General features: G+C 68.1%; 102 protein-coding genes and 1 tRNA gene (2 of these 103 running past the window's edge). 49 read left to right on the top strand and 54 right to left on the bottom strand.

The window, feature by feature from the left end; translation table 11 throughout:
* The 13 genes from SBI20_RS09230 to SBI20_RS09170 all read left to right on the top strand — a co-directional run.
* Positions 1-617: the 3' portion of an EF-hand domain-containing protein gene (locus tag SBI20_RS09230; protein ID WP_317974760.1), read on the top strand. Its footprint begins 100 nt before the window's first position; the window shows 617 of its 717 coding nt (coding positions 101-717); its start codon lies beyond the left edge, outside the window; the stop codon is at positions 615-617.
* A 28-nt stretch (positions 618-645) separates the two neighbouring features.
* Positions 646-1377 carry a response regulator gene (locus SBI20_RS09225; protein WP_317974759.1) on the top strand — a complete coding sequence of 244 codons (732 nt, stop codon included), beginning with the start codon at positions 646-648 and terminating at the stop codon, positions 1375-1377.
* On the top strand, positions 1377-2894 hold the full coding sequence (locus SBI20_RS09220) for an ATP-binding protein (protein ID WP_317974758.1): 1518 nt from the start codon (positions 1377-1379) through the stop codon (positions 2892-2894). Before SBI20_RS09225 ends, SBI20_RS09220 begins: the two co-directional genes overlap by 1 nt.
* 301 nt (positions 2895-3195) lie before the next feature.
* Entirely contained in the window at positions 3196-3549 is a 354-nt protein-coding gene (locus tag SBI20_RS09215; protein ID WP_317974757.1) for a DUF983 domain-containing protein, read from the top strand.
* A gap of 20 nt (positions 3550-3569) precedes the next feature.
* A complete protein-coding gene (locus SBI20_RS09210; protein ID WP_317976090.1) occupies positions 3570-4184 on the top strand; it encodes an SURF1 family protein in 615 nt (204 codons plus the stop codon).
* Positions 4185-4238: 54 nt separating this feature from the next.
* Complete coding sequence (gene thrC, locus SBI20_RS09205) at positions 4239-5660, top strand: threonine synthase (RefSeq protein WP_317974756.1); 1422 nt, start codon at positions 4239-4241, stop codon at positions 5658-5660.
* A complete protein-coding gene (locus SBI20_RS09200) occupies positions 5660-6544 on the top strand; it encodes a class I SAM-dependent methyltransferase (protein ID WP_317974755.1) in 885 nt (294 codons plus the stop codon). Before thrC ends, SBI20_RS09200 begins: the two co-directional genes overlap by 1 nt.
* 178 nt (positions 6545-6722) lie before the next feature.
* A complete protein-coding gene (locus SBI20_RS09195) occupies positions 6723-7097 on the top strand; it encodes a dihydroneopterin aldolase (RefSeq protein ID WP_317974754.1) in 375 nt (124 codons plus the stop codon).
* Positions 7094-7864 (top strand): SDR family oxidoreductase, encoded by a 771-nt coding sequence (locus SBI20_RS09190; RefSeq protein WP_317974753.1) that lies wholly within the window; start codon positions 7094-7096, stop codon positions 7862-7864. The genes SBI20_RS09195 and SBI20_RS09190 overlap by 4 nt, the downstream gene beginning before the upstream one ends.
* On the top strand, positions 7861-8883 hold the full coding sequence (gene moaA / locus SBI20_RS09185) for a GTP 3',8-cyclase MoaA (RefSeq protein WP_317974752.1): 1023 nt from the start codon (positions 7861-7863) through the stop codon (positions 8881-8883). The genes SBI20_RS09190 and moaA overlap by 4 nt, the downstream gene beginning before the upstream one ends.
* A gap of 4 nt (positions 8884-8887) precedes the next feature.
* A complete protein-coding gene (locus SBI20_RS09180) occupies positions 8888-9124 on the top strand; it encodes a MoaD/ThiS family protein (RefSeq protein ID WP_317974751.1) in 237 nt (78 codons plus the stop codon).
* A gap of 190 nt (positions 9125-9314) precedes the next feature.
* On the top strand, positions 9315-10130 hold the full coding sequence (locus SBI20_RS09175; RefSeq protein WP_317974750.1) for a ferredoxin--NADP reductase: 816 nt from the start codon (positions 9315-9317) through the stop codon (positions 10128-10130).
* Positions 10130-10585, top strand: a complete 456-nt coding sequence (locus SBI20_RS09170; RefSeq protein WP_317974749.1) for a molybdenum cofactor biosynthesis protein MoaE — start codon at positions 10130-10132, stop codon at positions 10583-10585. The genes SBI20_RS09175 and SBI20_RS09170 overlap by 1 nt, the downstream gene beginning before the upstream one ends.
* A 51-nt stretch (positions 10586-10636) precedes the next feature.
* Here the strand turns inward: SBI20_RS09170 and SBI20_RS09165 are convergent, their stop codons facing one another.
* Positions 10637-11314, bottom strand: coding sequence for a hypothetical protein (locus SBI20_RS09165; protein WP_317974748.1), 678 nt, complete (start codon positions 11312-11314; stop codon positions 10637-10639).
* Positions 11315-11555: 241 nt separating this feature from the next.
* On the opposite strand from SBI20_RS09165, the gene rplU reads away from it, so the two are divergent.
* The 3 genes from rplU (at position 11556) to SBI20_RS09150 (ending at position 13002) form a co-directional block, all read left to right on the top strand.
* Positions 11556-11852, top strand: coding sequence for a 50S ribosomal protein L21 (rplU, locus tag SBI20_RS09160; RefSeq protein WP_317974747.1), 297 nt, complete (start codon positions 11556-11558; stop codon positions 11850-11852).
* Positions 11853-11875: 23 nt separating this feature from the next.
* Positions 11876-12145: a 50S ribosomal protein L27 gene (gene rpmA / locus SBI20_RS09155; RefSeq protein ID WP_317974746.1), complete on the top strand. Its 270-nt coding sequence runs from the start codon at positions 11876-11878 to the stop codon at positions 12143-12145.
* A gap of 245 nt (positions 12146-12390) precedes the next feature.
* Positions 12391-13002: a GNAT family N-acetyltransferase gene (locus tag SBI20_RS09150; RefSeq protein ID WP_317974745.1), complete on the top strand. Its 612-nt coding sequence runs from the start codon at positions 12391-12393 to the stop codon at positions 13000-13002.
* Positions 13003-13099: 97 nt separating this feature from the next.
* Here the strand turns inward: SBI20_RS09150 and SBI20_RS09145 are convergent, their stop codons facing one another.
* Positions 13100-15661, bottom strand: coding sequence for a hypothetical protein (locus SBI20_RS09145; RefSeq protein WP_317974744.1), 2562 nt, complete (start codon positions 15659-15661; stop codon positions 13100-13102).
* 282 nt (positions 15662-15943) lie between these two features.
* On the opposite strand from SBI20_RS09145, the gene SBI20_RS09140 reads away from it, so the two are divergent.
* Positions 15944-17536 (top strand): glycoside hydrolase family 125 protein, encoded by a 1593-nt coding sequence (locus SBI20_RS09140; RefSeq protein ID WP_317974743.1) that lies wholly within the window; start codon positions 15944-15946, stop codon positions 17534-17536.
* 159 nt (positions 17537-17695) lie between these two features.
* Here SBI20_RS09140 and SBI20_RS09135 read toward each other — a convergent pair whose 3' ends face one another.
* The 4 genes from SBI20_RS09135 to acs all read right to left on the bottom strand — a co-directional run bounded on the left by SBI20_RS09135 (position 17696) and on the right by acs (position 23894).
* Complete coding sequence (locus SBI20_RS09135) at positions 17696-19276, bottom strand: carboxylesterase/lipase family protein (RefSeq protein WP_317974742.1); 1581 nt, start codon at positions 19274-19276, stop codon at positions 17696-17698.
* 135 nt (positions 19277-19411) lie between these two features.
* Complete coding sequence (locus SBI20_RS09130; RefSeq protein ID WP_317974741.1) at positions 19412-20878, bottom strand: UbiA family prenyltransferase; 1467 nt, start codon at positions 20876-20878, stop codon at positions 19412-19414.
* A gap of 22 nt (positions 20879-20900) precedes the next feature.
* Positions 20901-21266, bottom strand: coding sequence for a DMT family transporter (locus SBI20_RS09125; RefSeq protein WP_317974740.1), 366 nt, complete (start codon positions 21264-21266; stop codon positions 20901-20903).
* A gap of 678 nt (positions 21267-21944) precedes the next feature.
* Positions 21945-23894 carry an acetate--CoA ligase gene (gene acs, locus SBI20_RS09120; RefSeq protein ID WP_317974739.1) on the bottom strand — a complete coding sequence of 650 codons (1950 nt, stop codon included), beginning with the start codon at positions 23892-23894 and terminating at the stop codon, positions 21945-21947.
* A 287-nt stretch (positions 23895-24181) separates the two neighbouring features.
* Between acs and SBI20_RS09115 the strand changes: the two genes are divergently transcribed.
* Positions 24182-25504 carry a Xaa-Pro dipeptidase gene (locus tag SBI20_RS09115; protein ID WP_411911555.1) on the top strand — a complete coding sequence of 441 codons (1323 nt, stop codon included), beginning with the start codon at positions 24182-24184 and terminating at the stop codon, positions 25502-25504.
* 61 nt (positions 25505-25565) lie between these two features.
* Complete coding sequence (gene acpA / locus SBI20_RS09110) at positions 25566-27221, top strand: acid phosphatase (protein WP_317974737.1); 1656 nt, start codon at positions 25566-25568, stop codon at positions 27219-27221.
* 140 nt (positions 27222-27361) lie between these two features.
* Here acpA and SBI20_RS09105 read toward each other — a convergent pair whose 3' ends face one another.
* From SBI20_RS09105 to hemC, 3 genes are read right to left on the bottom strand one after another with little or no spacing between them, the layout of a single operon-like run.
* Positions 27362-28267, bottom strand: coding sequence for a hypothetical protein (locus SBI20_RS09105; RefSeq protein WP_317974736.1), 906 nt, complete (start codon positions 28265-28267; stop codon positions 27362-27364).
* A 30-nt stretch (positions 28268-28297) separates the two neighbouring features.
* Complete coding sequence (locus SBI20_RS09100) at positions 28298-28957, bottom strand: uroporphyrinogen-III synthase (RefSeq protein ID WP_317976089.1); 660 nt, start codon at positions 28955-28957, stop codon at positions 28298-28300.
* Positions 28958-28998: 41 nt separating this feature from the next.
* Complete coding sequence (gene hemC / locus SBI20_RS09095) at positions 28999-29997, bottom strand: hydroxymethylbilane synthase (protein WP_317974735.1); 999 nt, start codon at positions 29995-29997, stop codon at positions 28999-29001.
* 45 nt (positions 29998-30042) lie between these two features.
* Between hemC and tsaD the strand changes: the two genes are divergently transcribed.
* Genes tsaD through SBI20_RS09080 form a run of 3 tightly spaced genes read left to right on the top strand, consistent with a single transcriptional unit; the run spans position 30043 to position 33627 of the window.
* Positions 30043-31095 (top strand): tRNA (adenosine(37)-N6)-threonylcarbamoyltransferase complex transferase subunit TsaD, encoded by a 1053-nt coding sequence (tsaD, locus tag SBI20_RS09090; protein WP_317974734.1) that lies wholly within the window; start codon positions 30043-30045, stop codon positions 31093-31095.
* Positions 31092-32108: an NAD(P)H-dependent glycerol-3-phosphate dehydrogenase gene (locus SBI20_RS09085; RefSeq protein WP_317974733.1), complete on the top strand. Its 1017-nt coding sequence runs from the start codon at positions 31092-31094 to the stop codon at positions 32106-32108. The genes tsaD and SBI20_RS09085 overlap by 4 nt, the downstream gene beginning before the upstream one ends.
* Before the next feature lies 1 nt (position 32109).
* A complete protein-coding gene (locus tag SBI20_RS09080; protein WP_317974732.1) occupies positions 32110-33627 on the top strand; it encodes a lipopolysaccharide biosynthesis protein in 1518 nt (505 codons plus the stop codon).
* A 42-nt stretch (positions 33628-33669) separates the two neighbouring features.
* On the opposite strand, the gene rsmA is transcribed toward SBI20_RS09080, so the two are convergent.
* From rsmA to SBI20_RS09050, 6 genes are all read right to left on the bottom strand, one after another.
* Positions 33670-34497 carry a 16S rRNA (adenine(1518)-N(6)/adenine(1519)-N(6))-dimethyltransferase RsmA gene (gene rsmA / locus SBI20_RS09075; protein ID WP_317976088.1) on the bottom strand — a complete coding sequence of 276 codons (828 nt, stop codon included), beginning with the start codon at positions 34495-34497 and terminating at the stop codon, positions 33670-33672.
* Positions 34498-34523: 26 nt separating this feature from the next.
* A complete protein-coding gene (pdxA, locus tag SBI20_RS09070) occupies positions 34524-35588 on the bottom strand; it encodes a 4-hydroxythreonine-4-phosphate dehydrogenase PdxA (RefSeq protein ID WP_317974731.1) in 1065 nt (354 codons plus the stop codon).
* A 91-nt stretch (positions 35589-35679) separates the two neighbouring features.
* The gene (locus SBI20_RS09065) at positions 35680-37077 is read right to left on the bottom strand and encodes a peptidylprolyl isomerase (protein ID WP_317974730.1); all 1398 of its coding nucleotides are present in this window, start codon (positions 37075-37077) and stop codon (positions 35680-35682) included.
* 187 nt (positions 37078-37264) lie between these two features.
* The gene (locus SBI20_RS09060) at positions 37265-38710 is read right to left on the bottom strand and encodes an SPOR domain-containing protein (protein WP_317974729.1); all 1446 of its coding nucleotides are present in this window, start codon (positions 38708-38710) and stop codon (positions 37265-37267) included.
* 38 nt (positions 38711-38748) lie between these two features.
* Positions 38749-39339, bottom strand: a complete 591-nt coding sequence (locus SBI20_RS09055; RefSeq protein ID WP_317974728.1) for a hypothetical protein — start codon at positions 39337-39339, stop codon at positions 38749-38751.
* A 20-nt stretch (positions 39340-39359) separates the two neighbouring features.
* Positions 39360-40100 (bottom strand): ParA family protein, encoded by a 741-nt coding sequence (locus tag SBI20_RS09050; protein WP_317976087.1) that lies wholly within the window; start codon positions 40098-40100, stop codon positions 39360-39362.
* A gap of 226 nt (positions 40101-40326) precedes the next feature.
* Between SBI20_RS09050 and SBI20_RS09045 the strand changes: the two genes are divergently transcribed.
* On the top strand, positions 40327-41580 hold the full coding sequence (locus tag SBI20_RS09045) for an SPOR domain-containing protein (RefSeq protein ID WP_317974727.1): 1254 nt from the start codon (positions 40327-40329) through the stop codon (positions 41578-41580).
* Positions 41581-41663: 83 nt separating this feature from the next.
* Positions 41664-43040: a DUF418 domain-containing protein gene (locus SBI20_RS09040; RefSeq protein ID WP_317974726.1), complete on the top strand. Its 1377-nt coding sequence runs from the start codon at positions 41664-41666 to the stop codon at positions 43038-43040.
* Here the strand turns inward: SBI20_RS09040 and SBI20_RS09035 are convergent.
* Positions 43012-43686, bottom strand: coding sequence for a retropepsin-like aspartic protease family protein (locus SBI20_RS09035; RefSeq protein ID WP_317974725.1), 675 nt, complete (start codon positions 43684-43686; stop codon positions 43012-43014). The genes SBI20_RS09040 and SBI20_RS09035 overlap by 29 nt on opposite strands.
* A 149-nt stretch (positions 43687-43835) precedes the next feature.
* Between SBI20_RS09035 and SBI20_RS09030 the strand changes: the two genes are divergently transcribed.
* Positions 43836-44531 carry a L,D-transpeptidase family protein gene (locus SBI20_RS09030; RefSeq protein WP_317974724.1) on the top strand — a complete coding sequence of 232 codons (696 nt, stop codon included), beginning with the start codon at positions 43836-43838 and terminating at the stop codon, positions 44529-44531.
* A gap of 143 nt (positions 44532-44674) precedes the next feature.
* Here SBI20_RS09030 and SBI20_RS09025 read toward each other — a convergent pair whose 3' ends face one another.
* The gene (locus SBI20_RS09025; protein WP_317974723.1) at positions 44675-45907 is read right to left on the bottom strand and encodes a dihydroorotase; all 1233 of its coding nucleotides are present in this window, start codon (positions 45905-45907) and stop codon (positions 44675-44677) included.
* Positions 45904-46959 carry an aspartate carbamoyltransferase catalytic subunit gene (locus tag SBI20_RS09020; protein WP_317974722.1) on the bottom strand — a complete coding sequence of 352 codons (1056 nt, stop codon included), beginning with the start codon at positions 46957-46959 and terminating at the stop codon, positions 45904-45906. Before SBI20_RS09020 ends, SBI20_RS09025 begins: the two co-directional genes overlap by 4 nt.
* Before the next feature lie 123 nt (positions 46960-47082).
* Between SBI20_RS09020 and sppA the strand changes: the two genes are divergently transcribed.
* Complete coding sequence (gene sppA / locus SBI20_RS09015; protein WP_317974721.1) at positions 47083-48957, top strand: signal peptide peptidase SppA; 1875 nt, start codon at positions 47083-47085, stop codon at positions 48955-48957.
* Between the two features lie 82 nt (positions 48958-49039).
* Here the strand turns inward: sppA and SBI20_RS09010 are convergent, their stop codons facing one another.
* Entirely contained in the window at positions 49040-49207 is a 168-nt protein-coding gene (locus tag SBI20_RS09010) for a hypothetical protein (protein ID WP_317974720.1), read from the bottom strand.
* Positions 49208-49362: 155 nt separating this feature from the next.
* Between SBI20_RS09010 and SBI20_RS09005 the strand changes: the two genes are divergently transcribed.
* From SBI20_RS09005 to clpX, 5 genes are all read left to right on the top strand, one after another.
* Positions 49363-49447 (top strand) — tRNA-Leu (locus tag SBI20_RS09005).
* Between the two features lie 77 nt (positions 49448-49524).
* Positions 49525-51051: a trigger factor gene (gene tig / locus SBI20_RS09000; protein WP_317974719.1), complete on the top strand. Its 1527-nt coding sequence runs from the start codon at positions 49525-49527 to the stop codon at positions 51049-51051.
* Positions 51052-51243: 192 nt separating this feature from the next.
* A complete protein-coding gene (locus SBI20_RS08995) occupies positions 51244-52005 on the top strand; it encodes a hypothetical protein (RefSeq protein ID WP_317974718.1) in 762 nt (253 codons plus the stop codon).
* A 144-nt stretch (positions 52006-52149) separates the two neighbouring features.
* Positions 52150-52845 carry an ATP-dependent Clp endopeptidase proteolytic subunit ClpP gene (gene clpP, locus SBI20_RS08990; RefSeq protein WP_317974717.1) on the top strand — a complete coding sequence of 232 codons (696 nt, stop codon included), beginning with the start codon at positions 52150-52152 and terminating at the stop codon, positions 52843-52845.
* Positions 52846-52994: 149 nt separating this feature from the next.
* The gene (clpX, locus tag SBI20_RS08985) at positions 52995-54251 is read left to right on the top strand and encodes an ATP-dependent Clp protease ATP-binding subunit ClpX (RefSeq protein ID WP_317974716.1); all 1257 of its coding nucleotides are present in this window, start codon (positions 52995-52997) and stop codon (positions 54249-54251) included.
* 127 nt (positions 54252-54378) lie between these two features.
* On the opposite strand, the gene metH is transcribed toward clpX, so the two are convergent.
* From metH to SBI20_RS08965, 4 genes are read right to left on the bottom strand one after another with little or no spacing between them, the layout of a single operon-like run.
* Positions 54379-57033 (bottom strand): methionine synthase, encoded by a 2655-nt coding sequence (metH, locus tag SBI20_RS08980; RefSeq protein WP_317974715.1) that lies wholly within the window; start codon positions 57031-57033, stop codon positions 54379-54381.
* Positions 57033-58097 (bottom strand): homocysteine S-methyltransferase family protein, encoded by a 1065-nt coding sequence (locus tag SBI20_RS08975; RefSeq protein ID WP_317974714.1) that lies wholly within the window; start codon positions 58095-58097, stop codon positions 57033-57035. The genes metH and SBI20_RS08975 overlap by 1 nt, the downstream gene beginning before the upstream one ends.
* Positions 58094-59035 carry a methylenetetrahydrofolate reductase [NAD(P)H] gene (metF, locus tag SBI20_RS08970; protein ID WP_317974713.1) on the bottom strand — a complete coding sequence of 314 codons (942 nt, stop codon included), beginning with the start codon at positions 59033-59035 and terminating at the stop codon, positions 58094-58096. Before metF ends, SBI20_RS08975 begins: the two co-directional genes overlap by 4 nt.
* 5 nt (positions 59036-59040) lie before the next feature.
* Positions 59041-60084 (bottom strand): ArsR/SmtB family transcription factor, encoded by a 1044-nt coding sequence (locus SBI20_RS08965; protein WP_317974712.1) that lies wholly within the window; start codon positions 60082-60084, stop codon positions 59041-59043.
* A 280-nt stretch (positions 60085-60364) separates the two neighbouring features.
* Here SBI20_RS08965 and SBI20_RS08960 point away from each other — a divergent pair, with 280 nt between their 5' ends.
* Together SBI20_RS08960 and SBI20_RS08955 are read left to right on the top strand one after the other, a co-directional pair.
* Positions 60365-60682, top strand: coding sequence for a hypothetical protein (locus tag SBI20_RS08960; RefSeq protein WP_317974711.1), 318 nt, complete (start codon positions 60365-60367; stop codon positions 60680-60682).
* A 45-nt stretch (positions 60683-60727) separates the two neighbouring features.
* On the top strand, positions 60728-60946 hold the full coding sequence (locus tag SBI20_RS08955; protein WP_317974710.1) for a hypothetical protein: 219 nt from the start codon (positions 60728-60730) through the stop codon (positions 60944-60946).
* A 4-nt stretch (positions 60947-60950) separates the two neighbouring features.
* Here SBI20_RS08955 and SBI20_RS08950 read toward each other — a convergent pair whose 3' ends face one another.
* Both SBI20_RS08950 and SBI20_RS08945 read right to left on the bottom strand, forming a co-directional pair.
* The gene (locus SBI20_RS08950; RefSeq protein WP_317974709.1) at positions 60951-61898 is read right to left on the bottom strand and encodes a cation diffusion facilitator family transporter; all 948 of its coding nucleotides are present in this window, start codon (positions 61896-61898) and stop codon (positions 60951-60953) included.
* Positions 61899-62033: 135 nt separating this feature from the next.
* Positions 62034-63290 (bottom strand): aspartate kinase, encoded by a 1257-nt coding sequence (locus SBI20_RS08945; RefSeq protein ID WP_411911510.1) that lies wholly within the window; start codon positions 63288-63290, stop codon positions 62034-62036.
* Positions 63291-63378: 88 nt separating this feature from the next.
* Between SBI20_RS08945 and ubiG the strand changes: the two genes are divergently transcribed.
* Positions 63379-64119, top strand: a complete 741-nt coding sequence (ubiG, locus tag SBI20_RS08940; protein WP_317974708.1) for a bifunctional 2-polyprenyl-6-hydroxyphenol methylase/3-demethylubiquinol 3-O-methyltransferase UbiG — start codon at positions 63379-63381, stop codon at positions 64117-64119.
* Here the strand turns inward: ubiG and SBI20_RS08935 are convergent.
* The 3 genes from SBI20_RS08935 to SBI20_RS08925 all read right to left on the bottom strand — a co-directional run bounded on the left by SBI20_RS08935 (position 64106) and on the right by SBI20_RS08925 (position 67187).
* A complete protein-coding gene (locus SBI20_RS08935) occupies positions 64106-64471 on the bottom strand; it encodes an arsenate reductase (RefSeq protein ID WP_317974707.1) in 366 nt (121 codons plus the stop codon). The genes ubiG and SBI20_RS08935 overlap by 14 nt on opposite strands.
* Positions 64468-64779: an antibiotic biosynthesis monooxygenase family protein gene (locus SBI20_RS08930; RefSeq protein WP_317974706.1), complete on the bottom strand. Its 312-nt coding sequence runs from the start codon at positions 64777-64779 to the stop codon at positions 64468-64470. Before SBI20_RS08930 ends, SBI20_RS08935 begins: the two co-directional genes overlap by 4 nt.
* A 101-nt stretch (positions 64780-64880) precedes the next feature.
* The gene (locus SBI20_RS08925; RefSeq protein ID WP_317974705.1) at positions 64881-67187 is read right to left on the bottom strand and encodes a TonB-dependent receptor; all 2307 of its coding nucleotides are present in this window, start codon (positions 67185-67187) and stop codon (positions 64881-64883) included.
* Positions 67188-67473: 286 nt separating this feature from the next.
* Here SBI20_RS08925 and aroC point away from each other — a divergent pair, with 286 nt between their 5' ends.
* Both aroC and SBI20_RS08915 read left to right on the top strand, forming a co-directional pair.
* Positions 67474-68577: a chorismate synthase gene (gene aroC / locus SBI20_RS08920; protein ID WP_317974704.1), complete on the top strand. Its 1104-nt coding sequence runs from the start codon at positions 67474-67476 to the stop codon at positions 68575-68577.
* Positions 68578-68636: 59 nt separating this feature from the next.
* Positions 68637-68900, top strand: a complete 264-nt coding sequence (locus SBI20_RS08915; protein WP_317974703.1) for a hypothetical protein — start codon at positions 68637-68639, stop codon at positions 68898-68900.
* A 74-nt stretch (positions 68901-68974) separates the two neighbouring features.
* Here the strand turns inward: SBI20_RS08915 and fumC are convergent, their stop codons facing one another.
* Positions 68975-70354 carry a class II fumarate hydratase gene (gene fumC / locus SBI20_RS08910; protein WP_317974702.1) on the bottom strand — a complete coding sequence of 460 codons (1380 nt, stop codon included), beginning with the start codon at positions 70352-70354 and terminating at the stop codon, positions 68975-68977.
* A gap of 173 nt (positions 70355-70527) precedes the next feature.
* On the opposite strand from fumC, the gene recQ reads away from it, so the two are divergent.
* From recQ to SBI20_RS08890, 4 genes are all read left to right on the top strand, one after another.
* Complete coding sequence (gene recQ / locus SBI20_RS08905) at positions 70528-72366, top strand: DNA helicase RecQ (RefSeq protein WP_317974701.1); 1839 nt, start codon at positions 70528-70530, stop codon at positions 72364-72366.
* 234 nt (positions 72367-72600) lie between these two features.
* A complete protein-coding gene (locus SBI20_RS08900; protein ID WP_411911554.1) occupies positions 72601-73623 on the top strand; it encodes a right-handed parallel beta-helix repeat-containing protein in 1023 nt (340 codons plus the stop codon).
* A gap of 25 nt (positions 73624-73648) precedes the next feature.
* Positions 73649-74029, top strand: a complete 381-nt coding sequence (locus SBI20_RS08895) for a hypothetical protein (RefSeq protein ID WP_317974699.1) — start codon at positions 73649-73651, stop codon at positions 74027-74029.
* Between the two features lie 41 nt (positions 74030-74070).
* Entirely contained in the window at positions 74071-74370 is a 300-nt protein-coding gene (locus SBI20_RS08890) for a hypothetical protein (protein WP_317974698.1), read from the top strand.
* Positions 74371-74398: 28 nt separating this feature from the next.
* Here the strand turns inward: SBI20_RS08890 and ribA are convergent, their stop codons facing one another.
* The 7 genes from ribA to SBI20_RS08855 form a co-directional block, all read right to left on the bottom strand.
* Entirely contained in the window at positions 74399-75505 is a 1107-nt protein-coding gene (gene ribA / locus SBI20_RS08885; RefSeq protein ID WP_317974697.1) for a GTP cyclohydrolase II, read from the bottom strand.
* Complete coding sequence (xth, locus tag SBI20_RS08880) at positions 75502-76293, bottom strand: exodeoxyribonuclease III (protein ID WP_317974696.1); 792 nt, start codon at positions 76291-76293, stop codon at positions 75502-75504. The genes ribA and xth overlap by 4 nt, the downstream gene beginning before the upstream one ends.
* Positions 76294-76668: 375 nt before the next feature.
* Positions 76669-77334 (bottom strand): LolA family protein, encoded by a 666-nt coding sequence (locus SBI20_RS08875; protein ID WP_317974695.1) that lies wholly within the window; start codon positions 77332-77334, stop codon positions 76669-76671.
* Positions 77335-77450: 116 nt separating this feature from the next.
* On the bottom strand, positions 77451-77618 hold the full coding sequence (gene rpmG, locus SBI20_RS08870; protein WP_054132393.1) for a 50S ribosomal protein L33: 168 nt from the start codon (positions 77616-77618) through the stop codon (positions 77451-77453).
* 193 nt (positions 77619-77811) lie between these two features.
* Complete coding sequence (locus SBI20_RS08865) at positions 77812-78066, bottom strand: GlsB/YeaQ/YmgE family stress response membrane protein (RefSeq protein WP_317974694.1); 255 nt, start codon at positions 78064-78066, stop codon at positions 77812-77814.
* 132 nt (positions 78067-78198) lie between these two features.
* Entirely contained in the window at positions 78199-79014 is an 816-nt protein-coding gene (locus SBI20_RS08860; RefSeq protein WP_317974693.1) for an undecaprenyl-diphosphate phosphatase, read from the bottom strand.
* Positions 79015-79117: 103 nt separating this feature from the next.
* A complete protein-coding gene (locus tag SBI20_RS08855) occupies positions 79118-80839 on the bottom strand; it encodes an ABC transporter transmembrane domain-containing protein (protein ID WP_317974692.1) in 1722 nt (573 codons plus the stop codon).
* 520 nt (positions 80840-81359) lie between these two features.
* Between SBI20_RS08855 and SBI20_RS08850 the strand changes: the two genes are divergently transcribed.
* Positions 81360-82661: a polyhydroxyalkanoate depolymerase gene (locus SBI20_RS08850; protein ID WP_317974691.1), complete on the top strand. Its 1302-nt coding sequence runs from the start codon at positions 81360-81362 to the stop codon at positions 82659-82661.
* Positions 82662-82678: 17 nt separating this feature from the next.
* Here the strand turns inward: SBI20_RS08850 and SBI20_RS08845 are convergent, their stop codons facing one another.
* The 4 genes from SBI20_RS08845 to SBI20_RS08830 all read right to left on the bottom strand — a co-directional run bounded on the left by SBI20_RS08845 (position 82679) and on the right by SBI20_RS08830 (position 86664).
* Positions 82679-82939, bottom strand: a complete 261-nt coding sequence (locus tag SBI20_RS08845; protein WP_317974690.1) for a hypothetical protein — start codon at positions 82937-82939, stop codon at positions 82679-82681.
* A gap of 166 nt (positions 82940-83105) precedes the next feature.
* A complete protein-coding gene (locus SBI20_RS08840) occupies positions 83106-84371 on the bottom strand; it encodes an N-succinylarginine dihydrolase (protein WP_317974689.1) in 1266 nt (421 codons plus the stop codon).
* A gap of 17 nt (positions 84372-84388) precedes the next feature.
* The gene (locus SBI20_RS08835) at positions 84389-85441 is read right to left on the bottom strand and encodes an arginine N-succinyltransferase (RefSeq protein WP_317974688.1); all 1053 of its coding nucleotides are present in this window, start codon (positions 85439-85441) and stop codon (positions 84389-84391) included.
* A gap of 5 nt (positions 85442-85446) precedes the next feature.
* The gene (locus SBI20_RS08830) at positions 85447-86664 is read right to left on the bottom strand and encodes a hydrolase (RefSeq protein ID WP_317974687.1); all 1218 of its coding nucleotides are present in this window, start codon (positions 86662-86664) and stop codon (positions 85447-85449) included.
* 325 nt (positions 86665-86989) lie between these two features.
* On the opposite strand from SBI20_RS08830, the gene SBI20_RS08825 reads away from it, so the two are divergent.
* Together SBI20_RS08825 and SBI20_RS08820 are read left to right on the top strand one after the other, a co-directional pair.
* Positions 86990-89158, top strand: a complete 2169-nt coding sequence (locus tag SBI20_RS08825; protein WP_411911509.1) for a malate synthase G — start codon at positions 86990-86992, stop codon at positions 89156-89158.
* A 123-nt stretch (positions 89159-89281) separates the two neighbouring features.
* Positions 89282-89863 carry a hypothetical protein gene (locus SBI20_RS08820; protein WP_317974686.1) on the top strand — a complete coding sequence of 194 codons (582 nt, stop codon included), beginning with the start codon at positions 89282-89284 and terminating at the stop codon, positions 89861-89863.
* Between the two features lie 72 nt (positions 89864-89935).
* Here the strand turns inward: SBI20_RS08820 and SBI20_RS08815 are convergent, their stop codons facing one another.
* From SBI20_RS08815 to thiL, 3 genes are all read right to left on the bottom strand, one after another.
* Positions 89936-90880, bottom strand: a complete 945-nt coding sequence (locus tag SBI20_RS08815) for an acyl-CoA thioesterase (RefSeq protein WP_317974685.1) — start codon at positions 90878-90880, stop codon at positions 89936-89938.
* A gap of 117 nt (positions 90881-90997) precedes the next feature.
* On the bottom strand, positions 90998-93097 hold the full coding sequence (locus SBI20_RS08810) for a sodium-translocating pyrophosphatase (RefSeq protein ID WP_317974684.1): 2100 nt from the start codon (positions 93095-93097) through the stop codon (positions 90998-91000).
* A gap of 214 nt (positions 93098-93311) precedes the next feature.
* Complete coding sequence (gene thiL, locus SBI20_RS08805; protein WP_317974683.1) at positions 93312-94196, bottom strand: thiamine-phosphate kinase; 885 nt, start codon at positions 94194-94196, stop codon at positions 93312-93314.
* Between the two features lie 122 nt (positions 94197-94318).
* On the opposite strand from thiL, the gene mtnP reads away from it, so the two are divergent.
* Positions 94319-95227 (top strand): S-methyl-5'-thioadenosine phosphorylase, encoded by a 909-nt coding sequence (gene mtnP / locus SBI20_RS08800; RefSeq protein WP_317974682.1) that lies wholly within the window; start codon positions 94319-94321, stop codon positions 95225-95227.
* A gap of 190 nt (positions 95228-95417) precedes the next feature.
* Complete coding sequence (locus SBI20_RS08795) at positions 95418-95867, top strand: MarR family winged helix-turn-helix transcriptional regulator (RefSeq protein WP_411911508.1); 450 nt, start codon at positions 95418-95420, stop codon at positions 95865-95867.
* Positions 95868-95974: 107 nt separating this feature from the next.
* On the opposite strand, the gene SBI20_RS08790 is transcribed toward SBI20_RS08795, so the two are convergent.
* The 7 genes from SBI20_RS08790 to SBI20_RS08760 all read right to left on the bottom strand — a co-directional run bounded on the left by SBI20_RS08790 (position 95975) and on the right by SBI20_RS08760 (position 103228).
* Entirely contained in the window at positions 95975-96985 is a 1011-nt protein-coding gene (locus tag SBI20_RS08790) for a type II secretion system F family protein (RefSeq protein WP_317974680.1), read from the bottom strand.
* Between the two features lie 7 nt (positions 96986-96992).
* Entirely contained in the window at positions 96993-97910 is a 918-nt protein-coding gene (locus SBI20_RS08785; protein ID WP_411911553.1) for a type II secretion system F family protein, read from the bottom strand.
* 115 nt (positions 97911-98025) lie between these two features.
* Entirely contained in the window at positions 98026-99309 is a 1284-nt protein-coding gene (locus SBI20_RS08780; RefSeq protein ID WP_317974678.1) for an AAA family ATPase, read from the bottom strand.
* Between the two features lies 1 nt (position 99310).
* The gene (locus SBI20_RS08775) at positions 99311-100009 is read right to left on the bottom strand and encodes a CpaD family pilus assembly protein (RefSeq protein ID WP_317974677.1); all 699 of its coding nucleotides are present in this window, start codon (positions 100007-100009) and stop codon (positions 99311-99313) included.
* Between the two features lie 53 nt (positions 100010-100062).
* The gene (locus tag SBI20_RS08770; RefSeq protein ID WP_317974676.1) at positions 100063-101574 is read right to left on the bottom strand and encodes a type II and III secretion system protein family protein; all 1512 of its coding nucleotides are present in this window, start codon (positions 101572-101574) and stop codon (positions 100063-100065) included.
* 94 nt (positions 101575-101668) lie between these two features.
* Entirely contained in the window at positions 101669-102691 is a 1023-nt protein-coding gene (gene cpaB / locus SBI20_RS08765; protein WP_317974675.1) for a Flp pilus assembly protein CpaB, read from the bottom strand.
* A 63-nt stretch (positions 102692-102754) separates the two neighbouring features.
* Positions 102755-103228, bottom strand: a complete 474-nt coding sequence (locus SBI20_RS08760; RefSeq protein WP_317974674.1) for an A24 family peptidase — start codon at positions 103226-103228, stop codon at positions 102755-102757.
* A gap of 165 nt (positions 103229-103393) precedes the next feature.
* On the opposite strand from SBI20_RS08760, the gene SBI20_RS08755 reads away from it, so the two are divergent.
* Together SBI20_RS08755 and SBI20_RS08750 are read left to right on the top strand one after the other, a co-directional pair.
* Entirely contained in the window at positions 103394-104332 is a 939-nt protein-coding gene (locus tag SBI20_RS08755; RefSeq protein WP_317974673.1) for an alpha/beta hydrolase, read from the top strand.
* A gap of 32 nt (positions 104333-104364) precedes the next feature.
* Positions 104365-105501 (top strand): NAD(P)/FAD-dependent oxidoreductase, encoded by a 1137-nt coding sequence (locus SBI20_RS08750; protein ID WP_317976084.1) that lies wholly within the window; start codon positions 104365-104367, stop codon positions 105499-105501.
* Between the two features lie 25 nt (positions 105502-105526).
* On the opposite strand, the gene SBI20_RS08745 is transcribed toward SBI20_RS08750, so the two are convergent.
* The 4 genes from SBI20_RS08745 to SBI20_RS08730 are packed head-to-tail and all read right to left on the bottom strand — an operon-like array spanning position 105527 to position 108936.
* On the bottom strand, positions 105527-106069 hold the full coding sequence (locus tag SBI20_RS08745; RefSeq protein ID WP_317974672.1) for an rRNA large subunit pseudouridine synthase E: 543 nt from the start codon (positions 106067-106069) through the stop codon (positions 105527-105529).
* A gap of 7 nt (positions 106070-106076) precedes the next feature.
* Complete coding sequence (locus tag SBI20_RS08740; protein ID WP_317974671.1) at positions 106077-107348, bottom strand: cupin domain-containing protein; 1272 nt, start codon at positions 107346-107348, stop codon at positions 106077-106079.
* 45 nt (positions 107349-107393) lie between these two features.
* On the bottom strand, positions 107394-108770 hold the full coding sequence (locus tag SBI20_RS08735) for a putative O-glycosylation ligase, exosortase A system-associated (protein WP_317974670.1): 1377 nt from the start codon (positions 108768-108770) through the stop codon (positions 107394-107396).
* The gene (locus SBI20_RS08730; RefSeq protein WP_317974669.1) at positions 108763-108936 is read right to left on the bottom strand and encodes a hypothetical protein; all 174 of its coding nucleotides are present in this window, start codon (positions 108934-108936) and stop codon (positions 108763-108765) included. The genes SBI20_RS08735 and SBI20_RS08730 overlap by 8 nt, the downstream gene beginning before the upstream one ends.
* A 145-nt stretch (positions 108937-109081) precedes the next feature.
* Here SBI20_RS08730 and SBI20_RS08725 point away from each other — a divergent pair, with 145 nt between their 5' ends.
* Positions 109082-110350, top strand: a complete 1269-nt coding sequence (locus SBI20_RS08725) for a TIGR04063 family PEP-CTERM/XrtA system glycosyltransferase (protein ID WP_317974668.1) — start codon at positions 109082-109084, stop codon at positions 110348-110350.
* A 104-nt stretch (positions 110351-110454) separates the two neighbouring features.
* Positions 110455-111388, top strand: partial view of a hypothetical protein gene (locus tag SBI20_RS08720; protein WP_317974667.1) — the 5' portion only. 794 nt of this gene lie beyond the right edge of the window; only the first 934 of its 1728 coding nucleotides appear in the window; it begins with the start codon at positions 110455-110457; its stop codon lies beyond the right edge, outside the window.

Genomic DNA, 111388 nt, shown 5'->3' with positions numbered 1-111388 from the left:
CCAAGTGGGATGGCACGTTGACCTGGGCGCAGGCCCAGGCCCATGCCGATGCGATCTGGGCCAAGCTCGATGTCAACAAGGACGGCAAGCTCGACCAGGCCGACCGCGAGGCGGCAGAACTCAAGCGCTTCGATGCCATGGACGCCAACCATGATGGCATGATCAGCCGCGCCGAATTTCTGGCCCATGCCCAGGCCCGCCATGACGCGATGAAAAAGCACATGGCCGACATGCCCCCCATGGGCGGCATGAAGGACGGCATGAAGGATGATGCTGGCGGCGCCCGCCCGCGCGGCATGATGGGCCATCATGGCATGGGCGGCATGGCGGCCCTCCACATGCTGGGCCTGAAGCCTGACAAGGATGGCGTGATCACCCGCGCGGCCTATGATGCGGCGGTCAAGGCCCGCTTCGACAAGGCCGACACCAACCACGACGGCACGCTCACCCGCGACGAGATGCGCGCGGCCATGCCCCGTCCGCCGTTTGGCGGGAAGGGCCCCGGTGGCTGGGGTCAGGGGGGCCGTGGTCCCGGCGGCTGGGGCGGCCATGGCGGCGCCGGCAAGATGGATGGCCCGGTGGCCGACATGCCGCCTGCCGATGATGACGGAAACTGAGGAACGTCGATTGACGGGGATTGGCAGCATGAGTGAACCGGCAGGAACCCGTATCCTTCTGGTGGACGATGAAGCGGCCCTGCGCGAAGCCCTGGCGGACTATCTCGTCCGCCAGGGCTTCGCCGTCATGCAGGCGGGCAATGCCATCGAGGCCCGTGCGCTGCTCGGGCAGGGCAGCTTCGATCTCGTCCTGCTCGACATCATGATGCCCGGCGAGGATGGCCTTTCGCTGTGCCGCCACATGGCCGAGACACGCGCGCTGCCGGTGATCTTCATCACCGCGCGCGGCGAGGCGACCGACCGCATCGTCGGCCTTGAGATCGGCGGCGACGATTACGTGGTCAAGCCGTTCGACCCGCGCGAACTGGTCGCGCGCATTCGCTCGGTTCTGCGGCGCAGCGTGCGCCAGCCGGTCGAGGTGGCCGAGGCGCAGGTCTACCAGTTCGAAGGCTGGACGCTCGATCCGCTCAAACGCCGCCTGACCGACCGCGAAGGCGCGGTCGTGGCGATTTCCTCGGCGGAATTCCGCCTGCTGATGGCCTTCCTCGACCATCCGCGGCAGGTGCTCGACCGCGACCGCCTGCTCGACATGGTGCAGGGCCGCGAGGCGCACCTGTTCGACCGCGCGGTCGACAACCAGATCAGCCGCCTGCGCCGCAAGATCGAGGCCGACAGCCGCAACCCGCAACTGATCCAGACCGTCTGGGGCGGGGGCTACATGCTCGCCGCCGAAGTGCGCAAGACGCTCGGCCCGGCGTGATGGGCGGGACACTTGCGCCCGATGGCCGCGTGCGGGCCCGCTGGTGGTGCCCTTCCTGGTGTCCGGCATGGTGCGCCCGTGTGCTTTCGGGCGGGCCGCGCAGCCTTCAGGGGCAGATGCTGCTGGCCATCGCGCTCGCGCTGCTGGTCGCGCAGGGGCTTTCGGCGGCGCTGATCTGGCGCGAGCAGAACGCCCGCCGCGTGCAACTGACCGTCAACGAGGCGGCCTTCCGCCTGATCGAGCAGCACGGCACCGATGGCCGGGGCGATGGGCGCAACCGTCAGCGCCGCCCGCCGCCCGATGACGCCTGGCGCCTGCCGCGCGGGCTGCGCGTGCAGGTCGACAGCCGCTCGCCCGAACAGCCGGGCGACCGCCGCCGCAGTGCAGAGACCGGGGCGCTCGAGGAAGTGCTCGACGCACAAGGCGTCCCCCATCGCGCGGTGCTGGTGGTCGAGCGTATCCCGCGCGCCGATCCGGTGGTCTGGCCCTGGCTTTTGCATGTGCGGGCGCGGCTCGAAAGCTATGGCGACCATCCGCCCGAGGGGCGCCTGATCATCGCCTCGATCCAGCGCCCCGACGGCACCTGGCTGACCGCGCGCATCCTTACCCCCGGCAAGGAAGGGCCGCTGCTCCTTTCGTTGCTGATGCAGACGATCCTGCTCTATTTCGTGCTGGTGGGCGCGGTGGCGCTGATCCTGCGGCGGATCGCGCGGCCCTTGCGCGCGCTGACGGGCCGGGTCGAGGAATTCGCCCGCGAACGCAGCGCCGAAGGCCAGCTCGAACCCGAAGGCCCCGACGACATCCGCCGCCTGATCGTGGCGCACAACGCGATGGAAGCACGCATCGTGGGCCTGCTCGACGAGAAGAACGTGATGCTTGGTGCCATCGGCCACGATCTCAAGACCCCGCTGGCCGCGCTGCGCGTGCGGATCGAGGCGGTCGAGGACGATGCCGAGCGCGCACGCATGGCTGCCACGATCGAGGACATCAACCGCTCGCTCGACGATATTCTCTCGCTTGCCCGCGTGGGCCGTCCGTCCGATCCGCTCGAAGTGACCGAGCTTTCGGCGCTGGTGGCCGACGTGATGGGCGAATACGAGGACATGGGCGAGGACGTGACGCTGGGCGAGACGGTGCGGATCGTCCTGCCGCTGCGTGCCACATGGCTGCGCCGGGCGATGCGCAACCTTGTCTCCAACGCCTTGCGCTATGGCCGGCGCGCGCGAGTCTCGCTGGCGCGTGAGGAGGATGGCGAAGGGGGCGCCTGTGCCGTGCTGCGCATCGAGGACGATGGCCCCGGCATTCCCGAGGACGAGATCGTGCGGATGATGGAGCCGTTCATCCGCCTCGAAGCCTCGCGCAACAGTGCCACCGGGGGCACGGGCCTTGGCCTGACCCTGGCCCGCGCCATCGCCGACCAGCACGGCGGCTCGCTCGATCTGGCCAATCGCCGGGAAAACGGGCGCATCGCCGGCCTTGTCGCCACGCTGCGGCTGCCGATCCACCCTGCCGTCTGACATGTCCGGGCCTTGCTGACGGTCTCTTGTGGCAGATGCCTCAGAGCCCGACCCAAAAGTCGGGCGGCGGAGGTTTGGCGAGGGATTTTGGGTCACCACAAGGAGGCTGAGAGCCCAGCGATGCTGGAAGCATCGTGGCGAACAGCCGACGCCGTGGTGGCGCAAAAGACCCGCCAAACCGACCCGCAGGACTTTTGGGTCGGGCTCTCACACGCTGGACGGTGCGGCGGTGGCGGGGTATCTTCGGGCCATGAGAGAATTGGGGGGGCAGAGAGAATTGGGGGACCGGGCCGGGGGACGCGTGCGCACGATCTGGCAGATCGCGATCCGGGGCGCTTGTCCCGCCTGTGGCAGGCCCGGCATGGTCTGGCAGCGCGGACTGCTCGACCGAGTGCAGATGGCACCGGCCTGTGCGGGGTGTGGCCAGCCGTTCGCCGCGGACGAGGCGGGCGGGCGCGGGCTCTATCCGGTGGTCCTGCCGCTTGTCGTGCTGATGGTTCTGGCCGCGCTCAAGATCGATGATCTCTGGCGCCCGTCGCTCTGGGTCTATCCGCTGGTGGCAGCACCGGTCGCGCTGGTGCTGGTGGGCGGGGCGGTCCGTCTGGCAAAATCGGCGCATCTGGCCGCGCATGTGGGCAGGGGGGCCGGGCAGTGAGGCGCCAGCCGTTCTTGCCCGTGCCTTTCGTGCCCACGCTGGTCGTGGGGCTGGCGGTGGCGCTGATGATCGGGCTGGGCCTGTGGCAATTGCGGCGGCTCGATCACAAGCAGATGCTGCTCGCGCGCTATGCCGCCGCGCTCACCGATCCGACCCCGGTGGCTTTCCCGCCAGAGGGGGCGGGGGAGGCCGTGCTCTATCGGCGCGCGCGTTTCGTGTGCCGGGTGATCCCCGGTTTGTGGGATTCGGTTGCGGGCCGCAACGCGCGTGGCGAGGGCGGTTATGTCCATATCGCGCATTGTCAGGTACCGGGAGAGCGTCCGGCGCTGGTCCAGATCGGCTGGACGCGCGACCCCCATCCCCCCCAGTGGGACGGTGGGCCGGTCAGCGGAACCATCGCCCCGTTCCACCATCTCACCCGGCTGGTTGTCGATCCGCCGCAGGCCGGGCTGGAGCCCAGCGCCCGCCCCGATCCTTCGGAGATACCCAACAACCATCTGGCCTATGCGGTGCAATGGTTCCTTTTTGCGGGGATCGCGGTGGTGATCTATGCCCTCGCGCTGTGGCGCAGGGGGCGCCATGATGTCGCAAAGGGAGACGCCGCAGAGGTTGTCACGCCAGCGCCGGGGCGCTAGTCGCGCGCTCGACAAGCGAATGAGCGCGCGCATCGCGGCACACGGGGATTGACGATGAAGTACATCAGCACGCGGGGCCAGGCGCCTTCGCTCGATTTCGAAGGCGTCACGCTGGCCGGCCTTGCCGCCGACGGTGGCCTCTATGTGCCCGAAGCCTGGCCGCAGTTCACCAGGGACGAGATCGCGGCGATGGCCGGGCTGCCCTATGCCGAACTTGCCGCGCGGATCATGACCCCGTTCGTGGGCGAGAGCCTGACCCCGCAGCGCCTGCGCGAACTGACCGCGCAGGCCTATGGCCGCTTTGCCCATGCCGCGGTGACGCCGCTCAGGCAGCTCGACGAGCGGCACTGGGTGCTCGAACTGTTCCACGGCCCCACGCTCGCGTTCAAGGACGTGGCGCTCCAGATGCTGGGCCTGCTGTTCGAGGAATTCCTCGCCCGCCGCGACGATCACCTGACCATCGTGGGCGCGACCTCGGGCGACACCGGTTCGGCGGCGATCGACGCCGTGGCGGGCCGCGCCAAGGTCGATATCTTCATGCTGCACCCCCATGGCCGCGTCTCGGACGTGCAGCGCCGCCAGATGACCACGGTCATCGCCCCCAATGTCACCAACATCGCCATCGACGGCAGCTTCGACGACGCGCAGGCGATGGTGAAGCGCATGTTCAACGACAAGGCGATGACCGATCGCTTCGGCATCGCGGCGGTCAACTCGATCAACTGGGCCCGCCTGATGTCGCAGGTGGTCTACTATTTCGCCGCCGCGCTCCAGCTTGGTGCGCCCGCGCGCGAAGTGGCCTTCGCCGTGCCCACCGGCAACTTCGGCGACGTGTTCGCCGGTTATGTCGCGGCCAAGATGGGCCTTCCGGTCAAGCGCCTGATCGTGGCCACCAACATCAACGACATTCTCCACCGCGCGCTTTCGACCGGCGACTATTCGGCCGGCACCGTCACCCCCACTGCGGCCCCGTCGATGGACATTCAGGTCTCCTCGAACTTCGAGCGCCTGCTGTTCGACGCCTGTGGCCGCGATGGCGCTGCGCTGTCGGCCCAGATGGCGCAGTTCGACGCGACGAAGGATCTCCAGCTCACCAATGCCCAGCGCGAGGCGATGGCCGCGCTGTTCACCAGCGCCCGTTGCGAGCCTGCACAAATGGCCCAGACCATGCGCTGGGCCTATGAAGCCTGCGGCGAAGTGCTCGACCCGCACACTGCCATCGGCCTTTATGCCGCCCGCGCGCAGGCTGGCGAACTGCCTGCCGATGTGCCGGTGGTGACGCTGGCGACGGCCCACCCGGCCAAGTTCGTCGATGCCGTCGAACGCGCGACCGGCGTGCGCCCGCCGCTGCCCGCCCGCGTGGGCGACCTGTTCGAGCGCGAGGAACGCTGCGAGCACCTGCCCGGCACCTATGAAGCCGTGGCCGCCTATGTCGCCGACCACGCGACGCCCAAGACGGGCGCCAAGGAAGCCTGATGGCCCAGCTTTCGCTCCAGCCGCAGCTGATGGTGGGATCGCCGTGGGGCGATTTCGCGCTCATCGATTCGGGCCATGGTCGCAAGCTGGAGCGCTATGGTCCCCATCGCTTCATCCGGCCCGAGCCGCAGGCGATGTGGTCGCCCGCGCTCGAAAGCTGGCAGGCCGATGGCGAATTCGTCCCCGGCTCGGACGAGGATGGCGGCGGACGCTGGCATTTCGACCGCCCGACCCCGCGCGAGGGCTGGCCGCTGGCGTGGAACGACGTGCGCTTCACCGCCAGTTGCACCCCGTTCCGCCACCTGGGCTTCTTCCCCGACATGGCCCCGGTGTGGGACTGGATGGGCGAGCGGCTGGATGGCCGGAGTGACGCCTCCACGCTCAACCTGTTCGGCTATACCGGCGTTGGCACGCTGGCGCTCTCGCGCTTTGGCGCGGTGACCCATGTCGACGCTTCGAAGAAGTCGGTCGCCCAGGCGCGCGAGAATGCGCGGACCTCGGGCATGGAAGAGCGCCCGGTGCGCTGGATCGTCGACGATGCGGCCAAGTTCGCCGCGCGCGAGGTGCGCCGGGGCAAGCGCTATGACGGGATCATCCTCGATCCCCCCAAGTTCGGGCGCGGGCCGGAAGGCGAAGTCTGGCGGCTGGAAGAAAGCCTGCCCGGCCTCATCGCCGATTGCGCGAAACTGCTCGATGAAAACAGCAGCTTCCTGTTCCTGACCGTCTATGCCGTGCGCATGTCGAGCCTGGCCATTGGGGGTCTTCTGGCCGAGGCGCTGGCCCACCTGTCCGGCACGATCGAACACGGCGATCTCGCGCTGGCCGAGGAAGGCCCCGGAGGCCGCACCCTGCCCACGGCCATCTTTGCCCGCTGGCGGCGCTGATCGGGCAAAACCCCTCCGTCAGCCCTGCGGGCTGCCACCTCCCCGCAAGCGGGGAGGACCATAGAGATCCTCCCCATGAAATGGGGAGGTGGCAGCCCGAAGGCCTGACGGAGGGGATAGCGGCCCATAAGGCAGGCTGATATGGACAATCCCCAAACGACCTGCCAAGGGCGCGCCCGTGTCTGACAGCCTTATCCTCGAAGTCGCCAATGTCGAAACCGATGTCCTGACCGGGATCTATTCGGAGGAGACCGGCCGTCCGCAGCCCTTGCGGATCTCGATCCGTGCCTGGCTGCGCCCACAGGATCACTACACCCCCGATTGCCCGCTGACCGCGAGCAAGAACTACATGGACCTCAAGCACGCCGCGAGCACCGGCCTGCCCACGGACGTGCATTTCCAGCTGATCGAGGCGGTGGGCGACCATATCTGCGATACCCTGTTCGTGCAGGACGCGCGGGTTTCGCGGGTCGAGGTCAAGATCGTCAAGCTGGCCATCAGCGAGGCGGGCGAGGACATCGGCATGACCCTCACGCGCGAGCGTCGCGGTTGAGCGGGGCAAGGCCGCTCGCGCTGATCACCGGAGGGTGGCGGCGAATCGGGGCGGCCATTGCCCGCAAGCTGGCGGGCGAAGGCTGGGATCTGGCGCTTCACGCGCACCATGCCGCCTCGTTCGATACCGGATTTTCACAGGAACTGGCCGGGCTGGGCGCGCACGTCTTCGCGCTGGCCGGTGATCTGGGGGACCGCGCGCTGCCCGGTGCCCTGCTGGCCGACGTGATCGCGCGGGCTGGTCGCGCCCCGGCCCTGCTCGTCAATTCGGCCTCGCTGTTTCAGGACGACACGATCGCCTCGCTCTCGCCTGCCGCACTCGACGGGCATTTCGGGGTCAACCTGTTTGCCCCGGTCCTGCTGACCCAGGCCTTTGCCGATGCCCTGGCCGAGGAAGGCCGCGAGGGGGCGGTGGTCAATATCCTCGACCAGCGCGTGCAGAACCCGGTGCCCGACCAGTTGAGCTATACCCTGTCCAAGCAGGCGCTTCACGCCGCCGTGCGCACGCTGGCGCGCGCACTGGCCCCGCGCGTGCGGGTCAACGGGGTGGCCCCCGGCCTGATTCTGCCCACGCAGGACTACGATGCCGCGCAGTGGCACCGCCTCGAGGAAATCATGCCGCTCCGCCGCCTGCCCGGCGCCGACGAGATTGCCGATGCGGTTCATTACCTTGCCAGCGCGCGGGCGGTTACCGGGCAGACTATTTTCGTCGATTCGGGGGCGAGCCTTGAATCCTACCCTCGGGATTTCGTATATCTGGAACGATGAGTTCCCCCGCCGCCTTCCGATCCGCGCCGCTGGTTGACCGCTTCGCGCGCGCGGTCACTTATCTGCGCCTCTCGGTGACGGATCGGTGCGACTTGCGGTGTACCTATTGCATGCCCGAGCGGATGCAGTTCCTTCCCCGCGCCGATGTGCTCACGCTGGAGGAACTCTACCAGCTCAGCCGCGCCTTCATCGCGCGCGGGGTCACCAAGCTGCGCCTGACCGGGGGCGAGCCGCTCGTGCGCCGCGACATGGTCGATCTGGTGCGCGCGCTGGGTCGCGAGATCGGCGAAGGGGGCCTGCGCGAACTCACGCTGACCACCAATGGCACGCGTCTGGCTGAATTTGCCGACGATCTGGCCGCTTCGGGTGTCCGCCGCATCAATGTCTCGCTCGACACGCTCGATCGCGAACGCTTTACCCGTCTCGCCCGGCGCGACAGCCTGCCCCAGGTGCTCGAAGGCATTCAGGCGGCCAGGGAGGCCGGGCTCAGGGTCAAGATCAACGCGGTCGCCCTGCGCGGCGAGAACGAGGACGAACTCCCCGACCTGATCGCCTGGGCCCATGGGCAGGGCCACGATGTCACGCTGATCGAGGTCATGCCGCTCGGCGAGGTCGAGGAAGACCGCTTCGATCACTATCTCCCGCTCGATCGCGTGCGGCGTGCGCTCGAACAGCGCTGGACGCTCACCCCCAGCAACGCGCGCAGCGGCGGCCCGGCCCGCTATGTCGATATTGCGCAAACGGGTGGTCGCCTCGGCTTCATCACCCCGCTGACCGGCAATTTTTGCGAGGGCTGCAACCGCGTGCGCGTCACCGCGACGGGCCAGCTGTTCATGTGCCTTGGCGGCGAGGGCAAGGTCGATTTGCGCGCCGCGCTGCGTTCGGCCGATCCCGAAGCCGCGCTGGCACAGGCCTTTGCCCGCGCCATGGGCGAAAAACAGGAGCGCCACAGCTTTGCCATCGACCGGGCCGGCGCTGCCCCCGCGCTCGCGCGCCACATGTCGATGACGGGGGGCTGAGGCCATGGCCAGACTCGTGTTTCTGGGCCGTCTGGAAGACCGGGCGGGCTGTGCTGAAATGGACGTGGCGCCCGGCCCGCTGTCCGAAATCCTCACCCGGCTCGATCCGGCCCTCGCGCTCGATCTTCTGGGCGAGCGGGTGCGTATGGCGCTCAACGGCGCGCTCGTGCCCGAGGCGGGCGCGCTGGTTCTGGCGCAGGGCGATGAATTGGCCTTCCTTCCCCCCGTCAGCGGCGGTTAGAGCCCGACCCACAGGACTTCGGGGGCGGGCTCTTAGGCCGCTTTAGGCCCTGAAAGCTATTTTCGCAGGCCGGGTTTTTGACACACCGGCCTCGCGCGCCTAAGGGAGCGGCATTTCCCGGTCAGGTCCGGGCGCCGTTTTTACGGCCTGGATATGGCCGTTTTTCCGTCTGCCAGAGAAAGCGCTTCCGATGTCCGAACCCCAGGCGCAAGTCGCCACGCTCGAACCCACCGCTGCCGCCACGGTGGAAACCGTGCTTTCGGTCAAGCACTGGGACGAGCGTCTGTTCAGCTTCACCATCACCCGTCCTGCCTCGTTCCGCTTCCGCTCGGGCGAGTTCGTGATGATCGGTCTTCAGGGCGACAATGGCCGCCCGCTGCTGCGCGCCTATTCGGTGGCGAGCCCGGCCTGGGCCGAGGAACTCGAATTTCTCTCGATCAAGGTTCCCGATGGTCCGCTGACCTCGCGCCTGCAAAAGATCCAGCCCGGCGATCAGGTCTATCTCGGCAAGAAGCCGACCGGCACGCTCGTCACCGACGCGCTGCTGCCCGGCAAGCGCCTGTTCATGCTCTCGACCGGCACCGGCCTCGCGCCGTTCCTGTCGCTGGCGCGCGATCCCGACGTCTATGAATTCTACGAGCAGGTCGTGGTCGTCCACTCGGTCCGCAAGGTCAGCGAACTGGCCTTCCGCGAGGAACTGGCGAGCGGCTTTGCCGACGATCCGCTGGTCGGCGAACAGGCCGCCGAAAAGCTGCACTACGTGCCCACCGTCACGCGCGAGCCTTTCGCCAACAACGTGCGCATCGACAAGCTGATCGAGAGCGGCGCGCTGTTCGAGGGCATTCCGGGCGAGGCGCGCCTCGATCCGGCGACCGACCGCGTGATGCTGTGCGGCTCGATGGACATGATCAAGGACTTCGCGGCCCTGCTCGAAGGCATGGGCTTCGTCGAAGGCTCGAACGCCAATCCGGGCGATTTCGTGATCGAACGCGCTTTCGTCGGCTGATGGCCGCTTACGCCGATGTCCGCCTGCTGGACGCGGCCTTCGACCCCGCCGCCGAGCTGGCCGCCTTTACCGGGCGGTTTGGCTCGGCTGGCGGGGTTGTCAGTTTTCTGGGGCAGGTCCGCGCCGAACCGGGCGATCCGGTTCTGGCGCTCGAACTGCGCCACTATGCCCCGCTGACCCTGCCGGGGATGATCGCGCTGGCCCGCGCCGCCCACGAACGCTGGGCGCTCGAAGGGCTGCTGGTGCTCCACCGCCATGGGGTCATGGGGCCGGGCGATCCGATCGTGCTGGTGGCCAGCGCCGCCCGCCACCGCCGCGATGCCTTTGCCGCGGCCGAGTTCGTGATGGACCACCTCAAGAGCGACAGTTGGTTCTGGAAGCGCGAGAAGACCGCTGCCGGCTGGCGCTGGATCGAACCGCGCGCGCAGGATTTCACCGACCGAGCCCGCTGGTAAGGGGCCCGCTGGTAAGGGGCGCGCTGCTAAGGAAGCCTTCGGGCTTCCCCTTTACCCGTGCAGGCGTCCGAGCAGCGCATCCTGCGCGACCAGGCGCGCCGCGACCGCATCGCGCACGGTCTCGATTCGCTTCACATCGCCCTGAATCTCGGGATGGTCGACCGCCCTGATCGCCGCTTCGCTGGCCATCGTGTCGAGGTCGGCGAGGGGAATCGCGGTATCGCTGCGCGCGCCCTGAAGGCGGGCGAGGGCGACTTGCCCTGCCGACCAGATGTCGCTGTCGCGCGGGGCCTTCTGTGCGGCGGTGATGGTGCGCGTGGCGTCGGGCGCCATGGCGGTGAAGCGGGAATCGGCCTCGCTGGCCTGTGCCTCCAGAGCGGTCAGGCGTGCGGCAAGCGGGGCGCCGGTCAGGGGCGCGCCATCGGGCGACTCGACAGGGGCAGGGGCGGGCGAATCGCTCTTGACGGCAGGAGCCGGGGGCGATGCAGGGGCAGACGCGGGCGGCGTGATGCCTTCGCTGTATTCGAGTTCGACCGGCCGGGCCGCGAGCGAGGGGATGCGCCCGCGATCATCGGTACAGCCCCCCAGCGCGAGAGCCGGAACGAGCGGACAAGCCAGCAAAAGGGCCGGAAAAACCCGCAAGGGGCGCGTATGAGGGGTCGACGGGGAGGCCATGGCGGTGCCATAGCACGGACGCGGCGCAAGACCAGTGGCCAAGCTCGCGGGCATGGTCGGGCCAGGGCCGGAGCAGGGCCGGGAACGGGTGCCCGCAGGTGAAAAGGCCGCGCCCTTCGCGCATTTCACCATGCTGCGGCGTTGACATGGGCCCCTGCTTGGACTATCCGCGCCGCTCTTTCCGGGACTTCGCGTCTTCGCGAGAGGACCAACATTTGCCCGCTGTCCGCGATTCGGAACTTTCGACCGATCGGGGTGCTTGGTGGGCCAGGCATTTGAAACGGATAGCAGAACCATGTTCGCAATTGTGCGCACGGGCGGCAAGCAGTACCGGGTGGCCGCCGGAGACAAGATCGCGGTGGAAAAGCTGGCTGGTGAAGCCGGTGAGACCATCACCCTCGGTGACATCCTGCTCGCTGGCAAGGACGGCGAACTGGCCGACGCTTCGGCTGTGACCGTCTCGGCGGAAATCATCGCCCAGGCCAAGTCGGAAAAGGTCGTGGTGTTCAAGAAGCGCCGCCGCCACAACTACCGTCGCAAGAACGGCCACCGCCAGCAGATGACCCTGCTGCGCATCGTGTCGGTCGCCTGAGCGCCAGTTCGGAGTAAGCAGAGATGGCACACAAGAAAGCAGGCGGCTCGTCGCGTAACGGTCGCGACTCGCAGTCCAAGCGCCTCGGCGTGAAGAAGTTCGGCGGCCAGGAAGTGGTCGGCGGCAACATTATCATCCGTCAGCGCGGCACGCGCGTGTACCCCGGCGCCAATGTTGGCCTCGGCAAGGACCACACGCTCTTCGCGCTCGCCAATGGCCGCGTGCGTTTCCACGCCGGCAAACTTGGCCGCAAGTACGTGTCGGTCGACGCGATGGCCGAAGCCGCCGAATAAGCGGATGGTCATGCCATGGGCCATCCCGACAGGATGGCCCCGCCGACCCCAGGTCGGCTGAACGAGGGAGAGGGGCCCCGCCCTGTCTCCCTTTTTCTTTGTCTCCCTCACCCGCACCGCACCATCTGCTTCGAAAATCCCGTTTATCTCGAAAATCGAAGCATCTGGCGCGTCACGCAATATCCCTGTCATCGCATGCTGCTTATAGCGCGTTGGCGAAAGGGAGCGGTTGACGGAGACTGAGTATGTTCATTCGCAGCGAGCGGCTGTTCCTGCGGCCTGGCTGGCCGGAAGACTGGGCCGAACTTCACACCCTGATCGATGATGAGCACGTCGTGCGCCATCTCGAAAAGGCACCCTGGCCCTATCGGCCCGAGGACGCGCGCGATTTCGCCGCGCGCGAGCAGGACGAGGCCCACCCCCATTTCTTCATCACGCTCCCCGGCGCCGACGGGGCGCAGCTGATCGGCTGCGCGGGCCTGATCGCCAATGAAAACGCGTGCGCCGAAGGCGAGACCACCCAGGACGAGCCGGGCGGCACCGATTCGGCCCCGCTGCTCGGCTACTGGATCGCGCGCGAGCACTGGGGACGGGGCTATGCGACCGAAGCGGCGCGCGCGCTGCTCTGTGTGGCGGCCTCGCTCGGCCACCGGCGGATTGCTGCGCGGCATTTCGTCGACAATCCGGGCTCGGGCCGGGTTCTGGCCAAGCTGGGCTTCCGCCCGACTGGCGAGATTCGTCCGGGGACGAGCCATGCGCGCACCGGGGTCAGCCCGACTCGCGGCTATGCGCTCGACCTCGTGCCTCCGGGCCAGAGCGGCGGAGCGCGCAAGGCGCCCTCGTTCCTCGCTGCCTGATCCTTCCCTGTCAGCCCCTTCCTGTCAGCCTCTTCCTGTTAGGCCCCTTCCGACCTGAACTCTTGCGCCTGCCGGTGGAGCGCCACCGGCAGGCGGTTCAGTTGATGGCCAGCCCGACGCGCGCCTGTGGCGCATCGCGCAGGCGCAAGTGCAGCGTGCCATCGACCGGGCGCGGCACGCGCAGGCTCGATCCGGTAAAGCCGGGCTGCACGGTGATCGCGCGGGTGAAGTCCGCGTCGGCGGCAACGGCATCGAGCAGGAACAGGTTGCGCCCGCTCAGCGTGCAGGGCAGCGAGGTCGCGCCATCGCAGGAAAATCCGGTGATCCGGGGCAGCCGGGCGAGGGTGGCGAGCGGTTGCCACGCGCCGACCTGTTCGCCGTTGCCCGCATTGCCCCCCACGGGCGTACCGGGCGCCTGTACCAGCCGGTAGCGCAGCGGGCCAAAGCTGCCCGGCGGCAGGTCTGCCGCGCGCAGCGTTGCGACCACGACTTGCCCGTCGACCATCATCAGCCCCTTGCCCGAGGTGAGCCGCAAGCCGCTCTGGCTGCCCGCGCGGGCGACTTCGATGGCATCGTCCGGGTCGAGGGTCGTGCCCGGCCCGGCCTTGACCGAGAAGACCAGTTCCCCGTCCTCGGGCAGCAGGTCGTCGGCGCTCAGCTTCAGGGGGCGCGTGCCGGGCACGATCGCGGCGGGGTTCACGGTGCGGCTGATCATGTCGATGCGCGGGCGCGGCGGGGCGATTCGCACGGTGACGCCCTGGTTGCGCCCGTCTTCGAGGCGGACGACGACCTTGACCATGGTTCCGGCCTCGCCCACCCGGCTTGCCCTTGTTGCCGGGCCCGGCTTGCCACCTGAACCCTGGGGGGCCCCGCTTTGACCTGTCGCGCCTTGACCTGTCGTGCTTTGGCCCGCCGCGTTTTGAGCTGTCAGGTGCAGGCGGTCGGTGCGGCCTTGCCGGGTGAGGCCATCGGGGCGGAAATCGATGTCGCCCAGGCTCACGCCCAGCACCTGTTCGAGGCGCTGGCCGGTCACCACCGCCTCGTTGTCGCCGGCATGGATTTCCACGCTGTCGATCCGGCTGCTTTCCGCCCGCGCGCGCAAGGCGACCGTTGCCGGGCTGGCGATGCCCTGTTCGCGCACTTCGAGGCGCACGTCCCCGGTCTCGCCTTCGGCCAGCGGGACGGTCACGCTGACATGGCCCTCGTCGGTGGCATGCCAGGCGACGGGCCGGGCCGGGCCATTGCCGAGGCGCAGGCTGACATCCTCGACACAGCCGGGCGAGGGGCCGGCCAGTGTGACGGTGTTGTCGCGCCCGGCGACCAGCGGCCCGCCCGCCTCGGCCGGATTGGTCGAGCCCACGGGCGCGCTGCGGCTCCACGGCCCGTCATCGGCCCGCTGGACGAGGAAATCGGGCCCTTCGAACGCGTCGAAGCCCCAGCGTCCGTGCAGATGGAGCCGCACCGTGCCCACGTTCTGGGGCAGGTGTTCGCTGGTCACCAGATAGCCGCCGTGTTCGGCCGAGGGGGTTACGTCGAGTTCGCTCTGCTTGCCTTCGGGCGCGGTCAGGCGCGCGCTCATGTCGTGGGCATAGCCGGTGGCGAAGATCAGCGGGGCGCCCTCGACCGGCAGGACCAGCGGCCCGCTGCGCGCGCAGAGCGGGCCGGGGGCCGTGCTGCGCAACTGGGGCGGGCTGTCGGCGCCGATGGCGGGCATGGCCATGACCATGACCGACTTGGGCTTGCTGAACGAAGGGGCGGTGTTGAGCCGCAGCGAGGCGACCGGGCCGTTCACCACCGCAAGCGTGGGCAGGTAGCTGAATTGCGGGTTGCTGAAGGCCCCCAGCACGCGGGCCAGATCGCGCACGACACCGATATAGGGGCTGTAGAGCCCGGCCCCGGCCGCGGCGGTGGCGCTGACGGTGAGCGCCAGATCGGTCGGCGCGCCCGCGAGGGTCTCGGTGAGCGAACTGGTGTGGACATCGTTGAGAACCAGCGCCTCGCGGTTTTCGACCAGGCAGGAGGCCTGCTGCTCGGCGATCTTGTCGAGGCAGTCCTCGTTGAGCTTGATCGAGAGGCTGTGGGCCAGCACCGGGGCGATCTTGCGCAGCCCTTGCGGGTGGGCGATGCTGTCGGCGCGAACGGCGGCGATGAAGGCATCGAGCCGGGCATGGTCGAGCGAGGCCTGGTTGAGATCCTGGCTGGCGCGGACGAATTCGCCCGGCTTGCCGCGCACCGCATCGACCAGCGCCCCTTGCGCGCCGCGCGTATCGGGCACGACGAGCACGACCATCTGCCGCGCGCCCTTGGGGACGGTGAGGGTGAGGGTCTGTTCGGCGGGCTTGTCGCGCCAGGTGCGGGCGACGCCGATCCATTCGCGCGGGGGCGGATTGGTGGCCCCGCGCAGGAATGCCGAGACGACCATCAGGTGCGCGCTCTGGTCGCCGGGCAGCGAGGCGGCGATATGCAGGATGTCGCCTTCGGCCAGGCTCGGCACCGCGCCGAGCGGCAGCTCCTTGCCCGCGCGCGTGACGGTGATCCGCAAGTCGGGCCCGGTCAGTTCGAAACGCCCGCTTTCGGCAAGCGCCGCCGGGGCCAGTGGCCCGGCCACGATGCCCACGAGCCCGAGGCCCGCCAGACCGGCGACCAGGCTTTTGGCCAATCTCCCCGGTCCCCTTCCTGCTGCGCGTTTGTGTGAATGGTGACGGGAAAAGACGCGCGCAGTCATGCCGATGAAGTCCGCTCAGGATGAAGTCCGGGTGGTCCGGGAAAGGTTTGGCGCAGGCGGGCGTGTCTGCCAAGCCCTGAACAGGGGCTTGCCGGAAAAGACTTTTGCACATTTCCCCAGGGCGCGCGAAGGCATCGGGAAAGGGTTCCGGTTACACGGGTGTTAACCTCGGCGGGGCCATGCTGCGGGGGTGATGCCGCAGGAAGGAGGGCGAGAATGAACACGTCAGAAACCCGATCCGTCCCGCCTCAGGCCGATGTGGCTTCGCCGGCTCTCGATCGCCGCACGCTGGTCAAGGGCGCGGCTATGCTCGCTTCGGGGGCGCTGGTGTCCGGCCCGCCGGGGGCCGAGTGCGCGCAGGCGGCGCAGGCCCGTCTCGAATTCGCCGCGTTGCAGGGGGGGCAGGGGCCCCAGGCCGTGCCTCTCCCCGCGCCCACCCCGTCGGTCGAGGAAAATGTGGCCCCCGCGCGCGGCCGCCCGCCCCATGGCCAGCGCCGCCTGACCTGCCGCGCGGTCGAGGACGAGATCGCCCGCGTGAGCGCGATGATCGCCGATCCCAAGCTGCGCGCGATGTTCGAGGCCTGCTATCCCAACACGCTCGACACCACGGTCGAGTTGGGGCTGGCCGACGGGCGGATCGACGCCTTCGTGATCACCGGCGACATCCCCTCGCTGTGGCTGCGCGACAGCAGCGCGCAACTGTTCCCCTATGTCCACCTCGTGCGCAAGGACGAGACCCTCGCCACGCTGTTTCGCGGGCTGATCGCGCGGCAGGCGCGTTCGATCCTGCTCGATCCTTATGCCAATGCCTTCATGCGCAGCCCGCAGGCCGCGCAGGGCCTGCCCTGGACGAAGGACGACCAGACCACGAGGAAGCCGGGGGTGGCCGAGCGCAAGTGGGAGGTCGATTCGCTGTGCTACCCGATGCGTCTGGCCTATCGCTATTGGCAGGCCAGCGGCGATACGCGGCCCTTCGACGAGACATGGGCCGCCGCCGCGCGGCTGACGGTCGCCACGTTCCGCGAACAGCAGCGCAAGGACGGGCCCGGCCCTTATGCCTTCCGCCGCAGCAGCGACCGCCCGACCGAGACGCTCGGCCTCGATGGCTATGGCGCGCCTGCGCGGCCCGTGGGGCTGATCCACAGCGGCTTTCGTCCGTCTGACGATGCCTGCACGTTTCCCTTCCTGATCCCGGCCAACCATTTTGCGGTGACGACCCTGCGCGAGATGGCCCTCGTGGCCGAAGGCGCCCGCGCCGACAGCGCGCTGGCCGCCGATGCACGCGCACTGGCCGATGAAGTGGCCGCCGCCCTCGCGCAATGGGGCACGATGCGTCTGCCCGATGGACAGCAGGTCTGGGCCTACGAGGTCGATGGCTATGGCAACGCGCTGTTCATGGACGATGCCAATGTGCCCTCGCTGCTCTCGCTCGGCTATCTGGGCTGTGTCGACCCCGATGATGCCTTGTGGAATGCGACCGCGCAGGCCTGCTGGTCGCAGGCCAACCCCTATTTCTTCAAGGGCACCGCGATCGAGGGGATCGGCGGGCCCCATGTGGGCAAGGGGCAGGTCTGGCCGATGAGCCTGATCGTGCGCGCGCTCTCGTCGAGCGATCCGGCGGAGATCGCCCCGCTGCTGCGCCAGTTGCGCGACAGCGACGCGGGCACCGGGTTCATGCACGAGGCGGTCGACTGCAACAACCCGGCGACGTTCACGCGCAGCTGGTTTGCCTGGGCCAATGGCCTGTTTGGCGAACTGATCGTGGGGCTGGCCGACCGCCTGCCCTCGGTCCTGGCCGAGGCGCTGTAGGCGCGTGATGCGAAATTCGCCGAGAGGCGAATTTCGGTTCGGCACCGGCCCTCTCCCCCACCCGACCTCCCATAGGGTACTATCGTAGGGAGGTCGGGTGGGGGAGAGGGCTGGTGCCGAACGATCCGGAACGCAGTTCCGGATCAGACAATCGCCTTTTTACCCCAGCAGGCGATTGCCCGAGCGGGCGATCTGCTGGGGCAGGGGCACGAGCGCGGGTTCGCCCCAGAGCATGCGTTCGGCCGAATCAGGATCGTCGACGACCATGCTGACCCGGTCGACCACCATCGTGGCATGGTTGCTCGGCTCGAACCGGGGCCACAGGGGCAGGCCGGGCGAACCGGGCGCCCCGCCCCTGACAAAGGCCAGTACCGCCCCATGCCAGGCATCGGCCATCGGCTGCTGCGCGGCGGAAAAGCCGAACATCTGCCCGGCGATGGGCAGGGTCACATGATCGAAGGTGAGCGGCACGTCGAGGACATGGGGCGTGCTGCCCTTGTTGGGCCCGCCGGGCGCGGGCAGGTCCATCCGGTAGCGCCAGACCGGGTTGCCGTGGGCCGCATGGGTGCGGGCCAGACGCAGGCCGGGCATCATGTATTCCTCGGCGGTCAGCAGCTTCCAGTGACGTTCCGCGCCCGAGAGATCGGGGAAGGCGCGGGCATAGGCCTGATCGAGCGCGGCCATGCGGGCCATCGTCTCGTTGGCGACGCTTTGCGAGTTGAGCGGGCGGGCGGCCTGGGTTTCGGTCAGGAACAGGCGGCTTTCATCGGCATTCGAGCCGATCAGCAGCGGCACGCGCGGCGCTTGTCCACGCGCGACGCGGAACAGCGGAACCATCGGCATGAAGCGCCCGTCGAGCGTGGGGCGGAACGGCAGCCCGCGCGGCCAGGCCCGGCGCACGGCGGCCTGCGCGGCGACGATGGCGGGAAAGGGCGCCACCAGCAGGCGCTCGCGCCCGCCCAGACGGCGGGTGACGGCCTCGGCAAACGTCTGCGCGTCGCCCGGAAGGTTGATCGTCTGCGCCCCCCCGCTGAAGACCATGGCGCGGGCATAGAGCCCGTCGGCGGCAGGCAGGCCCAGCAGGGTGCCGACATTCTTGCCCCCCGCCGATTCCCCGGCCACCGTGACCGCGTGGGGATTGCCGCCAAAGGCCGCGATATTGTCGCGCACCCATTGCAGGCCCAGAATGATGTCGCGCAGGGCATTGTTGCCGCTGCCGGCATAGGCCGGGCCCAGAATGCCCCCCAGTTCGAGAAAACCCAGCGCGCCGAGGCGGTAGTTGAGCGTGACGCAGACCACGCCATGGGCCGCGAAGCGGTCGCCCGCAGTCATCGCCGCGCCGCTCCAGCCGGTCTCGTTGCTGCCGCCGTGAATATAGACGAGCACAGGGTAGCGGGTATGCGGGGGCGGGGGCGCGGCGGGGGCCCAGACATTGAGTTGCAGGCAATCTTCGGCCTGGACCGCGCCGGCATCCTGCGGCTGGGGCGCGGCGCGGGCGGGCTGCGTGGCGTCGCGCTCGTCGGCCCAGTCGCGCGCGGGCACGGGCCGCCCGAAGCGCGCGGCATGGCCATAGGGAATGCCGGTGAACACCCGAACGCCCCCTTCCATGCGTCCGCGCAACAGGCCCTGTCGCACCCGCACGCGCAGCATGTCGCGCGCAAAAGCCGGATCGAACGGGGCCAGCGCCGCGCCAAGGCCGCCGGCCACCAGCCCGCCAAGAACGGCGCGCCGGGGAAGCATGGCAGGAACTTGGGGGTCGGCAGGCCTCATCGCGCCGATCTATAGACGAGCGGGGGCCCTGCGATCCACCCTTTCGGCGCGATCCACCCTTTCGGCGCGACCCTTCACGAGCTGGTTCCGCGCCTTTTGCCGTGTTCAGGGTTTCACGAGGGCGAGCAGGTGCACGGGCACATGCGCGAACTTGGCCACCAGCAGCAACCCGGCCATGATCGCGCCGACCGCCAGACTGCGCGTGTCGGTTATCGCGAAGGCGACCGGATCGCTGTCCACCTGTCCGCGCCGGGCCATCATCCAGATGCGGTTGAGCCAGTAGAGCAGCGGCAAGGGCAGCAGCCAGAGCCATTCGGGCGAGGCATATGTGCCCGTCCGGCCCATGGCCTCGGCAAAGAGGACGAGGACGAGGATCGCCACCATGCCCGCCGCAATGCCGCTGGGGGCCACGATATCGGCATCGGCGGGGACATAGCCGCGCCCCGAAAGCAGCTCGTGGGTGGCGCGCGGGCTGCCCAGAAGCTCGACATAGCGCTTGAGATAGCCGAGCGAGAGAAAGAAGAAGACCGAGAACAGCAGCAGCCACGAGGACACCGGCACTTCGAGCGCGAGCGCCCCGGCGATGATCCGCAAGGTATAGAGGCAGGCCAGCGTCAGCACGTCGGCGATCATCGCGGCCTTCAGGCGCAGGCTGTAGGCCAGCGTGAGCGCGCAATAGGCGACCATCGCCACAAAGGCCGCCGGGGGCAGCAGCGCCAGCGCCATGGACAGCCCCAGAACGGTGCTGCCCAGCGCGGCGATCAGGGCCTGTGGCACGCTCAGCTCTCCTGCGGCGAGCGGGCGGCGGGCCTTGCGCGGGTGGAGGCGGTCGGCCTCGATGTCGAGCAGGTCGTTGATCAGGTAGACGCCCGAGGCGATCAGCGAGAGACAGGCAAAAGCGACCAGCGAGCGCGCGAGTTCGGCGGGCTGCGTCAGCAGGCCCGAACTGGCCAGCGGCACGAAGACCAGCGCGTTCTTGGCCCACTGGTGGGGCCGGGCCGCGCGGGCGAGCGCGCGCAGCCGCCGGGGCGCGGGGCCGAGCCGCTGTTCATGGGCGCAGTGGCTCGCCACGCCGACAGTCAGCGCGCAGCGGGCGGCCTGCCAGATCGGCCTGTCGGCGGGCGAATCGCCCAGATAGTCGAAAGGCTGGCCACCGGCCTGCGCGCCAATCGCGGCCAGCTTGCGCGGGCCCTTGAGGTTGTGACGATGGTCGCTGGCCAGCACGGCATCGAACAGGCCCACATGGGCCGCCACCCGCAAGGCATTGCGGCGATGGGCGGCGGTTGCCAGCCAGACCGGGCGGCCCTGCGCGCGCGCTTGCGTGATCCGGGCGAGCACTTGCGGGCGGTAGGCCAGCCGCGCCGGATCGACCGGCGCCACCCGCGCCAGCCAGGTCTTGAGCGCGCCGCGCCCGCGCAGCAGCATCGCCAGCAGGGCCAGAAGGGGGCCCAGCCCGCGCCGGGCCACCACGATCATGGCCTCCATCGCCAGATCGCCGCGAACGAGCGTGCCGTCGAGATCGACGACCAGAGGGGGAGCGGAAGGGGAGGCGGGCGAATCGGGATCAGGCAAGAAAACAGGGCTTTCCATCACCTCAGGCCACACTGCGCGCCACGAAGACACAGCCCAGCGCGATCAGCAGCGTGCCCGCCACGCGCCCGGTCGAAACCGCCTCGCCCAGCACGCTCACCCCGATCAGCATGGTCAGGATGAAGCCGAGGCCGACGAACGGATAGGCCGCGCTCAGCGGCAGGCGGGCCAGCACGAATAGCCAGGCCAGCGCCCCCAGCCCATAGAGCATCAGCCCGCCCAGAACCCAGGGCGAGGTGAGATAGGCCAGCATCGTGTCGATCCCGGCGTGGCTGGTCCCCACCCGGCCTACGCCGGTCTTGAGCAGAAGCTGCGCCAGCGCGGACAGGCTCACGCTGAACAGGATGAGAAGAAAACTGGCGGCAGACATGACATGCTCCCCTGAACGTGCGCGGCACCATGCCTGAGTGTCTGATCCGAAACTATCGTTTCGGATTGTTCGGCACCGGCCCGCTCCCCCACCCGGCCTCCCATAGGGTACTATCGTTGGGTGGCCGGGTGGGGGAGCGGGCCGGTGCCGAACCGAAATTCGCCTTTCCGGCGAATTTCGCATCAGACTCTTAAATATCCGTGGCTTTTCTGGCTGCCATGGAAATCGGGCGGGGCAGCGCGACGGGAGCAGAAGCACGGCGCGCGATGTTGCAGCAATGCACCATGCACCGATGAAGAATAGGTATGCACTTTAGGGCTGGCGGTGCCAGATGAAGCCGCTATGATGGGCAGGCATAAAAAAGCATAATGCCCGGCGCGGCGGAGGGAGAGGACGCCGTTAAATTCCCTGCGCCGGGCAAACAACTTTTCCCGAAAATAGCCCGAATTCCCTGCGTTTCCGCAAGGTTGCTGTCATCTTGGGCAGGGCCTTGGCGTGCGTGTCGCACGTCTTTTCGGGGATTTCCGAATAATAACAGATGTGGCGAATCAGTCCTACCGTTCGTGATCGTTGCGGGCCGGGCGGGCGAAGCGGCTGTCTCGGCTCTGGAACAGGTGGGCCTGAAAAAGCGGCGGCATGTCCCCTGTTCGGGGCGCCCCTTTTTCAGGCCCTGTCCTGTCATGCATGGGCCATGGCCGGGCGGTTGGCGATCAGGTTGTCGACCACCGAGGGATCGGCCAGAGTCGAGGTGTCGCCCAGCGAGCCCAGGTCGTTTTCGGCGATCTTGCGCAGGATGCGGCGCATGATCTTGCCCGAGCGGGTCTTGGGCAGGCCGGGGGTGAACTGGATCACGTCGGGCGTGGCGATCGGGCCGATCTCGTGGCGGACCCAGGCGACCAGTTCGCGGCGCAAGTCCTCGTCAGGCTCGACCTCGGTGTTGCAGGTCACATAGGCATAGATGCCCTGCCCCTTGATCGGGTGGGGCATGCCCACGACCGCCGCTTCGGCGACTTTGGCATGGGCGACCAGCGCACTCTCGATCTCGGCGGTGCCCATGCGGTGGCCCGAGACGTTGATCACGTCGTCGATGCGGCCGGTGATCCAGTAATAGCCGTCCTCGTCGCGGCGGCAGCCATCGCCGGTAAAGTAATAGCCCTTGAACGTGGTGAAATAGGTCTGGAAGAAGCGCTCGTGGTCGCCCCAGACGGTGCGCATCTGGCCCGGCCAGCTGTCGGCGATGACGAGGCAGCCATCGGTCGCCCCTTCGAGAACCTGGCCGTCGTTGTCGAGCAGGGCCGGGGCCACGCCGAACATCGGGCGGCTGGCCGAACCGGGCTTGAGCGCGGTGGCGCCGGGCAGGGGGGTGATCATCGCGCCGCCGGTTTCGGTCTGCCACCAGGTGTCGACGATCGGGCAGCGCCCTTCGCCCACGACCTTGTGATACCATTCCCAGGCTTCCGGGTTGATCGGCTCGCCCACGCTGCCCAGCACGCGCAGCGAGGCGCGGCTGGTCTTCTTCACCCACTCGTCGCCCTCGCGCATCAGCGCGCGCAGCGCGGTCGGGGCGCCATAGAAGATCTCGACCTTGTACTTGTCGACCACCTGCCAGAACCGGCTGGCATCGGGATAGTTGGGCACGCCCTCGAACATCACCGTGGTCGCGCCATTGGCGAGCGGCCCATAGACGATATAGGAATGGCCCGTGACCCAGCCGATGTCGGCCGCGCACCAGTAGATCTGGCCGGGGCGATAGTCGAACACGTATTCGTGGGTCATCGAGGCCCAGACGGCATAGCCGCCGGTCGTGTGGAGCACGCCCTTGGGCTTGCCGGTCGATCCCGAGGTGTAGAGGATGAACAGCGGGTCTTCGGCGTTCATTTCCTCGGGCTCGCAGGCCTCGCTCTGGCGACCGACCGCCTCGGCCCAGGCCAGATCGCGGCCTTCGACCATGGGCACGCTCGCGCCCGTGCGGGCGAGCACGACGACCGTGTCAACGCCGGGGCAATGGGTCAGCGCCTCGTCGACGTTTTTCTTGAGCGGCACGCGCTTGCCCCCGCGCAGCCCCTCGTCGGCGGTGAGCACGACGCGGCTGTCGCAGTCCTCGATGCGCCCGGCCAGCGCATCGGGCGAGAATCCGGCGAAGACGATCGAGTGGATCGCCCCGATCCGCGCGCAGGCCAGCATGGCAACGGCGGCCTCGGGCACCATCGGCAGGTAGATCGTCACTCGCTCGCGGCGCTTGACCCCGCGCTCTTTCAGCAGGTTGGCCAGGCGGCAGACCTGGGCGTGGAGTTCGCGATAGGTGATCGCGCGCGAGGCGTCGTCGGGGCTGTCGGGTTCCCACAGGATGGCCACGTCATCGCCGCGCGTGGCCAGATGCCGGTCGAGGCAGTTGGCCGAGAGGTTGAGCGTGCCGTCCTCGAACCAGCGAATGCCGAAATCGGCCTCGTGGAAGCTGGTGTTCTTGACCTTGGTGAAGGGCCTGATCCAGTCGAGCCGGCGTCCTTCCTCGGCCCAGAAGGCCTCGGGCTCTTCCACCGAGCGGCGATACATCGCATCATAGCGCGCCCCGTCGATCAACGCGTCCTGGGACCAGGCAGCGGGAACGGGATAAATGGCTTCGGCCATACAGGTACCCTCTCTGTTCATTGTGGCGTGAATAGCCGCCCTTCTTGTGGGGTCAGGCTAATCCTCATGCCGAACTTTCGCCAGTAGGATATAGGTCCAGCTTCGCGGCCTGGTCGAGGGGCCGACAGTACCTATTGATAGGGTTGGGAGGCCAAGTGTCGCGCCGGTGAAACACCGTGAAATGGCCGTTTTGCAGGCCCGATCCCGACACCGCGAGTGCCACCGTTGGCGCCCGGCGAAATTTCGCTCGCAACCCGCTTTGCGGTCAGTCTAGGGTATCGCCCATGATGCGTTCTGCCCGCTTTCTTGCTGCCAGCCTCCTGATGAGTCAGGCCCTGCCCGCCCTTTCTTCCACTGCCCATGCCCAGACATCTGATCGGCCGGTTCCCGATAACCAGACCGTCTATGTCCGCGCCGGGCATCTGGTCGATCCCGAGGCAGGCAAAGTGCTGGGCGCGCGGCTGCTGCGGGTCGAGAACGGGCGCGTGGCGGCGATTGGGCCCGATGGCCCGGTGCCTGCGGGCGCGCGGGTGATCGACTGGTCGGCCTATACCGTTCTGCCCGGCCTGATCGACATGCACGTCCACCTTGCCGATGCCGACCAGTCGGAGAACGTGGCCGAACCGCTGCTCCATTCGGCCATGGACATCGCCTATATCGGCGCGCGCCATGCCCGCGAGACGCTGATGGCGGGGTTCACCACGGTCCACAATTGCGGCGATTTCCGTGCCTTTGCCGATGTCGCGCTGCGCGATGCGATCAACCGGGGCGACGTGATCGGCCCGCGCATCAGCGCGGTGGGGGCCTATGTGACGATTCCGGGCGGCGGCGGCGAGGTGACCGGCTTTGCCCCCGATGTCGAAGTGCCCGCCGCCATGCGCGCGGGCGTCGTCACCGATGCGGCGGACACCACGCGCAAGGTCAACGCGCTGTTCCAGCATGGCGCGGATTCGATCAAGCTGATCGCCACTGGCGCCGTGCTCGCGCAAGGGACCGAACCGGGCCAGCAGGAACTGAGCGAGGAGGAAATGCACGCCGCGGTCGTCGTCGCGCGCGGGCGCGGATCGTGGGTGACGGCCCATGCCCATGGCGCCGAAGGGATCAAGTCGGCCATGCGCGCCGGGGTCAAGGCCATCGAACACGCCAGCCTGATCGACGACGAGGGCATCGCCATGGCCAAGGCCAAAGGTGTCTGGCTCGACATGGACATCTATGATGGCGACTGGATCGGCGACTATGGCCGCGCCCATCACTGGCCCGCCGACATGTTGCGCAAGAACGACGAGACCACCCAGGCCCAGCGCGACGGTTTTGCCAAGGCGGTCAGGGCCGGGGTCAGGCTGGCCTATGGCACCGATGCCGGGGTCTATCCCCACGGCCTCAACGCGCGGCAGTTCAAGGTGATGGTGCGCTATGGGATGACCCCGATGCAGGCGATTCAGGCGGCCACCACCGTTTCGGCCGAACTTCTGGGCTGGAGCCATGACGTCGGCGCGCTCAGCCCCGGCCATTTTGCCGACATGATCGCCGTCAGCGGCGATCCGCTGGCCGATATTTCCATTCTCGAACATGTCGATCATGTCATCAAAGGAGGGCAGGAGGTCCGCTAGGGGCGGGCCGAATCGCCTTTTGCCTGCCCCTTTTGAATCTTGTTCCACGGAGCCCCCCATCATGAGTGACCCCACCGACCCCAAAGCCCCTGCTCTGGCCGGTCCCGCCCTTGATCGCCGCAGCCTGCTGGCGGGGCTGGCGGTGGCGGGCGCTGCGGCTGGTGTCGAGGCCAGCCCGGCTGCCGCGCGCGCGGCGGGGGAAAGCCGCGCTGCAATCGATGACGCCTTGCGCGCCAAAATCGATACCGTTGTCGTGATCTATGCGGAAAACCGCAGCTTCAACAACCTGTTCGCCGATTTCCCCGGCCTTGCCCAGCCGCTCGCCAAGCTGCCGCCCGAGCGCGCGCTCCAGCGCGACCGTGACGGGCGCGTGCTCGACCGCCTGCCGCGTGTCTGGGAAGGCATGGTGCCCGACAGGCAGGTCGTCGAACATACCGAGTTCCTGATCACCGAGGCCGACCTGCCCGAGCGCCCCAACGCGCCCTATGCGCTTGCGACCCCGGCGGGTGATCCGCTGCCCCACGGGGTGATCACGCGCGACCTGATCCACAGTTTCTACAACAACCAGTTGCAGATCAACGGCGGGCGCAACGACGGCTTCGTGGCCTGGGGCGACAGCGGCGCGCTGGTCATGGGCTATTATGGCGACGGGCGCGCGAACTTGCGGCTGTGGAACGTCGCGCGCGAGTTCACGCTGTGCGACGCCTTCTTCATGGGCGCGTTCGGAGGCTCGTTCGTCAACCACCAGTATCTGGTGGCCGCGACCCCGCCGTTCTATCCCGATGCCGACAAGAGCCCGGCCAAGGATCGCGTGGTCAAGCTCGACCCGGCCTATTCCGATCCGCCGCGCCCGCTGCTGCGCGCAGGCACCAAGGCGAGCGCGATGGACGGCCCGGTGCGGTTCGTGCCCGACTCGCTCACCCCCGATCACCGCGCGGTCAACACCATGCTGCCGCCCTACCTGCCGACCTATCAGGCCGACCCGGACAAGCCGGGCATGGCGCTGGTAACGTCGCAGACCCTGCCGCCCCAGAGCCACGCCCATATCGGCGACCGGCTGGACGAGGCCGGGGTCGACTGGGCGTGGTATGCGGGCGGCTGGGCCGAGGCCATGGCGGGCCGCGCCAACAGCGCCAGCTTCCCCTCGCGGCCCAATTTCCAGCCGCACCACCAGCCGCTCAACTATTTCGCCAATCTCGCCCCCGGCACCCCCGCGCGCGAGCGGCGCCTGCGCGACGGCGGGCTGGGCGAGACGGCGCGCACCAATCACTTTCTGGCCGATGCGAAGGCGGGCAAGCTGCCCCCGGTCACCTTCTACAAGCCGCAGGGCGATCTCAACATGCACGCGGGCTATTCCGACGTGGATGCCGGGGACCGCCACATCACCGGGGTCATCGACGTGCTGCGCACCTCGCCCCAGTGGGACAAGATGCTGGTGATCATCACCTTCGACGAGAACGGCGGCTGGTGGGACCATGTGGCCCCGCCCAAGGGCGACCGCTGGGGGCCGGGCACGCGCATTCCCGCGCTGATCGTCTCGCCCCATGCGAAGAAGGGCCATGTTGACCACACGATCTACGACACCGGCTCGATCGCACGCTTCCTGATCCGCCGCTTCGGCCTCAAGACCCTGCCGGGGCTGGTCGAACGCGACAAGGCGATGCTGGCCGCCGGAGGCCCGGCACCGGGCGACCTGACGGCGGCGCTGGTGCTCTGAAGAAAAAAGGAATGAAGCGGGGGCTTGTGGCCCCCGCGCCCCCGGAAACTGGTGCCGGACAGCAAGCGCTGTGTTCGCCAAACTAATGGGGTGCAGGGGCGATGGCCCCTGCTTTACCTTTTTTCTTTGGTAAATTGCCGTCAGGCAACCGGGCCCGGTGTGGCCTCCGCCTCGGGCGCGGGGCTGGGGGCAGGCTGGGGCTGCTGGGCTTGGCGCTGTTCCGGGCCGGGCAGGAGCAGGGCGGCGGTTTCGAGCTGGTCGAGCGCGTGTTGGGCCGAAACCCAGTCGCGGGCGTGGGCGAGCCACTCGGTCGCGGCATCCTTGCCGGGCATGTGTTCGACATCGCTGATCGCGGCATCGACGCGGCCACCGGCCAGCGCGAGGCGGGCGTGGTCGCGGCGGCTGGCGGGGGTGGCATCGGGGCCTTCGTCGTGGCGGATGACGAACAGCGAGGAAACTTGCGCCGAGATCCACGTCCAGGTGCCGCCTTCGCGGCTGGCGCCGGTGAGGCGCGGTTCGAGGGCGGCGAATTCCTCGGCCAGCGAGCCGAGGGTGACGGGGTGGGCGGCGGCGGTGATCACGCGGTCGACCGCGCCGGGCTGGTCGGCGCCGAAGCGCACGCGGAGCTGGTTTTCGAGGATGCCCAGCGGCTGGCCGCGTTCGATGGCGCGGCGGGCGGCGAAGGCCAGCAAAAGAGCTTCGGCGCGGGTGGCCTGGCCCGAGGCGGCATTGGCCTGCTGGTTGAGTTCGGCGAGGCGCTGTTCGAGCGCGGAGACTTTGGCCGAGGTGGCGGCAAGCGCGGCATCGCTTGCGGCGCTGTTGGCGGCGACGGCAACCGCGGCGGCGGCGGCCTGCGAGGCGGTGTCGTCAGCCGGGGTGCCGCTCCCGCTCCCGATCATGACGGGCATGGTCAGCCAGCCGTGGTGGCTGGCCCACCATGCGGCAGACGTGCCACCGCCCAGCACGAGGAGCAGCGCGAGACCTGCCGTCAGCCGACGTCCGCGCGATCCGCGCGGCGTTTCCTGTCCTGAAGACCTGTCCTGCATCCTTGTTTTCGCTTGCCTGTGACCCCGAAGTCACGGGTTCTTGCACATTTGCCGGGCCAGCGCCAGCAATGGTTGATCGTTTCGCATTGCAGAAATTTCAACCGTTTCCCAGCCCGGCCCGGCAATTTCGGCGATGCGCGGGGCCAGACAGGCGAGTCGAATGGCGCCGCGCGGAAGGTTCAGGCGCGCGCATTCGGCGGCCAGATGGCGCACGGCCTCGCCCGAATGGAGCGCGACGACGCAAGGGGCGCGCAGCACGTCCTGCGCGGCGGGCGAGAGCGGCAGGGCCTTTGCCGCATAGAGCCTGACCGTTTCGACGTGGATGCCCTCGGGCAGGGTCAGCGCGACCGGATCGGCGCCCGAAAGCCGCAGGTAGCGCCCCGGCGCGAGGGTGGACGCAACCGATTGCAGCCCGCCTTCGCCCACGCTGGCCACGGCAAAGCCCGCCGCGCGCGCGGCCTGCGCGGTCTGTTCGCCCACGGCATGGACGGGCAGGGTCTGCAAGGGGGCAAGGCCCGGCCCGCCATGGCGGAAGAGGTTGGCGCTGCCCGCGAGGATGCCTGCGAACCGGGCCGGATCGGGCACGGTCCAGTCGGTCGGCTCGACCGCGAAAAGCGGCGCGCCGATGGCCGCGATCCCCAGCGCGCGCGCGGCGGCGAGGGTCTGGCCATTGCCCGGTTCGGGCCGCAGGATCAGCAGCGGACGGATGGAAGGGGGCTTTCGGTTCGGGTTCAGGCCTGCGGTCCGTGGAAGAAGGCGCGGATGCCCTCGGGGGCGGCTTCGAGCAGGCGGTGGGCGAGGGCCTGGGGGGCGGCCTCGTCGTCGGCGGCAAAGCGCGCGCTGTCCTCGATCCGCAAGGTGCCATCGGGGCTGAACAGTGCGGCGCGCAGCACGAGGTCGGCCCCTTCCGCGCGGGTGAGCACGGCAATCGGGCTGTGGCAGGTGCCGCCAAGGCCCAGCAGAAGCGCGCGTTCGGCGCGGATCGCGGCATGGGTGGGGGCATCGTCGATCATGGCGAGCAGGGCGCGGATATCGGCGCGCCCGGCCAGGCACTCGATACCGATGGCCCCTTGCGCGGGGGCGGGCAGCCAGTCTTCGGCTTCGAGCACATGGCCCACGCCGGTTTCGCCAAGGCGGGCAAGGCCTGCGGCGGCGAGCAGGGTCACGTCGGCCTCATCCGCCTGAAGCTTGGCCAGCCGCGTGGCGACATTGCCGCGAAACGAGACGACCGTGACATCGGGCCGGGCATGGAGCATCTGCGCGGCGCGGCGCGGGGCGCTCGTCCCCACGCGCGCACCTTGCGGAATCGCGGCAATGCTGGCCGCGCCGACCAGCACGTCGCGCACATCGGCGCGCGGCAGCACGGCGGCAATCGCGATTTCCTCGGGGCGGATCGTCTCGACATCCTTCATCGAATGGACGGCAAAGTCGATTTCGCCATGGAGCAGCGCGGCGTCGAGTTCCTTGGTCCACAGCGCCTTGCCGCCGATTTCGGCAAGCGGGCGGTCCTGGATGCGGTCGCCGCTGGCCACTTGCGGGCACAGTTCGACCGCGCTCTCGCTCCAGCCCATCGCGGCGCACAGGCGCGCGCGGGTTTCTTCGGCCTGGGCCATGGCCAGCGGCGAGCGGCGGGTGCCCAGACGGAGAGGGCGATCCGGCTGGGGGCGATCCGGTTGCGGAACAGGATGCTGGCCGGGGGTTTGAGCGGGCGTGTGCGGCGAGGTGTTCATGCGTGGGTTGCCGTAACCGGGATTATCTCTAAGGGGAAGCTCCGCATGGCTCTCATCCTTGGCATAGAATCCTCGTGTGACGAAACCGCCGTTGCCGTCATCGACGGCGACGCGACGACGCTCGACACACGTATCGTCGCCCAGCGCATCGCCTCGCAGGACGAGGCGCATCGTCCCTATGGCGGGGTCGTTCCCGAAATTGCCGCGCGCGCCCATGCCGATGTGATCGCCCCGATGGTGGCCGCTACGCTGGCCGATGCCGGGCTGGGCCTTGCCGATATGGATGCGATTGCCGCGACCGCCGGGCCGGGGCTGATCGGCGGGGTCATGGTCGGGCTGGTGACGGGCAAGGCGCTGGCGATGGCCGCGAACAAGCCGCTGATCGGGGTCAACCATCTCGAAGGCCATGCGCTCTCGCCGCGTCTGGCCGATCCTTCGCTGGCCTATCCCTATTGCCTGCTGCTGGTTTCGGGCGGGCATTGCCAGATTCTCGAAGTGCAGGGGCTGGGGCGCTATCGCCGTCTGGCGACGACCATCGACGACGCGCTGGGCGAGGCTTTCGACAAGACCGCCAAAGTGCTGGGGCTGGGCTATCCGGGCGGCCCGGCGGTCGAGCGGCTGGCGCGCGAGGGCAACCCGCGTGTCGTGCGCCTGCCCCGTCCGCTGGTGGGCAGCGGGGAGCCGCATTTCTCGTTCGCGGGGCTCAAAAGCGCGGTTGTCCGTGCGCGCGATTCGGGGCTGCATACGCCAGCCGATCTGGCCGCCTCGTTCCAGCAGGCGGCGATCGATTGCGTGATCGACCGCACGCGCGGGGCGCTGGCAACCTGTGCGCCGGGCATGACCGCGCTGGTCGTGGCGGGCGGGGTGGCGGCCAATGCCAGCTTGCGCGGCGCGCTCGAAGCGCTGGCGGGCGAGGCGGGCTTGCGGCTGGTCGCGCCGCCGGTGAAGCTGTGCACCGACAATGCCGCGATGATCGGCTGGGCCGGGGCCGAACGCTTTGCCGCCGGGTTTACCGATCCGCTCGACCTGCCCGCGCGGCCGCGCTGGCCGCTCGATGATCAGGCCGCGCCCGTGCGCGGGGCGGGGGTGAAGGCGTGAGCGGACAAGAGACCTCCAGCGGGCCCGGTATCGGTGTCGTGGGGGCCGGGGCCTGGGGCACGGCGCTGGCGCAGATGCTGGCGAGCGACGGGCGCGCGGTGCGCCTCTGGGCGCGCGAGGCCGCGCTGGTCGAGACGATCAACACGCAGCATTGCAACCCGGTCTACCTGCCTTCGGCGCAGCTCGCCCCGACGATCACCGCGACGAGCGATCTGGCCGCCATGGCCGCGCTGCCGGTGCTGCTGTGGGTGACCCCGGCGCAGTTCCTCGGGCCGGTCATGGCCGGGATCGGCCAGTTTGCGGGCGATCTGGTGCTCTGTGCCAAGGGGATCGAGGCGGGGACCGGGCGGCTGATGGGCGAAGTGGCCGCGCAGGCCGCGCCCCTTGCGCAGATCGCGGTGCTTTCGGGGCCGACGTTTGCCCATGAAGTGGCTGCCGGGCTGCCGACGGCAGTGACGCTGGCCTGTTCGGGCGGGCAGGCGCAGTGGGACAGGCTGGCCCCGGCCATCGCGCGGCCCACGTTCCGGCCCTATTTCTCGGCGGACGTGACCGGTGCGGAGATCGGTGGCGCGGTCAAGAACGTGCTGGCGATTGCCTGCGGCGTGGTCGAGGGGCTGGGGCTGGGGCAGAACGCGCGCGCGGCGCTGATCAGCCGGGGCTTTGCCGAAATGCAGCGGTTCGGGCTGGCGCTGGGCGCGCAGGCCGAGACGCTCTCGGGGCTATCGGGGCTGGGTGATCTGGTCCTGACCTGTTCGTCGGTGTCGAGCCGCAACTTTTCACTGGGCAAGGCGCTGGGCGAAGGCCAGAGCGCAGCCCAAGCCCTGAGTGGCCGTGCGACGGTCGCCGAAGGGGCGTTCACCGCCCCTGTCCTGGCCGATCTGGCCCGCCGGAAGGAAATTGCCATGCCGCTGGTTGAAGCGGTCGTCACCTTGATCGAAGGGCGCGCTCCGGCGCGCGATGTTGTCGCCAGCCTGCTGGCCCGCCCCCTTCGCGCCGAAGGGCCGCGTACCTGACATGACCGTTTCCTCTACCGCGACCAGCACGAAGGCCGAGAACGCCGACATTGCCGCGCTTGCCAAGGGCGGACGCACCAATTTCCTGGGCTTCGTGATCCGCCTCGTCGCGCGTATCCCGTTCCTGTTCATTGCCGGGCGCCTTTATGGCGCGGAAAACGTCGGTCGGTTTGCCTCGGCGACGATTGCGGTCGAACTGGCCGCGCAACTCGCCACGCTGGGCCAGAAGCGCGGGCTCGCCCAGCAACTGGCCAAGGAAGAGGGCCATGCATCGAGCGTGGTGGCCGACGCGCTGCTGCTTTCGGTCTGTGTCTCGGCGCTGTTCGTGGTGCTGCTCTGGCTGGTCCCGGTCGCGATGTTCCCGAGCGGGTATTACACCGGGATCGAGCGGCTGCTGCTGCCGCTCGCGATCCTGCCGCTGGCGCTGTGCGAGGTGGCGCTGGCCGCGCTCGCCTACCGGTTCGATGTGGCCGCCACGGTGCGCGCGCGCGCGGTGGTCGAGCCATGGACGCTCTCGATTGCGGCCGGGGTGTTCTGGCTGGGCGGGCTGTGGTGGAAGCCCTTTTTGAACAGCGGGTTGATCCTGTCCTACGGGCTCTCGACGCTGGCCGCGATGGTCACCGCGTTTCTCGCGCTCTACAAGAGCTATCGCCTGCCCCGTCACTGGCAGCCGCGTCCGGGCGAACTGTTCCGCCTGGCCTGGCACAACCTGCCGCTGGCCGGGGCCGATGCCATCGAGTGGGGCACGCGCAAGCTCGACCTGTTCATTCTCGGCACGTTTGCGCCGGCAGCGGCAGTGGGCGTCTATTTCGTCGCCCAGCAGATCGCCACGCTGCCCCAGAAGCTCAAGACCAGCTTCGAGCCGGTGCTGGGCCCGGTGATCACCCGCAACTTGCGCGAGAACAACCTGGGCGCGATTGCCCGGCAGGTCAGCCAGGTGGGCTTCTGGATCGTGGCCGCACAGGCGGGCATCGCGCTGGCGCTGGGCATGCCCGCGCGCGGGGTGATCGGGGTGTTCGGCCCCAATTTCGTGATGGGCACGGGCGCGCTGGCGATGCTGCTGGCCGGCGAAGTGGTCGCTTCGCCCGCCGTGGTGAGCGAGGCGGCGCTGATCTACATGGCGCGCATGCGCAACTTGTGGATCGGGCTGGCGATGCTGGGCCTTCAGGGGCTGCTGACGGTCGCCTTCATCCTGCTCGCGCGCGAGATGGGCTGGGGCGAGGCTTATGAGACGCTGGGTGCGGCGACGGCGTTGACGGTATCGCTGGGGCTGACTTCGGTGCTCAAGGGGCGCCTGCTCGGTCGCCTGCTGGGCCATGGGGTGAGCACGTGGCGCTGGGCGCTGGTCTGGGCGGCTGTCCCTGCGGTGATCGTGGGCATTCTGGCGCGCTATGTGCCCGAATGGGTCGAACTCTCGTTCGGCGTGGCGGCGATCCTTGGCGTCTATTTCCTGGTGATCTGGCGCATGGGCTTTGGCCCGGAAGACCGCGTGCTGTTCAGCAAGCAGAAGAAGGCCTGATGTTTTGGGCGGGGCCTCGCGCAGGCCCCGCCGGAAACCTGTTCAGGCGGGGGGCGAAAGCACCCGCGCGATAGCCACGAAATCGGCGACAGTGAGGGTTTCGGCACGGCGCTGGGCGTCGATGCCGAGCTTCTCGAGCGCATCGAGCGCGCCGGGCAGGCCCTTGAGCGACTGGCGCAGCATCTTGCGGCGCTGGCCAAAGGCGGCTTCGGTCACGCGTTCGAGCATGCGCGGCACGACCCCTTCGGGCATGGCCGCTGGCGTGACGTGGACGATGGCGGACATGACCTTGGGCGGGGGCGTGAAGGCGCTGCGGTGAACCTTCATCGCGATGCGTGGGCAAGCGCGCCACTGGGCGAGGACGGCGAGGCGCCCGAAGGCGTCGCTGTCGGTGCCCGCCACGATCCGCTCGGCCACTTCGAGCTGGAACATCAGGGTCAGCGATTGCCATGCGGGCGGCCAGTCCTTGCCCGAAAGCCAGCCGGTGAACAGCGCGGTGCCCACGTTGTAGGGCAGGTTGGCCACGACATGCCACGGCCCGTCGAACAGGGTGGCCGGATCGACCTTGAGCGCGTCGCCCTCGATCACCTTGAGCTGGCCGGGAAAGGCCTCGCCCAGTTCGGCCAGCGCGGGCAGGCAGCGCTTGTCCATCTCGATCGCGGTGACGTTCGCGCCCGCGCGCAGCAGCGCGCGCGTGAGGCCGCCGGGGCCGGGGCCGACTTCGAGGACATTGGCCCCCGCAAGCTTGCCGGGGATGGCCGCGATGCGGTCGAGCAACTGTTCGTCGAACAGGAAATTCTGGCCGAGCGCCTTGGACGCCGAGAGCCCGTGGCGGGCGACGACCTCGCGCAACGGGGGGAGATCGGGCAGGCCACCCTTGCTCATGCCGGTTTTGCTCACGCCGGATCACCGGGCAGCAGGGCGCGGCGCTGGGCGCATTCGCCCGCCATGCGCAAGGCCGCGATCATCGCGCCGGGCCGCGCGAGGCCCTTGCCCGCGATGTCGAAGGCGGTGCCGTGGTCGGGCGAGGTGCGGATGATCGGCAGGCCCAGCGTGACATTGACGCCTTCGTCGAAATCGAGCGCCTTCATCGGGATCAGCGCCTGATCGTGGTACATGCAGATTGCCACGTCATACGCCTCGCGCGCGGCGGCATGGAACATCGTGTCGGCGGGAAGGGGCCCGCGCGCGAGAATGCCCGCAGCGCGCAGCGCGGCGACTGCCGGGGCGATCTGCGCGGCGTCCTCGTGGCCCATGCGCCCGTCTTCGCCCGCATGGGGGTTGAGCCCGGCAATGGCCAGACGCGGGGCCAGAATGCCGAAATCGCTGGCCAGCGCGCGCGCGGTGATCGCCGCGCGGCGGGCGACCAGATCGGTGGTGATCAGGCCCGGCACTTCGTGCAGGGGGACATGGACCGTGACCGGAACGGCCCGCAGCGTGGGGCCCGCCAGCATCATCACCGCCTCGTCAGCCGGAATGCCGCAGGCTGCGGCGACGAATTCGGTCTGTCCGGGAAACGTGAAGCCGACTTTGGCCAGACAGCTCTTGGCGACCGGCGCGGTGACGAGCGCGGTGGTCTCGCCCGCGAGGGTGAGCTGGGTGGCCGCGTCGAGCGCCGCGAGGGCGAGGGTGGCGCCCGTTTCATCGGGTTCGCCCGGCGTGTAGTCCGCATCGCCCAGATCGAGCACGGGAAGCGCCTCGTCGAAGACGGCCAGCGCCTCGGCAATGCTGCCCACGCTGCGAATCTGGACATGGAGGCCCCGGCGACGGGCCGCCTGTTCGAGCACGCGGCGGCTGCCCACGGCCACGAACGGGGCGAGCCCGGCGGTTCCGCTCAGCGCCCATGCGGCCACGATCAGTTCGGGGCCCACGCCTGCCGGATCACCCAGCGAGACGGCCAGCGGGCCGATGGAGGGAAGGGGCGCGGCAGACGAGGCCGAAGAAGTCGCAGCAGAAGTCATGCCTGCTGCGATAGCCGCTTTTGCGCGCCACGCAAACCGGGGGCACCCGTCAGCGTGACGTGATGCCCCGGTAAATCTGCTCTGTTTGCGATCAGTTGTATTCGATCACCGCGTCGCGGCGAAGGTCGCGCAGGTAGCTCTGCGCGCGCTTGTTCACGCGGTCGTCTTCCATCTGCGACTGCATTTCCTCGAAGCTGGGTTCGTTCGAGGTCTTGGGATCGTCGCGGCCGCACAGCATCAGCACGCGCACGCCGTCCTCGATCGAGCCGAACGGGGGCGTGGCCTCGCCGACCGAGAGCTTGAGCATGGTGTCCTGAAGCGCGCCGGGCAGGTCGCGCGCCTTGACCTGGTCGTTGGTGACGACCGAGGCGCCCAGCTGGGTGGCCATGGCCTCGACTTCGCCGCAGCCGTGGATGGCCTTGACCGCGCTGGCAAAGCTGGAGGCCTTGGCGGCGGCGTCCTTTTCGGCGATGCCCTTGGGGAAGGTCAGCGAGATCTGCTTGAGGCTCAGGATCGCGTCGCGCGGGTCGGCGGTGAGCACCTGACGCTTGTCGATCATGTAGAGGATGGAATAGCCGCCGGGAATCTCGACCGGACCGGCCAGCTGGCTCGGCTGCATCGAGGCGGCCACATTGGCAAGATCGGTGGGCAGCTGGGCCAGACGGATCCAGCCCAGATCGCCGCCGACCGCCGCCGTCGAGGCTTCGGAATACTGGCGGGCATAGGCCACGAAGCTGCCGCCCTTCTTGAGCTGCTCGACGATCTGGTTGGCATTGGCCAGAACCTGCGACCGGTTGGTGTCATTGGCGGAAAGGTAGATTTCGCCCAGACGATATTCCTCGGTGCCCTTCGAGGCCTTGAGGCGCTCGATCATCTCGCGCACTTCGCCGTCCGAGATGTTGATATAGGGCTGGACGTTGCGGCGCAGCAGGCGCTGCCACGAGAGTTCGCCGCGAATCTGGCGCTTGAGCGAGGCCGCTGACGAGCCGATCGAGGTCAGGTACTTGTCGAGCGCGGAAGGGTCCTGGCCGAAGTTCTGCTTGGCGACGCGTTCGTAGGTCTGGTCGACCTCGTCGCTGTCCACCTCGATCCCCGCCGACTTGGCTTCCTGGATTTCGAGCGTTTCGTCGATCAGGTTGCGCAGGACCTGAAGGCGCAGACGTTCCTGTTCTTCAGCCGAGACCTTGCCGCCATTGGCGTTGATGATCAGCGCGAGGCGCTGGTCGATGTCGGTCCCGGTGAGGATCTCGCCGTTCACGATGGCCGTGGCGCGGCGCATGTTGGGATCGCTCTTGCCGAAGATCTGGACATTGGCGGGAATGTTGAGCTGGCCTGAGGCATTGGCGGCGGGCTGCGGCTGCTGTTCCTGCGCCATCGCGATGCTGCCCGCGACCGGCGAGACCGCGCTGGCCATCAGTCCCAGCGACAATGCGCCACGCCCCACAAGGGTGCGCAGGCGGGAATGGGGCAGCCGGGTGATGGACTTCATGACGATCCGAACTTCCTGTCAGGCTCGCCACAACGGAAGGCACCCATTGCGACGAAATCTTGCATGACGGGGCCTGGACGACCCCGGCTTAACCCCTGCTGAGTGGCGGCAAGCCGGGCGGATTGCAACGCCCGATTGGGGCGCGCGGGGGAAAAGTTTCCCGTTTCGCGTCGTCTGGACCGTCGCCTCAGCGACGGTTGCTGGCGAAACGGATGGCTTGGGAATGGGGGGCGCCGCCCGTTGCGGGCCCTGTTGCGGGACTGGCGATGGGGCTGGCCATGACAAGGCAGACCCCGCCCCTGGCCTTGACCGATCCGCACAGCGAACGGGCCGGGGTGGCGCTGGCGAAACCGACGGCTTGCGTGCGCCAGTATTGCTTGCCGTTGACCACCGCGCTGGTGATCACCGGGCGATAGTCCTTGAGCGCGGGATTGGCGGCCAGATAGTGCCGCCAGGCGCGGTGGGCGCCTTCCTGCGTGGAAAAGGCGCCGAGCTGGATCATGGGCGTGCCCGCCGGAATGCCTGTGCGCGGGGTTTCACGCGGGGCTTCGAGGCGGGCCTGACGCATTTTGGCGGCCTGGGCCTGTGCCGTGCGGGCGACCATGGCGGGCGGGATGGCGCGGGCCAGGCGCGGCTCGGGCGCAAACCGGGGGGCGGGGCGGATTTCGTCGCGGGCTGCCGCGCGCGAGAGCGGGGCTGGGGCGGCGGGCGGCGGGGGCGGCATGTCGATCGCGGCCAGCTTTTCGGCCGGGGGGGCCGAACTGGCATCGGCAAGGTCGGGCTGGCCATGATCGGCCTGATCGATGGCGGGCAGTTCCTGCGCGGCAAACCGGGCCAGCGCGGGGGCCTTCTGGGAAGGGGCTACGTTCTGGCTGTCTGCCTGACGCACGGGCGCCTGTTCCCCGGAGGTCTGTTCACCGGGCGCGGGGAAGTTTGCCAGCGCCAGCGCGGCGGGCTGGCCAGTGTCCTCGCGCATCGGCACGCCGAGCAGCCCGGCCACGCGCAGGCGCATGTTGTCGGGATCGTTGAGCTGGGCCCACTGGGCCATGCGCGCGGTCAACTGGTCGGCGGGAACATCTTGCGAGGCCATGTCGCGCGCCTCGCGCCAGTGGCCGGCCATGGCCATGGCATAGGCCAGGTTCTGGCGCAGCTTGGGCGTGCCCTCGCCAGAGCGGATGGCCTGGGTGAGCAGGTCCACGGCCTGATCGGCGCGGCCCACCATGGCCAGCGCGAGGCCGTAATCGGCCACCGGGATCTGGTCGCGATGCGCTTCGAGGGTGTCGAGTGCCACGGCTTCGTGGCCCAGCGCCATGTCGGTCAGCGCGAGGCTGAGCGCGACCTTGCCGCTGTCGTCGCCCAGTTCCATGGCCTCGTCATAGGCCTGGCGTGCGGATTCGAAGCGGCCCGCGCGCATGTAGGCGCTGCCCAGCAGCATCCTGTAGCCCGGATTGCGCGGATCGGCGAGCACGGCCTGTTCGGCCAATGCGACGGCTTTGGTCGCATCGCCGCCCGACAGGCTCGATTCCGCGCGCGAGGCGGTCTGGTCAGGGCGGGGGCCACCTTGTGCGCAGCCGGCCAGCAGGCCCGCAGCGAGCGCGGTGGAAACAAGCATGGCGAGCGGGCGGTGGGTCATGGCGGCCTTTTCCGGGCGGGATGTCGAAACGGGCGACATCAGCGTGAGGGTTCTGCATGGCCGGAGGCGGCCAGTTGCGCGACAATGTCTTCGAGGCCGGGGGTCGCATCGACCAGACGGTCGAGCGCCTCGACCAGCAGGGCCTGTGCGCTGCGCCGTTCGGCGGTGCAGCAGGCGCGCAGCAGGGCATGGCGGCGCGGATCGAGCCGCAGCGTGAAGGCGACCTTCTTGCCCGGCAGGGTCTCCACATCGGCGTTGGCGCGGCGGGTGGCCGCGACCTTGCGGTTGATCATGCCCGAAAGCTGGCGGATCTGACGCAGCACTTCGGGGTTTTCTTCTCCGGCTTCAGGGGCTTCGGGGGCCTCGGGTGCAGAGAGTCCGGGCAGGGGCTCGCCCATATCCGTCCAGGCCGTATCGATTTCGGGCTGTTCGATCTCCGGCCGTTCGACTTCAGGCAGGCGTGCACCGGGGACCAGCGCCATGCGGGCCGGGCGCACCGGTTCTTCCCTTAAGGCCGAATCCGTGTCGGCCCAATCAAGCGAGACCTGGGGCCGCATGGCCGGGCGCGCGGCGCCCTTGCGGGCGAGCAGGGTGCCGGTCAGCGCCGCAAAGGGCTTGGGGTCGTTCATCGCAGCCTGATCCCTTTTCATCAATTGCTCACCCGGCGGCCGAAATGGCCTGCCGGACGCGGCGCCGCGCCACCCAGCGCGCGCACCTGGGCCAGCCCGGCCTGCCCGGTCTGGGGCACGGCAAAGACGGTGCGGCGGAAATTCTTTTCGAGCCGTTCGGAGATATAGGCCCAGAGCTGGGCGATCTCGGCGGCGGAGCGGCCGGTGGGGTCCACTTCCATCACCGTGCGCCCGTCGATCATCGAGGCGGCATAGTCGGTGCGGTGGTGGAGGGTGACCGGGGCAACGGTGCCGTGCTGGGAAAGCGCGACGATCGCCTCGCCGGTGATCCGCGCCTTGGGCGTGGCGCCATTGACCACGAAGATCAGCGGCTTGCCCGCGCGCTCGCACAAGTCGACGGTGGCGCCCACGGCGCGCAAGTCGTGCGGGCTGGGGCGGGTGGGGATCACGATCAGTTCGGCCAGCGCAATCACCGACTGGATCGCCATGGTGATCGCGGGCGGGGTGTCGATCACTGCCAGCTTGAAGCCCTGCTGGCGCAGCACCTGAAGATCGGCGGCCAGACGGCCCACGGTGGTCTGGGCAAAGGCGGGGAAATCGGCCTCGCGCTCGTTCCACCAGTCGGCCAGCGAGCCTTGCGGATCGATGTCGATCAGGACGACGGGACCGGCCCCGGCGCGCTGCGCCTGAACGGCGAGGTGGCCGGACAGCGTGGTCTTGCCCGATCCCCCTTTTTGCGAAGCCAAGGCCAGTACGCGCAAGGTATCCCCCTGAAGCTGCATGCGAACAAGCAGAGGGAATCGCAGATCGCACTGAAATTTTGGTTAACATCCGGGCAGAGGGGGCCCCGCGCCGGATAAGGTCGATGATCGGGGTGGAAAACTTGTTTACCATTCTCCATGCACAATATCTGAGGAAAATCCCCTGCCAGAGGTGCCACGGCGCCTGTGGAACGGGGTATCGGATGAAGCGGGAAAAGGCCGGGACATGAGCAGGACATCGGGCGAGACACGCGGCCAGACGGGTGAAAAGCGGCGCGGGCGTGGCGCGTTCACCACGATGGCCCTCCCGTTTCTGGGCCCGCTTCTGGGCGCCCTTCTGGCGCCTTTCGTGGCCCCCGGCGTGGCCCGTGCCGACGTGCGCGACGGGGTCAGCGCCTGGTCGCGCGGCGACTATGCCGAGGCCGTGCGCCAGTGGCAGGGGCCGGCGGCCAAGGGCGATGCCGACGCCGAATTCAACATGGGGCAGGCCGCCAAGCTGGGCCGGGGCATGCCGCGCGACATGGCCCGTGCCGAGGACTGGTTCCACAAGGCCGCGCGGCAGGGCCATGCCCGCGCCGCCGACAACTATGGCATCCTGCTGTTCCAGACCGGCCGCCAGACCGCCGCGATGCCCTGGCTGAGCGCCTCGGCCGACCGGGGGGAACCGCGCGCGATGTATCTGCTGGGCGTGGCGGCCTTCAACGGCGATTACCAGCCCAAGGACTGGGTGCGCGCCTATGCGCTGATGACCCGCGCGGCCTCGGCGGGGCTGCCCCAGGCGATGGACAGCCTGAAAACGATGAACGCGACGATCCCGCTGCAACAGCGCCAGATGGGCGCGTCGCTGGCGAGTGATCTGGAAAAGCGCACGTCCGACACCCGCTCGCGCGAACTGGCCGCCGCCGAACTGGGGGTGACCGGCCCTTCGCCGGTGCCCGGTTCTGCAACGCCGGTGGTGCGCGCGCCTGCATCCGCCAGCACGGGCGCTCTGGCCAGTGCGGCCCTTCCGCCTTCGCAATCCGCGCCGCGGCCTGTCCAGCCCGATGGTCCGGTTCTGGCCGGGGCCAGCTTTGCCCATCCGGTCGAAGTGCCGCGCGCCCATGCCGTGGCGAAGCCCGAAGCCAGGGTCGAACCCAGAGCCAAGGCTGAACCCAAGCCCAAGGCCGAACCCAAGGTCAGGGTGGAGCCCAAGCCCGAACCAAAGCCCGAACCGAAGCCCGAGCGCAAGCCGGAGCCCCGGCCCCGTCCCGGTGGCGCCTGGCGCATCCAGCTCGGCGCGTTTTCGCAAAAGAGCAATGCCGACGCGATCTGGGCGCGCGCGCGGGGGCGGGCCGAACTGGCCGGGCATCCGCGCATCGACAGCGTTCAGGGCAGCGTGACCCGCGTTCTGGCTGGCGGCTTTGCCGGGCAGGCCGAGGCCAGCCATGCCTGTGCCGCGCTCAAGGGCGCGGGAATCGATTGCATCATCGTGAGGCCCTGAGAGCGGGCCCTGAACGCGGGCCCTGAGGGTTTTTCGGGGATTTCCGCCTTGCCCGGCCATCGAGGCGGTGCAAGGCACGGGGCATGACATCCCCTTCGGCCAATCCCCCGCGCATTGCCGCGCTCGATTTCCTGCGCGGCTGCGCGGTGCTGGGGATTCTGGCGATCAACATCACCGGGTTCTGGGGGCCGCAACTGGCCAGCCTGAGCCCGGCGCTGCCTGCTCCGGCAGACCCTGCGGGCACGCGCTGGTTCCTTGCCGGCTTCGTGCTGTTCGAGGGCAAGATGCGCGCGCTTTTCACGCTGCTGTTCGGGGCGAGCATGATGCTCTTTGCGCAAAGCGCGCAGCGGCGCGGCCTTGCGCCCGACCGCCTGCAAGTGCGCCGCCTGCTCTGGCTCGCGGTCTTTGGCTATGCCCATTATGCGCTGCTCTGGTGGGGCGACATCCTGTTTGCCTATGCCCTGTGCGGGCTGGTGGCCCTGCCGCTGCGGCGGCTGGAGCCGCGCGGGCTGCTGGCCATCGGGGTGCCGGTCTTCGTGCTCTCCCGCCTGTTCGACGGGCTCGCCGCGCTGCCCGAAATCCTCGCCGAGCAGCATGTCCGGGCCGGGATCGCCAGCCCCGCCGAACAGGCCGCCATGGCCGATCTGGCCGCCCGCATCGGCCAGTCGATGGCCAGCGACGCCGGGCCGCTCCACGCCGGGTTTTTCGAGGCCGTGGCGCTCAGGCTGACACAGGCCCCGGCCTTTCCGCTGACCGCCACGCTCAACACCTTTGCCGAGACCTTTCCGCTCATGCTGATCGGCATGGCCCTGTTCCAGAGCGGGTTCTTCACCGGCCAGTGGCGCGCGCGGGCCATGACGGCGGTTGCGCTGGGCGGGACTGTGGCGGGCGGGGTGGTGTCGGCGCTGCTGATCGCCTGGCCGGCGCGCGAAGGGTGGCCGGTGCGGCTGACCTTTACGGTCGTCACCGCGTTGGCGGCGCTGCCGGGGCTGGCCATGGCGCTGGGCTATGCGGCGATCCTGTTGCGGCTTCACCCGCTGCTGGCGCGCACGCGGATCGGCGCGGCGCTGACGGCCTGTGGCCGGACGGCCTTCACCAACTATCTGGGCACGAGCCTGGTGATGACCGCGCTGTTTGGTGGCTGGAAACCGGGAGGCTGGACAACCGGGCTGGGCTGGGGCGGCGTCCATGCGGTGCCGCGCGGGGGTCTGCCGCTGTTCGTGGTGCTGGGCTGGGCCCTGATGCTGGCCTGGCCGCGCCGCTGGCTGGCGGCCCATGGACAGGGACCGCTGGAGGCGCTGTGGCGGCGGCTCACGTTTGGCACCGGCCCGCTCCCCCACCCGGCCTCCCACAAGGTACTATCGTTGGGTGGCCGGGTGGGGGAGCGGGCCGGTGCCGAACCATCCGAAACGACAGTTTCGGATCAGACACTCAGACCGCCACGGGATGACGCGGGCTGAGGATCAGCACCCCTTCCTCGACCCGCCAGCCCTTGAGCCGGTTGAGGAAGTTCATGCCCAGCACGTTGAGCCCGCCGCTCGTGTCGCTGACGACGACATCGAGATGGCGCGCATCGATCGAGCCGAACCGCAACTGGCCAACCCGCGCCATCTGCGCTTCCGCGTCGCCATTGGCCGTGTGCATGACCACCGGCAGGCGCAGCGGATCGGGCTTGATCCCGGCCTCGCTCGCGCCCTCGGCGCTCAGGGTGGTGAAGGTGGCCCCGGTATCGACCAAAAAGCGGGTCAGCGTGCCGTTGACGCGTGCCTCGATCCAGTAATGGCCGTCTGCGGCGAGTGGCACGCGCACTTGCCCGCCCGAGACGCGCGCTTCGGGCATGCCCAGTCTGGGCAGGATCTGGCCGACCGCCGGTTCGAGAGGAATGAAGCGGACCAGTGCCATCGCGAAGACCGCCAGCAACAGCCCGCTGCCGCAAAGCCGGATGACCAGCGCGAGGATTCCGTGCCCGCGCCCGGCCAGCGCCACCAGCACCATGGCCACGACGCCAGCGGCCAGCAGCGGCGGCAGGCTGCCGAGCCAGGGGGGCCAATCGCCGAACGCGTGAAGCAGATCGATCATCACCGGGCTTTCTGGCACGCCGAACATTGCCCCAGCCTGAAACGATGAGGCCTGAAACGTTTACGATCCATCCACGGCTTGTCCCCCACAGGGACAGTGTGGAGCAGCAACCCTCCGGCGCATTGGCGATGCGCCACCGGCAGGCTATCCGGGGCGCGAAAGGAACACGCAAGGTCATGGCACGCAAGGCACATTCCCGCCGCAAGACCGGCCCCGGCCGCTGGCTGATGATCGGCCTTGGCGTCGTGGGGACGGGCGCGGCCATGCTGCTGGCCTTCCACGAGGGGGAAGATATCGCGCGCGCCCTGGCCGGTGGGGATCAGCCCGGTGCGGTGCAAATGCCGGTAGCCCCACAGGCGGCAGTCTCTCCGGCCCCGGTGGCGACACCGGTTCCTGCTCCTGTCGATTCGCCGTTCGTGGTCAAATCTGTGCTCAAGATCGACGGGCCGATCCGCTTCGGGCAGTTCTACTGGGATGAAAGCAAGGGCGAACCGGGCCCGGTGGTGATCACTGTCGACCTTGCCGCGCGGGTGCTCTCGGTCTTCCGCAACGGGCACGAGATCGGCGCCACCGCGATCCTCAAGGGCTATGGCGACAAGCCGACCCCGCTCGGCGTGTTCCCGATCACCCAGAAGGACGCCACCCACGTCTCGAACCTCTACGATGCGCCGATGCCCTGGATGCTGCGGCTGACCAACGATGGCGTCTCGATCCACGGATCGAAGGTGGAGAAGGGCTATGCCACCAACGGCTGCGTGGGGGTGCCCGACGAATTTGCCAAACGCCTGTTCAAGGTGGTGAGCCTGGGGGACAAGGTGATCATCACCGACGGGCGCAAGCTCGATGTCGGGGGATCGCTCAATCCGGGGTGAGGGGCTTCAACCCCTCCGTCAGCCCTTCGGGCTGCCACCTCCCCGCGAGCGGGGAGGATCTTTGTGATCAGTGGGCCCGCGAGCGGGGAGGATCTTCGTGATCAAAGGGCCCCGAAGCGGGTTCGGGGCCCTTTGGTTCGGGGTCAGTCGATGCGGGTGCCGCCCTTCCACAGGGCCAGCACGCGGCCTTCGACCGGGCGGCGGTCGAACGGGGTGTTGCCCGCGCTGGCCGCCATCTTGTCGGAATTGACGATCCACGGGCGGGTCGGGTGGACCACCGCGATGTCGGCTTCCGCGCCCAGCACCAGACGCCCGGCGTTGGCGCCAAGCAGGGCCGCCGGATTGCCCGCCAGCAGGGTGAAGGCGCGCGCCATGTCGATCACCCCGTCGCGCACCAGGGTGAGGGTGAGCGGCAGGAGCGTCTCGGCCCCGGCCATGCCCGGTTCGGCATCGGCAAAGGGCAGGCGCTTGTCTTCGGGCCCGCGCGGGTCGTGGCCCGAGGCGATCACGTCGATCGTGCCATCGCCGATCGCGGCGACCACCGCCTCGCGGTCGGCCTGTCCGCGCAAGGGGGGCGAGAAGCGGCAGAACGTGCGGAAATCGACGAGTTCGAGGTCCGAGAGCATGAAGTGCGCCGGGGTCACGCCCGCCGTCACCCGCACGCCGCGTTCCTTGGCGGCGCGCACCAGATCGAGCGCGGCTGCCGTGGTGACCTGCCGGATGTGAATCTGCGCGCCGGTCATTTCGGCCAGCGCAATGTCGCGCGCGACGGCCAGCGCCTCGGCCTGGGCCGGGGCGGAGGGCAGGCCCAGGCGCGTCGCCACTTCGCCTGCGGTCGCCACCGCCGTGCCGGTCACCCCGGCATCCTCGGCATGGGTGACGACGACAAGGCCGAGCATCGCGCAATAGGACAAGAGGCGCAGCATCACGCCCGAATCGCCGATCCAGCGCCGCCCGGTGCTCACCGCGCGGGCGCCTGCCTCGCGCATCAGCGCCAGTTCGGCCAGTTCGGTGCCTTCGAGGCCGCGCGTGGCGGCGGCCAGCGGGTGGACCCAGAAATCGGGCTTGCCCGACTGCGCGGCAAAGCGCACGCGGGCCGGATGGTCGAGCGGCGGGCCCTGGTCGGGCATCAGCGCGGCGCGGGTGATCCCGCCAAAGTGGAAGGCGGGCTTGTCGATGGCGAAGACGCCCAGATCGACGAGGCCGGGGGTGACGAGGGCATTGCCCGCGTCGAACACGCTGTCGCCCTCGCGCGGGGCGGCATCGTCCCCGATGGCCACGATGCGGCCCTTTTCACAGCGCAGGTCGGCCCGGACCGGCTCGCCCGAGGGCAGCACGAGGCGCCCGTTGGTGATGACAAGCGGCTGGGGGGTCATGCGATTTCTCCGCCGGTGGTCTGGCCGAGGGGCGGCCAGCCGGGCAAGGCCCGCGCGCGGCGGGTGAGGACTTCGAGGCAGGCCATGCGGATCGCGACACCGCTTTCCACCTGCCGGGTGATCAGGCTGCGCTCGACATGGTCGGCGACCTGGCTGTCGATCTCGATGCCCCGGTTCATGGGGCCCGGATGCATGACGAGGGCGCCGGTCTCGGCCTTGGCCAGACGGTCGAGCGAGAGGCCGTAGAGGTGGCGATATTCGCGCGGCGAGGGGATGAACTGGCCGCTCATGCGCTCCATCTGGAGACGCAGCATCATGACCACTTGCGCGCCCTTGAGCGCGGCATCAAAGTCGTGGAAGACTTTCACGCCCATGGCCTCGATGTCGGTGGGCATCAGCGCAGGCGGCGCGCACAGGCTCACCTCGCAGCCCAGCGCGCTCAGCGACAGGATGTTGGAGCGCGCCACGCGGCTGTGGAGGATGTCGCCGCAGATCGTTACGCGCAATCCGTTGAGGTCGCTGCCCTTGGGCAGGCCCAGCGCATGGCGGATGGTCAGCGCGTCGAGCAGGGCCTGCGTGGGGTGTTCGTGCTGGCCGTCGCCCGCGTTGAGCACCGGGCAATCGACCTTTTCGGCGATCAGCCGCACCGCGCCCGAGCTGGCGTGGCGGATGACGATGGCATCGGCGCGCATGGCGTTGAGGGTCATCGCCGTGTCGATCAGCGTCTCGCCCTTCTTCACGCTCGACGTGGCCGCCTGCATGTTGACGACGTCGGCGCCCAGCCGCTTGCCGGCGATCTCGAACGAGAGCAGCGTGCGGGTGGAGTTCTCGAAGAAGGCGTTGATGATCGTCAGGCCGGACAGCAGGTTGGCCCGCTTGTTGGACTGGCGGTTGAGTTCGACCCACTGCTCGGCCTCGTCGAGCAGGTAGAGGATCTCGTGCCGGGCCAGATGGCCGATTCCGGTCAGATCGCGATGGGGATAGGCAAGGCCGCCCGCAGGATAGCTGCGCGCGGGGGCCGCTGACGAAGGTGAGGAGCTCGATGGTTGCATCGAAGACCATCCCCTAGTCACCACCTGCCCCTTCCACAAGTCTTTACATCGGGTCTTTCCGGGGGGTCTTTCCGGGGGTCTTTCCATCTGGCGCCAAGGGTCAGGGCTGGCTAGATATCTCCCATGAAGTTTGCCCGTTCGGTCTGGAAAGCCCTCGTCGCGATCAAGGATGGTCTCGTCCTCCTTGCCCTGCTGCTCTTTTTCTGGGGGCTCTACGCGGCACTCGCCCTGCGGCCCGTTGCCGGGCACGTGCGCGAGGGGGCGCTGACTATCACGCTCGACGGGCCCATCGTCGAGGAGCGCAGCGCGATCAGTCCTTCGCAGCTCCTGCTTTCGGGCACCGCGCCTGAAAAGGAATATCAGGCCCGCGACGTGGTCCGCGCCATCGAGGCGGCGGCGGACGACAGCCGGATCAAGGCGGTCGTGCTCGATCTCGAAGAGTTCCCCGGCGCGCGGCAGGTCCACCTCACCCGGATCGGCGCGGCGATGGACAAGGTTCGCGCGGTCCACAAGCCGGTGCTCGTCTATGGCCAGCTCTATGCCGACGATGGCGTCCAGCTCGCTGCCCATGCTTCCGAAGCCTGGGTCGATCCGATCGGCGGCGCGGTCGTCACCGGGCCGGGCGGCACCCAGCTTTACTACAAGACGCTGATGGATCGCCTGAAGATCAAGGCCCACATCTTCAAGGTCGGCACCTACAAGGCCGCGGTCGAGCCTTATGCCCGTGCCGATGCCTCGCCCGCCGCACGCGAGAACCTCACCGCGCTCTATGGCGCGCTGTGGGAGGCATGGAAGGCCGACGTGAAGAAGGCCCGTCCGCGCGCGCAGATCGACCTCGTGACCGGCGATCCGGTCGCATGGATGGCGCAAAGCGGCGGCGACATGGCGCAGGCCGCCGTCAAGGCCGGGCTCGTCGACAAGGTGGGCGACAAGGTGGCCTTTGGTCGCCACGTCGGCGATCTGGTCGGCCACGACCGCAACGGCACCGCCGGGGCCTACCAGAACACCGAACTGGCCCAGTATCTGGCCGACCGTCCGGCGCCTGCAAAGGGCAAGGCCATCGCGGTGGTGACCGTGTCGGGCGAGATCGTCGATGGCGATGCCGGGCCGGGCCGCGCCGGGGGCACCCGCATTGCCGACCTCATCGACAAGGCCGTCGCCTCGAAATCCTACAGCGCGCTGGTGGTCCGCATCGACAGCCCCGGCGGCTCGGTGAGCGCGGCCGAACGCATTCGCGCGGCGATTGTCCGCGCACGGGCTGCCGGGCTTCCGGTGGTGGCCTCGATGGCCAATCTGGCGGCGAGCGGCGGCTACTGGGTTTCGACCCCGGCCACCCGCGTCTTTGCCGAACCGGCCACGATCACCGGTTCGATCGGCGTCTTTGCGGTGATCCCCAGCTTCGAGGACACGCTGGCCAATTATGGCGTGACGACCGACGGCGTGCGCACGACCCCGCTTTCGGGCCAGCCCGACGTGCTCGGCGGCCTGAGCCCGCAAGTCGAGGCGCTCACCCAAGGCTCGGTCGAAAGCTACTACCGCCGTTTCCTGTCCCTCGTCGCCACGGCCCGCCACAAGACCCCCGAACAGATCGATGCCATCGCGCAAGGGCGTGTCTGGGACGGCGGCACGGCGCGCCAGATCGGGCTGGTCGATGCCTTTGGCGATCTCGACGATGCGCTGGCCTATGCGGCGAGTGCGGCGCACCTGACCACCTGGCATGCCGACTATCTGGGTGCCGATCAGGGCGGCTGGCAGGGGCTGCTCCAGGCCATGGCAGGCACCGACGGCCCTGGCGAATCGCACGCGGCCACCGACGTGACGGGCCTCGTGGCGCTGCGCCAGCAGGCGCTCGGCCTGCGTATGCTCGCCGATCTCCAGCGCCTGACCGGCGTGGCCGGGGCGCAGGCCTATTGCCTCGAATGCGGCGCGCAGGCCGGGCAGGGCGGGGCCGCCGCCGCGCCGACAGGCTGGCTGGCCCTGCTGTTGCGCCACCTCTGAAGCCCCCTTGGGGCCCCGGACCTGATCCGGGGCCCCCGACCGGCCTCGCCAGAGGCAAAACGTCCCGGTCCGTTCAATCGGTTCAATCGCTTGTCGGAAATTCCTCCGGCTCGCCCGGATCGATCCAGTCGGGCGCGAGCGGCGGCGTCTCGTCGGGCAACTCCGGCGGCGCTTCCTCGGGCAGGGGCGCGGATGGAAACTCGGGCGGGGACTGGGGCGTGATCCGGTCGGGCGGCGGTGTACTGGCCATGGGCTGTGCTCCGGCAAAACAGGGGGCAAGAGAGGCAGGACGCCCCTTGCGTCCGTTGAACGCGCAGGATTGTCAGGTTGTTCCCTTTGGAACAAGCGGCGGGCTTGTGCTTTTGCATGGGCTGCGATAGGGGCACCGCTCGCTTTTTGCCGTATGCGGGCGTGGCGGAACTGGTAGACGCGCTGGATTTAGGTTCCAGTATCGCAAGATGTGGGGGTTCGAGTCCCTTCGCCCGCACCAGGGAACCCCTCCCGACGGCTCTAGCCCGGATTTTTCAGGCGCCTTGTCACGGCGTCAGTCGAGAAAGTTGGATCAGGATGCAGATCGTCGAAACCAGCAACGAGGGCCTGAAGCGCGCCTACGCCGTGACCATTCCGGCGGCCGAAATCGCAGCGCGCGTGGAAGGTGAAATCACCAAGATTGCGCCGCAGGTGCGCATGCCCGGCTTCCGTCCCGGCAAGGTGCCCGCCAACCTCGTCAAGAAGATGCACGGCCCCGCCCTGCACCAGGAAGCCCTCCAGACCACCATTCGCGAAGCGATGGACAAGCTCGTCGCCGACCACCAGCTGCGTCCGGCCATGCAGCCCAGCGTTTCGCTCGGTGAAGGCTACGAAGAAGGCAAGGACGCCGAGCTGACCGTGGCTCTCGAAGTCCTGCCCAAGGTCGAAACCCCCTCGCTCGACGGTCTCAAGCTCGACAAGCTGGTCGTGCCCGTGACCGAAGAACAGGTCGACGAAGCGGTCAACCGCATCGCCGCTGGCCAGAAGAAGTTCACCGACGCCGAGGAAGGCGCCGTGGCCAAGGACGGCGACCAGCTGATCATCGACTTCGTGGGCAAGCTCGACGGCGTGGCCTTCGAAGGCGGCGCTGGCGAAGACCAGCCGCTCGAACTGGGCGCCGGCCGCTTCATCCCCGGCTTCGAAGAACAGCTCGTGGGCACCAAGGCAGGTGACGAAACCGTCATCACCGTGACCTTCCCCGAAGACTACCCCGCCGCGCACCTCGCCGGCAAGGAAACCACCTTCGACATCACGGTCAAGGCGGTGAAGAACCCCGGTGAATTCGTCGCCGACGACGAGTTCGCCAAGGCGCTCGGCCTCGAAAGCCTCGAAATGCTGCGCGGCCTCCTCAAGGGCCAGCTCGAGCAGGAAACTGCCGGCCTGACCCGCACCCAGATGAAGCGCGCCCTGCTCGACCAACTGGCCGCCGGTCACGATTTCGACGTGCCGCCCTCGATGGTGGAAGCCGAATTCGGCCAGATCTGGGAACAGCTGACCCAGGAAGCGCAGAACGAGGAAAACCCCGAGGAAGCGCTCAAGGAAATCGAAGCCGAGAAGGACGATTACCGCAAGATCGCCGAACGCCGCGTGCGTCTGGGCCTGCTCCTGTCGGAAATCGGCCAGGCCAATGGCGTGGTCGTGACCGCGCAGGAAATGGAAATGCTGATCCGTCAGGCCGCGCAGCAGTATCGCGAGCAGGACCGCCAGCGTTTCATCGACTACGTCCGTTCCGAGCCCCTCGCCGCCGCCCAGCTGCGCGCGCCGCTCTACGAGGACAAGGTCGTCGACTTCCTGTTCGACAAGGCTGAAGTCACCGAACGTGAAGTGACCCGCGAGGAACTTCAGGCCGCGATCGAAGCCGAAGAAGGCGAAGGCGACGTCAAGCCCGCCAAGAAGAAGGCGGCCAAGGCTGCCGAAGGCGACGCCGAAGCCAAGCCCGCCAAGAAGAAGGCCGCCAAGAAGGCCGACGCCGAAGGCGAAGCCGAAGCTGCTGAAGGCGAAGCCAAGCCGGCCAAGAAGAAGGCCGCTGCCAAGAAGACCCCGGCTGAAGGCGAAGACGCCTGATCGGACTTCCGGCACAGGTCGATTGATTTTCGATCGATTGCAAAAGGGGCGCAACCGGCGACGGTTGCGCCCCTTTTTGCGTTATCGGCCTTTTGGCGTCATCGGACTTGTCCTCAGGCATCACGCGGATTGCCGCGTTAATTCCTGCCGTGAGAGAATCGTCAGCATCGGACCCAGGAGAGGGATGTCCCGATGCCCAGCAAATCCAGTCATTCAGGCCATTCGAGTCACGCCGGGGGCACCCGCAAGGGGGCGCGGCGTTCTTCCAGCCGCGATCAGGGCGCCGTGCAGGCCAAGGCGCCTGCCACGCCGAAGAACCGCTCCGGGCCACCTGGTGTGGAGATGGCCGGTTCGGGGAAGGCTGGTGCGGGGCGGGAAGGGCAGGGGTTCCTTCTGGCTGCGCCGCCGGTTGCGGCATTTCCCCATGACCTGATCCTGCCGCCCCATCGCGGCGCGATCATCTCCACGGCGGCCTGGCCCGCCGGGCTCGTTCCGGCCCCGCAGGGTGCAGCCCGGCAGGGCATGGCGGCGCGCTCGTTGCAGGCGCCCACGGTGAGCCTGCCGCCCCGGCCCGAACGGGCTCCGAATCCGCCGCCCGACGGCGCGCGCCAGCATGTCGGGCGGGGCAGCGATGCCGCCGTGCCCGCAGTGCCTGTGCGCAGCGAAGAACGGTCGGTGGTCGAGGCTCCGTTTCTGGTCGACATGGCCCTGCTGGCGCCGGACGATCGCGCGCCTTTGCCGCGCAACCGGGCCCCGGCCCCGGTCCGGCAGGGGCTGCTGGTCGCGGTGGCAGCCAGCCTGGGTGATGCCGGGCGGTTCCTGGCCGGGCTGATTCCGGGCTCGCGCCGGGCGCGTGACTTGCGCGAGCGGGTGGCCCGGACCGAGGCGCGGTTGCGCGCGATGGAGGCGCAACTGGCCGCGCTCGAAGCGGTCCGGGCACGGGTGCGCGCCTGAGCAGGGTGGAAATCGGCCAAAAAATGCAGGCGAAAGGGCTTCGGGCACAGGTCTATCCACGCAATCCCGCGCATTCTGGGTTAATGCCCTTGAACATCCCTTGCTGGCACGCGACATAGGCGGGGCAACCAGAAGAGGATTCCCATGCTCGACCTGTTCGGCAGCCGTTCTGCCCAAGGAAAGTTCAACGTCGATCCCGTGACCGGCGCACTCGTCCCGGTCGTCGTCGAGCAGACCAGCCGTGGCGAACGCAGCTTCGACATCTTCAGCCGTCTGCTGCGCGAACGCATCGTGTTCGTGACCGGGCAGGTCGAAGACCACATGGCGTCGCTGATCGTCGCCCAGCTCCTGTTCCTCGAGTCGGAAAATCCCTCGAAGGACATCTCGATGTACATCAACTCGCCCGGCGGCGTGGTGACGGCGGGCATGGCGATCCATGATACCATGCAGTACATCCGCCCGCGCGTGTCGACGGTGTGCATCGGCCAGGCCTGCTCGATGGGCAGCTTCCTGCTCGCCGCCGGCGAACCGGGCATGCGTATCGCGCTGCCCCATGCACGCATCATGATCCACCAGCCTTCGGGCGGGGCGCAGGGCATGGCTTCGGACATCGAGATCCAGGCCCGCGAGATCCTGCGCATCAAGGCGCGCATGAACGACCTCTACGTGAAGTACACGGGTCGCACTCTTGAGGAAGTCGAGAAGGCGATGGACCGTGATACCTTCCTCGAAGCGGACGAGGCCAAGGCCTTCGGTCTGGTCGACAAGGTTTTCGAATCGCGTCCCCAATCTGAACAGACCGGTGTCGAAGAAGGCAGCGGCGGGGCCCCCTCGGCCTGATTTTCACGTTCTGCCACGGTCCCTTAAGTCTTGCGAAAGGGACCGTCTGGCAGGATTGTTCACCTCGTTTCGTGTCCGGTTGATTAATACCTTCGCGGTAGTAGGATAATCGGGCCCGCCTCTCGTGGAGAGGCGCCTGGGATTGAAGAATGACCAAGCTTTCCGGATCGGACTCAAAAAGCACGCTCTATTGCAGCTTCTGTGGCAAGTCGCAGCATGAGGTGCGCAAGCTTATCGCCGGGCCCACGGTCTTCATCTGCGATGAGTGTGTCGAGCTGTGCAACGACATCATCCGGGAAGAGACCAAGCAGGGCATCGCCGGCAAGAAGGATGGGGGCATCCCCACCCCGCGCGACATCTTCGAGACGCTCAACGATTATGTGATCGGCCAGGATCGCGCCAAGCGCGTGCTCTCGGTGGCGGTGCATAACCACTACAAGCGCCTCAAGCACAGCGGCAAGGGCGGCGATGTCGAACTCTCGAAGTCGAACATCCTGCTCGTGGGCCCCACCGGCTCGGGCAAGACCCTGCTCGCGCAGACGCTCGCCAAGACGTTCGACGTGCCCTTCACCATGGCCGACGCCACCACGCTGACCGAAGCCGGTTACGTGGGCGAGGACGTGGAAAACATCATCCTCAAGCTGCTCCAGGCCAGCGACTACAATGTCGAGAAGGCCCAGCACGGCATCGTCTACATCGACGAAATCGACAAGATCAGCCGCAAGGCCGAGAACCCGTCGATCACGCGCGACGTTTCGGGCGAGGGCGTGCAGCAGGCGCTGCTCAAGCTGATGGAAGGCACGACCGCTTCGGTTCCGCCGCAGGGCGGGCGCAAGCATCCGCAGCAGGAATTCCTTCAGGTCGACACGACCAACATCCTGTTCATTTGCGGCGGCGCTTTTGCGGGCCTCGAAAAGATCATCGCCGACCGCTTGCAGAAGCGTTCGATCGGCTTTGGCGCCCATGTCGCCGATCCCGACAAGCGCCGCGTGGGCGAGCTGCTCCAGAAGGCCGAGCCCGAGGATCTGCTCAAGTTCGGCCTGATCCCCGAGTTCATCGGTCGTCTGCCGGTCATTGCCACGCTCAACGACCTCGATGTCGCCGCGCTGGTCAAGATCCTGCGCGAGCCCAAGAACGCGCTGGTCAAGCAGTACTCGAAGCTCTTCGAACTCGAAGACGTGACGCTGACGTTCACCGAGGAAGCCCTCGAAGCGATCGCCAAGAAGGCCATCGAGCGCAAGACCGGCGCGCGTGGCCTGCGTTCGATCGTCGAAGGCCTGCTGCTCGACACCATGTTCGACCTCCCCACGCTCGAAGGCGTGACCGAAGTGGTGGTCGACAAGGACGTGGTCGATGGCCGCAAGGAACCGGTTCAGGTGCACAAGGGCAAGGAACAGGCGGCCTGATCGCCGCTTTTCCGGTCCTGCATTTCAACAAAAAACCCCTGCCGGAAACGGCGGGGGTTTTTTGTATTGCGGGGGGTGGGGAACCCCCCGGCGCAGAACCCCCGGCACTGGGCCGGGGGGCGGGATGTCAGTCGAGGTTGGGGCGCAGCCAGCGTTCGGCGGTGGCCAGGTCCACGCCGCGGCGGGCGGCGTAGTCGGTCAGCTGGTCGCGGCCGATGGTGGCGACGCCGAAGTACTGGCTTTCCGGGTGGGCAAAGTAGAAGCCCGAGACCGCCGAGGTCGGCAGCATCGCCTGGCTTTCGGTCAGGATGATGCCGGCATTGCCCGGCGCGTCGAGCAGGTCGAACAGGATGGGCTTGAGGCTGTGGTCCGGGCAGGCCGGATAGCCGGGCGCCGGGCGGATGCCGTGGAATTCCTCGCGGATCAGCGCCTCGGGGGGCAGTTGCTCGCCCGGCGCATAGGCCCAGAGCGTCGTGCGCACATACTGGTGCAGCCGCTCGGCGAAGGCTTCGGCGAAACGGTCGGCCAGCGCCTTCAAGAGGATGTCCGAATAGTCGTCGTGCGCGGCCTTGAAGCGGGCGAGGTGGGGTTCGATGCCGTGGATGCCCACGGCAAAGCCGCCCAGCCAGTCGCCCGCCGGGTCGATGAAATCGGCCAGGCAGAAGTTGGCGCGGCCCCGGCTCTTGGCGAACTGCTGGCGCAGGAAGGGCAGGCGCACCATCTTCTCGTCGTCGTCGGGGTGGAGCACCACGTCGTCGCCATGGCGGGCGGCGGGCCAGAAGCCGCAGACGCCCTTGGCCGTCAGCCACTTTTCCTTGATGATGGTGTCGAGCATGGCGCGCGCATCGGCATAGAGGCTGCGCGCCGATTCCCCCACGATGGCGTCGTCGAGGATCGCCGGATAGGTGCCCGCCAGTTCCCACGCGCGGAAGAACGGGGTCCAGTCGAAGACTTGCGCCAGATCGGTCAGGTCCCAGTCTTCGAAGACATGCAAGCCCGGCTGTTCGGGCGGGGCGGGCTTGTGGGCCATTTCGGCAACGAAGGCATTGGCGCGCGCGTCTTCGAGGCTCAGTAGCTTCGATCCGCCCTTGCCCGCGCGGGCTTCGCGCACGTGCTGGTATTCGTCGGCAACGCTCTGGATGAAGCCTTGCGCCTGGGTATCGGACAGGAGCTGGCTGGCCACGCCCACCGCGCGGCTGGCGTCCAGAACATGGATCACCGGGCCGTCATAGGCCGGGTCGATGCGCAGCGCGGTGTGGACCTTGCTGGTGGTCGCCCCGCCGATCATCAAGGGGATGGTCATGCCCGCCCGCTGCATTTCCTCGGCCACGGTCACCATCTCGTCGAGCGAGGGGGTGATCAGGCCCGAAAGGCCGATGATGTCGACTTCTTCCTTCTGCGCGGTTTCGAGGATGGTCGCCCAGGGCACCATCACGCCAAGGTCGATCACTTCATAGCCGTTGCACTGAAGCACGACGCCCACGATGTTCTTGCCGATGTCGTGAACGTCGCCCTTGACGGTGGCCATGATGATCCGGCCCTTGGCCTTGGCCCCGGCTTCCTTTTCCGCCTCGATGAAGGGGATCAGGTGGGCCACGGCCTTCTTCATCACGCGGGCCGATTTCACGACCTGCGGCAGGAACATCTTGCCCGAGCCGAACAGGTCGCCGACCGTGTTCATGCCCTCCATCAGCGGGCCTTCGATCACCTCGATCGGGCGGCCCTTGCGCTCGGCAATCATCGCGCGGGCTTCTTCGGTATCCTCGACGATGTACTGGTCGAGCCCCTTGACGAGCGCGTGTTCGAGGCGGCGGACGACATCCCAGCCGCGCCATTCCTCGGCAGCCTTTTCGGCGGCCTTGTCCTTGCCCTTGAAGCTTTCGGCGAGCGCGATCAGGCGCTCGGTCGCTTCCGGGTGGCGCATGAGCAGAACGTCTTCGCAGGCCTCGCGCAGGACCGGGTCGATCTGGTCATAAATGTCGAGCTGGCCGGCGTTGACGATGGCCATGTCCATGCCCGCCGGAATGGCGTGATACAGGAACACCGAGTGCATCGCGCGGCGCACCGTCTCGTTGCCACGGAAGCTGAACGAGAGGTTCGACAGCCCGCCCGAGATATGGACATGCGGGCAGCGCGCCTTGATTTCGCGCGTGGCCTCGATGAAGTCGAGCGCGTAGCGGTCGTGCTCCTCGATGCCGGTGGCGACCGCAAAGACGTTGGGGTCGAAGATCACGTCTTCGGGCGGGAAGCCGATGCCCATCAGCAGGTCATAGGCGCGGCAGCAGATTTCGACCTTGCGCTCGCGGGTGTCGGCCTGGCCCTTCTCGTCGAAGGCCATGACGACAATGGCCGCGCCATAGGCCATGCACAGGCGCGCATGATGGAGGAACGCTTCCTCGCCTTCCTTCATCGAGATCGAGTTGACGATCGGCTTGCCCGACACGCACTTGAGGCCTGCTTCGATCACGTCCCACTTCGAGCTGTCGATCATCACCGGCACGCGCGCGATGTCGGGCTCGGCGGCGATCAGCTTGAGGAAGGTGGTCATGGCTTCGAGCGCGTCGAGCAGGCCTTCGTCCATGTTGACGTCGATGATCTGGGCGCCGTTCTCGACCTGCTGGCGCGCGACTTCGACCGCCTTGGCATAGTCGCCCGCCAGAATCAGCTTCTTGAACGCGGCCGAGCCGGTGACATTGGTACGCTCGCCGACATTGACGAAGCGGGCGCCAGCAGCTGAAGGCGCCGCAGAGGGGGTGGCAGCCGAAGGAGTGTCCTGGGTCATCACTTGCTCATCACAAAAGGTTCGAGGCCGGCAAGGCGGGTAAGCGGCTCGGGCCGGGCGATCTGGCGCGGGTGCATCGAGGCAACCTTGCGGGCCATCGCGCCGATATGGGCGGGCGTCGATCCACAGCAGCCGCCCAGCACGTTGACCTGTCCGGCCACGGCCCATTCGCCGACCAGCCCCGCCGTCGTTTCGGGTTCCTCGTCGTACTGGCCCAGTTCGTTGGGCAGGCCCGCGTTGGGGTAGATCATGATCAGGGTATCGGCGATTTCCGAGAGCGCCTTGACGTGGGGGCGCAGCTGGGTGGCCCCGAACGAGCAGTTGAGCCCGATGGTCACGGGCCGCGCATGGCGCACCGCATACCAGAACGCCTCGACCGTGTGCCCTGAGAGATTGCGCCCCGAAAGGTCGGTCAGCGTCATCGAGAGCATGATCGGCACTTCGCGGCCCAGCTGCTGTTCCAGCTTCTTGATGGCCATGATCGCGGCCTTGCAGTTGAGCGTGTCGAACACCGTCTCGACGAGGATGAAGTCCGCCCCGCCTTCGACCAGAGCCTCGGCCTGCTCGCGATAGACTTCGACGAGGAAGTCCCAGTCGATCTCGCGATAGCCCGGATCGTTGACGTCGGGCGAGAGCGAGAGCGTCTTGTTGGTCGGCCCGATGGCCCCGGCGACAAAGCGCGGACGGCCATCCTTCGCGGCGAATTCATCGGCCACGCGGCGGGCAAGCTGCGCGGAATGGACGTTGATCTCGCGCACCAGATGCTCGGCGCCATAGTCGGCCTGGCTGATCCTGTTGGCCGAGAACGTGTTGGTCTCGGCAATGTCGGCCCCGGCCTCGAAATAGGCGCGGTGGATCGCCTCGGGCACGTCCGGGCGCGTGAGGGCGAGGATGTCGTTGTTGCCCTTCTGGTCGTGGGTGAGGCCCAGATTGCCCGCATAGTCGGCTTCGGTCAGCTTGCGGTTCTGGATCTCGGTGCCAAAGGCGCCGTCGGTGATGAGGATGCGCTTGGCCGCCTGCGCGAGGAAGGCGGCGCGGGCTGCACTGGGGACAAGGGCGCTCATGCCGCGTTCTCCTGGGGCGTTTCACCCTGCGGGCGGCGGCCCAGCAGGTGGCAGATGGCATAGCTCAACTCGGCGCGGTTGAGCGTGTAGAAGTGGAAATCGCGCACGCCACCCGCATAGAGGCGGCGGCAGAATTCCGCCGAAACGGTCGCGGCGACGAGTTGGCGCGAGGCCGGGTGCTTGTCGAGCCCGGAAAACAGGCTCTCCAGCCACTGCGGCAGCGCCGCGCCGCAGGCGGCGGCAAACTTGCGCGTCTGGGCAAAGTTGGAGACCGGCAGGATGCCCGGCAGCACCGGCGCGTCGATGCCCGCAGCGGCCAGACGGTCCTGAAAGCGGAAGAAGGTTTCCGGCTCGAAGAAGAACTGGCTGATCGCCCGGCTCGCGCCCGCGTCGATCTTGCGCTTGAGGTTGTCGATGTCGGCCTCGACACTCGCCGAATCCGGGTGGCATTCGGGATAGGCGGCAACCGAAATGTCGAACGGGGCAATCGCCTTGAGGCCCGCGACCAGCTCGGCGGCATTGGCATAGCCTTGCGGGTGGGGCGTGAAGGGCACGCCCGGCGCGCCCATGTCGCCGCGCAGCGCGACAATGTGGCGCACGCCAGCCTCCCAATAGGCTTCGGCCACGGCGCGGATCTCGTCCTTGGTGGCGTCCACGCAGGTCAGGTGCGCGGCGGCGGGCAGGCGTGCCTCGCGGATGATGCGGGCGACAGTGTCGTGCGTGCGGTCGCGGGTCGAGCCGCCCGCGCCATAGGTCACCGAAACGAATTCGGGGCGCAGCGGGGCCAGCGTCTCGACCACGTCCCACAGCTGCGCCATCAGCGCGTCGGTCTTGGGCGGGAAGAACTCGAAGCTCACCCGGATGTCGCCGGGAAGGCCGGCGAAAAGCGGGGTGTCGAGCGCGGTGCGGGCCTCGCGCATCTGGTCGTAGCGGGTCATGGGTCTCAGCTCTTGGTGAAAGCGGGTAAGGGGCTGGTCTGGATGGCGGCGCTGCCGATGGCCGGAATGGGGCCTTCGGCACGGCGGCGCGCGGTCCACAGCTTGACGATCAGTTCATGTCCGGCGAGCGCGCGTTCGGCCAAAGGCTCGAACCCGGCGTCGCCCAGCAGCTTGGCCATCTGCGCGTCGGAAAAGCCGAGGCGCGCATGGGCATGGGCAAGGCGCAAGTCCTCGCGCTCGTGGCTGGCGAAATCGACCACCGCGATGCAGCCGCCCGGCGCGGTCACGCGTGCGGCCTCGGCCAGCACGGCTTCGGGCGCGAGGGCATAGTGAAGCACCTGATGGAACAGCACGGTGTCGAACGTGCCCGCCGCAAACGGCAGTGCAAGGAAATCGCCCTGGACCAGATCGACCCGGCCTGCGGGCATGTCCTGCAAGCGGGTGCGGGCAAGGCGCAGCATTTCCGGGCTCTTGTCGAGCGCGCTGACATGGCTGGCACGCGGGGCCAGCAATTGCGCCATGCGGCCCGTGCCGGTGCCGACATCGAGCAGGTGGCCCGGTCCCTGCGGATTGGCCTGATCGAGCAGGTCGACCAGCGCGGCCTCGACCGGCCCTTCGGCGATGTGGAGGCTGCGCAAGCGGTCCCATTGATCGGCATGGCGCGCGAAATAGTCCGCCGCGCTGGCCTCGCGGGCGGTGCGGATGGCGTCGAGATGCTGGCGGTCCTCGCGCACTTGCGCGGCGAATTCCGCGTCCTCGGCTTCGGCAGCGGCCAGCACGCGGGCAAGCGCGGTGCCAAGGCCCGTCGTATTCACCCGGCGCGTGGGCGCCTCGGCAATGGCCGCGCGCAGGAAGACCCAGCCCCCCTCGCGGCGGCGATCGGCCAGCCCGGCATCGCACAGGATCTTGACGTGGCGCGAAACACGCGGCTGGCTCTGCCCGAGCACTTGCGCCAGTTCACCCACGGCCAGCTCCATGCTGGCCAGAAGCCGCATGATCCGCAGGCGCGTCGGGTCCGCAAGGGCACGCAAGGATTCGAGAAGGGTCATCGGGATGCTGATATAAAGCAATCTTTATATCGGTCAATCTATATAAAGATTGCTTTATATCACATCTCCCCCAGCCGGATAACGCCTCCTAGTGGCTCAAGTTTGCCGTTGGCCTAACACGGACTTGGGGCTTGACACGGACGCGCCGATATTACCCAAAGAGCCTGATCGGCCCGCCTCCCCATCCGCCTTCCCCGACCGGCTCCCCCATGACCGGCGGAAAGGCGAAAAGCGCGGGCCCCATCAACCAGAAACACGCAGGAACAAGGACGCCTCCCTCATGAAGAAGCTCATCCCGGTCGCCATCCTGGGCGCCGCCGCCCTCAGCCTCTCGGCTTGCGGCCACTCTGAAGACGCCTCTTCGGAAGCCACCCCCGATACCGTCGAAATGCCCGCTGACGAGCTTCCCGCCACCGACGTTTCGGCCGCTGCCCCCGCGCCCGTCGATGCCCCGGCTGCCGACACCAGCGCTGCCGCCCAGACCCCGGAAGACGCCGCCCGCAGCGCGGCTGACAATGCCGCTGCCGCCGCCGACGCTGCCAAGGCCGCAGCCGCTGCGGCCGAAGCCGATCAGGGCAACGGCGGCCAGAAGATGTAAGCGCCACGGCGCGGGGCCATGCGCCCCGCGCCGGGTTCCGCACCGATGAAGCGCCCCCGTTTCCCGATCCTCGCCCTTCCGCTCGCCGCTGCCGTGGCCCTGTCCGCGTGCCAGAAAGACAGCGACCCTGGCCCCGGCGGCGTGACCCGGGGCGAAGCACGCGCCCTCGACGAAGCGGCCGCCATGCTCGACAGCCGCCCTCCCGCGCCTTCGCCCTCGTCCCCGCAAAGCCCGCCTCTGGCAGGCGCCAGCGGAAAACCCTGAAGCCTCACACGTCGAGCGTGCATCCCCCGCAATCGTCGGTCTCGATCTGGATGGTCGCGTGGCCGATGTCGAAGGCCTCTTCCAGCCCTTGCGCCAGAGTGGCCAGAAACGCATCGCCGGGGCTGCCGCCCGGCATGATCAGGTGCGCGGTCAAGGCCGTTTCGGTCGTGCTCATCGGCCAGACGTGCAGGTCGTGGACTTTGGCAACGCCCGGCAAGGCGCCCAGATGCTGCGCCACCGCGTCGAGATCGATCCCCGGCGGCACCGCCTGAAGCCCCAGCTTGAGCGAATCGCGCGCCAGCCCCCATGTGCCGACCGCGATCACCGCCACGATGATCAGGCTCGTCACCGGGTCGATCCACGTCCAGCCCGTCGCCGCGATCAGCAGTCCGGCCACGACCACGCCCGCCGAAACCCCGGCATCGGCCATCATGTGCAGATAGGCGCCGCGCACGTTGAGATCGTGCTCGCTCCCGCGCATGAACAGCAGCGCGGTGCAGATGTTGATGACGATGCCGATACCCGCGACAACCATCACCGGGCCGGGCGCGACCGCCTCGGGCTGCCACAGCCGCCGCAGGCTCTCGACCAGAATGGCCCCCAGCGCCACCATCAGCAGCGCGGCATTGCCCAGCGCGGCCAGAATCGAGCTGGACTTGAAGCCATAGGTAAACCGCCCGCGCGGCGGCCGCGTGACCAGCACCGAGGCGCCCCAGGCGATGAACAGGCTGAGCACGTCCGACAGGTTGTGCCCGGCATCGGCCACCAGCGCCATCGACCCGACGGCGATGCCATAGCCCGCCTCGATGACGACAAAGGCCGTGTTGAGCACGATCCCCACCGCGAAGGCCTTGCCGAAACTGGCCGGGGCATGGCTGTGGCCGGGGCCGTGATGGTGGTGATGGTCGTGGCCATGATGATGGTCATGGTGGTGATGGTGGTCGGCTGACATGCTGCGGGCTTACCGACAATCGGCCCTTGCGCAAAATGAATTGCCCGACAGGGTTGGTGGGGCCCCTGCACGAAAAAGCCCTCCCGACATCGCCGGGAGGGCGTTTTCAATCAGCCGCGAGGAAGCGCCGAAGGCTTACTGCGCGTCGAGCCCGTAGGCGCTGTGCAGCACGCGGACGGCCAGTTCGACTTCGTCCGAATCGATCAGCACCGAGACCTTGATCTCGCTGGTCGAGATCGCCTGGATGTTGATCCCGCGATCGGCCAGCGACTTGAACATCGTGCTGGCGACGCCCGCGTGGGCGCGCATGCCCACGCCCACGACCGAGACCTTGGCGACCTTGCTGTCGGCGATCATGCGATACCAGCCGATCTGCTCCTTGCACTCTTCGAGCAGCGCCTGCGTGCGCGCGAGGTCGGCCTGGGGGCAGGTGAAGGTCACATCCGTCTCGCCCTTGTCCTTGGCGACGTTCTGGATGATCATGTCGACGTTGATGTTCGCTTCGGCCAGCGGCGCGAAGATCGACGCGACGGCGCCGGGGCGGTCTGCGATCCGCGTGAGCGTGATCTTGGCTTCGTTCTTGTCGGCAGCGATGCCGGTGATCAGCTGGCGTTCCATTTCGTACCCTTCCAGTTCCTCGTCCGCGACGATCATCGTGCCGGGGATCGTGTCCGCCGCCGGGGCATCGTCGTCGATGAAGGATGACAACACCTGCACCCGCACGCCTTCCTTCATGGCGAGCGAAACCGAACGGGTTTGCAGGACCTTGGAACCGACCGAGGCCAGCTCCAGCATTTCCTCGTAGGTCACGGCCTTGAGCTTGCGCGCCTTGGCCACGATGCGCGGATCGGTGGTATAGACCCCGTCCACGTCGGTATAGATGTCGCAGCGGTCCGCGCCGATCGCGGCGGCCACGGCCACGGCCGAGGTATCCGATCCGCCACGGCCCAGCGTGGTGATCCGCTTGTCGGCGGTCACGCCCTGGAAACCGGGGATCACGGCCACTTCGCCGCTGGCCATCGAGGCCAGCAGGGCGTCGGAATCGATGCCCTCGATGCGCGCCTTGGAGAAGGCGTCGTCGGTTCGGACCGGCAATTGCCAGCCCAGCCACGAGCGCGCCTTGCAGCCCAGCGCCTGAAGGTGCATCGCCAGAAGGCCCGAGGTCACCTGCTCGCCGCTGGCGACGACCACGTCGTATTCCGCCGGGTCGTAGAGCGCGCTGGCCTCGCGGCAGAAGTTGACGAGACGGTCGGTCTCCCCGGCCATCGCCGAGACCACCACCGCCACTTCATGGCCGGCGGCCTGCTGGCGCTGTACGATCCGGGCGACACGGCGGATTCGCTCGGTTCCGGCCATCGAGGTGCCGCCGAATTTCATCACGATCCGGGCCAACGCTTATGCTCCTGTTCACCTGCGGTACGAAAGAATCTTTCAGTCATGGCCCATGGACCATGCGAATGCGGCGCTTTAGGGAGGTGGCATGAGCAATGCAACAACCTTGAACACCCCCACGATCCGCCCCGAGGAAGCCGCCCACTTCGGCAAGCTGGCTGCCGACTGGTGGGACCCCAAGGGGCAGTCGGCCATGCTGCACAAGCTGAACCCGGTGCGCCTCGCCTTCGTGCGCGCCGCGATCGACGCCCATTTCGATACCGACCCCAACGGGATCAAGCCTCTGGCAGGCAAGCGCGCGCTCGACGTGGGCTGCGGCGCGGGCCTTCTGGCCGAGCCGTTGTGCCGTCTGGGCGCGGCGATGACGGCGGTCGATGCGGCGGCGGAAAACATCGCGGCGGCGCGCGCCCATGCGCAAGGAGCAGGGTTGGCGATCGACTATCGCCATGGCGAAGTGGGCGCGCTGGGCCTTTCGGGCTTCGATCTGGTCACCTCGATGGAGGTGATCGAGCATGTCGCCGACAAGGCCGCGTTCCTGCGCGCATTGGCCGGGACGCTGGGCGAGGGCGGGCTGATGGTGCTTTCCACCCCCAACCGCACCCCGGCCTCGCGCCTGCTGATGGTCGAGGGGGCCGAGCGTCTGGGGCTGGTGCCGCGCGGCACGCACCACTGGGACGATTTCGTCACCCCGCTCGAACTGCACGACCTGCTGGCCGCGCAGGGCCTGAAAATGGGCAACCCCAAGGGCATCGCGTGGAGCCCGCGCAAGGGGCTTCACCTGTCGGACGACCTCGCGCTCAACTACATCGTGACCGTTACGCGGGATTGAAGACCGTTTCCCACTCGGCGGGCTTGAAACCGACGACAAGCCCGCCGGGATATTCGACGATGGGCCGCTTGATCAGCGAGGGCTGGGCGACCATCAGCGCGACGGCCTTTTCGCCCGTGAGATCCGCCGCAAGGTCGGCCTTATCCGCGTCGGCCAGCTTGCGGAACGTGGTGCCCGCCTTGTTGAGCACTTTGTCGAGCCCCGCCTGCTCCACCCAGCGGGCCACTTGCGCGGCATCGGCGCCCTGCTTCTTGTAGTCGTGGAACGTGTAGGCGAGGCCTTTCCCGTCGAGCCAGACACGCGCCTTCTTCACGGTGTCGCAGTTGGGGATGCCGTAGAGGGTCAGGCTCATGGGGTGGTTCTCTTGAAGTGGTGGACCCGGCTGGGGGTTCCGGCAAACAGGGAATAGCTCTCGTAATAGGCCTCGCGCCCGCGGGCCTGGACTTGCGCATGGTCGGCCTGACGGCGCCAGCCGAGCGCGGCCTCCTCGCTGTCCCATTCGGACAGGGCGATCACCTCGCCATCGTCGGCCACGTAGGACTTGAACGCAAGGAAGCCCGGCTGCGCGCGGGCGAGCGTTTCCATCGCCGCGGCATCGGTTTGATAGGCCTGCGCATCGAGCCCTGCGCGTTTGCGGTTGCGGAAGACGACGAGGTACATGGGGGCAGCCTTAAGGCGTGCCGGTGGGGCAGGGCAATCGCGTTTTTGCCTGCTGCGCAAGGGGCGGCGGCGGGGGAGGGCCCGCCGCCGCCCTTCTGCGCCTACTTCTTCCACGTCACCGTGAAGAGCACCGTGCGCGGATCGTTGTAGTTGGTCGAGCGATAGAGCGCCTCGCCGGTCGCACTCGCGGCGACATAGCCGACCCCTTGCGCATAGCGCTTGTTGGCCAGATTCCGGCCCGAGAGCGTGAAGGCCCAGGCCTCGTTGGCGGTGGTGTAGCTGAGCGCGGCGTTGAAATAGGTCTGCGCGGGGACGAGATCGGAGAAGTTGTTGGTGATCGCGCTGTAGCTGCTGCTCTGGTAGTTGACATCGCCGCCCAGCGACCAGCGGCCCGGCATCCTGACCGGCACCTGCCATGTCGCGGCAAACCGCGCCTGCCATTCGGGGCTGTTGGGCAGGGCATTGCCCGCGCGCGGGCTGCTGTAGAGCCGCACGCCATTGGCATACGTGACGCTGGTGACTGTGCCGTCGTAGCGGTCGAGCCGGGCCTTGAGCCAGCTGGCGTTGAAATCGAGCTGGAGCCCCTGAACCGGGATCGCCGTGCCCTCGAACTCGATCCCGTGGCTCTTGCCGCGCCCGGCGTTGAAGCGGCGGGAGATCTGCGCGACCGGATCGAGCGCGGTCACCTGAATGTTGCGGAAATCGATGTAGAAGCCCGAAAGGTTGGCGCGCAGGCGCCCGCCCGCCCATTCGGTCTTGATGCCGCCTTCATAGTTGATCGCGCGTTCGGGGTTGAACGGGGTGGAGGCCTGGCGCAGCCCGGTCGCCGCCGACTGGGCGCGATAGTCGTAGCCGCCCGACTTGGTCCCTTCCGAGCGCGTGACATAGCCGCGCACGTTCGACGAGAAGCGATAGTCGAAGGCGATGCGCGGGGCCCAGGTGTCCCAGCTGTCGTGGAGATTGCCGGTCGACCAGATCGGCGGGCCGACGGGGGTGTTGTTGATCACTTGCAGGATGTTGGACGGGGTGGCGGTGTGGCTGGCGCTGTCGACCAGCCACGAAAGGCTGTTGGCCTGGCTGTGGCGTTCCCAGTTGTAGCGCAGGCCCAGGGTCAGCGTGGCCCGCGGCGTCAGCGCGAGGGCGGCCTGCGCGTAAGGGGCGATATTGTCGGTGTTCTGCTGGATCTGCGCATAGACCGGCTGGTAGAGCAGGGCCGCCGGATTGACCGGGGCATTGGCGGCCATGATGGCGCGGCGGTTGGTGTACCACTCCTCGCGGAACAGGTAGAGCCCGGCGGTGAAGTGGGCGATCCCGCTGTCGCCTTCAAGCTTCAGGTCTTCCTGATAGGCGCGGTCCTTGTAGGTGACGAGCTGGCTGGTGCGCGCGTAATAGTCCCCGGTATTGTCATAGAACGCGTGCTGGTAGAACCCGTAGGCCGATGTCAGCGACGAGAGCGTGAGCCTGTCGTTGAACGCATAGCGCACCGCGAGGCTGGCCGAGAGCTGGTCATAGCGGTTCCACGGATAGACCTGGTTGTAGGCATTGGTGTTGCCGCGCAGCGCGTCCTGCACCCCGCGCACGGTCGAACGGTCGTGCACGCCTGAGATCGTGAGGATCACGTCGAGCCGGTCGCCGGGCGCGTAGCGCAGCTTGATCCGCCCGGCCAGATAGTTGACGGTGTTCACGTCCCTGCCCACGGTCACGTTACGGTCAAAGCCGTCGCGGCGGTGATAGGACAGCGCCACCCCGCCATAGAAATCGCCGCCCAGCGGCCCCGAGGCGGCAATGCCCGCGCGCACGTCGTTGTAGTTGCCATAGGCCAGCTGGGCCTTGAACTTGCGCTCCTTGTCGGGAACGGTCGTGGTGATCGAAATCGTGCCGCCCTCGGCGCTGTGGCCGAACGACTGCCCCTGCGGCCCGCGCGCCACTTCGAGGCGCTCGATGTCGAGCAGTTCCTGCTGCGAGCCGAGCACTTTGGGAATATAGACCCCGTCGACATAGATCGGCACCGAAGGCTCGCCCTGCGGGTCGAATTCGCCGACCCCGCGGATCGAGAACACCGCGTTGAGGTACGAAACCGACGTGCGCTGCTGGAACAGGTTGGGCACGATATTGCCCAGTTCGCGGATCGTGGAGATGCCCTGCTGGGCCAGCTTCTCGCCCGAGAGGCTGGTGATCGAGGCGGGCGTGCGCTGGACGGTCTGGATGGCATCGTCGGCGTGGCCGGTTACCACCAGTTCGGGCGCGGTGGTTTCACCTTCTGCCGGAGCGGGAGCGACCGCTTCATCACCCGGCGCGGCTTCTGCGTCCGGCGCGGCGTGCGCTGCCGTGCCGATGGCCAGCAGCGCGCTCGACGCCAGAAGAGTTGCCTCCTTGAAAAAACGCCCCCTGTTGATGATCGCGATCATGACTGAATTCACCCCGAATGCTTTTTTGGCCTGTTGCCGTTGACAGGGGGATAGTCAGGGGCGGGCCGTGGGGGATATGCAGTTGTTTCAATAAGCGCGTGACTTTCGCTGTTATGAAGAAAAAGTATCAGAGCCTCAATTTTTCAGATCATGTCGTGCGGGTTTTTATCTTCTTTTCATGGGTTTTCATTTGCAGCCCTCATGGGCTTATTGCCGTTCCTCAAGCGGCGGGCCTTGCGCAAGCCCGGTGGACTTTTTGCGCGGCTTCGCGCAAGGCCCTGTGCCCATGAGCATCAATTCCTTCGGACACCTGTTCCGCTTCACCACCTGGGGGGAAAGCCATGGGCCGGCGCTGGGCGCCGTGGTGGACGGCTGCCCGCCGGGGCTGGCCATCGATGAAGGCATGATCCAGCCCTTTCTCGACGCGCGCCGTCCGGGCCAGTCGCGCTTCACCACCCAGCGCAACGAACCCGATCAGGTGAAGATCCTCTCGGGCGTGTTCGAGGGGCGCACCACCGGCACCCCGATCAGCCTGATGATCGAGAACACCGACCAGCGCTCGAAGGACTATTCCGAGGTCGCCAAGGCCTATCGCCCCGGCCATGCCGACTATGCCTATGACGCCAAGTACGGCTTCCGCGACTATCGCGGCGGCGGGCGGTCTTCTGCGCGCGAGACGGCGGCGCGTGTGGCGGCGGGCGGCGTGGCGCGGCTGGTCATCCCCGAAGTGACGATCCTGGCCTGGGTCAGCGCGATCGGCGGCGATGCCATCGACCCGGCCCGGTTCGACGCGGCGGAAATCACCCGCAACCCGTTCTTCTGCCCCGACGCCAGCGCGGCGGCGCGCTGGGAGGAACTGGTCGACAAGGCGCGCAAGGCGGGGTCTTCGCTGGGCGCGGTGGTCGAATGCGTGGCCACCGGGGTTCCGGCGGGCTGGGGCGCGCCGCTCTATGCCAAGCTCGACGCCGAACTGGCCCATGCGATGATGGGCATCAACGCGGTCAAGGGCGTGGAAATCGGCGACGGCTTTGCCGCGGCGGCCAACACTGGCGAAGGCAATGCCGACCCGATGCGCCCGGCGCCCGAAGGCGCTGATGCCGGGCCGCTGTTCCTCGCCAACCATGCAGGCGGGATCGCCGGGGGCATCTCGACCGGCCAGCCGGTGAGCGTGCGCGTGGCCTTCAAGCCGACCTCCTCGATCCTGACGCCGATGCCCACGATCACCCGCGAGGGCGAGGCGACGGACCTGTTCACCAAGGGCCGCCACGATCCTTGCGTGGGCATTCGCGGGGTGCCCGTCGTCGAGGCGATGATGGCGCTGGTTCTGGCCGACCAGAAGTTGCTCCAGCGCGGCCAATGCGGCGCGGGACGCGGAACCGGGCAGGGCTGAACACGTTTTTTCCCTGACCGTCCGCGATCTTGCTGATCGCGTTATCAGGGAAAGATACGATGTTTACCAAGTCTGCAAAGCTGATCGGCGCGGCGCTGGCCGCGGCCTTGCTGGTGCCCGTCGCCTCGGTCGAGGCGCAGGCCCATGATCGTGGCCATGATCGGGGTTGGCATGATGATCATTATCGGGGCGGCCATTATCGCGAGGGGCGCTGGTATCGCGAGGGGCGTTGGGGCCACCGCGACCGCTGGGATCGCCGTCATTATCGCCCGGTGTGCCGCTGGGAATGGCGCCATCATCACCGCGTGCGCATCTGCCGCTGATCACCCGCGCTGATTGCTGAAAAAAGCCGCCGCTTCGCCCCGAAGCGGCGGCTTTTTTCCTGTCATTCGTCTGCTCAGACCATGTCCTGCGGGCGCACAAGGCGGTCGAAGGTCGCCTCGTCGACAAGGCCGAGCGCCAGCCCCGCCTCGCGCAGGGTCGTGCCCGAGGCATGGGCATGCTTGGCGATGCGCGCGGCCGCATCATAGCCGATCGCCGGGGCGAGCGCGGTCACCAGCATCAGCGAGCGGTCGACCAGTTCGGCAATGCGGCGGGTGTTGGGCTCGATCCCCTCGACACAGCGTTCGGCAAAGCTTTCCATGCCCACGCTCAGCAGGTGAACCGAACGCAGCACGGCGGCTCCGATCATCGGCTTGAACACATTGAGTTCGAGGTGCCCCTGAAGGCCGCCCAGCGTCACCGCCTGATGGTTGCCGATCACTTGCGCGGCGACCATCGTGAGCATCTCGCACTGGGTCGGGTTGACCTTGCCCGGCATGATCGAGCTGCCCGGCTCGTTGGCGGGCAGGTCCAGCTCGCCCAGCCCCGAGCGCGGGCCAGAGCCGAGCAGGCGGATGTCGTTGGCGATCTTGGTGAGGGCCACCGCCAGCGTGGCCAGTGTCGCCGAAAACTGCACCAGCGCGTCGTTGCTGGCCAGCGCCTCGAACGGGTTGGGGGCGGGCACGAAGGCATGGCCGGTCAGTTCGGCCAGTTGCGCGGCCATCTCCGTGGCAAAGCTGGGCGGGGTGTTGAGCCCGGTGCCGACCGCCGTTCCGCCCTGGGCCAGACGCAGCAGATGCTCCTCGGCATGGCGCAGGCGCACTTTGGCATCGCGCAACTGCTGGACGTAGGCGGAAAATTCCTGCCCCAGCGTGAGCGGGGTGGCATCCTGCAAATGGGTGCGCCCGATCTTGACGATCCCGGCCCATTCGCGCGCGGCGGTGTCGAGCGCATTGGTCAGCAGGTCGAGCGCGGGGAGCAGGTCGCGGTTGAGCGCGACGACGGCGGCGACATGGAGCGCGGTGGGGAAGCTGTCGTTCGAGGACTGGCTGCGGTTGACATCATCGTTGGGGTGGACCGGGCTGCGGCCACCGCGCGTGCCCGAAAGGCATTCGTTGGCGCGTCCGGCGATCACCTCGTTGACGTTCATGTTGGTCTGCGTGCCGCTGCCGGTCTGCCAGATGACCAGCGGGAACTGGTCGTCGTGGTGCCCGGCGGCCACTTCGGCGGCGGCGTGTTCGATGGCGTCGGCCACGCCGGGGGCCAGGTCGTGGGTGCGGTTGACGCGGGCGGCGGCCTGCTTGATCAGCGCGAGGGCGTGGATGATGCCGATGGGCATGCGTTCATTGGGCCCGAACGGGAAGTTTTCGAGCGAACGCTGGGTCTGTGCGCCCCAATAGGCCTGCGCGGGAACGGCGATGGTGCCGATGCTGTCGCTTTCGATGCGGGTGGTCATGGGGCGGGGGTCCTCTGGCTGGATCACGAAAAACGGGCTCCGCGACCTTACCACGGGAAATGGGGCGGGCCTTGACTCATGGCAAGGGAGGCGGGGGGGGGAAGCCACCGATACGGCAGGGGTGCCGCTTCGGGCACTGGCGAGCGCGGCGGCGATCTGTCATAGGCCGGGGGATGACCTCCGTTTTGCTTGATCCTGTCCCCGGCCTTGGCCCTGATCTTGACGAGGCGCGCAAGTGTCTGGCGCAAGTCTTCGGGTTTCCCGGTTTTCGCGGGGTGCAGGATCAGGTCGTCGCGCGCGCGCTGGCGGGGCGCTCCACCCTTGCGGTGATGCCCACGGGCGCGGGCAAGTCGCTGACCTACCAGTTGCCTGCGGTCATGCTCGAAGGGACGTGCGTGGTCGTCTCGCCGCTGATCGCGCTGATGCATGACCAGTTGCGCTCGGCGACCGCCAACGGCATCCGCGCTGCCGCGCTCACCAGCGTCGATACCGACCGCGAGGTGACCATCGACCGCTTCCGCGCGGGCGAGCTGGACTTGCTCTATGTCGCGCCCGAGCGCGCCAGCCAGCCCCATTTCCGCGAGCTGTTGTCGAAGGCCCCGCTCAGCCTGTTTGCCATCGACGAGGCGCACTGCGTTTCGGAATGGGGCCACGATTTCCGGCCCGACTATCGCCTGATGCGCCCGCTGATGGACGCCTTCCCGCAGGTGCCGCGTCTGGCGCTGACGGCGACGGCCGACCGGCACACCCGCGCCGACATCCTCGAACAGCTCGGCATCCCGGCCGACGGGCTGATCGTCGCCGGGTTTGACCGGCCCAATATCCAGTACCGGATCGCCCCGCGCGACAATCCGCAGCGCCAGATCCTGCGGTTCATCGCCGACAATCCGGGGCCGGGGGTCGTCTATGCGCCCACCCGCGCGCAAGTGGAGAAGCTGGCCGAGCAACTCGGCGCGCAGCTTGGTGCCGAGGGGCGCCGCGTGCTGCCCTATCACGCCGGGCTGCCCGCCCATGTCCGCGCGGCCAATCAGGAAGCCTTCGTGTCGAGCGAGGACATGGTGATCGTCGCCACGGTCGCCTTCGGCATGGGGATCGACAAGCCCGACGTGCGCTTTGTCGCCCATGCCGGGCTGCCCAAGTCGATCGAGGGCTATTATCAGGAAACCGGGCGCGCCGGGCGCGACGGCGATCCTTCGGTGGCGCTGATGCTGTGGGGGGCGGACGATTTCGCCCGTGCCCGCCAGCGGCTGGCCGAAGTGGACGAGACCCGCCGCCAGGGCGAACGCACCCGGCTCGACGCGCTGGCGGGCCTGGTCGAGACGACCGCCTGCCGCCGCGCGGTCCTGCTGCGCCATTTCGGCGAAAACCCGCCCGCGACGTGTGGCAATTGCGACAACTGCCTCGAACCGCCGGCCCTGACCGACGCGACCGAACTCGCGCGCAAGCTGCTCTCGGCGGTCTATCGCACCGGGCAGAGCTATGGCCTCGGCCACCTCGAAAAAGTGCTGACCGGACAAGCCGACGAGCGGGTGCGCGCGCGCGGACACGACGAACTTTCGGTGTTCGGCATCGTCGGGCCCGATCAGGCTCCGCTGCTCAAGGCCCTGTCGCGCGCGCTGCTGGCGCGCGGCACCCTGACCGCGACCGAGCATGGCGGGCTGGCGCTGGCCGGAGACGCACGCGCGATTCTCAAGGGCGAGCAGACCGTCGAACTGGCCTTGCCGCCGGTGCGCGAGCGGGGCGGGAGCAAGCGGCGCGGCAAGACGGCAGGGGCGGGCGCCGCGCTCAATCCCGTGGGCGATCCGCTGTTCGAGGCGCTGCGCGCGCTGCGCCGCGCCATCGCGAGCGAAGCCAATGTGCCGCCCTATGTGGTGTTCCACGATGCGGTCCTGCGCGAAATGGCGGCCAGCCGCCCGCGCACGCTGGCCGATCTGGCGGCCATCGGCGGGGTCGGCACGCGCAAGCGCGATGCCTATGGCCAGCGTTTTCTCGAAGAAATTGCGCGTCATTGAGGGACTGATCCGAAACTGTCGTTTCGGATGGTTCGGCACCAGCCCGGTGCCGAACCGAAATTCGCCTCTTCGGCGAATTTCGAATCAGATTCTGAGGGACTGGCGCCGTTCTTTCGGGGCTGGCGCGTTTTGTCGTTGCGTGCATAGGTCTGCGCTCGGAACCTAAACGGGCGGTCAACCATTCTGCGATAGAATGCTCCGCACAAAGGCGGGGAAACGGTTGTGATCATGCAGATGGATATGGAAACCCGCCTGAACCGGCGCCTGAACCGGCATCGCGCCTCGCGCCAGCGCCTGATGCTTCTTGCGCTGGGCGTGCTGGCGGCGATCCCCACCGGCGCTCTGCTGGCCCAAAAGGCGCAGGCCCAGATTGCGCAAACGCAGGCCGCGGCCCCCTATACCGTGGTCGAGACCGGGCAGGGCTATGACCGTCTTCAGGACGCGATCAACGCCATCGACACCGGCACCGGCACGATCCGCATCGCGCCGGGCACGTGGCACGATTGCGGGGTGCAGCCGCACGGCTCCATTGCCTTTGTCGCGCAAGTGCCGGGGCAGTCGATCTTCGATGGCACCGTGTGCGAGGGCAAGGCCGCGCTCGTGCTGCGCGGGCGTTCGTCGCGGGTCGAGGGACTGATCTTCCAGAATCTCAAGATCGGGGACGGCAATGGCGCGGGCATCCGCCTCGAAGGGGGCGACCTGACCGTGCGCGAGGACTGGTTCCGCGACAGCGACGAGGGCATCCTCTCGGCCAACAATCTCTCGGGTCATGCGGTGATCGAGCAATCGACGTTCACCCGCCTCGGGCGCTGCGACCGTGGGCTCTCGTGCGCCCATTCGATCTATTTCGGCGAACTGGCGAGCCTTGCCGTGCGCCGCAGCCGGTTCGAGCAGGGCATGGGCGGGCACTATGTCAAAAGCCATGCCGCGCAGATCGAGGTGACCGATTCCAGCTTCGACGACAGCCGGGGCCATACCACCAACTACATGATCGACCTGTCCATCGGCGCCAGCGGGCTGATTGCGCGCAACTGGTTCGTGCAAGGGGCCGACAAGGAAAACTACAGCACGTTCATCGCCAATGCCGCCGAAGGCCACAAGCACAGCGCGGCTGGGCTGGTGATCCGCGACAACACCGCGCGGCTGGTGCCGGGCCTCGCGCGGCAGACGACATTCGTGGCCGACTGGTCGGGCGATGGCATCCAGATGGGCCCCAATGCGCTGGGGCCGGGTGTCGCGCAGTTTGCGCGCCGCTGACTTGCGCGCTATTCCTGCGGATGTGTTGAGCCGGTTTTCTTTCGGTCTGGCCGGTCGCTTGTGGGCGGCCCTGCTGGTGCTGACCGTCGCGCTTTCGGCCTTTGCCTGCGATGCGGGCGGGGGGCTGGGCGGGGCGCCGGGAACCGGCTTGCCCGGCTTGCGCCATGGCTCGGCCTTTTCGCTCGATACGGTTGAAATGGCGGTGGCTCCGGCGCGGACGGCGCTGGCCGTGGCGCGGTCGCTCGCGCCGCTCCCCCTGCCGCTTGTGCCGCTCGTTGTTCTTCCTGTGCCCGTTGCGCTCGGGCTCGCGCTGCCGCGCGGTGTCTGGCCTGCGTCCACCGGGCCGCCGCTGGCCGTCCTGCCGCTGCTCTCTCCCGGAACGCCGCGCGCGCCGCCGTTCGCCTGACGAAAAAGACCCTTTTCTCTTTTTTGTCAGGACGAATTTGTATGACCATCCAGACCCAGAGCGCGACCGCGCTCGCCCGCCGCGCGCATGTCGAGGCGCTGCTTGTCGCCTATCCCGATGTCACCCCCGAGGAGCACGGCATGCTCGTGCGCTATTTCAAGCGCGAGGCCAATGCCCTCGACGTGGGGATGATCGCCAGCAACGAGAGCATCGCGCGCGGCTATGCCCGCTTCCGGCACGACCATCTCGATCGCTTCACCTGGGCCGATCTGGCCAAGGGAATCGTCGGAACGGCGATTGTCGTCCTGTGCATCGGGCTGGTGATGCTGCGCGCGCTGTAAAACTCTGATCCGAAACTGTCGTTTCGAATCAGGATGAAACGTCGGGCTCCTGTGTGAGCAGGTGCCCGGTCCGCTCGCGCTTGGTGTCGAGGTAGCGGGCGTTGTGCGGATTGGCGGGAAGCTGGTGCGCGACGCGTTCGATCACCTCGATGCCCAGCGCCGACAGCGAGGCGACTTTGGCCGGGTTGTTGGTCATCAGGCGGATGCGGCGCGCGCCCAGCAGGTCGAGCATCCGCGCGGCCACGGGGAAATCGCGCGCTTCGGAGGGCAGGCCCAGCCGTTCGTTGGCGTCGACCGTATCGAATCCCTGATCCTGAAGCTGATAGGCGCGCAGCTTGTTGATGAGGCCGATGCCGCGCCCTTCCTGTCGCAGGTAGAGCAGCACGCCCCAGCCATGATGGCCGGTTTCCTCGGCCATGCGGGCGAGCGCGGCGTTGAGCTGGGGCCCGCAATCGCACTTGAGGCTGCCCAGAATGTCGCCGGTCAGGCATTCGCTGTGCAGGCGCACGAGGGGCGGGCGGGCATTGTCCTGTTCGCCGATGATCAGGGCGACATGCTCGCGCAAGTCGTCGCGCGCACGGAAGGCGACGATCTCGGCCTTTTCACAGGCCTCGACCGGCAGGCGCGCGCGGGCCTGGATGGTGAGGTTGAGCGGGTCCTTGAACTGCTCAAGATCGCGGGCCGAGACGGTCTGGGCCACGTCCACCCCGCTCGCGACCAGAAAGGCGGGCAGGATTCCGGCCAGCCGCGCCAGTTCCATGGCTGCGCGGGCGGCCTTGGGGGCGGCAATCGGGCTGGCGCGGAACGGGCCGCGCAGGGGGCTGTCGAGATCGCGGGCCGGATCGGCCAGATCGCGCGCCTGGGCCAGCGTGAACGGCTCGGCCCCGTGGAGCAGCACCGGGCGCTCGGGCACGGCGGCGTCGAGCTGGTTGGCGAGCTTGAGCGTGGCCGCGCGCGCCGCCGAGATCAGCATCTGCGCGGCATAGAGCCCCGGCTGGGCAAAGCCGGTTTCGGCGGGAAGCAGGTCGAAGCCGCCTTCTCCACCATCGCTCTCGTCGGTGACGCGGATGGCCCAGCCATGGCGCAGCGCGTCGAGCGCACGGGCGACGCGGCGCGTGGCGGCCTCGGGCGTCACAGCGCGAACTCGGTGATCAGAGGGATATGGTCCGAAGGCTGCTCCCAGCGGCGGGTTTCCTCGACGAAGCGGTGCGCGGTCGATTGCGCGGCAAGGTCGGGCGAGGCCCACATGTGGTCGAGGCGGCGCCCCTGGTCCTTCTGGCGCCAGTACGAGCGATAGGACCACCACGAATAGTTGCGCTCGGGCGCGGGGATGTGCTTGCGCCCCAGATCGACCCAGCCATGCGCGTCGGCAAAGCGTTGCAGGGCTTCCACCTCGATCGGGGTGTGGCTGACGACCTTGAGCAGGGCCTTGTGGTCGTAGACGTCGGTGGGCAGCGGGGCGATGTTGAAATCGCCCACGATCAGGGTCGGGCGGTCGAGCGCATCGGCCCAGCGGGTCATGCGGTCGAGGAAGTCGAGCTTCTGGCCGAACTTGGGGTTCACCTCGCGGTCGGCGACATCGCCCCCGGCGGGGATGTAGACGTTTTCGAGGATCAGGCCTTGCCCCGCGCCCAGCAGCTCGACGCCGACATGGCGCGCCTCGCCATTGTCCTGCCAGTCGTGGCGGCTGACCTCGCGCAGGGGCAGGCGGCTGACCGTGGCGACGCCGTGATAGCCTTTCTGGCCATGGATCGCGCGGTGGGTATAGCCGAGCGCCTCGAACACCTCGTGGGGGAACAGGTGCTCGGCCACCTTGATCTCCTGAAGGCACAGCACGTCGGGCTGTTCCTGCTGAAGGAAACGCACGACCTGATCGGCGCGCAGGCGGACGGAATTGATGTTCCAGGTGGCGATCGAAACCATGGGGCGTGCTTTAGGCACGGGGGCAGGGGGCGGCAAGGGGCGCGCGCAGCAAAGGGAGCGGCGGGACGGGGCGGCAGAACAGAAAAAAGCCCTCGGACCGGGGGCAGTGGTCCGAGGGCTTCATCGGCGTTCGTCACGCGATCGACGAGGTGGAACCGGAGTGGCCGGGCAACAGGGGGGAAACCCGCCAGTCCGTTCTTTTCTGCAAAGAACCGTCCGTCTCGTCTGAAACCCTGTCTAGGGCAGGGCCGCTTGCTGGACGATGAACGGTTGCCCCCGGATTTTCGCAAATTGTCGCAAGGGGAGGGGGAAACGAAGATGAACCGCCGCCTGCGCACGACCTGTGGAAAGGGGCCGTGCGCAAGGGGCGGGTTCTCAATGGCGGATCTGAGGCCGCGGATCGTTGAAGCGGAAGCTGTTGGCCGGAATCGGCACGCCATAGCGCTGGTTCGAGAGGCGAATCGCGGTGCGCTGGTTCTGCGAATCGAGCGTGACCCAGCTGTCGAGCTGGTAGCCGCCCGGCGCTGCCGGATTGCGCACCATGATCAGCGTGAGCGTGCCATATTCGGGATGGCGCGGGTCCTTGATGTCGAGGCTGGTCACGTTGGGATTGGCCGTCGGGACCAGCCGCGCATAGCGGGCGACGTCCTTGTTCGGATCGAGCAGGGCGCCCAGCGGGCTGTTGCGAATCGGCCAGCGCGAGACCTGGCGCACCTCGTAGTCGATCATCGTGAGCGCCGAGCCGTCCGAAACGATCAGCAGCGGCACGCCCGGCTGGTACTGGAAGCGGATCTTGCCGGGGCGTTGCAGGGTGATCGTGCCGGTCAGGCGCTGGCCGTTGCGGTCGGTCTGCACGAAATCGGCACGCATGGTGGTGATCGCGCGCAGGGCGGCGATGGCCCGGTCTGCTTCGGTCGAAGGGGCTGCGGGGGCCGGGGCCGGGGCGGGCTTGGCCAGTGCAGGGGTGACCGACGTGGTGACCGACGTGGCGAGGGCCAGTGCGATAGCCGGAAGGCGGATTTTCCTGATCAACGTGTTCATTGCCAATCCTTGTCGTGTGGGCATTGAACTGGCTGTGAACCTTCCGGTTCCGGGGGCCAGAAACACAAAAGGCCGGGGAAGACCCCGGCCCGATGCGTTCTGCGAAAGCGGCAAGATTACTTGATCTTGGCTTCCTTGAATTCGACGTGCTTGCGCACGACCGGGTCGTACTTGCGGAACGACATCTTTTCGGTCGTGTTGCGCGGGTTCTTCTTGGTGACATAGAAGAAGCCGGTGTCGGCGGTCGAAACCAGGCGGATCTTGACGGTAGTGGGCTTTGCCATGGGCTTGGTCCTGAATTCCTTCTAGGCGTCGGCGCGCCGCTGCTCAAACAAAACGGGCGGCGCGCGCCGCCCTGACAGGTGGTCGCCCATGAGGGAGACTCGACTCAAAGTCAAGCGGGACTGCATGAATTGGGGCGCAGAGCTGGTGCCCCGCGCCCCGATTTTCATGATCGGATGCCCGATGGTTGCAGATTTAGCGCACCGAACCGCGACGCACGAGGTTGACGATCGCCAGCAGGATCAGCGCGCCCACGAACGAGACGATCAGGCTGGCGCCCGAAATCCCGTTGGTGATGCTGCCTCCGCCGAGCAGCAGGCCGCCCAGCATCGCACCCACGATGCCGACAACCACGTTGAGGAAGATGCCCTGCTGGGCATCGGTGCGCATCACGATGCTGGCCAGCCAGCCAAGGACGCCGCCGACGACGAGAAGAACGATAAGGCCCATGAGGTATACCCCTTGAATGATGCCACATCCCGTGGCGTTCTGCTGCATCAATACGCAGCCAAGGGGTTTGGTTCCGGGAGCAGGCCGCGCCATCGGACGAGCCGATGCGGGCCTTTTCCCGAATTTTTCGGATCAGACGCCCAGCAGCCAGACCAGCGCGGCCGCGCCCACCACGATGCGATACCACGCGAACGGCGCGAAGCCGTGGCGCCCGATGTAGGTGACGAACAGCTTGATCACCACCAGCGAGACGATGAACGAGGTGACCCCGCCCACCGCGATGTCGCTCCAGCCCACGGTGCTCGTGCCGGCGGCCAGTTCGCTGCGGTGGTCCCACAACTGCTTGGCGGTGGCGCCGAACATCGTGGGGACGGCCAGAAAGAAGCTGAATTCGGCCGCCGTCTTGCGGTTGATGCCCATCGAGAGGGCGCCCATGATCGTGGAGGCCGAACGCGACATGCCCGGCACCATCGCCAGACACTGCATCACGCCCACCGCCAGCGCCTTGTGCAGGGGCAGCTTGCTGACCGGCTGGTATTCGCCCTGCCGGGCCAGACGTTCGATCACCAGAATCAGCACGCCGCCCACGACAAGGGCGGCGGCCACCACCGAAGGGGTTTCCATCAGGGTGTCGATCTTCTTCTTGAGCAGGACCCCCAGAATGGCCGAAGGAATGAACGCCACCAGCACGTTGCGCACGAAGTGGAGCGAATCGGGCTCCCGGCGCAGGGCACCTGCCCCCACCTCGACGAATGTGCGCCAGTAGAGCACCACGACCGCCAGGATCGCGGGAAGCTGGATAACCACGTTGAACACGTCCCACTCCGCAGCATTGAAGCCGAGAAGTTCAGTGGCCAGAATCAGGTGTCCGGTAGAGGAAACGGGGAGGAACTCGGTCAGTCCCTCGACGATGCCGAGAAGTACGGCGGTGATGGTGTGGCTGTCCATGGAGATCCGATTTGCCGCAGCGCAGCACGCGTTTCAAGCGCGCGATGGTCTTGTTGCCGCGAATTGAGAAATGGGCCCCGAACAGATGCCGGGGAGCCTGTGCTCAGGCCCCCTCGAACTGCATCCGGGCGAGGCGGGCATAGAGCCCGTCGGCGGCGATCAGGCTGGCGTGGGTGCCCTGTTCGACGATGCGCCCGCCATCCATCACCACGATGCGGTCGGCCTTGCGCACGGTGGCGAGGCGGTGGGCGATGACCAGCGTGGTGCGCCCTTCCATCAGGCGGTCGAGCGCATCCTGCACCAGCCGCTCGCTTTCCGCGTCGAGTGCGCTGGTGGCCTCGTCGAGGAGGAGGATCGGCGCATTGCGCAGCAGGGCGCGCGCGATCGCCATGCGCTGGCGTTGCCCGCCCGACAGGCGCGCGCCGCCTTCGCCCAGGAACGTGTCGAGCCCCTCGGGCAGGGCGCGCAGGAAGTCCTCGGCATTGGCCGCGCGGGCGGCGGCCCAGATCGCCTCGTCGCTGGCCTCCCATGCGCCATAGCGCAAGTTGTCGCGCGCGCTGGCGGCAAAGAGCACGGCTTCCTGCGGCACGAGCGCCATGCGCGCACGGATCTCGGCCGGGTCGGCCTGGGGCAGGGGCACGCCGTCGATCCGCACCATGCCCGCTTGCGGATCGTAGAACCGCTGGGCGAGCAGGAACAGCGTGGACTTGCCCGCGCCCGAGGGGCCGACGATGGCGACCGTTTCGCCCGGCTCGATGGTCAGCGAGAAATCGACCAGCGCCGGGCTGTCCGGGCGGCTGGGATAGCGGAACGAGACCTGCTGGAACGCAAGCGCCCCGCGCGGCGGGCTGGGCAGCGCGATGGGCCGCGCCGGGCGCGCGATGTCGGGCTGTTCGAGCATGAGTTCGTTCAGGCGCCCGGCCGCGCCCGCCCCGCGCAAAAGATCGCCATAGACTTCGGTCAGCGCCCCGCACGACCCCGCGACGATGCCCCCCGTCAGCACGAAGGCGGCGATGGTGCCCCCGGTCAGCGTGCCATTGGCAACGCCGATGGCGCCCTGCCACATCAGGCCGGTGATCCCGCCCATGACCAGGAAGATGACGATGGCAGTCATCACCGCGCGGATCGTGATGCGGCGGCGCGCGGTGTCGAACGTGCGCTCGACCGCATCGGCAAAGCGCTGGCGCTCGCGGTTTTCCTGTCCGAAGGCCTGGACGATGCGGATGGCGCCCAGCGCCTCGGCGGTGATCGCGCCGATGTCGGCCACGCGGTCCTGGCTCGATCGCGAGACCTTGCGCAACCGGCTGCCGAAGAAGGCGACCGGGGCGATGATCGCGGGAATGCCGATGGCGATCTCGGCGGTGAGCCAGGGGGCGAGGAAGAACAGGTAGAGCAGGCCCCCCAGCGCGGTGATGGTGTTGCGCAGGGCAATCGACAGGGTCGTGCCCACGACCTGCTCGATGATCGCGGTGTCGGCGGTCATCCGCGAGGCGATTTCCTTGGGGCTGTTTACCTCGAAGAAGGCGGGCGGCAGGCGCAGCAGGTTGGCCTGCACGCGGCGGCGGATGTCGGCGACCACGCGCTCGCCCAGCCACGAGACGAAATAGAACCGGATCGCCGTGGCAAAGCCCAGCACGATGGAGATCGCCAGCAGGACATGGAACGCGCTGTCGATCGTGCCGGTCTGGGCATGGGGGCCGAAAGCCTCGTCGACGATGGACTTGAAGCGGGCAGGAATGGCGATGGTGGCCGTGGACGTGGTCAGCAGCGCGAGCAGCGCGGCGGCGACCTGCCCCGGATACTTGGCGCCCTCGCGCCAGATCATCCGCAGGGGCCCCAGCTTGCGGCCCGGCGGGGGTGGGGCCTGCTCCGTCGGGGAGGGGGCAGACTGGGAGGGGGCGGGTCGGGACGGTTCCTGGAGGGGCTCTGCCATGGCTCAACCGCCTAGCCCATGGCGGGCGCCACTGGAAGGGGGACTTGTGCCCAGTCAGCCGGGAGTCAGGCGGGAGTCAACCGGGCGTCCGCCGGGGCCATCACGGGGCGTTTCGGGCCGCTTTGTCCTGCGCCGGGGGGCATGTCGATCTTGTTGCATTGCAGCCGGAGCAATTAACGGGCACAATCATGGTGAACGCACGTTATGGAAGGCCGGGTGCCCGCAGCGCACAATGGCCGGGCATGGTGGCGCCGTACAGGTTGTATACGTTTATGATGTATACGCTGGCGGTCATCGGTCTGGCGCATAGTGGGTCTATGCGATGGGCACCGGGTGTTCACGGTAACCTGTCGCAGGCCATGTCATCCTGAGCGGATGGCTGGTCGCCGACGCCAGAGAAAGGCTGTCTCCCGTGCTCTACAAGGCTTATGAAATCCAGCGCTCGCTGATGAATGCGAGCAGCGCCTGGGCCTCGATGATGGTCGACATCCTCAACGACCCGCAGATGCCGTTTGCCGCTTTCGGGCCGATGCAGACGATGGCCTCGGCGCTCAATGTCTTTGCCCATGCCACCGCGCCGCGCGGCAAGCCCGCCTTCGCGATCCGCACGGTCCATGTCGACGGGCATACCCATGCCGTCCACGAGACGACCGTGGTCCATCGCCCGTTCGGCGATCTCAAGCTCTTCACCCACGATGGCCTGCCTGCCGATGCGCCCAGGCTGATGATCGTGGCGCCGATGAGCGGCCATTTCGCCACGCTTCTGCGCGGCACGGTCGAGCGCATGCTCGAACGCGCCCATGTCTACATCACCGACTGGGCCGACGCGAAATACGTGCCGCTGGCCGAAGGGCACTTCGACCTCGACGACTATATCGACTATCTGATCGGCTTCCTCGAACACATCGGCCCCGGAGCCCATGTCATGGCGGTCTGCCAGCCTTCGGTGCCCGCCTTTGCGGCGACGGCAGTGATGGGCGCGAAGAAGCATCCGTGCCGTCCGCTCACCCTGACGATGATGGGCGGCCCGATCGACACCCGCGAGAGCCCGACCGAGGTCAACGACCACGCGATCGCCAAGCCCTTCGTCTGGTTCAAGCACAACATGATCACCACCGTGCCCGAAAACTATCCGGGCGCGGGGCGGCAGGTCTATCCCGGCTTCGTCCAGCTCACCAGCTTCATGTCGATGAACCTGGGCAGCCACATGATGAGCCATTACAAGCTCTTCCAGCACATGGTGCAGGGCGACGGCGAAAACGCGGATTCGACCAAGAAGTTCTACGACGAATATCGCTCGGTCTGCGACCTTCCGGCCGAATTCTATCTCCAGACGGTCGACGTGGTGTTCCAGCAGCACGCCCTGCCGCAGGGCGAATTCGTCCATCGCGGGCAGGCGGTCGACCTGGGCGAGATCACCGACACGGCGATCCTGTGCATCGAGGGCGAGAAGGACGACATCTCGGGCATCGGCCAGACCCGCGCCGCGCTCAAGGTGACGCCCGGCGTGCCCGACGAAATGAAGCAATACTACCTCGCCGCCGAGGTGGGCCACTATGGCATCTTCAACGGTTCGCGCTGGCGGGGCCGGATCGCCCCGGTGGTCGAGGCCTGGATGGCGCGCTTCAACACGCGCGATGATGCGGCTCAGGGCAGCGGCAGTTCAGGGCAGGGAAAACCGCGTGGCGGTGGCAAGCTGTCGGCGGTGAACTGAAACCGGAAAAGGGTTTTTCAGGGTTTGTCGGGCGGGCTTGCCGGGGATTGTCCGGCAGGCCCGTTCGCCTTTTCGAGCTTGAGGCAATCGAGGATCTTGGCCCCGGCCATGAACACCGCGCCCGTTGCCGCCAGAAACAGCAGCTTGCCGCCAAAACCGGGGAACCGCGCCAGATAGGCCTGCCCGCGCTCGACCGCGCCGAGCGCCAGCGCGTAGATCACCGCGAAGGCCTCGAACCGGTTCTTGATCATGAAAAGGCGAGCTATCTTGCCCAGCATGGTGCTGTCCCTGATGTCACGACTGCAAAAGCGAAATTAACAGTTCGGTAACTGTTACGCAAAAACCGTGCCAAGGCAGCAAACTAGGGCCGTAAACAGGAGCTGCCCGGGCCTGTCGGTCTCGCCAGTGTAAAATCTGGCGACACCGGGGCCCGGTTTCAAGCCATCAGGCCAGCTCTTTCAGATCCAGAACGGCGAGAAGTGCCTCCCGCGCGGCGATTACCTGCGCGGCCAGCGCCGGGGTGCCCAGATCAGTGGGGGCGATCCGTTCGGGCCAGTGCGTGGCGACGACTTCCTCGATCCGGCCGATCTTGTCGGCATCGAGCAGGAAGCGCGGATCGACCGTGGCCGGATCGGCGACAACCCGCAGGCGCAGGCAGGCCGGTCCCCCGCCATTGGCCATCGACTGGCGCACATCGACCGGCAGGACGTGGCGGATCGGCCCGTTGCCCGCCAGCATCGTTTCGAGCCAGCCGCGCACGGGCCCGTTTTCCCAGGCTTCGAGCGGGATCACCAGCGCCATCGCGCCATCGGGCAGGGTAAGAAGCTGGGCGTTGAACAGGTAGGATTTGATCGCATCGGCAAGGCTGACCGCGCTGGCGGGGACGACGATGATCTCGGCCTCGGGCAGGGCGGCGCGGATGGCTCCATACGTGCCTTCCGGGTCGGCAAACGCCTGTTCGTGGGTGAACAGCACGCGGCCATTGGCGACGGCCACGACATCGTTGTGAAAGGCCCCGGCGGCAATCGCCTCTGGCGCCTGCTCGACAAACAGGCAGCGTGCCGGATCGAGGCCGTGAAGGCGGGCGACCGCGCGGCTGGCCTGCTCGTGCTGGCGCGCGGGGAACGCGCCGCCCGTGCGGCCATAGACGAAGATTTCGAGGCCCGGTGCATCGTGGCCGGGCGCCATGCGCATGTGGTTGGCCGCGCCTTCGTCGCCAAAGCAGGCGGGCACGGCGTCGTGGACCACGAAATGGGCGCTGTCGGCAAAGGCGAGGCGCAACTGGCGCACGGTATCGGGCCATTCCTGCGCGCGGTGGGGCATCGTGACGAGGTTGGCGGCGGTCAGGTGGCAGCGGCCATCGGCGGTGTCGGGCGCGGGGCTGACGGTGGCGGCATTGGCCGTCCACATCGAACTGGCCGACCAGGCTGCCGCGCGCAAGCGGCGCTCGGCTTCATCAGTCGGTTCGCAGGCGGCAAGGCCGAGCGCATCGAGGAAGGCGCCGTTGGGCCGGGGCAGCGGCACGAACAGGCCCTGTACCAGCCCGAGGCCGAGGTTGTGGCGCATCTTGGCCAGCCCTTGCAGCGCGGCGGCGCACGGGGCCGAGACGGCGCCGGCATGGGCCGCCGAGGCGAGATTGCCCAGGCTCAGCCCGGCATAGTTGTGGCTGGGGCCGATGAGGCCGTCGAAGTTGATCTCAACGCGTGCCATGAAGGGTTTCGTCCTGTTTAGCGGGCAACATGCCAGACGGTGTCGCCCTCGCGCACGGCGAGGGCCGTGGCGGCGCCGGGGGAAAGGATCAGGCCATCCTGTCCGTCTGCCACGTCGGCCAGTGTGCAGCGGAAGCTGGCGAGGCGCCCGGTGGCGACCAGCGCCTGACGGATCGGGCTCCGGCTTTCGGCGGCGATGCCTTCGGGCGGGGCGATCTGCGCCACCGGCTCGGCGCGGGCCTGCGCGATCGAGCGTACCTGATCGGTCCGCGCGGTCATCGTCGGGCCGCCGTCGAAGATGTCGACATAGCCTTCATAGGCAAAGCCCTCGTTCTCCAGCATCCGCATGGCCGGGCGGCCATTGGGATGGGGCATGCCGATGGCCGTGCGCGCGCTTTCGGGCAGCATGGCGACATAGACCGGATGCTTGGGCATCAGGTCGGCGATGAACTGGTTGCCGTGGAGGGCGTTGAAAGTGTCGGCCTCGTGGAAATCCATGCCGAAGAAGCGCCCGGCCACCCCGTCCCAGAAGGCCGAGCCGCCGCGCTCGTCGATCACCCCGCGCAGTTCGGCCAGGATGCGCGGGGCAAACCGGCCCCGGTGCATGGCGATGAACAGATAGCGGCTGCGCGCCAGCAGCAGGCCCAGCCCGCCCGCCCGCTCGCCGGGGTGGAGGAACAGCCCGCCCACCTCGCTCGATCCTTCGAGGTCGGTGACGAGGTTGAGCATCTCGGCGCGGAACGTGCGGGCCAGTTCCTTGGAATGCTGGGTCAGCGTGGTCAGCCGATAGGAATAGAACGGCCCGGTGCGGCCCACGCAGGCAAAGATCTGCGCCGTGCCGCGCGCTTCGCCGGTCATCGTGTTTTCGAGGATGGTCACGAACAATTCGTCGCCCGGCCCGTCGGGCAGGCTCTCGCGCCCGTCGGCATAGGCGGCGGCGGCGCGTTCGAGCTTGGCGCGCAGCGAGGCGCGGTCGGCGGGCAGGTTGGTAAAGCCGCTGCCGCCCAGCTTGGCCAGTTCATAGAGCGATTCGAGGTCGTCGACCCGCGCTGCGCGGATGCGAAAGGTCATGGGGATTATTCTCCTCCCGAAAGACGGTGCAGCACCAGCGCCGAAAGCGCCGCGCGCTCGGCCAGCGAGGGCACGATCAGGAATTCCTGATCCGAATGGATCGCCCCGCCGCGCACGCCCATCGTATCGACCACCGGCACGCCGAGCGCGGCGATGTTGTTGCCGTCGCACACGCCGCCCGTGTCCTTCCAGCCGATGGTCTGGCCCAGCGCCGCGCCGCATTCGCGCACGAGCGCGAACAGCGCCTGCGCTGGGGGATCGAGTGGCTTGGGCGGGCGGCTGATCCCGCCGTGGACATGGATGGCCACCTCGTGCGCGCGTTCGACCGCCTCGACCGCCTCGCCCAGCGCGGCGGCAAAGCCTTGGGCATCGCCTTGCGTGGCCGGGCGGATGTTCCAGCGCAGCACGGCCTTGTCGGGCACGACATTGTTGGCGCTGCCCCCGTCGATCCGTGCCGGGTTGACCGACAGCCCGGCGCGGTGGAGCGCCTTGAGCCGCAAGGCGAGGTCGGCGGTGGCGACCAGCGCGTTGCGCCCCTCGTCGGGGTTGCGCCCGGCATGGGCCGAGCGCCCGGTGACAATGGCCGAATAGTTGCCGCTGCCCGCCCGCGCGCCCGCCAGCGTGCCATCGGGCAGGGCCGAGGGTTCGTAGGTCAGCGCGGCAGCCTTGCCCGCCGCCAGCCGCGCGATCAGCGGAGCGGACGACAGGCTGCCGGTTTCCTCGTCGGCATTGATCAGCACGTCATAGCCCACGCTGGCGGCCACCGGGCTCGCCTCGAAGGCGGTGAGCGCGGCGAGCATGACCGCGATGCCCCCCTTCATGTCGGCCACGCCCGGCCCGACCAGCGTTTGTTCGTCGGCCCAGACCTGATGCTGGAACGGATGGTCGGCGGGGAACACGGTGTCCATGTGCCCGGTCAGCAGATAGCGGCGCGCGGCTTCCGGGCGGACGGAGACGACCAGATGGTGCCCGTGGGCGAGGGGCTGGACCCGGCCATCGGCGGTGATCGTCTCGACCGGGGCGGGCGCTTCGAGCCGGATGGTGCCGGGCAGCACGGCAAAGGCCTGTGCCAGCAGGGCGGCCTGCGCGGCCAGACCGCCCAGATTGCGCGTGCCGCTGTTGACCGCGCTCCATGCCTGCACATGCGCGAGCATGGCGGCCTGCGTTTCGGGCAGGGCAAAGGGGGCGAGAAGGGCTTGCTGGGTCCGGGAAAGCTGTTGCATCGGCAACCGGCCTAGCCGTTCCCGCCGCCGGGGTGAAGGCCCCTCCGTCAGGCCTGCGGCCTGACACCTCCCCGCCAGCGGGGAGGATCTGATCCTCCCCATGCCATGGGGAGGGGGACCGCCCGCGCAGCGGGTGGTGGAGGGGAATGCCCGGCCAGTCCCCTCAAAAGGTTGCAAAACACGCCCGAATCAGGCAAAAGCCGATCCGTTCCTCCCCAGGTTCCATCGACAGGCATCACGTTTCAGGCACTTGTGCGTGCCAGCACGTTGTTTTTCCTGTATGCCCGATCGCATAAGGCCGATCGACTGACAAAGGCAGATGACCATGGGTGAGTTGACTGAATTCGCTGATCTGAGCCCCCGCACCGACCGGGCCGGATTGCAGGTGGATGCCGCACTGGCAGACTTCATCGAAACCGCCGTTCTTGCGCCGCTCGGCCACGACACGGCTGCGTTCTGGGAAGGCTTTGCCGCGCTGGTGGCGCACCATGCGCCCGTCAACCGCGCGCTTCTGGCCAAGCGTGACGATCTCCAGACCGCAATCGACAGCTGGCACCGCGAGCGTGCGGGCCAGCCGCACGACCCGCTCGCCTATCGCGCGTTCCTCGAAGAGATCGGCTATCTGGTTCCCGAACCGGCGCCCTTTGCCGTTGCCACCACCGATGTCGATCCCGAGATCGCCACGATGGCCGGGCCGCAGCTGGTCGTTCCGGTCCTCAACGACCGCTTCCTGCTCAACGCCGCCAATGCCCGCTGGGGCAGCCTCTACGACGCCTGGTATGGCACCGACGCGCTCGACGCGGCGCCGGCCCGTCCCGGCGGCTATGACCCGGCGCGCGGCGCGGCGGTGATCGCGGCGGGCCGTGCGTTTCTCGACGCCACGCTGCCGCTGGCGCAAGGGAGCTGGGCGGATTGGGACGGCCTGGGTGAAGGCGGGGGTGTCCCCGCGCTGGCCAATCCGGCGCAGTGGGTCGGCCAGAAGGATGGCGGCCTGCTGTTCCGCCACAATGGCCTGCATATCGAACTGGTGATCGACCCGGCCCACCCTGTCGGCCAGACCGACAAGGCGGGGCTCGCCGACATCGTGATGGAAGCGGCGCTGACCACCATCGTCGACCTTGAGGATTCGGTCGCGGCGGTCGATGCCGAAGACAAGCTGATCGCCTATCGCCACTGGCTGGGCCTGATGCGCGGCGACCTGACCGCCCACTTCACCAAGGGCGGCAAGACCCTGAGCCGCACCCTCGAAGCCGACCGCGTGTGGTCGGCCCTCGATGGCAGCGAACTGGTCCTGCCGGGCCGCAGCCTGCTGTTCGTCCGCAATGTCGGCCACCTGATGACCAATCCGGCGATCCTCCTGCCCGATGGCAGCGAGATTCCCGAAGGCATCATGGACGCGGTGATCACCTCGGCCATCGGCGCGCACGACCTGATGGGGCTGGGCCTCTATCGCAACAGCCGTCAGGGCTCGATCTACATCGTCAAGCCCAAGATGCACGGGCCCGAGGAAGCGGCTTTCACCAACGATCTGTTCGATGCGGTCGAAGACCTGCTGTGCCTGCCGCGCCACACCGTCAAGGTCGGCGTGATGGACGAGGAACGCCGTACCAGCGCCAACCTTGCCGCCTGCATCGCGGCGGTGAAGGACCGTGTCGTCTTCATCAACACCGGCTTCCTCGACCGCACCGGCGACGAGATCCACACCTCGATGCAGGCCGGGCCGATGATCCGCAAGGGCGCGATGAAGCAGTCGGGCTGGATCGCCGCCTACGAAGCGCGCAATGTCGGCATCGGCCTTGCCTGTGGCCTCTCGGGCAAGGCGCAGATCGGCAAGGGCATGTGGGCCGCGCCCGACCGGATGAAGGCGATGGTTGCCGAAAAGATCGGCCACCCGCGCACCGGCGCCAACACCGCCTGGGTGCCTTCGCCCACCGCCGCCACGCTCCACGCCATGCACTACCATCAGGTCGACGTGTTCCGCCTGCGCAACGAGATCACCGAGCGCCCGGTGCCCGGCCTCGACGCGCTGCTGGCGATCCCGCTGGCCGAGGGGACCAACTGGTCGGACGAGGAAATCCGCGCCGAGCTGGACAACAACGCGCAGGGGCTCCTGGGCTATGTCGTGCGCTGGATCGACCAGGGCGTCGGCTGCTCCAAGGTTCCCGATCTCGACGACGTGGGCCTGATGGAAGACCGCGCGACGCTGCGCATTTCCAGCCAGCATCTGGCCAACTGGCTGCTCCACGGCGTCTGCACGCGCGAGCAGGTGATGGACGCGCTCCAGCGCATGGCGGCCAAGGTTGACGGGCAGAACGCCGACGATCCGCTCTACGAACCGATGGCGGGCAACTGGGACACCAGCTTTGCCTTCCGCGCGGCCTGCGACCTCGTGTTCGAGGGCACGACCCAGCCCAGCGGCTATACCGAACCGCTGCTCCACGCCTGGCGTCGCCGCAAGAAGGCTTCGCTGCAATCGGTTGCTGAACCGGCCTGACGGGTCCGCTTCCGAGGCAATCCGGGCGGGGCGGCGCTTGCAAAGGCGCCGCCCCGCTTGCGTGCGGGCCATGCACGCGCCATGGGCTGGGGCCTGTCGAGTCTGTCGAATGGAAGCGAAACCATGATGCAAATGATCGAGGCCAACTGGCCGCTGCTGGCCGGTGTGCTGGCGCTGGCCGTGGTGCTGGCCTTCTTCCTGCTGCGTTCGGGTGGCAAGAAGCCCCCGCAGCGCGAAATCAGGGACGTCCTCTCCGAAGGCGCCGCCCCCGCCCAGCGCAACAACGCGCTGATCGCGGCCCCTTCCGCCGCCACCGTGGCCACGATGCCGCCGCCCTCGCTTGCCCCCGAAGTGCCCGTGGCCGAGCCGATCCCGGTCGCCCCGGCGCCGGTGGAGCCGGCCCCCGCGCCTGCGGCCCCCGTTGCCGCCGCCGCAGAGCCCGCTCCGGCACCGGTTGCCCCTGAAGAGGCCGATGACCTTACCCGGATCAAGGGGCTGGGCCCCAAGCTGAAAACCCTGCTGGCAGGCCTTGGCATCACCCGCTTTGCCCAGATCGCCGCGTGGACGGAAGCCGACCTTGCCGCCATCGACCCCAAGCTCGGCGCCTTTGCCGGTCGCCCCGCGCGCGACAACTGGATCGAACAGGCCCGCCTGCTGTCGAGCGGCGATACCGGCGCCTATGAGGACAAGTTCGGCAAGCTCTGAGCGCGGTTTTCAAGAAAAGGGGAAAGGAAGGGGCCATCGGCCCCTTCGACCCCGTTATCTTTTCTGTTTTGCCTATCCGACCTTGCGGACGAGGCCTTCCTGCGCGGTTTCGGCGACGAGCCGCCCGTCGTGGGTGAAGATGCGGCCTCGGGAAAAGCCGCGGGCCTGTCCGGCCCAGGGGCTGTCGCAGGCATAGAGCAGCCAGTCGTCAGCGCGGAAATCGTCGTGGAACCAGATCGCGTGGTCGAGGCTGGCACCTTTGGCCGTGCCTGCGGCCCAGCTCAGGCCGTGGGGGAGCAGGCTGGTGCCCAGCAGGGTCATGTCGCTGGCATAGGCGAGCAGCGTGCGGTGGATGGCCGGATCGTCGGGCAGCGGGGCGACGCAGCGCAGCCAGGTGTGCGAGACGGGCTCGATCCGCGTATCGCTGCTGCCCGAGGCGGGCGGCGATTGGCGCAGCCAGTTGATCGGCTCGACCGGGCGCATCTCGATCGGGCGCGGGCGGGCGAGGGCCTCGCGGCGCTGTTCGGGCAGGCGTTCGGCATAGATGGCCAGCAGGTCGGCCTCGCTGGGCAGGGCCTCGGGCAGGGGCACGGCGGGCATTGGCACGGCATGGTGGACGCCAGGTTCACGCCGCTGGAACGAGGCGGTCATGCTGAAGATGGCCTTGCCGTTCTGTTCGCCCACCACGCGGCGGTTGGCGAAGCTGCGCCCGTCCATCTCGCGCGAGACGGCATACGTGATCGCGGTTTCCTCGCTGCCGGGGCGCAGGAAATAGCCATGGAGCGAATGGACCGGGCGGTCGGCATCGACGCTGGCCTGCGCGGCGGCCAGCGCCTGGGCGATGACCTGCCCGCCAAAGACCCGGCCTTCGCCGCCCGGTTTGCGCGCGCCGGTGAAGCGGTCCTTCCCCTCGGGTCCGCCTTCGGGCGAGACGGTGAGCAGGGATACCAGCCCGGCCACGATCGCGTCCGGTTCGGTCGAGGAAGAGAGCAGGGTGGTGGAAAGCGGATTGAGCATGGCCGCGCGCCTAGGCGAGGGCGATGGCGAGCGTCAATCGGGTGGGAGGCGCTGTCATAAAGATGAAACCTCAAAAAGGGGGACGGGATGCCTGCCAGACCCCGCCCCAAACCCAAGCTATGCCCCCGCGAGGGCGGCCAGCAGCAGCAGGGCGACGATATTGGTGATCTTGATCATCGGGTTGACCGCCGGGCCGGCGGTGTCCTTGTAGGGATCGCCCACCGTGTCGCCGGTGACGGCGGCCTTGTGCGCGTCGGAGCCCTTGCCGCCGAAGTGGCCGTCCTCGATGAATTTCTTGGCATTGTCCCAGGCGCCCCCGCCCGAGGTCATCGAAAGCGCGACGAACAGCCCGCCCACGATCACGCCGAGCAGAAGCGCGCCCAGCGCGGCAAAGGCATCGGCCTGCCCGGCCACGTAGCGGATCACCCCATAGACCACCACGGGTGCGGCCACCGGCAGCAGCGAGGGCACGACCATCTCGCGGATCGCCGCGCGCGTGACGAGATCGACCGTGCGGGCATAGTCGGGGCGGCTGGTGCCCGCCATGATGCCCGGATCGGCGGCGAACTGGTCGCGCACGTCGATCACCACGTCGCCCGCCGCGCGGCCCACGGCGGTCATCCCCATCGCCCCGAACAGGTAGGGCAGCAGCGCGCCGAGCAGCAGGCCGACGACGACATAGGGGTTTTCGAGGCTGAAATCGACCGTCAGCCCCGGAAAGAACGCCCGCAAGTCGGTGGTATAGGCCGCGAACAGAACCAGCGCGGCCAGCCCGGCCGAGCCGATCGCATAGCCCTTGGTGACCGCCTTGGTCGTATTGCCCACCGAGTCGAGCGCATCGGTGCGGGCGCGCACGGCCTCGTCCAGTCCGGCCATTTCGGCGATGCCCCCGGCATTGTCGGTCACCGGGCCATAGGCATCGAGCGCGACGACCATCCCCGCGAGCGCAAGCATCGCCGTCGCCCCATAGGCAAGGCCGATCAGCCCGGCCAGTTGCCAGGCCACCACGATCCCCGCGCAGATCACCAGCGTGGGCAGGGCGGTGGCTTCGAGGCTGACGGCAAGGCCCTGGATCACATTGGTGCCGTGCCCGGTGCGCGAGGCGCGCGCGATCGAGCGGACCGGGCGATAGGCGGTGCCGGTATAGTATTCGGTGATCCAGATGATCAGCCCGGTGATGGCCAGGCCCACCAGCGCGCAGCCGAACAGGGCCTGTCCGCTCACCCCGGCAAGCTTGCCATGCGTGCCCAGCGGGGCGGCCATGTCGCCCAGCGCGGCCTGCATGGCCAGCCAGATCGCGGGCACCGACAGCAGGGCGGTGACGGCAAAGCCCTTGTACATCGCGCCCATGATGTTCTGGCTGGGGCCCAGCTTCACGAACAGGGTGCCGATGATCGAGGTGACGATGCACACGCCCCCGATCAGCAGCGGCAGGGCCATGAGCGCCAGCAGGCGGGCCGGATCGTCGCAAAGCAGGGCGGTGAGGATCATCGTCGCGCCCACGGTCACGACATAAGTTTCGAACAGGTCGGCGGCCATCCCCGCGCAATCGCCCACGTTGTCGCCCACGTTGTCGGCGATCACCGCCGGGTTGCGCGGATCGTCTTCCGGGATACCGGCCTCGACCTTGCCGACCAGATCGGCGCCCACGTCGGCGGCCTTGGTGAAGATGCCCCCGCCCAGCCGCGCGAAGATCGACACCAGCGAGGCGCCCAGCGCCAGCGTGGTGAGCGCGGTGATCACCGTGCGGCTTCCCGGCGCCAGCCCCAGCGGGCCGACCAGCACGGCAAAGAACCCGGCGATCCCCAGCAGGGCAAGGCCCGCCACCAGCATCCCGGTGATCGCGCCCGACCGGAACGCGAGGGTCAGGCCCTGTTGCAGCCCGTCCTGCGCGGCGGCGGCGGTGCGCACGTTGGCGCGCACCGAGACGGTCATGCCGATGAACCCGGCCAGAGCCGAAAGCGCCGCGCCGATGACGAAGCCGAGGGCGGGCAGCGGGTGCAGGGTCAGCGCGACGATGATCGCGACAAGCACCCCGACCACGCCGATCGTGGCATACTGGCGGCGGAGATAGGCCTGCGCGCCTTCCTGGATGGCGGCGGCGATGTCCTGCATTTTCGGGTTTCCGGCCGGGCTTCCCAGCACCTGGCGGCTGGTCGCATAGCCATAGAGCACGGCCAGCAGCCCAAACCCGATCGCGACGACGACGAGGTTCATGTGGCATCCCCCTTTGTTGCGTCCCGCGCCCGGTTTTTTCGTCTTTTCGTGGGGGGCGTGGGCGAGTCCCGTCTTGTGCGGGACGGGGCGAGGCTAGACCATCTTTGGTGGGCTGCAAGCGGGATTTTTCTCCCCTCCCTACCTCAGGAGGACCAAAGATCCTCCCCGCGTGCGGGGAGGGGGACCGCCCGCGCAAGTGGGTGGTGGAAGGGGCTCAGCCGTGCTCGTAGCCCAGCACGCCCACAGGCGCCTGCCCGTCGAGCAGGAGCGGCGCCGGGCCGGGGGGGAGCGCCTTGCCGATGCACGCGGCGGGCACCGGCGGGGTCTGTCCGGCCGGAAGGGTGAAGAGCAGTTCGTAGTCATCCCCCCAGCTCAGCGCCGCACGGCGGCGTTCAGGGGACAGGCTGGCAGGGAAGGGGCAGGCCGATGAATCGACCGCCAGCGTGATCCCGCTGGCACGGGCCAGCCGCGTGGCATCGAGCAGGAGGCCATCGGACACGTCCATCATCGCGGTGACATGCGGGGCCAGCGCGCGGCCTTCGGCAAGGCGGGGGACGGGGCGGGTGAAGGCGGCGATTTCGGGACTTTCGGAGCCCTTTTGGCCTTCTTTCAGCGCCTCGAAGCCGAGCATGGCGGCGCCCAGCGTGCCTGTCACCCACAGCGTATCGCCTGCGCGGGCGCCCTTGCGCGAGGGGACGGGGCGGTGCGTGGCGCGGCCCAGCGCGGTCAGGCCATGGGTGGCGCTGGCCCCCCGGCGCACGGTGTCGCCGCCCAGCAGGGGCACGGCAAAGGCGTGCAAGACCTCCTCCAGCCCGGCCAGAAAGCGCGCTTCGCCCCCGCCCAGCCCATAGCCGAGCAGGACGCCGAGCGGCTGGGCGCCCTTGGCGGCCAGATCGGACAAGTTGGTGGCCACCAGTTTCCACGCGACATCGGCGGGGTCTTGCTCTGGAAGCCAGTGGATGCCTTCGACCATCATGTCGTGGGTGAGGATCAGGCTTTCGCCGCCAAGGTCGATCACCGCCACGTCGTCGTCGAGCCCGCGCGCGGCCGGATCCTGCGCGAGGGCGCGCAGGGCGGCGATGAAGGCGGGTTCGGTCATGGTCGCGTTCGGCATGGGAGTGCGGGGTAGCGGGCAGGCGGGCGTTTGCAAGCGCGATTGCCCGCGCGCCGTGCCGCCGCTATCGAGCAGGCACGACGATTTTTTCAAGAAGGCGACATTCCTTGCACACTGAACAGACGGCTTCGCACGGGCACAAGACGGCGGCGCACTGGCGCATCGGGATCATCGGTGGCTCGGGCATCTACGACCTGTCGGTGCTCGATGAAGTGCAGGAAATCGCGGTCCAGTCGCCGTTTGGCGCGCCTTCGGGGCCGGTCACGCTGGGCAAGATCGGCGGGGTGGAATTCGTGTTTCTGGCCCGCCATGGCGCCGGGCACCGCATCCCGCCCGAAGGGATCAACCACCGCGCCAATATCGACGTGATGAAGCGGTGCGGGGTAACCGACCTCGTCGCGATCTCGGCCATCGGGTCTTTGCGCGAGGAACTGGCGCCGGGCAGCTTCGTGGCGGTCGACCAGTTCATCGACCGCACCCATGGCCGTCCGCAGAGCTTCTTTGGCGAAGGGCTGGTGGCCCATGTCTCGCTGGCCGATCCGGTCTGCGCGCGGCTGTCCGGGCTGCTGGGCGATGCGGCGCAGGCTGCCGGGGCCACGGTCCATCGCGGCGGCTGCTATCTGGCGATGCAGGGGCCGCAGTTCTCGACCCGCGCGGAAAGCCGCCTCTATCGCCAGTGGGGCGCCGACGTGATCGGCATGACCGCGCTGCCCGAGGCGCGTCTGGCCCGCGAGGCCGAGCTGCCTTACGCGCTGATCGGCATGGTCACCGACTATGACGCCTGGCGCGAGGGCGAGCATGTCGATGTGGCGCAAGTGATCGAGGTCATGCACGGCAATGCAGCCACCGCGCGCGCGATGGTGACGGCGCTGGCCGGGCTGCTTCCGCCCGAACGCAGTGCCAGCCCGATCGACCACGCGCTCGACGGGGCGATCATGACTGCGCCCGCGCAGCGCGACCCGGTTCTGGTGGCCCGGCTGGGCGCGGTGGCGGGCCGGGTGCTCAACGAGCGGTGACTCTCTCGAATCGGGGTGAGCCGGAAGGTTTATTCCATTTTGGAGTAATGCACCATTTTGTGCGCGTAACTTTCTGAAAGTTGCGCGTTAACCAGCAGTCTTGCATGATTGCAAGGCTGCTGGCCACAGATGAGGCAACATCATTGTTGCCATTGTCGCCGGTTTCCTTACACACGAAACCATGTCCGACATGCAATCCCGTCTTGCCGAATTCCTGCCCTATCGCATGGCCATCACGTCGAGCGCCGTGAGCGGCGCCATTGCGAACGAATATCGGGCCCAGTTCGGCCTCAAAATTTCGGAATGGCGGGTCATGGCGGTGCTGGGCGATGCTGGGGCGCTGACCCAGCGCGATCTGGTCGGCGCCACACAGATGGACAAGGTGGCGGTCAACCGGGCCTGCAAGGTGCTGGAAGATCGCGGATTGCTCCAGCGCAGCCCGAATGTCGCCGATGGCCGCTCGCACCATCTGGAACTGACCGCGCAGGGGCGCGAGATTCACGCCCGCATCTGGCCACAGGCCCAGGAAATCTACGAGGACATTTTTGCGGTGCTGACCCCGCGCGAGGTCGAGCGGCTGCGCGGGCTTCTCGACAAGCTGCTCGGGGCGGTGCGCCGGTTCGAGGAACAGGGGAAGTAAGGCCCTTTTTCGCAAGGGCTCCGTGCCCTCTCCCGTGTGCCCCCCTCCCGTGTGCCCGGTGCCCCCGTCCGACGCGCTCTGGCGCGCGGCACGGGAAGCTCGGTGGCTCAGAGCGCGGGGCTCTTGCGGTTGATGAACTGGTCGCTGATCGAGCAGGCCGCCGGGCCCAGAATGACCACGAAGAGCGTGGGCAGGATGAACAGGATCAGCGGCACGGTCATGATCGCGGGCAGGCGCGCGGCCTTTTCCTCGGCGCGCATCATGCGCTCGTTGCGGAATTCGGCAGAGAGCACGCGCAGGGCCGAGGCCAGCGGCGTGCCGTAGCGTTCGGTTTGGATCATCGTGGTCGTCACCCCGCGCACCGATTCCAGCTTTACCCGGTAGGCGAGGTTTTCGAAGGCCTGCCGGCGTTCGGTCAGGAACGAGAGTTCGATGGCCGTCAGCGCGAATTCATCGCCCAGCTCGGGATAGGCCCGGCCCAGTTCGCGCGCCACGCGGCCAAAGGCCGCATCGACCGTCAGGCCCGCCTCGGCACAGATCACCAGCAGGTCGAGCGCGTCGGGCAGGCCCTTGCGGATCGCATTGGTGCGCTTGGTGACGAGATTGGCGATCCAGATGTCCGGGGCCTTGTAACCGAAGAGGACCATGACCGCGAAGCCCATGAAGCGCTTGAACGGGCTCCATTCGGGGAAGAAATTGAGGACGTAGATCCACAGCAAGGCCAGCCCGCCCAGCGCGATCGGGCCGATCATCCGCCCGAAGATCACCGCGACGGCCCATTCCTTCTTGCGGATGCCGGCCTGGGCAAGGCGCTGCTGGACAACGGAAAGCTGGCTGTCCTGCAACACGCGCAGCTTTTCGAGGATGCCGCGGATGTTGTCGGTGGTCTGGTTGCGGCGGACGATCGACTGGCGCTTGCGCGCATTGGTGGTGATGATCCCGGCCTTGAGCTGCTCGCGCCGCTCGTTCAGCGCCTTGACGCGCTTGGCCATGGGGTCGCGCACGGTGACCGCGGCATAGATCGCCAGAAGCATTGCGCCTGCCGCGATCATCATCAGGATCGAGCCGGCATGGATGACATTGATGCCCAGCAGGGTGGGGGCGGCGTGTTGTTCCATGGGGCCCTCAGATCTCGAAGTTGACCATCTTGGCCATGATGAAGCCGCCCATTCCCAGCCAGCACAGCGCGCCCAGCCCGATCACGATCAGGCGCTCGTCGAGGAAGAACTTGTCCATGTAGGCCGGGTTGATCCAGTGGAGCAGGGCGAACACGATGAACGGCAGCGCGCCGATGATATAGGCCGAGGCCTTGGCTTCCGAGCTCATCGCCTTGATCTTGAGCTTCATCTGCGCGCGCTTGCGCAGCACGTCGGCCAGATTGGCGAGGGTTTCTGCCAGGTTGCCGCCGGTCTCGCGCTGGATCGCCAGCGTGATGCAGAAGAAGCTGAACTCGGCCATGTTGAGGCGGTCGGCGGTGTCCTGGAGCGATTCCTCCATGGTCTTGCCCACCTTGATCCGGTCGGTCACCAGCTTGAATTCCTCGCCCACCGGGCCTGGCAGTTCGCTGGCGACGACGGTGAGCGTCTCGGTGATCGGCAGGCCCGAGCGCAAGCCCCGCACGAGCAGTTCGAGGGCATCGGGAAACCGCGCGACGAAGCCGTTGGTGCGGCGGTTGATGGCCATGTTGACCACCATGTGCGGAAGCCCCGCGCCCACCAGCAACCCGGCAGGCAGGGCCAGCATCAGCGAGCCCGACTTGAGGAAGACCAGGGCTGCCACCCCCAGCCCGAGGCCCAGCGAGGCATAGGCATAGCCCTTGAGCGTCCAGCCCTTGCCGGTGCGGTGCAGCCGCAGTTCGAGCGCGGCGATCCGCGATTGCGATCCGGCCACGGTGTGAGCGCGCGGGGTGCGCGCGGCAATGGCCTTGCGATATTGCGCCTCGACCTTGTCGACCGCCTTGTCCGAATGGCGAAACCGCACCTGTTGCAGGCGCCGCTCGCTCTCCTTGGCCGCATTGGGGCCCGACAGGGCGAAGACCGCCATGATGAGCACCACCGCGATGCCGCCGGCGACGACAAGGATCTGGGGGGTCAACATGCTGCGGTCTGCCTATGAGAGAGGGGAACGGGCGCGAGGAAAAAAGGGCGGGTGCGCAGCCTCAGGCGGAAGCTCCGGCCTTGGCCTTGGGGGTGAGGATCTTCTTCAGGTCGAACCTGCCCAGCAGCGAGGCGCCGGGCCGTGCTTTGGTCCTGGCCGTGCTGTCGGGTTCGCTACCGGTGTCGGACAGCGCGGCGATGGCCTGGGCGACATCGCGGATCGGCTGGCTGGCCTTGGCCGTGCGGTTGGCGCCCAGGAAGGTCTGGCCGAGCCGCGCGGCATTGGCCGCCGCCTTGGGGTCGAAGGGGATGGCAAAGCCCAGCTTGCGCTCGATCGAGGATTCGAAGTCGGCGCGGCTGATCTCGCCCACGCCCTGCTGCACCTTGTTGGCCACGACGTGGACATGGGCATGGGGGGCATTGGCCTTGAGCCAGGCGAGCAGGCGGATCGCGTCGCGCGCGCCGGCCAGGGTGAGTTCGGTGGCGAGGACCACCGCGTTCACGTCGGACAGCAGGTGCGGGAAGTTGATCAGCATGTTGCGCGGCATGTCGATCACGGTCATCTCGAAGGCGTGGCGGAACTCTTCCTGCAACTGCATGAAGGCGCTGCCATCGGTCATCAGCGGGGCGGTGATCGGAGCCTCGGCCGAGAGGATCGCGAGGTGGTCGTTGGCGCGGATCATCGCGCGTTCGATGAACAGGCCGTCGATGCGGCTGGGATTGTCGATGGCGTCGGTCAGGCCGCGTCCCGGTTCAAGGTCGAGCGTGAGCGCGCCGGTGCCGAAATGGACATCCAGATCGAGCAGGGCGGTCGAGCGCTTGTGATCGGTGCTGAAAGCCCAGGCCAGCGAGGTGGCCAGCGTCGAGGCGCCGACCCCGCCGCGCGTGCCGACGACGGCAGTGGCGACATGCTGGCGGGTGGCCGCGCCTTCCTGCGTCTTGGGTGCGGTGAAGATCGCCTGGGCCTGTGCCAGCGCGTCGCGCACCTGACCGATCGAGAGCGGCTTGAGCAGGTAGTCCTGAATGCCCGAGGCGATCAGGTCGCGATAGAGGCGCACGTCGTTGACCTGCCCGACGGCGATGACCACCGTGCCCGGTTCGCAGACTTCGGCCAGGGCGTTGATGTCGTTGAGCGGATCGCCGCATTCTGACAGGTCGACCATGAGGATCGCCGGGCTCGCCGTGATCGAGAGCGATTGCACCGCATTGCGCAGGCCGCCGCGCGCGCACTTTTCGGGCGCCCAGCCCATGTCGGCGGCCACGGCGCGGGCCACGTCGAGGGCGGCATCGTCGCACAGGAAGGCGGCGAAGATGTCGCGATTGCCGTTTTTCCAGGATCCGGGCATGTCAGTTGCCTCCTCCGCCACCACCGCCACTGCCACCACCGGTCGAGACGTCCGATGTGCTCGACTTGCGGACCACGGTGCCACCCTTGCCGGTGGGCAGGGCGGTGCGAAAGGCGTCGATGGCCTTGTTCGAGGTCATCACCGTGGTCGTGCCGGCATTGCTCTGGCCGCGCACGAGGTCTTCCTTGTCGGCGACCATGGCGGCGAGGTTCGAATTGACCGCGCATCCGTAGTTGGTCGAGGTGGCGTTGTTGAAATTGGCGTCGCTGTGGGCCGACCAGTCGGGGCAGCCGGGCACCGAGGCGGTGGTGCGGGTGATCACCAGCCGGGCGGTTCCCGCCGGCAGGGTGCCGACCGTGACGGGCGCGCTTTCGGACAGGATCAGGCCATGGCCCGAAAGGATCGCCTGCACTTCCTCGCGCGTGGTCACGCTGGTGGCCGGATCATCGAGCGCCACTTTGTCGCCATAGCCGAGCGAGAGGCTGTCGAACCAGCCGGCCAGACGGCGTTGCTCGGCCAGCGACATGCCGCCGCCGGGCAGGGTGACGACATCGAACAGGAAGCTGGAGCGTTCCACGACCGGCTGGTGCACGCTGTTGAGCGTGCGGTTGCCCGGCTGGCCACCGCAGGCAGACAGGCCGGCGCTCAGGACGGCGGCCAGGCCCAGAACACGCAAGGAACGGGCAAGGGGGTGGGACATTGTCGGTTTTCCTGTTGCGCAGAGCATGAAGGAGGGCGCCATGGGGGAGGGGCTCACAGGCCGAAACCGGGCCGGGCATCGGCGCCGGAACGGGACTGGCCGCCATCCGAACCGGTTTGCACGGTGGTGTCGCGTTCGCTGGGCATCGGGCGCGGGGCCGGACGGCCCGAGGTTTCCCTGTTGCCCAGCACCTGTTGCAGCGCGTTTGCGGAGTTGAAGCCGTCGGTTGGCAGCTTGATGTCCTTGGCGTCGACCGGATTGACCAGATAGGGCGTGACCACGATCACCAGTTCGGTCTCGCCCTTCTGGAACGAGGTCGAGCGGAACAGCGAGCCGAGCACCGGCAGGTCGCCCGCGCCGGGCATCTTGACGATGGTGTTCTTCGCCGTATTGCTCAGCAGCCCGGCGATCATGAAGCTCTGGCCCGAACCCAGTTCGACCGTGGTTTCCGCGCGGCGCACGCGCAGGCCGGGGATCGAGAAACCGCTGATGGTGATCGCCCCGTCGCTCGACAGTTCGGACACTTCCGGGCGCACGCGCAGCGAGATGCGGCCATTGGCCAGAACCGTGGGCGTGTAGGAGAGGCTGACGCCGTATTTCTTGTATTCGATACTCGTTGCGCCCAGCCCCTGCGAGAGCGGCACCGGGAATTCGCCGCCCGCGAGGAACTCTGCCGTTTCGCCCGAGAGCGCGGTGAGGTTGGGCTCGGCCAGGGTGTTGGTCAGGCCGATCGTTTCGCCCAGATCGAGCGCGCCCAGCACGTTCATGCCCAAAAACTTGCTGTTGCCGATGAGGCGCGTGCCGGTTGCCGCCGCGCCGACCAGCGTGCTGGTCGTGTTGGTGGTGCCGGACGAGCCGGACGAACTGGTTGAGGAACTGGTCCCCGTCGCCAGCGTGCCTCTGGGCACATATTGCGAGTAGAAGCTGTTCTGGGCGACGCCGAACTTCATGCCGCTGGTGCTGTCGGCGGTGGCCCAGTTCATGTTGATCGCGCGGGTGAGCGAGCGGCTCACTTCGGCGATGCGGACCTGAAGCATGACCTGCACCGGCGTTGCCAGCTTGAGGCGGCTGATCACCTGCATCTTTTCGCCCACGAAGGCCTTGACGAGGCGCTCGGCCTCGGCGGCATCCTCGGGCGCGGCGACCGTGCCGGTGAGCAGGACGGTGCTGTTCATCGTCGCGCTCTGGATCTTGGCTTCGGGCAGGGCCATGCGCAGCAACTGGTCGATGCTGTCGATATTGGTGCCCACGCGCACGTTGGCCGACCAGATTACCTCGCCCCTGGCATTGCTGGCATAGACGGTGGTCTCGCCCGGTCCCTTGCCGAAGACATAGAGCTGGTTGGTCGACTTGGCCTGCACGTCGGCCACCTTGTCGTCGGCCACGAAGACATCGGCCATGCGGCCGGGCAGGGTGACCAGTTCGCCCCGGCCCAGAGCCACCGCGATCGAGCGGGCCGGGCTGGTGACGCTCTGGGCGCGGGCCGGTGAGGCGAACGTCAGGCCCGCGAGTGGCGCTGCCAGAACGGCGGCACACAGCAGCGCGGAAGAAAAGCGGGTGGACATGCACGGGCCTTTCGCGAGCGGGAAGCCAAAGGCTTTGCCACGGGCGGGAGCGGACAGGATGGCGGGAGCGGAGGCCATGGGAGAACGGGCCATGTCAGTGCGCGGCCAGCGAAACGGTGACGGTATCCTTGCCGCGGGTGATGTTGACCACCGGGCCGCGCGGACGGGGCGGCGTGACAGGAGCGCCCATCATCGGGCCGGCGGGGGCCGGGACACCAGCCCCGCGGTTCGAAGAGGCCTCCATCGGGGGCATCGACTTGCGCTGGTAGCGCGAGACATCGCCGCCCGTGACATACGAGGCGCCGCCGTCGAGCGGATGGGCCATGGCCTGCCTGAGCAGCTTTTCCTCGTCCTGGCGGCTGGTCCCGGCGGGAACCTTGACATCGCCCGAGGCAATCGCCTGATCGAGTTCCGAGGCATTGTCGGCCAGCGCACGCAGCGAGAGGCTGAGCGTGCCGATGGTCTGGGCCACGGCGATCTTTTCGGCAAGCTTGGGGGTCACCTCGACGGTGACGGTGCTGAAGGCCTTGACCTGGGTCTTGCCTTCGACGGTTTCCTGCGTGGCCGACTGGTCGGTGGCGAGCACGCGCAAGTTGCGCACGATCGTTTCGGAGGCCTTGAGCGACTGGGGATCATCCCCCCGGACGGTCTGCGTGAGCACGAGGTCGATATGATCGCCGGGGAACACGAACCCGGCCACGGCGGTACGGGCGGAAACCGGAATGGTAACCGCGCGCATACCCGGCCCGAGCGCGGCGGCCAGGAAGCCGCGATCGCCCGGAGCAACCAGCGAGCCTTGCGTGATCGGTTCGCCGGCGGTGATCGGATTGCGCACGACAGTGCCGAGCATCTTGCTCATGTCGGCCTCGCCTTCAAGGAAATAGGCGTCCTGCACCATTTCCTTGGGCCAGGCCTTGAAGCCTATGGCATCGGCGGTGATGATCGTGCCAACCGGGAGCGCGCGCTGGGCCACGAGCACCTTGGTGCCGGTCTCCAGCTGGGCGGCGGCGGCGGCCTGGGGCGATCCCGACCCGCCTGCCAGGTTGCGGGCGGCCAGGGCGGTGACGACCGCCACGAACAGCGCCCCCACCAGCAGCATCAGCTTTCTCTTGTCCATCGCCCTTTGACCCTGCCCTTACAGAATAGCCCGTAGAAATCCGACAAATTGGTTAAAATAGACCTAGCCAGCCATAACAGCCTGCACCGCATCCCAGTGCGAACTGGCCAGAACCCACAGCCCGCCCGAAGCGATGGCCACGCCATAGGGAATCTTGAGACGGTCCTTGCGGCGGCGGGTGACGTGCCAGATGCCCATCACCAGAGTGAGCACCCCGCCCACCAGCGCCATGATCAGCAGGAGTTCGAGAAACAGCCGACCCGGCAACCACAGTGCCAGTGCGGTCAACAGCTTCACGTCGCCGCCCCCCATCATGCGCAGCGCGAAGAGGCCGGCCAGCACGGCAAAGGCCAGCAGGGCCACGCCCAGTTGCAGCGCCATGCCGGGCCAGAGCGTGAGGCCTTGCGCCCACCAGTAGACCGGGGCGAGGAGCGCGATGGCGGCATTGAGCCAGTTGTCGATCTGGCGGCGCCGGATGTCGGTAAAAGCCGCATAAAGCAGCGCAATTGCCAATAGACCGACCAGACCGTAGACCATGGAAACTCCCCTGTGACAGGGGGTTCATACCGGACAATCGCTTACCAAACGGTAACCAAGGCAACGGGCGGAATTGAGCCAAAAACGAGGAATTTCCGGCCGATGGTTAAGGATGTTTGCGAATGTGCGCCCGGGTGCGCGATACCCCCTGACGCCCTCGAATCGATGTGGCTGGCCGCTGATGGCGCGGCGATCCGCACGCTCGCCTGGCCCGCGCCCGAGGGGCCTTCACGCGGGAGCATCCTGTTCTTGCCCGGTCGCGCCGATTTCTATGAAAAGTATCTGGAAACATTCGAGGACTGGCGCTCGCGGGGCTGGCATGTCAGCGCTGCGGACTGGCGCGGACAGGCCGGCTCCGGGCGTCTGGCTGCCGACCCTGCGGTGGGCGACATCGCCGACTTTTCGATCTGGGTCGATGATCTGGCCGGGCTCTTTGCGCAGTGGCGGGCAGGGGCTCCGGGCCCTCATGTCGTGGCAGGCCATTCGATGGGCGGGCATCTGGTGCTGCGCGCGCTGGCCGAGGGGCGAATCGACCCCGACGCGGTCGTGCTCTGCGCACCGATGCTGGGCTTTGCCACGCCGATTCCCCGCGTGCTGCAACGCCTCTATGCCCGGCTGATGACCCGGCTGGGCGACCCCGCGCGCGCGGCCTGGAAGGCCAGCGAAAAACCCGGCGCGCGGGAAAAGACGCGGGCGATCCTGCTCACCCACGACGAGCGCCGCTATGCCGGGGAACTGTGGTGGAAGGCACAGCGCCCGTTCCTGAGGCTCGGCCCGGCGAGCTGGCGCTGGCTGCGCCGGGCGAGCGAATCGTTCGACCGGCTCGATGCACCCGGCGTGCTCGAAGCGGTGACCTGTCCGGTGCTGTTGCTGGCCACGCGGCGCGATGCGCTGGTCTCGTGGCGGGCGATTGCGCGCGCGGCCCGGCGGCTGCCCCATGTCCGGCTGGTGGCCTGGGGGCGCGAGGCACGCCACGAAATCCTGCGCGAATGTGATCCCGTGCGCGACAGGGCCCTTGCTTCGATGGATGAATTCCTCAATCGGGAAGCCCCGACACCGGTTCCGGCCCCGACTCCGCCGCCGCCTGCTTCCCCGCAGGCCTGACGGCATCATGGGGCGTCGATGGGAAGCCCATGATGGAAGAGTTCGACATCGCGATCATCGGCGCAGGCATGGCGGGCGCCAGCCTTGCTGCCGAATGTGCCCCCCATGCCCGCGTGCTGCTGATCGAGGCCGAGGACACCCCCGGCTATCACACCACGGGGCGTTCCGCCGCCTTCTGGGACGAGGTCTATGGCGGGCCTGCGGTCGTGCCGCTCACGCTGGCTGCCGGGCCCTATCTGGCCGAACACGGCTTCCTGCACGAACGCGGCTCGCTGGTGATTGGCCGCGCCCATGAACGCGACGGGCTGGAACGCTTCGTGGCCGACTATGCGGGGCTGGGCGCGCATGTCGAACTGGTCGACCGTGCGGCCATGGCCGCGCTGGTTCCCGGCCTGCTGCCCGAATGGACGGCGGCGGTCTGGCAACCGGGCTGCGCCGATATCGACGTGGCCGGGCTGCACCAGCACTATCTGGCCCGTGCGCGGCAGGCGGGCAGCGTGCTGCGGGTGCGCGCGCAAGTTGACCGGATCGAAAAGGCAGGCGGCCTGTGGGAGATCGGCTGGCGCACGGCGGGGCAGGACGTGCGCGTGCGCGCCGCGCTGGTGGCCAATGCCGCCGGGGCCTGGGCCGATACGGTGGCGGGTCAGGCGGGGGCGAGGCGGCTGGGCATTGCGCCGCTGCGCCGCACGATTGTCCAGTTGCGCCTCGATGGGCCGGTTCCCGCCACCCTGCCGCTCACGTTCGATCTGGCCGGGGAGTTCTATTTCAAGCCTTCGGGCGACCGGCTCTGGCTCTCTCCCCACGACGAGACGCCCGACGTGCCCTGCGATGCCGCGCCCGAGGAATACGACGTGGCCCTCGCCATCGACCGGATGAGCCGGGTGGTCGACTGGCAGGTGCAGGCGGTCGAGCGGCGCTGGGCAGGCCTGCGCAGCTTTGCCCCCGACCGCGCGCCGGTCTATGGCTTCGATGCCGATGTGCCCGGCTTCTTCTGGTTTGCCGGGCAGGGCGGCTTCGGCATCCAGACGGCACCCGCCGCCGCGCGTCTGGGCGCGCAACTGCTGCTCGGGCAGGGGCCCGATGAAATGACCGCCAGTCTCGACCCGGCAGCCTATGCGCCGGGGCGCCTGAGGGCTGCGGTGCCGGTCGAAACGTCAGCGCAAGCATAGGGGCAGCCCCCCGAGCGGCTTTTCCTTACCCGATCACGCGCCATTCGCCCGGCGCCAGCCCGTCGAGTGTCCAGTCTCCGATCTGCCAGCGCACGAGGCGCAGGGTCGGGTGGCCGACGGCGGCGGTCATCCGGCGGACCTGCCGGTTGCGCCCCTCGCGCAGGGTGAGGCTGATCCAGCAATCGGGCACGCTCTTGCGAAAGCGCACCGGCGGGTCGCGCGGCCAGAGCGCGGGCGGATCGATCCGTTCGGCCCGCGCGGGCAGGGTCATCCCGTCGTTGAGGCGCACCCCGCGCGACAGCGCATCGAGCGCGGCTGCGTCGGGCTCGCCCTCGACCTGCACGAGGTAGGTCTTGGGGGCTTTGAAGCGCGGGTGGGCGATGCGGGCCTGAAGTCGCCCGTCGTCGGTCAGCAGGAGCAGCCCCTCGCTGTCGCGGTCGAGCCGCCCGGCCGGATAGACGCCGGGCCTGTCCACATAGTCGGCCAGCGTCGGGCGCTTGGGGCCCTGGCTCTCGTCGGTGAACTGGCAGAGCACGTTGTAGGGCTTGTTGAGGGCGATCAGGGCCATGGCCGGGTCAGTCGTCCCACTCTTCCTGATCGTCTTCGTCGTCGCCTTCATCGAACGTCAGGCTGCCCTGATCGATCAGCGCGACGAGCAGGGCGATGGCGCCCGGCGCCTGCGCCAGCGCGGGGGCGAGGGTGAAGGCGCTGGCCGCGCACAGCGACCGGGCGAGGGGGGCGAGCGGTTCGGCGCAGAGGAATTCCTGTCCGTCGACGAACAGCGCGATGCCCTGTTCCGCGCCCCTTTCCGTGCCCCTTTCCGTGGTCGGGCTTTCCGGTTCGATGAACACGAAGCGGCTGGCCGGATTGCGCACGAGGGGCACGCCCAGCGCCAGCGCCTCGCGCACGGCAAGCGGGTCGGCGGGCATGTCCGGGCGCCAGTCGGTCGCTGCCGGGTCGGTGTCGGCATATTTGGGCAGGCTGGTGAAGCTGCCGAACCAGCGGGCGAAGGCCGCGCGATCATCGAGCGCCGCGCGCATCATGGCGTGGAGCCTGTCGAGCGCGGCGGGGGTGATCTGGCCCGGATTGGCCTGGAGCGGATTGGCGGGCGTCCCCAGATCGGGGTCGGCGTAGCGATCGTCGTCGCCCAGCGCCTGCGCGCAATGGATCGCCCAGCCTTCGATCAGTTCGGCCCGTGAAGGCGCGCGAAAGCCGATCGAATAGGTCATGCAATCGGTGCCCACGGCCACGCCATCGTGGGCGAAGCCGGGCGGGATATAGAGAATGTCGCCCGGTTCCAGAACCCAGTCGCCCTCGGCCTCGAAATCGGCGAGCAGGCGCAGGTCGGCATGGGGGGCTGTCGGCGTGGAGGCGTCGCAGCGCGGCCCTACCCGCCAGCGGCGGCGGCCCAGCCCCTGGATCAGGAACACGTCGTACTGGTCGTAGTGCGGGCCCACGCCACCCCCGTCGGTGGCATAGCTGATCATCACGTCGTCGATCCGCCAGTCGGGCACGAAGCGGAAGGGTTCGATCAGCGCGGCGACATCGGGCACCTGCTGGTCGACCGCCTGGACCAGCAGGGTCCACGGTTCGGCGCCAAGGCTGGCGAAGCGGGCTTCGGGCAGGGGCCCGTTTTCGAGGCGCAGCGCCTCGCGCGGGCCGGTGATCAGGCGCGATTCGACGCCTTCCTCGCAGGCGAGCCCGGCCAGTTCGTCGGGTTCGAGCGGATTGGCCCAGGCCGCCCACGGATTGCGGATCAGCACGGGGCGTTTCTGCCAGAAATCGCGCAGGAACGTTTCGGGCGAAAACCGGGCGGGGTCGAGCATGAAGGCAGGCGTCGAAGTCATCGTCTGCCCATGCGCCGCCCGGCAGGCGCTGTCAAAGTGTGCCGGTCACAGCCGGTTGGCCCCGGCAGGGCGCGCGTTGACCGGGCGCCGCGCCACAAAGGGCACCGGCGCGGCCCGGCTCACGCGCCCGATATAGGCCGAAAGCCCGCACTGGAGGCCCACCAGCATGTAGCAGAACGGCTGGAACGCGATCCCCACGAAGCTGGAGCCGACCAGATAGCACAGCTGCGCCTGTTGCAGCGCATCGGCCAGCGGTGTCACCCAGGCAAAGCCCTCGGGCGGGTTCCTGCGATAGCGGCGGCGGATCACTTCCATCTGGAACACGCCCATGACGTGGAGCAGCAGCCACAGCGCGAGGCCCGGATAGCCCTGCTCGCCCAGCATCTCGAAATAGGCCGAGTGATAGGCGCGGCCCTTTTCCACGTTGTGTTCGGTCTCGACCGAGGCGGTATTGGAGCCCGCGTTGTCGGTCTTCACGGTGTCGTAGCTGATGGTGTTTTGCCGGAAGGCATCGAAGCCGCCGCCAAACGGGTGGGTCTTGGCAAATTCGATGGTCCACATCCACACCGCCACGCGGGTCGAGGCCGACTGGTCGGCCTTGTGATTCTCGATCGTGCTCATGCGCTGGGTAAAGCTGTGGGGCAGCAGCGGCACGGCCACCAGCGCCCCGGCACAGAGCAGGCCGACATAGAGCATCGGGCGCCGGGTCGAACGCAGCATCATCACCGCCAGAACCCCCACGCAGATCAGCCCGGTGCGCGCCTGCGTGCCCACCGGCATGAGCAGGCAGGAGAAACAGATACCGGCGGCAACGACTTTGGTTTTCCAGTCGGGTTTGAAGATCGTGCCATACTGGGCCAGCCACAGCGCCAGCGGGATCACGCTGATCGCCACGGTCGAGATGATCGAGCTTTCGTAGAGTCCGGTGTTGTCGTTGACCAGCAGGCGCAGTTCGCCATAGCCCCCGCCCGAACTGAGCGTCTTGATCCCCCCGCCGATCACGATCACCCCGACCGAGAGCACCATGATCAGCGTGAGCGCCTCGATCCGCAGGCGCGTGCGCAAGGTGAGCGGCAGGAACAGCGCGAAGACCAGAGCCTTCCACACCCAGTCCCACTTGGCCGCGGCTTCGGCCGGGAAGTCGGCGGTCTGCGTGGTCAGCCCGCAATAGATCAGCAGCAGGAGCAGCACGAACTGGCGCGAGGTGAAGCGGACGCCGCTCTTGTCCTCGCTCACCATCCAGCCCAGAATCGCGCAGAGGAATGCGATCAGCGAGATCGGGATATGGGTGAGGAACCCCCACGAAACCTTCTGCGGGGCAACGATGTCGATATAGGCATAGGCCAGCACGAACAGGAACGGCCGCCTGGTTCCCGCGGCCAGAAACGCGAGGCAGAAGGCGGTGAAGAACAGGTCAAGCATCGGTGCGCCCGCTGCTGCGCGGGGGGGCGGGCCTGCGCTGGCCCATCAGGGGCTTGCGCTCGTTGGGCAGGGCCGGATCATCGTCGAGATCGGCGCGATGGAGCAGCTTCCAGATCGCCAGTGCCATCAGGATATGCGGCACGAAGATGGTTATCTTGTCGATCATCGCGGGGACATGTCCTAACGGGACGGGGTTGATGGGCGGTTAAGCCTGCCAGCCCGGATAAAGGGTGATGGCAGGAAGAAGCGGGGCGCGAAAGTGCGGCAGGAATTTGCCGGGTGTTAAGGCCCGGCATGGCAAGCGAGGGCACATGACCCGGATTCTCCACGTACTCGATCATTCGCTGCCGCTCCACAGCGGCTACACGTTCCGCACCCGCGCCATTCTCAAGGCGCAGCAGGGCCACGGCCTCGATGTGCGCGGGGTGACCGGGGTGCGCCATGACGCGCCGATGGCCGGAGGCGGAGCCGGGGCCGGGGCCGGGAACGGGGAAGAAGCGGGCTCCGAAACGGTCGACGGGCTCGTGTTCTATCGCACGCCCGGCACGGCCAGCGGCCCGGCGGGCTTGCGCGAATGGCACGAGGCGGGGCTGCTGGCCGCGCGCATCGTCGCGCTCGCACAGGACTGGCGCCCGGACGTGCTCCATGCCCATTCGCCCGCCCTGTGCGGCCTGGCCGCGCTGCGCGCCGGGCGGCGGCTGGGGATTCCGGTCGTCTACGAGATCCGCGCGTTCTGGGAAGATGCCGCCGTGGGCAATGGCACCGGGCGCGAGGGCAATGCGCGCTACCGGCTCACCCGCTGGCTCGAAGACCGGGTCGTGGCCGGGGCCGACGCCGTGGTCACGATCTGTCAGGGCCTCAAGGACGATCTGGTCGCGCGCGGGGTGGCGCCGGGCAAGATCACGATCATGCCCAACGGGGTCGATCTCGCGCTGTTCGGCACGCCGCTCGCGCCCGACCGCGCGCTGGCCGAACAGCTCGATCTGGGGGAAGGGCCGGTGATCGGCTTTCTGGGCAGCTTCTATCCGTATGAGGGTCTCGACGACATGATCGCCGCGATGCCGGCCATCGTCGCGCAAGTGCCCGGCGCGCGGCTGCTGCTGGTCGGCGGCGGGCCTGCCGAACATGCCTTGCGCGCGCAGGCCGAGGCTTCGCAGGCGGCCCATGCCATCCGCTTCGTGGGCCGCGTGCCCCATCACGAGGTCGACCGCTACTACGCGCTCGCCGATGTCGTGTGCTATCCGCGCAAGGCCATGCGGCTGACCGATCTGGTCACCCCGCTCAAGCCGCTCGAAGCCATGGCCCAGGGCAAGCTGGTGGCCGCCAGCAACGTGGGCGGCCATCGCGAACTGATCGAGGACGGGGTGACCGGCACGCTGTTCGCGCCCGACGATCCCGCCGCGCTGGCCAGGGCAATGGTCGCCCTGTTCGCCGCGCGCGAGGGCTGGGATGCGCGGCGCAAGGTCGCCCGTGCCTTTGTCGAAAGGGCCCACGACTGGGCGCACAATGCCGCGCGTTATCTTCCCGTTTACCAAGCCCTGATAGCCCATAAGACGGGCAAGGCCGGACTCGCAGCCTGAAATCGATCGGGAATGGTCGGGGCATGGGTCTGGTAGGGTCTTGCCAGAAGGCCGATTCGCCCTCCAACAAGGGCACTTGGCCCAATGTTGGGGGTAATGCTCAGGTGACCAGGTCCAAGCGCAAGCCGGAAGTGAAGCGTGCAGGTGGGGGCGCAGGCCGGTCGATCCGCGCCCATCGCCTGTTCCCGGCATTCACTGCCCTGTGGTTTGCCGCCTTGTTCGCGCTGGCCAGTCTCGTGGTTCCGGTCGCGGTCATCCAGTCTGCCGTCGTGGCGCTCGGCCTGCCCAAGATCGTGGCCGCCGCCGCGCCGCCGCTGGGCTTTACGGCCCGTGTTCTGGTCACGCTGGCGCTGGTCGGGCTGGGCGGGCTGCTCGGGCTCGTGGTTGGCCTGCGGCTGGGCACGCGCAAGGCCGTTCCGGCTGACGAGGCCCCGGTGACTTTCGGTCGCCGCAAGAGCGGGGCTGCCGAACTGGCCGCGCTGGTCGAGGAAGACGAGCAGGGCCGGATCGCGGAGCAGCCTTTGGTGGCAGGCGATCCTGCGCATCAGGATGTGGCACCGCAGGAGGCGCCGCTTCCGGTCGTTTCCGATCTGGCCGGTTCGGGCCCGGTCGCGCCTGACGCGCCCTTCGATGCCCCCGTCGCGGCACCTGCCGCGCCGCGTGTGCGCGCCCGCGATGCACACCCCGATGCCCCGCCGCGCCGCCCGCTGACGGTCAGCGACGACATGATCGACGAGGCCGAGACCCGCATCCTGAGCGATGACGAGGAAGCCTCGCTGCGTCCTTCGCGCGAAGGGCGGCTGTTCGATCCTTTTGCCATTTATGAAGACGATGCCGGGGATGGGCAGGACGAACCGTTCGTGCCGCCCGCTTTCCTCGCCCGCACCTTCGACCGGGCCGAGCAGCCTGCCGGGCCAGCTGTTCCGGCGCAGGCCTCTGACGAACCTGTCGGGGAAGCGCCTGTCGATGTGGCGCCCGAGCCGGAGCCTGCGGCTCAGGTATCTGTCGAAGCAGTCGAGGAAAACGACGAAGACAGGA

The sequence above is a fragment of the Novosphingobium sp. IK01 genome (genome assembly GCF_033242265.1).
GTDB classification, from domain to species: Bacteria; Pseudomonadota; Alphaproteobacteria; order Sphingomonadales; family Sphingomonadaceae; genus Novosphingobium; species Novosphingobium pituita.
This window is presented reverse-complemented; position numbering and strand designations above follow the sequence as displayed.

Excerpts from the sequence above, each read along its gene's own strand:
- SBI20_RS09030 (WP_317974724.1), top strand. The coding sequence starts at position 43,836 with ATGGCACGCAAGGCACATTCCCGCCGCAAGACCGGCCCCGGCCGCTGG.
- xth (WP_317974696.1), bottom strand. The coding sequence starts at position 76,293 with ATGGTTTCGATCGCCACCTGGAACATCAATTCCGTCCGCCTGCGCGCC.
- SBI20_RS09080 (WP_317974732.1), top strand. The coding sequence starts at position 32,110 with ATGACCGTTTCCTCTACCGCGACCAGCACGAAGGCCGAGAACGCCGAC.
- SBI20_RS08925 (WP_317974705.1), bottom strand. The coding sequence starts at position 67,187 with ATGATCGCGATCATCAACAGGGGGCGTTTTTTCAAGGAGGCAACTCTT.
- SBI20_RS09225 (WP_317974759.1), top strand. The coding sequence starts at position 646 with ATGAGTGAACCGGCAGGAACCCGTATCCTTCTGGTGGACGATGAAGCG.
- SBI20_RS09135 (WP_317974742.1), bottom strand. The coding sequence starts at position 19,276 with ATGCTTCCCCGGCGCGCCGTTCTTGGCGGGCTGGTGGCCGGCGGCCTT.
- SBI20_RS08855 (WP_317974692.1), bottom strand. The coding sequence starts at position 80,839 with ATGATCTGGCGCGAGGGCGCCAAGTATCCGGGGCAGGTCGCCGCCGCG.
- SBI20_RS08975 (WP_317974714.1), bottom strand. The coding sequence starts at position 58,097 with ATGAGCGCCCTTGTCCCCAGTGCAGCCCGCGCCGCCTTCCTCGCGCAG.
- SBI20_RS08955 (WP_317974710.1), top strand. The coding sequence starts at position 60,728 with ATGAAGCGCCCCCGTTTCCCGATCCTCGCCCTTCCGCTCGCCGCTGCC.
- SBI20_RS09125 (WP_317974740.1), bottom strand. The coding sequence starts at position 21,266 with ATGTCTGCCGCCAGTTTTCTTCTCATCCTGTTCAGCGTGAGCCTGTCC.
- fumC (WP_317974702.1), bottom strand. The coding sequence starts at position 70,354 with ATGACCACCCGCATCGAAAGCGACAGCATCGGCACCATCGCCGTTCCC.
- SBI20_RS09060 (WP_317974729.1), bottom strand. The coding sequence starts at position 38,710 with ATGACCCACCGCCCGCTCGCCATGCTTGTTTCCACCGCGCTCGCTGCG.
- rplU (WP_317974747.1), top strand. The coding sequence starts at position 11,556 with ATGTTCGCAATTGTGCGCACGGGCGGCAAGCAGTACCGGGTGGCCGCC.
- SBI20_RS08735 (WP_317974670.1), bottom strand. The coding sequence starts at position 108,770 with ATGCTTGACCTGTTCTTCACCGCCTTCTGCCTCGCGTTTCTGGCCGCG.
- SBI20_RS08845 (WP_317974690.1), bottom strand. The coding sequence starts at position 82,939 with ATGCTGGGCAAGATAGCTCGCCTTTTCATGATCAAGAACCGGTTCGAG.
- SBI20_RS08820 (WP_317974686.1), top strand. The coding sequence starts at position 89,282 with ATGATGCAAATGATCGAGGCCAACTGGCCGCTGCTGGCCGGTGTGCTG.
- SBI20_RS09150 (WP_317974745.1), top strand. The coding sequence starts at position 12,391 with ATGTTCATTCGCAGCGAGCGGCTGTTCCTGCGGCCTGGCTGGCCGGAA.
- SBI20_RS09035 (WP_317974725.1), bottom strand. The coding sequence starts at position 43,686 with ATGTTCGGCGTGCCAGAAAGCCCGGTGATGATCGATCTGCTTCACGCG.
- rpmA (WP_317974746.1), top strand. The coding sequence starts at position 11,876 with ATGGCACACAAGAAAGCAGGCGGCTCGTCGCGTAACGGTCGCGACTCG.
- SBI20_RS08825 (WP_411911509.1), top strand. The coding sequence starts at position 86,990 with ATGGGTGAGTTGACTGAATTCGCTGATCTGAGCCCCCGCACCGACCGG.
- SBI20_RS09115 (WP_411911555.1), top strand. The coding sequence starts at position 24,182 with ATGCGTTCTGCCCGCTTTCTTGCTGCCAGCCTCCTGATGAGTCAGGCC.
- SBI20_RS08860 (WP_317974693.1), bottom strand. The coding sequence starts at position 79,014 with ATGGACAGCCACACCATCACCGCCGTACTTCTCGGCATCGTCGAGGGA.
- recQ (WP_317974701.1), top strand. The coding sequence starts at position 70,528 with ATGACCTCCGTTTTGCTTGATCCTGTCCCCGGCCTTGGCCCTGATCTT.
- cpaB (WP_317974675.1), bottom strand. The coding sequence starts at position 102,691 with ATGGACAAGAGAAAGCTGATGCTGCTGGTGGGGGCGCTGTTCGTGGCG.
- SBI20_RS08875 (WP_317974695.1), bottom strand. The coding sequence starts at position 77,334 with ATGAACACGTTGATCAGGAAAATCCGCCTTCCGGCTATCGCACTGGCC.
- SBI20_RS09025 (WP_317974723.1), bottom strand. The coding sequence starts at position 45,907 with ATGACCCCCCAGCCGCTTGTCATCACCAACGGGCGCCTCGTGCTGCCC.
- metF (WP_317974713.1), bottom strand. The coding sequence starts at position 59,035 with ATGACCCGCTACGACCAGATGCGCGAGGCCCGCACCGCGCTCGACACC.
- SBI20_RS08745 (WP_317974672.1), bottom strand. The coding sequence starts at position 106,069 with ATGGCCCTGATCGCCCTCAACAAGCCCTACAACGTGCTCTGCCAGTTC.
- ubiG (WP_317974708.1), top strand. The coding sequence starts at position 63,379 with ATGAGCAATGCAACAACCTTGAACACCCCCACGATCCGCCCCGAGGAA.
- tsaD (WP_317974734.1), top strand. The coding sequence starts at position 30,043 with ATGGCTCTCATCCTTGGCATAGAATCCTCGTGTGACGAAACCGCCGTT.
- SBI20_RS08965 (WP_317974712.1), bottom strand. The coding sequence starts at position 60,084 with ATGACCCTTCTCGAATCCTTGCGTGCCCTTGCGGACCCGACGCGCCTG.
- thrC (WP_317974756.1), top strand. The coding sequence starts at position 4,239 with ATGAAGTACATCAGCACGCGGGGCCAGGCGCCTTCGCTCGATTTCGAA.
- SBI20_RS08730 (WP_317974669.1), bottom strand. The coding sequence starts at position 108,936 with ATGATCGACAAGATAACCATCTTCGTGCCGCATATCCTGATGGCACTG.
- SBI20_RS09140 (WP_317974743.1), top strand. The coding sequence starts at position 15,944 with ATGAACACGTCAGAAACCCGATCCGTCCCGCCTCAGGCCGATGTGGCT.
- SBI20_RS08785 (WP_411911553.1), bottom strand. The coding sequence starts at position 97,910 with ATGGCGGTCTTCGCCCTGTCGGGCCCCAATGCGGCCAAGGAGAGCGAG.
- SBI20_RS09040 (WP_317974726.1), top strand. The coding sequence starts at position 41,664 with ATGACATCCCCTTCGGCCAATCCCCCGCGCATTGCCGCGCTCGATTTC.
- SBI20_RS08795 (WP_411911508.1), top strand. The coding sequence starts at position 95,418 with ATGCAATCCCGTCTTGCCGAATTCCTGCCCTATCGCATGGCCATCACG.
- rpmG (WP_054132393.1), bottom strand. The coding sequence starts at position 77,618 with ATGGCAAAGCCCACTACCGTCAAGATCCGCCTGGTTTCGACCGCCGAC.
- pdxA (WP_317974731.1), bottom strand. The coding sequence starts at position 35,588 with ATGACTTCTGCTGCGACTTCTTCGGCCTCGTCTGCCGCGCCCCTTCCC.
- SBI20_RS09180 (WP_317974751.1), top strand. The coding sequence starts at position 8,888 with ATGGCCAGACTCGTGTTTCTGGGCCGTCTGGAAGACCGGGCGGGCTGT.
- SBI20_RS08930 (WP_317974706.1), bottom strand. The coding sequence starts at position 64,779 with ATGTACCTCGTCGTCTTCCGCAACCGCAAACGCGCAGGGCTCGATGCG.
- SBI20_RS08960 (WP_317974711.1), top strand. The coding sequence starts at position 60,365 with ATGAAGAAGCTCATCCCGGTCGCCATCCTGGGCGCCGCCGCCCTCAGC.
- SBI20_RS08770 (WP_317974676.1), bottom strand. The coding sequence starts at position 101,574 with ATGTCCACCCGCTTTTCTTCCGCGCTGCTGTGTGCCGCCGTTCTGGCA.
- SBI20_RS09045 (WP_317974727.1), top strand. The coding sequence starts at position 40,327 with ATGAGCAGGACATCGGGCGAGACACGCGGCCAGACGGGTGAAAAGCGG.
- aroC (WP_317974704.1), top strand. The coding sequence starts at position 67,474 with ATGAGCATCAATTCCTTCGGACACCTGTTCCGCTTCACCACCTGGGGG.
- SBI20_RS08740 (WP_317974671.1), bottom strand. The coding sequence starts at position 107,348 with ATGACTTCGACGCCTGCCTTCATGCTCGACCCCGCCCGGTTTTCGCCC.
- SBI20_RS08775 (WP_317974677.1), bottom strand. The coding sequence starts at position 100,009 with ATGTCCCACCCCCTTGCCCGTTCCTTGCGTGTTCTGGGCCTGGCCGCC.
- tig (WP_317974719.1), top strand. The coding sequence starts at position 49,525 with ATGCAGATCGTCGAAACCAGCAACGAGGGCCTGAAGCGCGCCTACGCC.
- SBI20_RS09105 (WP_317974736.1), bottom strand. The coding sequence starts at position 28,267 with ATGCAGGACAGGTCTTCAGGACAGGAAACGCCGCGCGGATCGCGCGGA.
- acs (WP_317974739.1), bottom strand. The coding sequence starts at position 23,894 with ATGGCCGAAGCCATTTATCCCGTTCCCGCTGCCTGGTCCCAGGACGCG.
- SBI20_RS08950 (WP_317974709.1), bottom strand. The coding sequence starts at position 61,898 with ATGTCAGCCGACCACCATCACCACCATGACCATCATCATGGCCACGAC.
- SBI20_RS09055 (WP_317974728.1), bottom strand. The coding sequence starts at position 39,339 with ATGAACGACCCCAAGCCCTTTGCGGCGCTGACCGGCACCCTGCTCGCC.
- SBI20_RS09065 (WP_317974730.1), bottom strand. The coding sequence starts at position 37,077 with ATGAAGTCCATCACCCGGCTGCCCCATTCCCGCCTGCGCACCCTTGTG.
- sppA (WP_317974721.1), top strand. The coding sequence starts at position 47,083 with ATGAAGTTTGCCCGTTCGGTCTGGAAAGCCCTCGTCGCGATCAAGGAT.
- clpP (WP_317974717.1), top strand. The coding sequence starts at position 52,150 with ATGCTCGACCTGTTCGGCAGCCGTTCTGCCCAAGGAAAGTTCAACGTC.
- SBI20_RS09010 (WP_317974720.1), bottom strand. The coding sequence starts at position 49,207 with ATGGCCAGTACACCGCCGCCCGACCGGATCACGCCCCAGTCCCCGCCC.
- SBI20_RS09020 (WP_317974722.1), bottom strand. The coding sequence starts at position 46,959 with ATGCAACCATCGAGCTCCTCACCTTCGTCAGCGGCCCCCGCGCGCAGC.
- SBI20_RS08865 (WP_317974694.1), bottom strand. The coding sequence starts at position 78,066 with ATGGGCCTTATCGTTCTTCTCGTCGTCGGCGGCGTCCTTGGCTGGCTG.
- SBI20_RS08840 (WP_317974689.1), bottom strand. The coding sequence starts at position 84,371 with ATGGCACGCGTTGAGATCAACTTCGACGGCCTCATCGGCCCCAGCCAC.
- SBI20_RS08935 (WP_317974707.1), bottom strand. The coding sequence starts at position 64,471 with ATGAGCCTGACCCTCTACGGCATCCCCAACTGCGACACCGTGAAGAAG.
- moaA (WP_317974752.1), top strand. The coding sequence starts at position 7,861 with ATGAGTTCCCCCGCCGCCTTCCGATCCGCGCCGCTGGTTGACCGCTTC.
- SBI20_RS08835 (WP_317974688.1), bottom strand. The coding sequence starts at position 85,441 with ATGACCTTTCGCATCCGCGCAGCGCGGGTCGACGACCTCGAATCGCTC.
- SBI20_RS08830 (WP_317974687.1), bottom strand. The coding sequence starts at position 86,664 with ATGCAACAGCTTTCCCGGACCCAGCAAGCCCTTCTCGCCCCCTTTGCC.
- SBI20_RS08750 (WP_317976084.1), top strand. The coding sequence starts at position 104,365 with ATGGAAGAGTTCGACATCGCGATCATCGGCGCAGGCATGGCGGGCGCC.
- SBI20_RS08995 (WP_317974718.1), top strand. The coding sequence starts at position 51,244 with ATGCCCAGCAAATCCAGTCATTCAGGCCATTCGAGTCACGCCGGGGGC.
- SBI20_RS09220 (WP_317974758.1), top strand. The coding sequence starts at position 1,377 with ATGGGCGGGACACTTGCGCCCGATGGCCGCGTGCGGGCCCGCTGGTGG.
- thiL (WP_317974683.1), bottom strand. The coding sequence starts at position 94,196 with ATGACCGAACCCGCCTTCATCGCCGCCCTGCGCGCCCTCGCGCAGGAT.
- SBI20_RS08915 (WP_317974703.1), top strand. The coding sequence starts at position 68,637 with ATGTTTACCAAGTCTGCAAAGCTGATCGGCGCGGCGCTGGCCGCGGCC.
- SBI20_RS08790 (WP_317974680.1), bottom strand. The coding sequence starts at position 96,985 with ATGGAACAACACGCCGCCCCCACCCTGCTGGGCATCAATGTCATCCAT.
- SBI20_RS09170 (WP_317974749.1), top strand. The coding sequence starts at position 10,130 with ATGGCCGCTTACGCCGATGTCCGCCTGCTGGACGCGGCCTTCGACCCC.
- clpX (WP_317974716.1), top strand. The coding sequence starts at position 52,995 with ATGACCAAGCTTTCCGGATCGGACTCAAAAAGCACGCTCTATTGCAGC.
- hemC (WP_317974735.1), bottom strand. The coding sequence starts at position 29,997 with ATGAACACCTCGCCGCACACGCCCGCTCAAACCCCCGGCCAGCATCCT.
- SBI20_RS09165 (WP_317974748.1), bottom strand. The coding sequence starts at position 11,314 with ATGCCCGCGAGCTTGGCCACTGGTCTTGCGCCGCGTCCGTGCTATGGC.
- SBI20_RS08725 (WP_317974668.1), top strand. The coding sequence starts at position 109,082 with ATGACCCGGATTCTCCACGTACTCGATCATTCGCTGCCGCTCCACAGC.
- SBI20_RS08755 (WP_317974673.1), top strand. The coding sequence starts at position 103,394 with ATGTGGCTGGCCGCTGATGGCGCGGCGATCCGCACGCTCGCCTGGCCC.
- SBI20_RS08760 (WP_317974674.1), bottom strand. The coding sequence starts at position 103,228 with ATGGTCTACGGTCTGGTCGGTCTATTGGCAATTGCGCTGCTTTATGCG.
- acpA (WP_317974737.1), top strand. The coding sequence starts at position 25,566 with ATGAGTGACCCCACCGACCCCAAAGCCCCTGCTCTGGCCGGTCCCGCC.
- SBI20_RS09175 (WP_317974750.1), top strand. The coding sequence starts at position 9,315 with ATGTCCGAACCCCAGGCGCAAGTCGCCACGCTCGAACCCACCGCTGCC.
- SBI20_RS08815 (WP_317974685.1), bottom strand. The coding sequence starts at position 90,880 with ATGCTCAATCCGCTTTCCACCACCCTGCTCTCTTCCTCGACCGAACCG.
- SBI20_RS09200 (WP_317974755.1), top strand. The coding sequence starts at position 5,660 with ATGGCCCAGCTTTCGCTCCAGCCGCAGCTGATGGTGGGATCGCCGTGG.
- SBI20_RS08900 (WP_411911554.1), top strand. The coding sequence starts at position 72,601 with ATGGATATGGAAACCCGCCTGAACCGGCGCCTGAACCGGCATCGCGCC.
- SBI20_RS08890 (WP_317974698.1), top strand. The coding sequence starts at position 74,071 with ATGACCATCCAGACCCAGAGCGCGACCGCGCTCGCCCGCCGCGCGCAT.
- SBI20_RS08810 (WP_317974684.1), bottom strand. The coding sequence starts at position 93,097 with ATGAACCTCGTCGTCGTCGCGATCGGGTTTGGGCTGCTGGCCGTGCTC.
- metH (WP_317974715.1), bottom strand. The coding sequence starts at position 57,033 with ATGACCCAGGACACTCCTTCGGCTGCCACCCCCTCTGCGGCGCCTTCA.
- SBI20_RS08780 (WP_317974678.1), bottom strand. The coding sequence starts at position 99,309 with ATGCCCGGATCCTGGAAAAACGGCAATCGCGACATCTTCGCCGCCTTC.